Origin of the sequence: Marinobacter salinexigens (assembly GCF_008370345.1) — a bacterium.
GTDB lineage: Bacteria > Pseudomonadota > Gammaproteobacteria > Pseudomonadales > Oleiphilaceae > Marinobacter > Marinobacter salinexigens.
This window is the reverse complement of sequence record NZ_VTUU01000006.1, coordinates 115,344-222,828: the sequence shown is the minus strand read 5'-3', so window position 1 is coordinate 222,828 and position 107,485 is coordinate 115,344. Positions and strand designations below refer to the sequence as shown.

Below are 107,485 nucleotides of genomic sequence, written 5' to 3'. Positions count from 1 at the left end.
AATGCCTTCTCCTGTGCGGAATACCGGCGACGGCGCTGCACGCCAGTTATGACTTCGATTCTCTCCACCTTGGACACTCCTTTGCACTAGGTCTATGCCTAGGCCTTTGCTTCTACCAAGGTGTCCGGTTTAAATGGGGGCTACTACACTTTTGCATTCGGCAAGGCAAGCCGTACAAGCTTATTGATATTGAGCTGGTTGAATCATCGCGCGCAGCAGAACTTCTTAGCGAGTTTGTCCGAGAATTTAACGTAAGTGTATTGAATGTTGCAGGCCCTAGATCAAGCAGTTGCCCGGCAATATACCGCTATGTGAAGCAGGCGATCGGTCGTGTGATACTGCAATCAACATAACCAGGTCAAGCACGGTATAGATTTCCCGGCTTGGGTTGTCGAGTCGTTGGATCGTGAGGCGGAGCACATTAGCGATGAGTTATGCAATTGCGTTCGCCTTGACGTACGTACATAAAAGCGTACAATTGATCAAAATTTGAACATGCAAGGGGTGCGTCATGACCGGAATCACAGCAACTGAGGCGCGCAGCAACCTTTATCGGTTGATTGATGAGACCGCCGAGTCCCACCAGCCAATCGTCATCATGGGTAAGCGGAACAAAGCCGTTCTGGTATCCGAGGAGGACTGGTCGGCAATTCAGGAAACACTTTACCTGCTCTCCGTACCGGGTATGCGGGAGTCTGTTCGTGAGGGGATGGATACCCCGGTGGATGAATGCGATGAGGAGCTGGACTGGTGACATGGAAGTTGGTTTACACCAAACAAGCCCAGAAAGACGCAAAGAAGTTGGCCTCCAGCGGCCTCAAACCAAAAGCCCAGGAACTGTTAACGCTGCTAGCTGAGGATCCATACCGCAAGCCGCCTCCGTTTGAGATGCTCATTGGTGATCTTGCCGGGGCTTATTCACGTCGCATCAATATTCAGCATCGTCTGGTCTACCAAGTGCTCGAGAAAGAACGAGTGGTGAAAGTTCTCAGGCTCTGGAGTCATTACGAGTGATGCATAACCAGCCGCTGTTGCCGGACAATTTTTCCACCGTTGTGCGGCTTCAAAATTGCCGCAAAGCTCCGCGTTAAATACCAGTAATCAAAAAATCTATCGCGTTGATAATTTCATCGCGAAAAGTTTCTAGGTTTTCGACGGGGCGCTTCAAAATGGATGTCGGAGCACTGGTTAGTTGATGGGTAAGTAGCGCGTACTCATTACTATCAATTTGAAAAATTGGGCATAAACCTTCAGGTGCTTCTCGCTCAAGATTTTGGGCGGGAATTACCGGAATCACGATTCTGGAGTTCAATACAGAAATGAGGTCAGTTTGAACATCTAAAAAATATGGATAGGCCTTTCTGGTGGTTTTATCCGTGTTTTCGTAGAGGGTAAACTGGCTCACTAGAAATCCCTAAATGCGTCTGAGAAAAGGCCATTCTTTTCCACGAACTCATTGCATGCCTCAAGGCCTTTTTGATTAGCTTTTAGCCATTCTTCAGCCTGTCGCTTGCTGACTTCGGCAGCCAATGCCTTCTCAAGCGTCGCGGAAAGGTTAATGTTTAGCTGTTTTGCCTTGGTTAGTAAGTCTTTGTTTAAACTAAGGTTTGTGGGTTTCTTGGCCGCTGAATGGTCATAAATTGACTTCATGGTCACAGTCCTTGCATGGGCTATGTGCATATAGTATGCGCATGGATCTTGCGTGGCAAATGCATTTAACGCGGCGTTAAATCAGTAGTGATACCGGAGTTGGGCGATAAGTAAAGCGTCATCCGTGACTTTGTAAGCTATTCGGTGTTCTTCATTTATTCGGCGAGACCAGTACCCGGCGAGGCTGTGTTTGAGGGGCTCTGGTTTGCCAACACCTTCGAACGCTTCTCGCTTGGTCTCTTTGATCAGCTTGTTGATTCGGTTAAGGATTTTTTGTCGGTTTTCTGCCCGCACAGAAGGTACGCCGTTTCTTGCAGCGCCTCGTAGTCCTCCAGGGAGATCATGACCACTGACGGCGACTTGCTCCGGGTGATGATCACAGGGGAGTGGTCTTCACAGACCTGCTGCATGGTTTTTGCTAGATTGGTTCTAGCGGCTGTGTAACTAATGGCATCCATAAGGCTGCTCCTGTACAGGATGTTGAGCATGTTCAGGGTGCCGTACGCATTAAGATTTAACAATCGGCTGCACAGCGACCGATTTTCCGCCGCCTCGCGGCTCCTAACCGGTGGGTGAACCGGGCGTCAGGCGTTCGTAAAGATGAGATGGGTCGTCGTTCTGTTCCTGGCTATTCCTGCCATTGTATTGGCCGAGGCTGAGCCGGAATTCTATTTGTGCTCTCCCTACGTGGAGCAATCTGAAGTTGGCGAGAATACCGATCTGGGCTGGCCGGTATTCGTCAAGTTAACAGAGGTTGGCACCACAAACTTGAAGGCGTTCACGGAAGCAAACGCCGGCAAAATGATCCGAATAATGGTCGGTCGTCGCGAATTTTTGAGGGCGACAATATGGGTCCCAATTTCCAATGGAAATATACGGGCGGCATTCAGCACCCAGGAGGCCGCTACCGATTGGCAGCGAATTTTGGCAGGCAAACTCCCGGCCGCCCCATGCGGTGTACGGACCTGAGAAATACCTGACCAGTTGTTGCAGTTCGTTCCGGGCCTGCTGGCCCATCCACCGGATGCCCTTTGTGCTGACATTAGAGCTAAAAATCCCACCAGTTATTCTGGTGCTTGTTACGGCCCTCCTTATGTGGACATTGGCGGTCGCTGTCCCGGGGCTTGGTTTCACTTTGTCTTCTTCTCCGCTCATCGCACTGGTGCCGGCGGCCATCGGTGTTGCTTTTGCGTTACTTGGCGTTTTGGAGTTTCGGTCAGCGGGCACAACCGTCGACCCACGAGTGCCAAATCAATCCGTTAGCCTGGTCGTTCGTGGGGTCTATCGAATAAGTCGAAACCCAATGTACGTTGGTTTCTTGCTCGTCCTCATTGCTTGGGGAGTTTTTCTTGGCAATTTGGCAAGTATTGCGCTGCTTCCGGCATTCGTTGTTTACATGAACCGGTTTCAAATCGTTCCAGAGGAGCGGCACATGCGAGAGAAGTTTGGTGAGGCTTACCGTCAGTACGAAGCAGAGGTTCGCAGGTGGGTTTGATGCCCAACAAGTTATCAAAATTCGCTCTCATTACCACTGGGGCATCAGGGCTACATGTATATACAAACGTATTCCGCAGATAAGGCTGGTGAGGTTGCTGAATTGTTTTATCAATCTGTTCATGCAATCGACCCTTCATTGTATACCGCTGAGCAAAAGGAGGCTTGGGCTCCTACCCCTGTCGACTATGCGGCCTGGTCTGAGCGACTGAAGGTGAAACAACCGCTCTTGGCGTTCATTGAAAATCGTGTGGCTGGTTTTATCGAGTTGGATGACGATGGTCATATTGATTGCACTTATACCCATCCGGAGTTCCAGGTAAGAGGTGTCGCATCCGCCTTGTATGAGCGTTTGCTTGAGGACGCCAGAGCCAGAAATATCAAACGCCTGTACGTTGAGGCGTCACTCATTGCCAAGCCGTTCTTCGAGCACCGCGGTTTCTCTGTGATCACGAAAAATGAAGTGCAAAGAAACGGGGTTTTGCTGGTGAATTTCTCAATGGAACGGTATCTAAGCTCGAACAATCAAAATCAGCCGACGGTTAACATTTTTCTGGGTTGGTCCTGCCGATGAACCTGAACCTGTATAACCAGTTGCAGCAGTTCCGGGCCGCTGTCCGAGATTAACCGCCCGTCTTCGATACCATGATGCGCACAGGCTCTCCCGGTTCGCCGGCGAACGGGTCAACACGCTGTGTATTGATGAAGAGCAGTTTGCCGTCTTTGAGGATCTTGGCCCGTAGTGCATAGGTCATGCGTTCATCAATAGCTGATGGGCTGTAGACCAGCTTGAAGGGGTAAGGAGGGGCTTTGCCGTCCACCACATAGGTGTAGTCGGTGATCACGGTTGCCGGCGCGTCTGCCCGGGATACGTCTTCAAGAGTCACGACCACTTTCGCTCCGGGCACCAATGCAATGCGTTCCCGGTACCAGACCTCACCACTGATAACGCGCATGAGGGTGTTGTCAGCTGTCTGCCCGGAGTCTGTCATGGGTTGCTCCTGAGTGGCGCATGCGGCCAGTAGCAAGGTGCAGGCGCTGATTAACCATGCAGCTTTCAGTCTCATTGCGTTATCTCCGGTGGTGTCTGCTTATCTAAGAGTCATTATTAATACTGCTTATTGTAGCCTAGCCATTACTGCAGCGCTCAGGAAGCCAAGAACAGCACCGTACAGATGGGCTTCCACGAGAACCGGCGAACCGATGAACTGCACGAGGTCAGGGTTGGGCCCCAGAATCTGTTCAAAAGCCAGTTTGATCACAACAACCAACACCACCAGAGCTGAGAGCAAGGGGTTATGACGCCGGGATAGCAGAGCACCTGCGATTAATAAACCGTGCAGAACCCCCGAGAATCCCACGTACCATTCTACGTCCGAGTTCAGAAGTAACAGGGTGAGTGACAGCCCCATTGAGATGAATAGCGTCAGAATGTAGCCCGCCAGCCCGGCCAAAGCGTGTCCGAAAAACCACCAGGTGATCGCAAGTGTGGTCAGGTTCAGAGCCAGATGCTGAACGCTCAGATGAACCCAATGGGCCGTCAGCAAGCGCCAGATCTGCCCGGCTTCTATACCGGAGCGTCGATACATCATGACATCAGCGGCCACATCCCTGAACCACCACGCCAGAATAAGACTGGCCCCGAGCAGGAGCGGCAGCCCGAATTCACGAACATTAAATTTTCGGCACCCGTTAACTATGTGACATAAACTCATTGAAGCCCCTCATGGGAAAACCAAGCACCTGCGACAGCGGTCCCGGCGTGGTTGCTAATGCCGAATAACTGGATTCGATTATAAAAGGAATAAGTGAATGCGAACCCTATACGGACTGGCTTCTACCATCATTTTTTCACTCCCTGTTATTGCCTCGGCGGAGGTGATCCTGGACGACCTGATTGTTCAGGGTAGCGCCTGTGTGGGCGCTGATTGTGTTGAAAATATGACGTTTGAATTCGACACTCTGGTGCTCCGTTCGGCCACACCCCAGGTGGTGTTTCAGGACACCAGCAACGCCGGCACTTTTCCGTCTGACGACTGGGTAGTTGGGGCGACTGATGGTGGGTTGGCAACGCAAACCTCATTCTTTATCAAAAACCTGACCAATGCTCTCGACGCCCTGGTTATTTCTGCCGACGGTGATGTGGCATTGGGTGCAGGTGCAGCGGTAGTTGAAGATGCGGTATCGGTGGGTGATCTGGGCAGCGAACGGCGGGTGACACACGTTGCTGATGCTGTCGACGACACCGACGCGGTGACGCTGGCTCAATTCAATGTGTTCAAGGGCGAGGCGACGGCTTCCGTGGCAGCGGAAGTCGACGCTTTGGACACCCGCGTTTCAGAGCTGGAAGCCCGGCTATCAACCCTCGTTGACCGTCTTGAAGCCGTCGCGGCTCAAGTCGACTGATCCTGGCCGACCAGCGAGGAACCCTGCGAATGAAAATTCTACAGTGTGGTTTGTTTTTGCTGTGTGCTTCGATGACCTTGCCGTCATTAGCGGATGCGGTGAAGAGCGATGATGTAATCGTGACCGGCGGCTCCGGTGTGTGCGTGGGTTTAGACTGTGGTAACGGGGAAGACTTCGCCCTGGGCACGTTCAAACTCAAGGAGAACAATACACGCATCCGGCTGTATGACAGCACCGCAACGCCGGGAGAGACCGTCCGCCAGGTATTGCCGAATGCCTATGTGGAGGGTGTTGTTGGTGAGTCCTGGCGAATGGATGCCAACCAGACGGCGAGTGGCGGTAGCGATGCCTTTTACATCAACCAGCAGAGCTTGGACACCTATGTAGTGCTGAGTGATGGAACGGCCCCGGACTATTGCCCTGATCCACTCGCGGACCCTGAAGCGGTGATACCCGAGGGCGAGCCAGTGGAGAACGAATTTAATTGTGCCCAGGTCGAGCAGTTCTTGCAGCGGGATGGTCTGGTTCTCGGTAACTCGGCGAGCAGTGGTGCTGCAGTTGGCCTTGATGCAGAGCTGGCTGATGGTGAAGTCAGTTTGGGCAACACCAGTCTGAAGCGCCGGCTGGTGCATGTCGCGGAGGCCCTTGCAGAGTCTGACGTGCTCATCAAGTCTCAGCTGGATGCGGGGGTATTCATGGACGAGCAGGCACGCCTTGATGAGGTTGAAGCACTGATCAACACTGCGGAGCAGGAGATCGCTGCCCTGGAAGCGGCCGTGAATAAACCTTCGGGAGGCGGTGGCAGTGGCGCCATGGGCTGGTTGATTTTGCTGCTCCCTGCGCTAGGCCTGTTCGTGAGGCCGCGTCGGCGGATAGTGTAGACTGGGATGTTATCCAAAACAGCCTGAGTTCTATGCCCAAATCGTTCTACCGTCGGGGCCCGGACCACCGCGCCGGAGCCCCCGTCACCTTTCTGGATGTTCGCCGCCGTTTCCAGTTTCGTTCGGTCGAGATTGGCCGCTGGGTAACGGAGCCGGAGAAGCAGCGCAGTGCCGCCCTGTTTTATGACGCTCTGTGCGACCTGATGACGATCCTCGGTGGCACGGAATCGCTGATTTCCCTGCGTGGCAGTCTGGCTCTGCAATATGGCATCGGTGGCAGGCCGGGGGTGTCTGCCCATTACACGCCTGCTACCCGAAGCTTCGCGTTGGCGAAGAACGCGGGCCCCGGCAGCATTGCCCACGAATGGTTCCACGCCTTTGATCACTACATTGCCGACAAGCTTTTTCCCGATACCCGCAAGGGAGACTTTGGCTCCAGCCTCTGGCTTAAAAGGGAAAATGGGATTGTTCACCCGCTAAACGACAAGCTACAGGCCTGTTACCGCGCGATATTGCTGGATCAGAGTGGTTCCCGGCCCAGCGAGCTGTTTCGCTGCTCTGCGCAGGCGGACAAGGCCGCTGGTATTCATTATTTCAGCCGGCCAGAGGAGCTGTGTGCACGCGCTTTTGAAGCGTTTGTCCAGGATGCTGAGTGCAAGAACGGCTTTCTGGTAAAAGGCACAAAAGAATCTGAGGAGGCTCGACTGGGGCTATATCCGCAAGGTGAACAGCGGCGGAGTATTAATCAGGCTTTTCTCGACTACTACCATCACCTGGGGCGGGCTTTGCGCCGGGCTCTCTAGGACCTTCAGGCTTTCTACGCCATTCCCTTCACAAGTCACATTCTACCCGACCAATTGCAGTGCACCCATGTTCCAGGTTGGGGCATGGAAGGTCGGCTGCTTTGTTCTTTTTTGAATTTTTAGCTCTCTTTTTCTTTTGGTGATTTTCAGGTTATCCGTTTATTTTCAATTGATTATAGCTATCCATTTTGTTGTCAAAAAAAGGTGGTATACCACTTGCTTTGTCCGGGTAACAGTCAGAAAAACGGAAATCATATGAAAAATCTACTTCTGAAAGGGGGGCGGATAGTCGACCCGGCAAATCACAGGGATGAGATCGGCGATCTGCTTGTGGTTGACGGTCGAATCGATCAGGTCGGCGTTGTGGATACGTCTTCTATTGGTGGCGATTACGAGGAGATCGATTGTACGGGGCGTTTGGTTCTGCCTGGTCTTATTGATACTCACAGCCATGTCTACCAGTACGTATCAGGGCGCTTTGGCCTGAATGCGGATCTGTGCGGAGTGCGTTCTGGCGTTACCACCCTGGTTGATCAGGGTGGTGCGAGCTGTATGACCATTCCCGGATTCAGGAAGTTTATTGTCGAGTCCTCGGCAAGTCGCGTCATTCCCTTCATATCGGCCTATCTGGTCGGCGGTCTTGAAGGGCACTTTTACCCTGAGCTGTACCGGCCTGAGTGTTCCGATGTGGATGCCACCCTGATGGCGATCGAGGGTAACCGCGATATCGTTCGTGGCATAAAGGCCCATGCGGAGCTGGGTGGTTTCAACCGCTGGGGTGTGAGTGTGATGGAAAAGGCTGCCGAGATCGGCAGGCGCTCGGATTTACCGGTCTACATTCACTTTGGTCAGCTATGGCCACTGCCAGAGGAAGGGGGATCTGATGTAGACCCGGATACCATTCTCAGCGACGTGGTGAAGCTTCTTAAACCCGGCGACATCCTGGCTCATCCGTTCAGCCGCCATCCGGGTGGGTTTGTTACCACCACCGGCAAACTGCATCCCCTGGTTAAAGAAGCGGTAGCAAAGGGGCTGAAGGTTGATGTCGGCCACGGTTCCCATTTTAGTTATGAGACAGCGCGCATTGTGCTGGAAGAGGGTGTGTTGCCAGACACACTCGGTTCAGACATGCACGGCTACAACACCTCCGTACCCTGCCCGAGCGGCACGCCGGACGAACATCCTGATGAAGGGCATCTGTTCAAGGGCGCGGTGAAGTTCAGCCTCACTTCCGCAATGACCAGCATGCTTGCACTGGGGGTACCGTTTGACCACGTGGTCCGGATGGTGACCACCAATGCCGCCCGGATGTTGGGGATGGAAGGAGAGTTGGGGACACTGAGCCCGGGGGCTGAAGCCGATATTTCTGTGCTCGCTGATGAGCGGGGACAGTGGCAACTGCGAGACAACGAAGGAACCCGCGTTGTGGCAGATCGGTTGTTGGCTCCGTTGTTCTGCGTGAAAAGCGGTGTGCTGTACGAAGCTGACGCAGACATCCTGCCTGAGTTCATGGTGGCCTGAGCGATGAACAGAGACTCTGCCAGCAGCGTTGACCAGACCCGGGCTATGACGGCTAACGCCCTGGTCTGGGATGTCGTTGCTCCTGCCCGCGATGCTGTGGGGTTGGAGGAACGTATGCTGCTGCATGCGGGCCCGCCGTTCATTGATGCAACCGTGCCGAGTAATCCGGTGCTGTCTTCTGCTGTTATTTGCGCCCTCTATGAGGGGTGGGCTGAGGACGAAGTGGAAGCGGAGCGAATGATTCGTGCCGGTGAAATCCGGTTGGAGCCGTCGCTGGGTTACCGCGTATCTGTGCCACTGGCCGGCGTGGTTTCCCCTTCGACAGCGTTGGTCGGCGTGACGGACCCGGCAACGGGTAAGCGCTTCTGGTCGTTGCTGCACAGTGGGCCCGGCGCAGAGGTTCGCTTTGGCTCCCGAAACCCGGACCTGTTTGAACGTATGGAGTACCGCGACTGTCGGTTGGCCGCGGCATTCCAGGCGATATTGTCGGAACGACCCATATCCCTGTTGCCAATCGCAGCACAGGCCCTTGATGCGGGCGACGACCTGCACTGTGAAACCACAGTAGCTACCCGGCTACTCGCTACCCGGATTGCATCACCCGAGCAAGAGATTGCGTTGTATCTCGATGCCACCCCACTGTTTTTCCTGACCTTGTGGATGGCCTGTGCCCTCCACCTTGCTGATCGTTTGCGTTTCGTTGCGAGTGATCCGGATGTGGTGCTTGCGATCGCGGGAAATGGCGAACGGGTTGGTGTGCGCTGTGTTGCGGAACCCGATACCTGGGTGTGCGGTCCGGGGATGCCTCCGGCGGGAGAGCTGGCTGATCCTGAAGTGAATGTCGCGAAGGCGCTTGGTGACAGCGGCGTGATCGATGCTTTGGGTTTCGGTGGGCAAATCTGGCAACACAGCCACATAGGGCAGGTACTGCCCGGCTGGATCGCCGCGCGCCTGGCTCAGGTTGAGGAATACTCAACAGCATCATTTGGCCTGGGAAGGCGAATTCATACCGGGTTCAGGCTTCAACCCATGATGGCTGAAGCAGCGGTGATGAATGTTTCGCTGGCGATGGTGGATGGTCGCGGTGAAACCGGTCTGCTGGGAAGAGGGTTGCTCAGTCTTCAGATGGGGCAGTTGCAACGCCCCCTGTCGTGATCCGGGACTTTTGTTTCTGACGAAAGCCCGTTGTTAAAAAGAAGTGAGGAATTGATGAATAAGATCCCTGAAATCGAGAGAACCCTTGAGCCGGCACTCCTGAATGATTGGCATGTTGTTGCGGCCAGTGAGGAGATTGTAGAAGGCGAACTGACGCCCAGCACCCTGATGGAGAGGGATCTGGTTATCTGGCGTGACAGTTCTGGTGAGGTTCATGTCTGGGAAGACCTCTGTATTCACCGTGGGGCACGCCTTTCCAAGGGGTTTATTGCCAGCGACAAGGTGGTCTGCCCTTACCACGGCTGGAACTACGACGGCACCGGAAGATGCACATTGATACCGGCTTCGCCGAACGAAACACCCATGAAGAAAGCCAGGACCATCGTGCATCATTCCCAGGAAAAATACGGGCTGGTGTGGGCTTGCATCGGTACGCCCGAAAAAGACATTCCTGACTTTCCCGAGTGGAACGACGCTACCTACAAGACGGTTGTATGTGGCCCTTATCCCTTTAAGTCGGCATACCGTGCACTGGAAAACTTTATCGATCCCAGCCATTTCCCCTTCGTGCATGCCGGTGTCAATGGCCTGATGGATAGCCCTGATCCGATCCCGCCATACAAAGTGTGGGAAGAAGGCGGAGAGCTGTTCAGCAGTGAAGTTCAGGTGACTCAGCCATACGGCGATCCGCGTGAAGTACCTGTGATTTCCTATTACTCATACAGAGTCATGCGCCCCTGTGTTGCCTACTTCAAGAAACGGCTCGTGATTACGGATCCAGAGCGGGCTCACGAAGGTCGTGAATCTGATCGTTTCTGTACTTTTTTCACGGCTCAGCAGGTTGATCCGGAACACAGCATCATCCGCATTACCTGCGCCGCAAATTTTGATCCATTGCCCACCGATGAAGACGTGCGTCGGCGTCAGGATCTGGTCTACCAGCAGGATGCCGACATTGTTGATACCCAGCGTCCGGAGAGGATTCCGGTAGATCTGCGTGCAGAGCTGCATCACAGCACCGACCTGCTGGGTATGAAATACCGCGCCTGGATGCGTCAGATGGGGATTGAGTATGGCACCGTCTGAGCCCGTCAGAGAAACCTTTCAGGTGCGCGCGATGAGGGTGGGTGCCCGGAATATCCATCTCTTTGAGCTGTATCCCGAGAATGGCGCTGCGTTACCCGAGGTGGCTCCTGGCTCTCACATCGATCTGGTTCTGCCTGATGGACAGATTCGTCAGTACTCGTTGATTACGCCTCTGTGCTCCAGCAAACGCTATGTGATTGGCGTGAAGAAGGAAGCGGCAGGCAGGGGAGGGTCCCGGTGGTTGCACGACGACCTGAGGCTGGGACAAAGCCTGGCTGTTGGAGGGTGTCGCAACAGCTTCCCGCTGGATGAATTCGATGTTCCCTACACCCTGTTTGCCGGCGGTATCGGTATTACACCGATTTATTCCATGTACCGGGAGCTCAAACGGCTGGGCAAAAAAGTCCACCTCCATTATTGGGGTGAAAGTATCGACAGCATGTTGTTCCACGATGAGCTGGCAGCTGAACCCGGAGTGACGCTCTACCCAAAACAGGACAGTGCTGCCCGACCACGGCTGAAGGAGGTTGTTCAGTCACTTGAGACGGGCTCCTGCGTTTATTGCTGCGGCCCCGGTCAAATGATTGAGGAACTTGTTGAATCCACAGAGGCCTGTGGCCTGACTCGAGTGTATTACGAGTATTTCGGCAAGGCCCCGGTCGCAGATGGCGACGGTGAGGCTCTCCAGATTGTGCTGGCTAAAAGCGGGCAGGTGATCGAGGTGGCTGGGGATGAAAGTATCCTCGACGCCCTGATCCGAAACGATGTCGATGTCATGTATTCCTGCGAACAGGGAATATGCGGCGCCTGTGAAACAAGGGTTCTCGAAGGGAGCCCTGTTCACCTCGACAGTGTGAAAGACGTAGCTGAACACAATAGCGATAGAACGATGATGATCTGTTGCTCTCGGGCCGGTACAGAAAGGCTGGTTCTGGATTTATGACGGAGGATACGGGGAGACAGCAAAGCCTCTTTTCCTCAGTACCTGGGTATTCAATATTCAACGTGACCAAAGGTAAAAAAATGACTTCTTTATTGAACGTGCTCAAGAAAGCAACACCGGTCTTAATGCTCGCAACAGCGGTGAGCTATGGCAGCTTCGCCGCAGCGGCGACTGTGGAGGAAATCAAGGATAAGGGCTTCATTTCTGTGGCTACGGAAGATAATTATCGCCCGTTTGAGTTCATCGAGGACGGCAAATCCACCGGTTACGACAACGAGCTCAAAGCGCTGGTTGAGAAGGAAGCGGGGATCAGCCTCAAGCAAGAAATTATGCCTTGGGCGGGTATTTTGCCGGGTGTGCAGAGTGGCAAGTTCGACATGGCCCTTTCGGCCGTGATGGTTACCGATCAACGCCGAAAGGCGTTTGATTACACCACGCCAACCGCTGCCTCACAGACCTTCTACGCCACCAAAGCCGGTAGCGATATCGAAACCGGTAAAGACCTGATTGGAAAAGTCGTTGGTGCGGAAACCGGGAGCGCGTTCCTGCTGGAACTGAAAGCGTATGACAAAAAGCTCAAAGCCGAGTTTGGCGAGGGTGTAGCTGAAATCGTTGAATATCATGGCTACCCGGAGGCCTATCAGGACCTGGCGCTTGGACGTCTGGATGCGGTGGTTAACACCGACATTACTCTGCGTACGCTGATGGAAGAACGTCCGGGGGTATTCGAACTGGGCACAGCTATCGGTGCGCCGGGTTACAAGGCCTGGGCAGTGAAGAAAGGTAATGATGCCGTCCTGAAAGTCGTCAATGATGCCCTGCTCAAAGTGCGTGAATCAGGTGAGATGTATCGCCTCCAGGAAAAGTGGCTGGGTACGCGGTACGAAAATATGCCGGTTGACGTTAACTGAGAGTAGATAATGAATTTCTACGATTATCTGAGTTTTGTCTACGGCGCACTGTCTACTGTTGGTGTCTCGTTTGTCGCCATTATCGTAGGGATTCCTCTGGGACTTGGCCTGGCGCTATTGCGCTGGGCCAGGATCCCGGTATTCGGAAAGTGTGCTTATCTCTACGTCAGCATTGTGCGTTCCTGCCCTGCAGTTACTCTGATTATGCTGATCTACTTCGGGCTGCCGCAATTTGGTATCTCCCTTAATCCTTTTGTTGCAGCATTGATCTCCTTTTCGATCACGGCCACTGCGTTCAACTGCGAAATATGGCGGTCATCGCTGCTGGCTTTTGACCGTTCTCAGTACGAAGCCGCTCAGGCGTTTGGTATGACGCGCTGGGTTCGGTTTCGTCATGTTCTGTTGCCACAGATCTGGCGCTCCAGTATCCCCGGATTGATTAACGAAATGACGTTGCTGGTCAAGAACAGCCCTGCAATCTCCGTGATCGGTTTGCTGGATATTACCCGTGCTGCCCAGCGAATCGGTGCGCGGACCTACGAGCCGATACCGCCGCTGCTACTTGGGTTTGCCATCTACATCATCATTGTCATGTTGTTGATAGAACTGCAGAAAAGACTTGAAACCAGAATCAGATCTGCGGGGATTTGACTATGAACCTTACAGACTTCCAGATTATTTACGATGAGCGGGAAACCATATACCAAGGCATTGAAGCGACCTTGTCGCTGGTGTTCATTTCCGGGGTTGTCTCGGTGTTCGTTGGCCTTGTTCTGACCCCCCTGTTTTTCAGCAAGGTTTCCTGGCTGAGGAAGGCTGTCGAGTGGTTGTGCAGTGCCATGCGCTGTTCGCCATTCCTTCTCTTCGTCTACGTGATTTACTTTGGCCTTCCCAGCTACGGGATCAATTTTGATAAATACACGTCTGGCCTGGTTGCCTTGATTGTGTATCACTCGGCATACATGGCCATTATCCTCCGCAGTGCCTGGGTTGATATTCCTGCCGATATTCTCGAAGCCGGCACCGCCTATGGCTTTCGCGGTGCCGCCATGATCCGGCGGATTATTGGCCCATTGCTTCTGATGCGTTCAATTCCGATGGTGGGCAATCAGTGGATCCAGATCATCAAGGACAGTGCCTATCTGGGCATCATTTCGGTGGTTGATATCACGGCTGCGTTCAACTCGATTCAGTCGATTTACTTTAATCCGTTTGTCTGCTTCATCGTAGCGGGCTTGATGTACTGGCTGTTGTGCCTGCTCATCGAGTTCATCGTGAATGGTGTAGCCCACTACGCCCGGGAGAGAATTGCATGAATGCCATTGCCAATCCGAAACCCGCCACCACGGACACGGTTCTCCGGGTGCAGGGAATCAGTAAGAGTTTTGGGGACAACCATGTCCTGAAGGATATTTCATTCGACATGCAGAAGGGGGAAGTGGTGTCGCTGCTGGGCCCCTCCGGCTGTGGGAAATCCACTTTGCTCAGGTGTATCAACTGGCTTGAAGAACCTGATGCGGGTCACATCCGGCTGAATTCCGAGCGGATGGGGTATGCCGGATCAGGCGCGAAAATGAACGATACCCAGTTGTCCCAGATGCGCTCCAGAATCGGGATGGTGTTTCAGCATTTTGCGCTCTGGCCACACATGACGGTGCTGGAGAATGTGATGGCGAGCCCGGTTCATGTGCAAAAGCGCGATCGTAAAGAGGTCGAGAACGAAGCCCGAGCGGTACTCAAACGTGTCGGGCTTGAGGACAAAATGGACATGCTGCCTTCGCGCCTGTCGGGTGGTCAGAAACAGCGTGTTGGTATTGCCCGGGCACTGGCGATGAAACCGGAAATTCTGCTGTTTGACGAACCCACCAGCGCCTTGGACCCGATGTTGGTGGGTGAGGTGCTTGAGGTGATGCGCGACCTGGCCGCTGACGGTGCTACCATGGTCATCGTCACCCATGAGATGAAGTTTGCCCGACAGGTGTCGAGCCGGATCATTTTCATGGATAGTGGGCATATCATTGAGAACAGGTCTCCCGAGGACTTTTTCGACCATCCCCAGACCGATAAGGCGAAAACCTTTCTCCACAGTGTCCAGTACAAGTAACGGCCGCCACGCCGTGGAGCAGCGGGTATTCGCTGCTCCGTGTTCCCCTTAATCCGGCAGCTTGAACGGAGCGCTTCCCAGGTGGTTATTTGCCTCGACCAACTGGACCATCTGCAACAGGAATTGCGCGCGATCCTCTTCCGGTAATGCTTCGATGGTTCTGTCGTGCGCTTGTTGTACGCTGGTGGCCATTTTGCGAAGCAACGTTTTTCCCTTACGACTCAACTTGACCAGTTTGACCCTGCGGTCCTCGTTACTGCGCCGCCGTTCCAGAAGTTCTCTCGCTTCCAGGCGGGGAATAACTTCGGCAACACTGGTCCGTTCCAGCCCGATCTCCTGAGCCAGACTATTCTGGTCCATCTCACCTTTGTCTCTCAATGCACTCATGAGGCTGTACTGAACCGGAGTAATGTTGAATTCACTGGTTTCGCTGAGAAACAGGCTGGTGTGGATCTGGTGTAGTCGTCGAATCAGGAAGCCGGGACGAGCAAAAAGTGCCGATCGGTCAACAGCTTTCTGGAGTTCTGTACTGGTCTCTTCGGGTGTCAGAGTGGTCATGGCCAACAGGTCATTCAATGGTAGATCTAATGAACTCTAAACATACCATTCAATGATGCCCTTGGCAGCGTTTTAGGCCGTTAAATCCGGGGTCCTGAAAATATTAGTTGAGGTATATCAAATTGTTTCAGTGCCATTCCATGAAGGGCTCCGCTATCCTGCTAAAGCAGGATGTGTTGGTATTTCGATGTGTGATTAAGTATGGCTAGAGAACAAGCGATCAACGGACTGTTTGCCTGCCCGTGCTGTGGTTATGCCACTTTGAAGGAGCCGGGGCGCTATGGCATCTGTCGTATCTGTTTCTGGGAAGATGATGGCCAGGATGATCCGGAGCAGAACGAGTGCTGGTATGGTCCCAACTACGTGACGCTTGCCGAAGGCAGGCTAAACTTTCTCAAGATCGGGGCCAGCGATCCGAAAGATAAACCACACGTTCGTGAGCCACGGGTATCAGACATAAACATACGCAAGTACACAGTTGAGAACGGTGTGGCGGTCAGTACCACGATTACACACCTTTCCGGTGATGATAGTGGTCAGTGACATGGAGTGTGTCCTGAATTGAAAGACTTTGGAGGGAATAGATGCAGCCAAAAGACATCGTAGAACAGTTTATTGCGGATATTCAGGCCCAGCGCTTTGATGAGGCCAAGGCCTTGCTTGCCGCCGAGGATTTTGAATACGTGGGTCCGAACATGCGTTTCCTGACACGGGACGACATGCTGGCTTACCAGTTTGGTATGGCGGCGATCCAGAAAGACCTTATTGTTCGCCAGCTCAGTGCCGATGGTGAACATGTCTTCGCGATTCTGGACTACCAGACGCACTTTGAACCCATCGGCGATGTGCGCCTGGCGGTCTGGTTCCGGGTTCGTGGTGATAAGATCCACACGGTTGAAACCTTTTACAACGCCGCCGTAGTCGAAAATATGCTTGGGGGGATTCTCCCCTCGGCAGGTTAGAGACGACGAGTCTGCTCGTTATTTCCGTTCCCTGTTCCTCCTCCTTTAGGCGTCAGATGCATAATCACCACCTGTTGCAGAATTATTGATCTAATGCCGGGTTCTGGCTGTCTTATCCTTGAGTCAAGGGGCTGCGTTTCTGAGAGGAGAAACGAAGATGGACAGAGTCGATTGGAGAATAAAAGGCCAGGAGTTCGTTAACTGCAACTGTGACTTGGGCTGCCCGTGCCAGTTCATGGCAAGGCCGACCCATGGGGACTGCAAAGCCTTTGCAGCGGTGAAAATTGAAGACGGGTTCTTCGGAGATACTCGCCTTGATGGTCTGGCGTTCGCCATGACCCTGAAATGGCCGGGCGCGATCCATGAAGGCAACGGGAGCGCCCAGGCGTTCGTGGATGAGCGCGCAAGCCCGGAGCAACGCGATGCGCTGATGGCGATCCTGTCTGGAGAGACATCAGAGCCTGGGGCTACCTTCTTTAATGTGTTTGCCAGCACATTGACCGAGATGCATGATCCGGTGTTCTGCCCGATCGAGATTGACTGCGACGTTGACGGACGCAATGCAACGGTTCGCGTGGCGGATCTGGTTGAGGCCAGTGGATCACCCATCCGAAATCCGATAGACGGTTCCGAGCATCGGGCTCGCATTGATCTCCCCCACGGGTTCGAGTACGCCGTCGCCGAGGTGGCAACCGGAAAAACCAGTGCGCACGCTGACATTCCCCTGGAGCTAGATGCCAGCCATTGCCACATGGCGCGTCTGGACATTGGTCCCACGGGCGTTCATCACTGACCAGGGGTGTGAGCTATGGCCAGCAGTCGCATGGCATACCGTGGGTGGATGTCACCGGGCGCGGTAGCAACCTGGCTCGGGCTGCTGATGATTACCGTGCTGAGCTGGTGGTACCTGGTCGACATGGCCGCAGGCATGGCTGAGATGCCTGCGGGCAATATGATGTCGTTCAGGCATTGGACGCCGGGCTATTTCGTCATGATGTTGGTGATGTGGAGCATCATGATGGTGGCGATGATGACACCGAGCGCAGCACCGATGATCATGTTGTACCGGCAGGTAGCGCGTAAGAATCGTTTGGCTGGCGTTGGGATGGGTACCGCCTTATTCGTGGCTGGCTATGTGTTGACCTGGGTGGTCTTCAGTCTGGTTGCCACCACTCTGCAATGGTTGCTGGAAGAGTCGGCTTTACTCAGTGCCCGGATGGCCAGCCAGAACCAGGTGTTCAGTGGTGTGGTTCTGATCGCTGCAGGCATCTATCAGTTTTCTCCCCTCAAACAGGCCTGCCTTCGCCGCTGCCGGGGGCCGTTACTGTTCATTACCCGTTACTGGCAATCCGGGCTGAGCGGGGCGTTTGTCATGGGGCTACGCCACGGGGCCTACTGTGTCGGCTGTTGCGCAGCACTCATGGCGCTATTGTTTGTGGGCGGCGTTATGGATCTGGTGGTGATCGCGGGAATTGCGGTTCTGGTGTTACTTGAGAAGTTGCTGCCGCTTGGCGAAAGCATGTCGAAAGTCGTTGGCATTCTCGCCATTGCCTCGGGTGTGGTGATGATCGTTTAAGGCGCACTTTTCGACCGTTCTGATTATTGAGCACTGCTCTGGTGCGGGTGACGTTGATAAGTGCCGGTCATAGCGGGTAAATCCGGGTGGCACTGTTCTTGCCTTGAATCCTGTCCAATAAGTCAGATTTTATTCAAGGCTCGAGAATCATGCTGTTCTTGCTACGAAACCTGTCGATGCGCGGCAAGTTGTTGCTGCTCATCCTTCCTGCCCTGCTGGGTATTCTGTATTTCTCGGTTTCCACGATCACCGAGCGTTACGCCAACCTGCAAAGCACTCGCTCCCTGCAAACCTTGTTTAACCTGGTACTGGTAGCCGATCCCCTGGTGGAGGATCTCCAGCTAGAGAGGGGCCTTTCTGAGCTGTATCTGGCGACCGGCGGCAGTGATAGCCGGGTCGTCGAACGCTTGAATACCCAGCGGGAAGAAACCAGCCTCAGCCTCACAGACTTGCAAGCATTCATTGATGGCATGCCGGACAGCGATCGGCAGGTGGTCTCTGCCCAGTTGGCGGCAGTGGAAAAGCGGCTGCAGGCGCTGACGGGTCTTCGCTCGGCCATTGAAGACAATGACGGCGTCACTCTTGAGTCTGTGCGTCACGGCTTCACCGAGAGCATCACCGGGTTGAGCGATCTCATACCGGTGATTCTGCAGCGGGCAGATGAGCCACATCTGACCCGTCAGCTGACGGCGTTTCTGGCGATGAGCGATGCCACGGAGTGGGGTGGTCGGGAGCTGGCGGCAGGCGCTGAAATTCTGAAGGAAAGTGCCACCACTCTGGCCCTGGCATCACGGATCAGCCGCGCAGCGGGGCGTCAGGAGATGCTTCTCACGCTGGCGGGTAATGCGCTGGGCAACGGCTTTTCGGAACAACTTGAAGCAATGCGGGCCTCTGAACCGGTGACGGCGTTCCGGGCATTGCGGGACCGTTTGATCGGCAGTGAATACGGATTCCTCGGAATGGCCAATATCGACTGGTTTGACAGCGCGACTGATGCCATTGGGGCTGTCAGCGGACTGAAAGCTACAGTCAGCGAGAATATGGCGACACGGACGCAGGCGGTGCTTGCGGAAGCGAGGGCGGACCTGCGTGAAGCGGCGATTGTCGGTGTGGTGGTGATGCTGGTGGTCATCCTGCTGGCGGTGATGATCATCCGAGGCGTCAGTGGTCAGGTCAACCAGCTGCTTGGGGACTTCCGGCAGATCATGGATGAGAAAAATCTGGGTGTGAGGACGCAGGTCAGTTCGAAAGACGAGATGGGCTCAATCGGTACCGCACTGAACAGCCTGATGGAGAGCTTTGCCGGGGCGCTGAGCCAGATCGACCAGACCAGCGTGCAACTGGCATCCGCTTCGGAGCAGACCCGGGCAACGGCAGGCCAGAATGCCGATCAGGTGAACCGGCAACAGCAGCTGGTGGAGCAGGTGGCGACAGCGGCAGAGGAAATGACCAGCACTTCCGAGGATATTTCCCGAAACACCCAGCAAGTGGCGGATGCTGCAGCCAGTGCTTCGGGTAAAAATGAGGCCGGTCGCGAGGTAGTAAAGGCCAGTGTCGGTCATATCCAGACCCTTGCGGTCTCAATTGAGCAGGTCAGCGGTCAGATGGCCCGCTTGCAGGAGAGTAGCTCGTCGATTACCAGAGTCATTGATGTGATTCGCAGCGTTGCCGACCAGACCAACCTGCTGGCCCTCAACGCGGCCATAGAAGCCGCCAGAGCAGGTGAGCATGGCCGGGGATTTGCCGTGGTAGCCGAAGAAGTGCGTGCACTGGCACAGCAGACACACCAGTCCACCGTTGAGATTGAATCGATCATCGCCGGCCTGCAAACCATCACCGATGATGTGGGCAGTGCTGTCACAGAAAGCCATGGTCTCGCCAACCAAAGCGCGGACGAAGCGGCAACGCTGGAAGACACACTGGCCGACATCCTTCAGGACGTTGACCGCATTTCCGGCATGGCCACCCAGATCGCCGCGGCTGCTGAACAGCAGGTGACGGTGACCCGGGATATTTCACGCAACTTGTCCACGGTTCGGGATTCCTCCCTGCAGACACTGTCTGGTTCTCGGGAAATCTCAGAGGTAACGATCAGTCAGGCCCAGCTCGCCAGTGAACTGCAGACGTTGGCCCAGGGGTTCCGGGTGTAGGTGAAAATTGACCCATTATGCAAATAGCGAACTACGGGACGGCTAGGTGTTCCTTATTCTCTCCACCTACTGGTCCAATGCGTCTGGTGCTGAGCATTGGGCCGCTGCACTTTGCTCAAGCCGTTTCTGCTCGCGATCCAGAAGTTTTTTTACCTGCCGGAGCTCCCGTATTTTTCTGTCGACTGCGGCTTTCTTGTCAGCCATCAGGCGAGCACCTGCGGCACAGTCGATACTGTCGTTGCGCAAGGCATTCAGAAGGTCGCGGATTTCGCGGATAGAGAACCCCAGGTCCTTTAGCTGGCAGACCATGGACACGCGTTCAATGGCCTTTTCGGGATAGTCACGGTAGTTGTTCCCGCCCCGGTGTACCTCCAGAAGCAAACCTTCCTTTTCATAGTAGCGCAGGGTGTGGCGGCTCACCCCGGTGCGGTTTTCCAGTTCGGCAATACGCATAACCGTGTCCTCTGATGTGGGCCAGAAGGAGAGCTGAAGTCGATGGTTGACCTTAGAGTTTACTCTATACTTTACGCTCCTCAAAACAGCCTGATGATCTTGAGGAGAAGCGTTATGTCACTACTGATAACCGGAGCGACAGGGTTTATTGGCCGCCACCTCTGTGCGCAATTGACGCGAGAGGGTAGAACGGTAACAGCGATGCTGCGTCAGCCCGGGCGGCAGTTGCCGGAGCTGCGCCGGGTGGTCGACGAACTGGGCGGGGATGGATGCCGGATTGAAGCGATTTCCGGGGATCTGGATGCACCGGAGCTTGGCTTGTCCGCAGCACTTCCGGAGATGGATACCATTATTCACCTTGGGGCGCGGTTCGGCTGGCGTCTGGCACCGGAGGTAGCCCGACAGACCAATGTGGCGGGCAGTCTGGCGGTTGCACGCTTGGCGCAAAGTCTGGGTTGTCGTCTGGTTTTTATCAGCGGTTTCATGTTGGAAAACACGCAGCATCTTGAGCAGCTGGGCATCATGGGGGTAGATCCGGATGCGGTGAATTGGCAGCGTGTGTATCGCCGCGCGGGTGCCTATGAGGCCAGCAAGCTGGAAGCTGCGATTCGCACCAGAGCCTATGCCAAACGCGCAGGCCTTGAGTTTGTTGAGGTACAACCTGCCACGGTGGCGGGTTCCAGCAAGACCGGGGCGCTTGATAGGGCACAACCACTATATACCCTGCTGGATAATCTGGCCCGCGGGCGTATGGCCATGGTGCCCGGCACACCTGAGCATTGGTTACCGCTGGTAGCGGTAGATAGCCTGGCCAGGTTGATTGGGCTGGCGGCTACCGTCGAACGGGCGCCCGCTAAGCTGCTGGCGCTCGACCCCGAGACACCGAATCTCAAGAATCTGCTGGCTATTGCAGCCAGTGTTCTCGGAACGAAAGCGCCGAGGCATCACATCCCGATGTGGTGTCTGGCGGCTTTGCTGGTGATCCCCGGATTGTCCCGGCTGATGAACACTCCCCCGGAAACCCTGAGTTTTATTCAATCAACCCGTTTCAATACGGCGGATGTGGAGCGCTTTATGGTTGAGCAGGAGGTACCCCGAACCAATATAGCCGAGGTCGTTCGGAAAACTGCGGCGTTTTATTCTGGCCAACAGTCCGAAACATAGCGGACTACCCGGCCAGCGCTGTGCCGTCCCCACGAGGGTCGTGCATGGCCTCCAGGTTGCCACTGCTATCCACTGAGATGGCCCCGGCTAGGCCGCAAAACGGGCTGAGCTCGGGTATCCATTCGATGTCGTGCCCCCGGCGGACAAGCTCGTCTGCCACCGCCGGGGCAATGTTGCGTTCGAGTTTAAGCGCCTCGCTGCTGCCAAAGAAACTTCGTCCCTGTAGAAAGCGGGGAGCGGTCACAGCCTGTTGAACCGATTGGTGGAAATCAATCAATTGTGTGGCCAGAACCATCTGAGTTTGGGGCTGGCCGTCACCCCCCTGGGTACCGAAGTAGAATTGGCGACCGTCATCTGCCAGATAGGCAGAGGGGTTAAGAGTGAAGGCTGGGCGTTTACCGGGAGCCCAGGCATTGGGGTGCGTGGGATCAGGATTAAATCCGCCGGCCCGGTTAAGCCAGAGCACACCGGTATCGCCGATCATGCAGCCAGAGCCGAAATCATGGAACAGGCTCTGCATCAGGCAGGCGGTCCGTCCTTCGCCGTCCGTGGCTGCCAGCCACACGGTGTCGGCAGGTTGGCCGGCCTCGGTCCAGGGCACGGCAATGTCGGGATCAATGGAGGCAAAGTCGATAGCTGATCGCCCGTGACCAAGCAGGCGGGGTACATCAAGGGTCCCTTTGGCGGGGTCGCAGAGTTGATGGTTGCGCTGCACGAGCTGGGCTTTGATGGCTTCGATCAGGTAGTGGAAGTAATCGGAACCGTGATTTTGGAACGCCCTGAGGTCTACGTGATTGAGTGCATTCAGGGCGCTCAATGTATACAGGCCCTGTGACGGCGGTGGAAAGTTATAGAGGGTGCCTGAGCGGTAACGGACACTGATGGGTTTGCTGTGCCAGGCCTGGGTCCGGACCAGATCCTCCCGGGTCAGGCCGTTGCCGAACTTCCTGAAGCCTTCCGCCAGTGCCGTGGCCAGTTCTCCATCGTAGAAGTCATCGACACCATTGCGGGCAATGTGCGAGAGGGTGGCTGCTAACTGTGGCTGTCGTGTGCGGGCGCCTTTGGTCAGCCACTGGCCTTGATTGTCCTGACACAAAGTCTGCAGGCCTGGCAGGTCCCGGATCAGCCCCTTGCGCTGTTCTGTCCAGAATGCGAGGTTGTCTGAAACATCGTAACCGTCACGGGCCAGAGCGATGGCGGTTTCCAGAAGGTCGGGTAAGGTCATGGTGGAGCCCCAGCGCTGGCGGCTCCAGTCCTGGGCCAGAGACCATCCGCGCAGGGCGCCAGCGGTTGTGGCTGCCGATGCCGGGCCTCGCTCGGCAATGCGGCCGCCCTCGGGCAGGCGTTGACCGGCCTGGCCGAGCCCCATCAGGGTATCCACCTTATTGCCGTCACTCACTAGCCAGAGAGAATCGCCACCGATGCCACACATGTGGGGACATACAACCGATAGCACAGCCCCCGCTGCCAGCATGGCATCGATGGCCGTGCCTCCGGCCCTGAGAACAGCCTGACCGGCTTCTGTGGCCCTGCTGTCTGGCGTGCAGACGATGCCTTTTCCTTTCTGCGCCCTCATTTTGAAGAAGCTCCGTCCCTGGATTGGGAGGGATTGCGGAATTGATGTTCCGCCACGAACTCGGCCGACATGGCGCTGACGGTTTGAACATGGGTGCGCATCAGTCGGGCGACGCCCTCAGCGTCGCCTGTAAGGATGGCTTGAACAATACAGTCATGTTCTTCCCACGAGCGACTCATCCGGTTGTCCATCCTGAACTGGGCCCGACGAAACGGTGCCAGCCGATGCCGGGTGGCTTCCGCGAGCTTCAGCAACTGGCTGCTGCGGGCACCTTCAAAAATCATCTGGTGGAATCGTTGGTTATAGGCGGAATAGTCGTCTGAGCTTCCGTCCCGGACCAGATGAACTGACTGCTGATGAAGCTCCAGCAAGGCCTGGCGCTGCTGGCTGTCCATGCGCAATGCGGCGAGGCGGGCAAGAGCCGCTTCCAGCTCTGCCATGGCTTCGTACAGATCGTTAAGGGTTTCCGGTGACAGCGTTGCAACGATGACCCCCCGGTTTGGACGGTGCGTCACCAGCCCCATGGCAGCCAGGTGGCCGAAGGTTTCACGTATGGGGGTCCGGGAAACGCCGAAGCGTTCTGCCATGCTTTGGGCGTCGAGTTTGGTCCCGGGTGCCAGTTCGCCTCTGACAATGTCATCAGCCAGGGTCTGCACGATGCTGTCTACGACGGTGCCTTTGGCCGCCCGTTCGAGAGTGCTCATACTGACGCCCTCTCGGCAGATTTTCCGGTTTCCGGTGGGTGCGGAATGGCTGCCAGAAGGCTTCGGGTGTAGTCGGTTTTCGGGTTGTCCAGCAGTTCGCTGGCGTTATCTTCCTCAACCACCTCACCGTTCTGCATCACCATGATACGGTCACATAAGAGGCGAACCACATTCAGGTCGTGACTGATAAACAGGTAGCTCATGCCGAGCCGGTGTTTCAGGTCTTCCAGCAGATTGAGCACCACGGCCTGAACCGAGACATCCAGCGCCGCCGTGGGCTCATCAAGGATCAGCAGCTTGGGTTGAAGGGCTATGGCCCTGGCAATGCCAACACGGGCTTTCTGGCCCCCGGATAGCTGGTGTGGGAAACGATTGAGCAGGTTGATTGGCAGGCCTACCAGCCCCGCCAGTTCGACCACTCGTTGTTCCCGAGCTTTGCTATCCATATCCCTGGCCAGGCGGTTCAGCGGGTCGGCGATAGACTGTGCGGCTGTCCAGCGTGGATTCAGGCTGTCAGTCGGGTCCTGGAACACCATCTGTAACTTGCCACGAAGAGGATGGGCGGCAAATTTCGAGGCTTGCACCGGGGCAATATCTTCGCCGAGAAATTCGATCTCGCCCTCACTGGTATCCAGCAACCGCATGACCATGGCTGACGTTGTGGATTTACCGCAGCCACTCTCTCCCACAAGGCCCAGGCTTTCACCTTCCCTGATCTGGAACGAAAGATCCTTTACGGCAAGGTGAGAGCCTTCGGCGCCGGGCTTACCGAATTGTTTACGCAGATGACGAACACTGAGAATCGGGTTGCCGGGTGTGCGCTGCGCGGGAAGTGAAATGGCCTCTTTCCGAAGTTCGTCGGGCAACAGATCCCGAACGTTTGAGTCCCGGTGAGGCGTGGCCTGCAGCAGTTGGCGGGTGTAAGCCTCATGGGGTGCATGGAACAGTTCCGAGGCTCCGTTTGCCTCGATGACTTTCCCTTTTTCCATCACCACCAGACGGTCGCAATAGGCCGCTGCCAGGCCGAGGTCATGGGTGATGAGGATGGTGGACATGTTGAACTCACGGGTGAGCTCCATAATCAGGTCCATCACGGCCTTCTGTGTAGTCACATCAAGGCCGGTGGTCGGTTCGTCCGCAATCAGCAGTCGAGGCTTGCAGGCAAGGGCAATAGCAATGACTACCCGTTGGCACATGCCGCCGGATAGCTCGTAGGGGTAGGCTTCGTAGCGTTTTTCAGGATCCCGGATCTTGACGGCGCGAAGCATGTCGATAGCTTTCTCCCGGGCGTTGGCCCGGGTGGCCTGGCTGTGCTGTATCAGCACGTCAGCTACTTGCTGGCCAATGCGGCGAATCGGATTCAGGGCCGCTCTCGGGTTCTGGAATATCATGGAGATTTCCCGTCCCCGGATATCCCTGAGGTCCCGTTCTTTGGCCTTGTGCAGCGATACTCCACCATACTGGATGCTGCCCCCGGCAATACGGCCAGCCCGGTCGAGGATACGCATGACGGCATAAGAGGTGACGGATTTCCCCGAACCGGATTCGCCCACAATGCCGAGCGTCTCGCCTTTGCCGACGGCAAGGGAAATGTCATCGATGGCTCTGACCGTGCCGTTCCGGGTGACGAAGTCGATGCTCAGACGATTGATATCGAGCAGAGGTACGCTCATGTCAGTCTCCTCAGGTGCGGCGTTGCGGATCAACGAGGTCCCGCAGGCCATCGCCGATCAGATTAAAGGTAAACACGGCCAGCATCAGAGCCAGTCCCGGGAAGATCACCAGCCACCACTCACCGGAAATAATGAAGTTGGCGCCTTCTGCCACCATGATGCCCCACTCCGGAGCCGGGGGCTGGACCCCCAGACCGATGAACGACAGGCCGGCAGCGTTGAGAATGGCCCAGCCCATATTCAGGGAAATCTGCACCATCATCGGCGGCAGCGTGTTCGGGAAAATATGGCCAAACAACACGCGCAGTTCAGAGTTGCCTGCCAGGCGGGCTGCCTGCACATAGCCCGCGTTGCGGCGAATGCTCACTTCCGCCCGGGCCATACGGGCATAGAACGGAAGGTTGATGATGGCCGTGGCGTATACGATGTTTTCCACGGTGTTGCCGGCTGCGGCAACGATGCCCATAGCCAGTACGAACAACGGGAAGGCCATGATGGTATCCACCAGGCGTCCGGTGATGCGGTCGGTCCAGCCACCAAAGTAGCCGGCAAAGCAGCCCATCACGGAGCCAAGCACGAAGGAAATAGCCACCGCTGATACGGAAATCAGCAGATCAAGCCGGGTAGCAACCACGACCCGCGAGAAAACATCCCGACCGAGATGGTCCGTGCCGAACCAGTGCGCAGCGCTGGGTGATTGCAGTGCTGGGCCAGTGTCGGTTTGTAGCGGGTCAAAGGGAACCAGGTAGGGGCCGAATACAGCCAGAACCACGAACATGGCAAAGAGCAGGAAGGCCACGCCGGTTACCGGGTTTTCGGATACCACGTGGCGCAGATGTCGCCAAAGGCTGGAACGGGGCGCGATCTCGGTGTTGGAGACGGTGGTAGTCAGGCTGGTCATGTCAGGCCTCCTCGCCAACACGGGGGTCGATCAGTGTGTAGATAACATCTATCAGCAGGTTCAGTGCCACAAACAGCAACGCCATGGACAGCACAAATCCCTGCACGGCGGCGTAGTCCGAAACCACCAGCGCCTCCACCGCGAAGGAGCCGATACCGGGCCAGGCGAACACTTTCTCAACCAGAACGTTGGCGCCCAGGACGAATGAAAACACCATGCCCAGCGTGGTTACCACGGGCAACAGGGCATTCCTGAAAGCGTAAGTCACCAGTACCCGGCGCCCGCTAAGCCCCGCCGCTCGGGCGGTACGGACAAACTCACTGGCAATGGCCTGCAGCATGGCTGCACGGGTCATTCGGGCAATGGGGGCCAGGGTGAACAGTGCCAGGGTGATGGTTGGCAAAGCGAGTTGGGCGAGGGCAGCCCGAAGCACTTCCCAGTCACCGGCAATGATGGCGTCAATGGTCAGGAAGCCGGTGATCGGTTCCGGCGGCAAGAACATCAGGTCCAGCCGGCCCATGGGGGCTGGCGCCCAGTCCAGCAGGTAATAGAACACGTACATCAAAGCTAGGCCGGTGAAGAACGTAGGCAAGGATACCCCCGCCGTCACCAGGAAGCGGCACAGATGATCTATCCAGGTATTGGGCCGGGTGGCGGCCAATACTCCCAGAGGCACCGCAATCAGGAACGATAGCACCAGTGCCCCCAGAGTGAGCTCAAGAGAAGCAGGAAGGCGGTTTGCCAATTCGGCAGTCACGGGTTGTCCTGTTGAAATGGCCATGCCCAGATTGCCCTGGGCAAGATCCTTCAGGTAGCTGACGAACTGCATTGGCAGGGATTGATCCAGGCCCATGGTACGTCGCACTTCCTCAATGGATTCGGCATCCGCCATATCACCGGCGAAGTAGGCCGCCGGATCCCCGGGCAGAGCCCGGGTCAGCAGGAAGCACACCACCAGGATACCGAACACGGTTGGTACTGCCTGCAACAGACGCAGGGCTACCTTTCGCAGTTTCTCCAGAGCGGCAGTCACTCGATCCTCTCCTTAAACCGGCTTCAGGGCGCGAATATCCATCTGACGATGGAACCAGTATTCATAGCCTTCCACTTTGTCGTTGAACGCAACGTTCAGGGTGGGCTGCCACAGTGGTATGCGGGGGATCTCGTCAAACGCCAGCTCGATCATGCGGGTGACGTTAGGAGCGTAATCCGGATGGTCCACGGCCATATCCAGAGTGTCCTCAACGAGCTTGGCCATTTCCGGGTTGTCGTAGTTGTAGGAATTGAACAGGTTGCCTTTGATGTAGGCCCAGAAGAAGTAGTAATCCGGGGTGTTGAGCCAGCCACCGAAATTCTCCAGGTGCAGGGGCAGTTTCTTTTCCACCAGGGCGATCGTGCGCCAGTTAGCGCCGGGGATTTTCTCAATGGTGGTACGGATGCCGATCTCGGCCAGCCCTTGTTGGATCTGTAGAGCAGCAGGTTCTGCCCAGTCCGCATGGGACAGGTTGAATGACAGCGGAACCTCGAAACCGTCGGCATAGCCAGCTTCGGCCATCAGTGCCCGGGCCTTTTCGATGTTTTGGTTGTACGGTGATTTCTGCGGCCACTGGATGTTGTCTACCGTGCTGGTACCACCCCACATGGGAATGCCCTGTTCGTAGGCCGCCTGCTCGAAAATCTTCTGGTAAGGGATGGCCCACGCGATGGCCTGCCGCACGCGCTTATCTTTGAACGGTTCGAAATCCACATTGGTACACAGTGAGTAGATGCAGTTTTCGATAGGGGTGCTGACCACTTTCACGCCAGGCTTGCTGGCCAGTTCTTTTGCATCCTTGTTCGGGATGTTGACAGAAGCATGCACACTGCCGCGTTCGATCAGTGCCCGGCGGGTGGATTGGGCCGGCACTTCCCGAAGGATCACGCGCTGGAACCCGGGTACACGGCCGCCGCTCCAGTTGTCGTTGCGCTCATACACCAACTGCTGGCCGGCGTCCCAGCGGGCTACTTTGTATGCACCAGAACCGGCAGGGTTGCGGTGCAGGTATTCGGTTGCCCAGGGATCATCCGGTGTCGCGTGGGCCTTGGCGACTTCGGAGTTAATCACGATGGGAATTGGCGTTGCCAGGTCCGGCAACGCCAGCTTGGAGGCGAACGGCAGGGTAATGCGGAAGGTTCGGTCGTCGACAACCTGGAACTGATCGGGAGAGACCAGTCGACCCGCTTTCATCTGTACGGTCGGGAAGCCGCCGAGACTGACTGCACGGTCCAGTGACCACTTCACGTCGTGAGCGGTGACTGGTTTGCCATCCCAGAAGGTTGCGCCTTCTTTGATGGTGAACAGCATCTCGGTGCCGTCTTCACTGATTTCCCAGGATTCGGCCAGTTCCGGCTGAACGTTGTCGTAGTCGTAGCTGAGTGAGCCGTCGGGCATCTGTTTGGTGCCAAAGGACACCAACCGATCGTAGCAGTTAATCGCGACCTGGTAGCTGTCCCGGTTGGTGCCGCTGCGGTGGATGTCCAGGCTGTTGATGGTGCCACCGATAACCACGACAGCCGTTTCGTTATTGGCAGCCGCAGCAGGCAGCGACTTGAAAAGCGGCAGCAGGCTGGCACCTACCGTAAGTGATGTGGCTCCCTTGAGAAAATTCCGACGGTTCATTTTGCATACTCCCTGACGTGTTTGAATGTCAGAGTGAATGCAATCGCTAAGCCATAATTCTGGCTCAGCCGTCGGAATTTATATATTTACCTTTGGATACAGTAAGTTATGAATTTAATCTTGGGTGCGAACAGCCAGCCTCGATGGCAGCGCGGCCGCCTGAATTCATTTGCATGCACTTTGTGGGAGCGTGCTGCCCAATGTGGATGCAATCGGCAGCGCCGTGCCTGATTAGCGCACGGCGCTGTGGCGATCCGATGTTTTCTTGATATGGGCGGCTAACCATGTTTCCAGCTCCTCAAGGCTTTTGGGGCGGCATAGCCAGTAGCCCTGGATCATGTCTGCTCCCAGGTCACGTAGGAGGTTGGCGGATTGCTCACTTTCGATACCTTCTGCGACCACTTTATAGCCCAGGCCGTGCCCCATGTTGATGGCCGTTTCGACAATCACTCGTGACTGCTCATTGGTGTCTATGTCGTGGATGAGCGACCGATCGAGCTTGATCTCTGTGGCCGGTATCTGCTTGAGGTAGGAGAGTGAAGAGTAGCCGGCCCCGAAATCATCAATGGACACGCTAAGCCCCATGCTGGCCAGGGTTTCGAGCGCCTTTAGCCCGGTATTCGGATCGTCCATGGCGGCGGTTTCAGTGAGTTCCACAGTGATGTGTCTGGCGTCGATTTCATGCCGTTTGAGTTTGGTCTCAAACAGCCCTCTGAGTTCCACGGAGGTGAGGTCGCGGGCGGAGATGTTTACGGAAATGGTCAGATCCGGGTCCAGGAGCTGGAGTATGTTCAGGTCGCGCAGAGCCCTGTTGACCACCCAACGAGTCAGGTGCCTTATAACACCGGTTTTCTCGGCCAGCGGTATGAACTCCATGGGAGATACCCAGCCCCGCTCCGGGTGATGCCAGCGAATCAGCGCTTCCACGCCCACAACCCTGCCGGTGGTAAGGCAACACTTCGGTTGATAATACAGTTCCGTTTGATCGTGCTGCAGGGCATCCCTCAGGTCAGACATCAGGGTCAAGCGACTTTCGTTGTAGATGTCTTTCTTGCGGGAGTAAATACCGGTTTCGAACGGAGCATCGGGTGCCATTTCCATCCCGACATGGGCATTCCGGATAAGCATGGCAGCGGTCTGGCCATGTTCCGGATAGGACGCAGCACCAAATCTGGGGTTGGGTTCAATGCCGATATGGTCAAGCATCACCGGGTTGGCCAGAATTTTCAGTGCATTATTCAAAGACTGGAAGTTGTCTCTGGCCATGCCGACATCCACCAACACACCAAAGCTGTCTCCAGAGAGCTGATAGACGCGCTCGGTACGGCCCAGCTTGTCCTCCGTGGCATGGATCATCGGTAACTGTTTTGCCAACAGGGACATCTGGTCCGCAATGCGTTTCAGCAGCCGTTCGCTGCGCTCAAGGCCCAGGGTACGGTTGGTTTCCTTCAGTCGGGTAACCCTTGCTACGCCCACCATGTAGTGGCCTTCGGGATCAAGTTGCAGCTGCTGGTCGACCATCCACTCGAACCGGTTGCGGTTGGGCAGCCCGGTGACAGGGTCATGGGTCATCGCTTCGGCAAGCCGGTTGTGTGCTTCGTTTCGGGCTTTCTCTATGCGCAGGCTGTCGGCTTGCGCAGTAATTTTCTCTTCACGTTCCCGGTAAAGGCGGTCAGCGAGTGCCAGGGTGAGAATGAAGGCCTCAAGCCCAGACCCTATCTGCATGCCGTACTCGGTGAAAAAATTCTCCGGCAGAAGGCCGAGTGCCCGCCCGGCAGTGGCGACAACACCCAGGGTGAGTGGTGTCCATGCGAGCGTGAAGAAAGCGCCGGCCCGGACCCCGGATGCCCAGCTGACCGGGCCTGCAATCAACAGCAAGGTAAAAAAGACGAAGGCAGATAAAGAGGCTGTCTCGATGGCGGCGTTGTAGCTGATGAAGGGAAACAGGATGAATGCCAGAACCTCAAACGTCAGCATCGCGACGAGGGCTTTCCAGAGCCTGGGGCTGTGTGAGCGTACCTTGAGGAAATCCATGCAGAACAGGATGGAAAACATGGCCAGGAACGGCATGGATAACGCCAATACGTGTGCATGCAGGTAAGGTGCTGAAGGGTAGAGGTGTTGGAACGTAAAGCCGCGGATGGCTGCAAAAAAGACCAGATAGCCAAAGACAGCCAGAGCATAGTAGAGATAGAGTTTTTCCCGCAGGGTCAGGAATACGGCCAGGTTCATAAGCACAATTACCGTCAGGCTGCCGTAGAACAGAAAATGCAGTTTTTGTTCTGTTGCTATTGCTTCAAAGAACTGATGTTCGTGCCAGATGGTCAAAGGCAGCACCATGGTGCCTTCGGTGGAGACCCTGATAAACAGTGTTTTCTCCTCGCCGGGGGCAAGCTGGAAGCGCAGAAGCATATTCGGATGGTCGACGTCGCGGGGATAGAAAGGCCGTGTGTCTCCTGTTTTCAGTTCGCGCACCAGGGTGTTGTCGGAGAAAACATAAAATACGACGTCATCCAGCTGAGGGTAGCCAAGCTCTGCGACCAGGTTGGCAGAGTCACCGGAACGATTGAGCACGGGAATTTTGAGCCAGTAGGCGGAGTGAGTGATGCCGAAAGTGGCCTTGCCTGATGGCTGAACCTGCCATGCAGATTCAGGAAGCGCGAGGACCTCATCGATGCTGGCACTGGCCTGGGTGTCTTGCCAGTACCCGAAGTGATTGCTGACAGGAACATTCTGGCTGATGACAACCGGATCGCCCGCTGCGTGCGCGAACTGACCGACGCAAACACAGAGTATCAGGAAGAAGGCACGCAACGACACGTTCAGGATCAAGGACTGGAAACCCCGCTTGATAGCGTTCTAGCTTTTTTTATTAAGGACCAGTGCCAGAGTGTACCAAGCCCGGTGGGGCCTGGTAGAGACTTACCGCTATTTTCGGGACATAGCTTCTAGCATCCGGTTCACTGCATCCATGTGCTCTGGTTCATTATGGCTCATACCTTGGAAGCATGCGCACAAATCCAGAAAATCCTTCAGTTCCATACGCTGTGCCATCTTCATCAGGCGTTTGGTTAGCCGCGTAGCTTTCGGCGGCTGGTTGGCCATGCGCTCGGCCATAGTCATCGTGGTAGTCATCAGGTCATCGTTGGGTACCACATCCACCACGATACCGAGATCTTTTGCCTCCTCGGCGTCCACAATGCGGCCCGTGAGTGTCAGCTCAAATGCCCGTTGGTAACCAATCAACCGTTGCATGAACCAGGCACCGCCATCACCCGGAATGATGCCGAGGTTGAGGAAGGTCTCGCCGAATTTCGCGGATTCCGCTGCAATACGGACATCCGCCATGTTGGCCAGATCGAATCCCGCACCGATGGCCGGGCCGTTCACAGCTGCAATGACAGGCACCTCAATGGCCTGCATGGCCAGGGGAATGCGCTGAATGCCCCGGCGATAGCGTTCGGCGCATTCCGCTGGTGTACCGGCAAAGTCACCCCCGCGCTCGGCCATATCCCGGATATTACCTCCGGCGCTGAAAGCAGAACCCGCGCCGGTTATCACCAGCACGGATACGTCCTCGCAAGTGTTTACCCACTCGGCGGTGGACACAATGTCATCGATCAGGTTTGAGCCGGTCAGTGCATTACGCAGGTCGTGGCGGTTGAGGGTTAAAACTGCAATGCGGTTTTCCAGGGTGAGGGTGGCATCCGTTAATTGCGGGAGTGTGGCCATGGTGGCTTCCTTATTGTTCGGTGTTGAGTGAATAGAGTGTTACCAGCGGAGCGTTGCCGGGCTGTATGGAGCCTTTATCAGTCAAACCTGTCCCAGTAGGGTGGGTCCCCGAAATAGCCATCCATAAAGTCGACAAAGCTGCGCACCTTGCTTGCCAGCAGTTGCCGGTGAGCGTAGACCGCATAGAGTCCCATTGGCTCAGGCTCATACTTTGACAGGATGACCTGAAGCTGCCCATTCCGAATTGCTGAACCGGAGATGAAGGAAGGCTGAAGGGTAATACCGGCGCCTGCAATGGCGGCTTCCACGAGTACGTCGCCGTTATTGCTGACCATCCCGCTGCCACGGGAGGGGGTGGTCTGCTTTATCCATTGGAGTACTTCGGGAATGGCGGCAGGGTCCATGTAGCTGTATCGGAGGTAACGGTGGCCTGACAGGTCCTCCGGGTTTTCCGGGGTGCCATGCTCTGCGAGATAGGCAGGGGAGGCGCACATGACCAGTCGGATGGGCGCAATGCGTTTTGCGACAAGTGAGGAGCTTTTCAGTTGCCCGATTCTGAGGGCGATGTCGAAGCCCTCCTCAAGGATGTCTACTTTTCGGTCGTTCAGCTGCAGATCAATGCTCACCGCCGGATGGGCTTTCTGGAAATCGCTCAACAACGGGGCGAGGTGCCGTATGGCGAACGAGACAGGAGCACTGATGCGCAGCACACCTTTGGCCTCGGTGTGCATGTCGCCCATCTGATTTTCCATATCGTCGATGTCATTGAGCACTTGAACGGCGCGAAGATGATATCGGGTGCCGGCCTCGGTCAGATGGATCCGGCGGGTGGTCCGGTTGAGCAGGCGCGTTCCCAGATGCTGTTCCAGCTGAGACACATATTTACTCACCAGTTGAGGCGACAGGTCGAGACGGTCCGCTGCGCGGGTAAAGGAGCCTTCGTTAACAACGGCGATAAAAGCCCGCATGGCATCAATCCGGTCCACAGGCAGGAGTCTCCAGCTTTAATTAACAACATAGTGTTTATAATTATCCAACATCAGGAATATTACTGTTGGTTTGTGGAGATAGTAAAGTGGTTCCATCTTCTGAGGCAGTCTTCAGAAACAATCAACGGTTAATCATTCGGGGATACTTTTATGAACACTCAATTTATCAAGGCTCTTTTGGGTTCCAACGGTGGCTTTGCTGCGTTGGTCCTGCGGGTACCCGTTGGGCTTATTCTGGCAGCCCACGGAGCACAGAAGCTTTTCGCCTGGTTTGGCGGGTATGGTCTGGAAGGTACCGGACAATGGATGGCGAGCATTGGTCTTGAACCCGGCTACCTGATGGCCCTGATGGCAGGCAGTGCGGAGTTCTTTGGCGGCCTGGCGCTGGCATTGGGCCTTCTGACTCGCCCGGCGGCACTGGTCAGCGCTTTTGCCATGCTGGTTGCTATTTTCGCCGTGCACATTGGCAACGGTCTGTTCATGTCCAACAACGGTTATGAGTACGCACTCACCCTGTTCGTTGTGACTCTGTCCCTGGCCATTCAGGGTGGTGGACGCTTCGCGCTGGATAACGTTCTGTTGAACCGTCTTGGCGGCGGCACTGGTCGCTGAGTGCAATAAGACACGGCAACGATCAGGTACAGCGCTCCCCGGATGTCGGGGAGCGTGACTGAAACGGGGGAGAGCACATGCTGGTTAACGGAGTCTGGAAGGAAAATTGGCAGCCGGTACAGGCGCAGGACGATGAGGGGCGGTTTATCCGGCAGACATCGTCTTTCCGGAACTGGATAACGCCGGACGGCGAGCCTGGCCCCACCGGCCAGGGCGGATTCAAGGCAGAAGCGGACCGTTACCATCTTTATGTGGCTTATATCTGCCCGTGGGCCTCCCGTGCGCTGATGGTCCGTGAGCTGAAAGGGCTGCAGTCATTGATTGGAGTGACGATCGTGAACCCGAGGCTGACGGATCAGGGCTGGCAGTTTGGTGGTTTCTCCGGCGCAGAGGACGATGCGCTGAATGGTGCCCGTTATATGCATGAACTCTATACCAAGGCCGACGCCGGAATTTCAGGGCGGGCAACGGTACCGGTGCTCTGGGACAAGAAAACCGGAACCATCGTCAACAATGAATCGGCAGACATCCTGCGCATGTTGAACTCGGCATTCAACGATCTCGTGGATCAGGGGCCGGATCTTTACCCTTCGGATCTCGCAGACGATATTGATGCATTGAATGCCTACATCTACACAGACCTGAACAATGGTGTGTACCAGGCAGGCTTTGCGTCCACCCAGCAGGCCTATGATGAGGCTTATCTGAAGGTGTTCACAGCTTTGGATGAATTGGAGGCTCGCTTGTCAGATGGCCGGGCTTACCTGTTCGGTGACAGGCTGACGGAAACGGATGTGCGTCTGTTTGTCACGCTGATTCGTTTTGACGCGGCCTACCACGGTCTTTTCAAGTGTAACCGGAACACGCTGAAATCCATGGATGCACTTTACGCCTATATGAAGCGGATTCTGGCTCTGGATGGTATTGCCGAGACGGTGCATCTTGACCACATCAAAGCGGGTTACTACTCCATCAAGGCATTGAACCCGGGTGGCATTGTGCCTGCTGGACCTGAACCCATCTGATACTAGGGGGCGCGAGCCCGAACACACCGACATTCAGGGAGTACTGGTCATGAATCATCAAACGGACATTTTGTTTATTTCCCACGGCGGTGGACCGATGCCCCTGATGGGTGATCCGGGCCACAAGGAAATGGTCGACAGGCTCAGGGATATCGCGGCTGAGCTGCCCAGACCGAAAGCTATCCTCCTGATCAGTGCCCACTGGGAAGAATCGGTGCCCACGATTACGGCAGGCGCCAACCCATCGCTGATTTACGATTACTACGGTTTTCCGCCGGAGACCTACGAAATTCAGTACCCCTGCCCGGGTGAGCCTGAATTGGCCAGGAAGGTACACCAGGCGCTGGAGCAGGCAGGCATTCCTGCAAAGCTCGATGAGCAGAGGGGGTTTGATCACGGGTTGTTTGTGCCGCTGACACTGATGTACCCCGCAGCGGATATTCCCTGCATCCAACTGTCCCTGATGAACAATCTCGACGCCGCGGGCCACATTGCCATCGGCCGGGCACTGCAGGCCCTGGATTACGATGATCTGCTGGTGATTGGCTCCGGGTTCTCATTCCATAACATGCGCGCATTTTTTGCGCCCGATACGCCGGAACTTCGCGCCCGCAACGAAGGTTTTGAGCATTGGCTGGAACAGACCTGTATGGATGCAACGCTTGATGAAGCAGAGCGTTCCAGCAGGCTCGAACACTGGGAAGACGCGCCCCACGCCCGGTTCTGTCACCCCCGGGAGGAGCACCTCCTGCCACTGCATGTCTGCTACGGGTTGGCAGGCAAGCCAAGCGAAAGCCACATATCGGCTACGATTCTGGGCAAAAAATCGGGGATGTTTGGTTGGCGTAGAAGTTGAAGACAGATACCTGAAAGCCCACTCTCTGCTTGCACTACTTGTTATAGACCCTCGCAAATAGCCTGTTCTGTTCTGGACCCTCTTTTCGGCCCCCGCACCATGCGGGGGCATCTGTTTCTCGCCCGAAAATTCACTTTGCAAAGCTAATTAAATTTCAAAAACCCTTTTAAAACAAATGGGTATCTACTCGCTTTTTGTTCTTGGCACAGGAGGTGCAACACCTACTACGGGGGTCATGACCTGTTAGTACAAGCAAACTCAAACGGAAAGCAAAGACGATGAGAGACTCAAAAACGCTTGCAACACTCACGCTATGCGGATCGCTCACGCTGTTTTCAGGAGCCGGGGCAGCCGAAACCATCCGCGTAGGTATAGGCCACCAGAGCATGGTTACCAACACGGTTTCCGGCGGTATTGTGCTTGAAAAGCTGAACCTTCTGGATAAATACCTCCCCACGACCGGTAAGTACAAAGATGTCGATTACGACATCGTGTTCCGGGACTACGATTCAGGTCCCCCCATCACCAACCAGATGCTCGCTAACAAACTCGAATTCGGCGTTATGGGTGATTACCCGTTGATCGTTAACGGCGCTAAGTTCCAGGAAACCGGTAAACAGGAAACCCGCTTTATTGCCGTTACCGGGTACAACCTTCGGGGAACAGGCAATGGCATTGTTGTTCCCATCGATTCACCGGCACAAAGCCTCGCAGACCTGGAAGGCAAGACCTTGTCGGTGCCGGTAGGAAGTGCAGCCTGGGGGATGACCCTCAAAGCTCTCAGTGAAGCCGGATTAAGTGACAAGGTACGGATCGTTAACCAGAGCCCGGCGGTTGGTGCTGCCAACATCCAGGCTGGCCGAATTGATGCCCACGCGGATTTCTGCCCCTGGTCCGAAATCATGGAGTACCGCGCCACCGGCCGGAAAATCTATGACGGCAGCGAAGCCAAAGTCCCCACCTTTCACGGCATTGTGGTTCGCGAGAGCTATGCCGAGAAGTATCCCGAAGTCGTTGAAGGCGTCCTGAAAGCCACCCTGGCTGCCCAGAAGTGGATTCAGGAAAACCCGATGGAAGCTGCGGTCAAGGTGTCTGAATGGACCGGCGTGGAAAAGGAGGTTCTCTACCTCTACTTCAGTGAAGGCGGTATCACCACGGCAGAAGCCAGCATCAAGGATGAATGGGTGGATGCCATGAAATACGACCTTGATCTTCTGAAACGGGAAGTGGGCGTGCCCGATCTCGATTTCGACCGCTGGGTGGATGACAGCTATCTGCGCACGGCCTATGACGAGATGGATCTGGACTATGACGCCATGGTCGATTCTGTTGTGGCATCCGAAGCCGGCAACCCCGCGCTCAAGCCTGCCGAGATCTGGTTTGAGGATAAGGGCATCGTCAAATACGACAGCATCGCTGACATGCTGGAAGCCTCCAGCAGTGCAGACAGTCCCATCAATGCGACCTATGTGTACGACAACCTGACCGGACTGAAGCTCTTCGGCAAGGCTGCGTACCTGGTACGTGGTGATGACGGCGAGGTAGTTGCCTTCCTGAAGAAGACCGATTCCGAGAATTACGTAGCTCAACATGGTGGCTCCCCGGTAAAGCCGGGCACAACCCTTGCGATGGCGCAGTGAGTGGAACCGTGCGGGTGTCTGACCGGACACCTGCACGGTTCCCGGTCTGAGGAGCAGAATATGGACACGAAAAGTAACGTTGCATTCAAAACGCCGGAACCGCCGGTGCTGGAAGTGGATTCCAGCGACCAGGGGCCTGTCTCCGGCGAGCAGGAATCCCCTGGCGCGGTGGCCGCTGTGGATCGGATGCCTGAACGTGTGGCGCCAGCACCCGCCATGCTTTGGCTCAAAACCACGGGGGTTCGTTATGGCATAAGAACCCTGGCCCTCGTTGTGGCTGTAGTGCTCTGGCAAGCCGCCTCAACCAGCGGGCTCCACTTCTACATCAATTTCGAAAACATCCCGGCGCCCACCGTTGTGTGGTCTGCGCTGATCACTGAACTGACGGGTCAGGAGTTTTATCTCCATATCCTCCACAGTATGGAGCGGGTAGCCATCGCCTACGGTCTGGCGGTTGTACTGGGCGTATTGCTGGGTGTGGCCATGGGTCGCTCCCGTTGGGCGGAAGATATCATCCTGCCGTACATCGAACTGCTGCGGCCTATCCCCGCCGTTGCCTGGATTCCTCTGGCTATCCTGATGCTGCCCACCGAGCAGGCCAGCATTGTTTTCATCACCTTTCTCGGGGCTCTGTTCCCGGTCGTCCTGAACACGGTTCACGGTGTCGAGCAGACCAACAGCGTTCTGGTTCGCGCAGCGCGGAGTCTGGGCGCAAGCCGCACAGCCATTCTCTGGCACGTGATCCTGCCGGGGGCCATGCCATCCATTGTTGCGGGGCTTGCCATCGGAATGGGGGTTGCCTGGTTCTCCTTGCTGGCAGGGGAAATCATCAGCGGCCAGTACGGCATCGGCTACTACACCTGGAACTCCTACACGCTGATTCAGTACCCCCAGATCATCATCGGCATGCTTACCATCGGTGGCCTCGGCACCCTCTGTACGCTGCTGGTTCGCTTTGCCTGTAAGCCACTGCTGAAGTGGCAAGCCAAAGGAGGCCGGTCATGAGTGATGTTGCTGTTAACGACAATCGATTAGCGGTACTGGACCACAGCCGGCTGCGCGCGAAGGAAAGTAAGTCAGGCAGTGAGAGAGGACGGATCTCGGTGCGGGATGTCGACATTGTGTTTGATACCCAGAGTGGCCCGCACGTCGCAGTCAAAGACGCCAACCTGACCATTCAGCCCGGTGAGTTTGTCTGTCTGCTCGGGCCATCCGGTTGCGGTAAATCCACCCTGATGAACACCGTCGCGGGCTTCGTGTCGCCCAGCCAGGGAGAAGTTCTGGTGGACGGAAAGGCGGTAACAGAACCCGGACCGGATCGGGGCATGGTCTTTCAGCAGCACTCGCTGTTTCCATGGAAAACCGTGAAGGAAAACGTGGCCTTCGGCCCTTTGATGGCAGGTACCGGCCAGAACGAAGCCAACAGCATTGCCCGAACCTTTCTGTCACTGGTAGGGCTGGCAGCCTTCGAGAATGCCTATCCGAACACGTTGTCCGGAGGTATGCAGCAGCGTGTCGGAATTGCCCGGGCGCTCGCCAACTATCCCAGTGTTTTGTTGATGGACGAGCCATTTGGCGCTCTGGATGCTCAGACGCGGATCATGATGCAGGAGAACCTGCTGGAGATCTGGAGTGAGTTCCGCAACACCGTGGTTTTCGTAACACACGACATTGATGAAGCGGTGTTCCTCTCGGACCGGATCGTGGTCATGAGCGCGAGCCCGGGGCGCATCATTGCCGACATTGAAGTGACTCTGCCGAGACCGCGGGAGCAGTCCCTGTTGACCAGCCCGGACTTCATGAAGCTTAAACGCCAGTGCCTGGACCTGATTCGCCGGGAGACCCTGAATGCTTTCCAGCAACAGAACAAGGTGGGTTGAACCATGGCCATTCAGCAATCACTGACCGTCATGCTTGCCATGACCTGTCATAACAAGACGGAGGGTTGGACATGCAAGATGCAACTCAACTGATTCCGGGCGAATCGCCGCTGCCGCTGTATGTGCAGATCCGCGACAACCTTCGCCGCCAGATTCTCGATGGCAGTTATCAGGTACACGAACGGCTGCCCTCGGAGAATGAAATGATGAACGCCTTTGGTGTCAGCCGGATCACCATTCGCCAGGCCCTGCGGGATCTCCATAACGAGGGCCTTGTGTTCAGCGCTCAGGGCAAGGGCACGTTCGTCAGCAAGCCGAAAGCGGTACAGAACGTTCAGCGACTCGAAGGCTTCGGCGAGGCCATGGCAGCCCAGGGCTACGAAGCGTCTGCGAGGGTTCTGAGCATCCAGCAACTCAAGCCACCCAAAGCGGTTGCAGCCGCCCTGGATCTGGCTGCAGGTGACCAGGCGGTGGAAGTGAAGCGGGTGCGGTACCTGAACCGCTCGCCGGTCTGTGTGGAGAACAGCTACTTCCCGGTGGATATCGGCGGACAAATGTTCGGGCTGGACCTCTCCAACGACATTTTTCCGATGCTTGAGAACCGTTTCGGCATCCCGCTTGGCGGCGCGGATATCAGTCTTGACGCCATTCTCGCCGATGACGAAACACGCCAGTACCTGAACCTGAAAACCGGAGAAGCGATTCTCCGGGTCGAACGACTCACTCACGACCGGAACGGTCGTCCCATCGACTTTGAATACCTGTGCTATCGCGGTGACTCATTCAAATATCAGTTCCGGATTGACCGGAAATAGGAGAGACCAATGAATATCAACGACATCCCTGTGATCGATACTGACGTTCTGGTAATTGGCGGAGGCACTGCCGGGCCCATGGCGGCTGTCACGGTCAAGGAGCAGGACCCGAACCTGAAAGTCATGCTGTTGGAAAAGGCCAACGTGAAACGGTCCGGCGCCATTTCCATGGGTATGGATGGTCTCAACAACGCTGTCGTTCCGGGCCATGCAACACCGGAACAGTACGTCAAGGAAATCACCATCGCCAATGACGGGATCGTGCACCAGCCAGCGCTCATGGCTTATGCCACCCGCTCATTCCCGATGATCGAAAAGCTGGACTCCTGGGGCGTGCATTTCCAGAAAGATGAAACCGGCGACTACGACATGAAAAAGGTGCACCACCTGGGTACCTACGTGTTGCCGATGCCTGAAGGGCATAACGTCAAAAAGATCCTGTACCGGCGCCTTCGCCGCAACCGGGTTGATGTGGAGAACCGGTATACCGCGACACGTCTGCTCAAAGACAAAGACGGCAACATTGCGGGCATGATCGGGGTAAACACCCGGACTGCCGAACCCATCATCATCCGCGCAAAAGCGGTGATCATGGCCACCGGCGCTGCAGGGCGGATTGGTCTGCCTACATCCGGTTACCTCTTCGGTACCTATGAGAACCCGGCCAACTGCGGTGATGGCCACGCCATGGCTTATCACGTGGGGGCAGACCTCGCCAATCTGGAGTGCTTCCAGGTTAACCCGTTGCTGAAAGACTACAACGGCCCGGCCTGTGCCTACGTGACCGGCCCTTTGGGCGGCTTCACCGCCAACGCCTATGGCGAGCGCTTTATCGAGTGTGATTACTGGTCCGGTCAGATGATGCTGGAATTCTTCAAGGAACTGGATTCCGGCACCGGACCGGTATTCCTGAAACTGGACCACCTGGCCGAGGAAACCATTCAGGAAATCGAAACCGTTCTGCACACCAACGAACGCCCGACCCGGGGCCGCTTCCACGAAGGCCGTGAAGTGGATTACCGCAAGCGCATGGTCGAGATGCACATTTCTGAGATCGGCTTCTGTTCCGGACACTCAGCCTCCGGGGTCTGGACCGACGAAACCGGTGCGACCACGGTACCTGGCCTCTACGGCGCAGGGGATATGGCCAGTGTGCCCCACAACTACATGCTGGGGGCCTTCGTTTACGGCCAGATCTGTGGTGAGAGTGCGGCGGAATTTGCCAAGTCCCGCGGGGATGTTGAGCTGGATGAAGCCTTTATCTCCACCGAGCTTGAGCGTATCCAGGCCCCGATGAAAGTGAAAGACGGTATTCCTCCGGAGCAGATGGAATACAAGGTTCGCCGCCTGGTGAATGACTACCTGCAACCGCCCAAGGTCACCAAGAAAATGGAAATCGGCCTGGAGCGCATTCTCGCTGTCCGGGAAGACGTGTCCAAACTGTGTGCCCGTGATCCCCACGAACTGCTTCGCGCCATGGAAGTGCAGTCCATCATCGACTGTGCCGAGATGGCTGCCCGCGCCTCACTGTACCGCACAGAATCCCGCTGGGGACTCTACCACTACCGTGTTGATTGCCCTGATCAGAACGATGCCGACTGGTTCTGCCATACCCGCCTCTACAAGGATCAGAACGGCCAGATGGCCAGCGGCACGCGTCCCGTCGATGACTACATCGTGCCTCTGGGTGAGGAAAAGGATGCCTACAACAAATTGCGCGTCCAGAAAGCCGCCAACGAGTAATCAGCTACGAATTCGAGAGAGGAAGCGACTATGCCTATAGCCAATCACCACGCCGCCGTGCCCGTCATTGTTGACGAGGACAAATGCATCGCCGACAAGGGCTGCACCGTGTGCATCGACGTGTGCCCGCTGGATGTTCTCTGGATCAACGAGGAAACCGGCAAGGCCCACATGAAGTATGACGAGTGCTGGTACTGCATGCCGTGCGAGGCGGACTGTCCGACCGATGCGGTCACCGTCAACATTCCCTATCTGCTGCGCTGAGGTGAGCCATGAAAACGTATGACGACCCCGAACTGCAGGCCATCGCTGTAAAGCTGGCCTCTGACGATCCTGGCATTCGACGGGTAGGTGTTCTGGACCTGGTGGACTCGGGTGAGCCCGAAGCTGTGGAGCTGTTGCTGCTGGCACTGCGCGACAGTGACACATCCGTGCGCCAGGAAGCCGCCAAGGTGGTGGATGAATTTGAAGCCGAAGACATGGCCGATGCCCTGATTGCGGCCCTGGGTGACAGCGACGAAGTGGTCCGCAATGCAGCCGCTCACGCCCTTGCGGACCTCAAGGATCCGGCCGTCGCAGAGCCTTTGCTGCAGGCGCTTGAGGACAGTACGGACGGGTTTGTGGTAGCGGGCATTCTGCGGGCACTCAAGCCGCTTCGTCACCCGGGTTCCCAGCGGCCGGCGCTGGCGCGGCTTGGTGATGAGAGTGCCGTAGTGCGCCGGGAGGCCGTGGGTGTTATCGGTTGGCTGAAGCAGCCTGAGAACCTGCCTGCGCTGGTGGAAACGGCCCAGCATGATGCTGACCCGGAAGTGCGCCGTGCTGCGACGGGAGCCTTGGTGTACGCCACACCGAATCAGGTGGGTCAGGCACTGATCGGACTGCTGAAAGATGAACACTGGCAGGTTCGTTGCGAGGCGGCCAATAGCATCGGCAAGCTCGATTATCAGGATGCGGTGCCTGCCCTGATGGAATCCACACGCGATGAGCTATGGCAGGTCCGGGAAAAATCGGTCGATGCGCTTGGAAAGCTCGGTTCGGTTGATGCCATTCCGGTACTGGGTGAGTGCGCCAAAGATGCCATGAGCAACCTTCGCAAAGCCGCGATCGGTGCTTTGGGAACCATTGCCCACAGCGACGGACGCCCGTTTGTTGTGACTGCGCTGGATGACCCGGATCCGGATGTCCGGAAGCTGGCGCGCTGGGCGATGTCCAAGCTGGACGCCGCAGCCTGACTGATCGGCTGGCCGGCCCGAAGCCGGTCAGCCGGATTCCCGATTCCTGAAGAGGATTACGCCCATGACGTTTGTCGTGACTGAAAACTGCATTCGCTGCAAATACACGGACTGTGTGGATGTCTGCCCGGCGGACTGCTTTCACGAAGGCCCTAATTTCCTGGTGATCAACCCGAAGACCTGTATTGATTGCAGCCTGTGCGTGCAGGAATGCCCGGCAGATGCGATTTACGACGAAAAAGACTTACCGCCGGATCAGCATCATTTCCTTGAGCTCAATGCAGAACTGGCTGAGGTGTGGCCGGTAATTGGAGAAACCTCTGTGCCACTGGCGGAAGCAGAGGACTGGATAGACAAGCCCGAGAAGCTGCAGTACCTGGAGCGCTGATCAATGCCCCGACTTGTCATAACGAGTTCCGGCCGCTGGCTTCTGCTGGCGGTGGTCATTCTTTCCGCGGCTACCCTCGGCAGCGCCCGGCCCATGGAGCTTCCGGGGCGCCATGTGGTATTCCCGGAAGTACCGGAACTCGTCATCCCGCACTGGTATTCGGCCATGTACCGAAGCCCCTGTAGTCAAGGAGAGCACCATGTCTGAACTGCACGCAATTGAATCACCGGTGGTCGAACCACCAACAGAAGTCCGGGTCAAGCGCAGACAGAATGCGATAGAAATTACCTGGCCGGATGGTCTGCAAAGCCTGCTCAGTAGCCTGGCATTGAGGAAGTCCTGCGCCTGCTCCCATTGCACCCAGGCCCAGCGCAATGGTCGGGTCAGCCTGATCGACGCCGATGTACGGGTGGACCGGGTAGAGTTGTCCGGGGTGAGTGGCCTGCAGTTTTTCTTCACTGATGGGCATTACCGGGGCCTTTATCCCTGGGCCTACCTTCGGGAACTCAGTGAGCGGGTGTCATGAACATCACCCTGCGAGAGTTGGATGTTGTGTGCTGGTCGGCACTGCGTGTCCGATATGCGGGTACGGCTTTGTGCATTGTGCTGGCACTGGCGGGCAGCTTTCTGGCAAACCAGTACGATGCGCCCTCGCTGATCCTTGTGTTGTTGTTGGGGTTCGGCTTCGCCAACCTGGCGCGTGATACCCGGCTGCAGCCCGGCGTCGACTTCTGCAGCCGCCAGGTACTCCGCACCGGCATTGCCTTGTTAGGGGCGCGAATCGGGGTTGAGCAGTTGCTAACGGTTGGCAGCCTGCCATTGCTGGTGGTCTTGACCTGTGTGCCAATGACCATCGGTGCAGGCCTGTTGTTCGGGCGCTGGTTTGGGCTGCCGACACTGCAAAGCCTGGTGGCGGGCGTCGCCGTGGCCATTTGCGGTGTCTCTGCTGCTGTAGCCGTGGCAGCGGTGATTCCGGCCGGTCGGCTCGAGGACCGGCGCCTGCTGGGTGTTGTGGTCGGGGTAACCGCGCTGGGGACAATCAGCATGCTGTTGTTGCCCCCATTGTTTACCTCACTGGGTTACACCGAGCCCCAGGCTGGCCTGCTTCTGGGCGCGACCATCCACGACGTGGCCCAGGCGGCAGGGGCAGGGTATCTGGTATCGGATACCGCAGGAGACATCGCCACCCTGACCAAATTGCTGAGAGTCGCGTTGCTGGCGCCTTTGGTTCTGCTTTTAGGCTTCCTGCTGAACCGTGATGGATCGGGAAAGGCCGATTACCCCTGGTTTCTGCTGGGCTTCATTGCCCTGTTCAGCCTGAACAGTATGGGATGGCTGCACGAGGACGTTCGCCACTTTCTGACAACAACCTCCCAGGCCTGTCTGCTTGTCACGATGGCAGCCCTCGGTATGCGGACCAGCCTGCCTGCACTGATTGCTCAAGGCTGGAAACCCTTTGTCTTGCTGGCGTTGCTCAGCACCACGCTGCTTTCGATAGCCATGACGTCGATGGCGATTTTTTCACCCTGACCAAACCTGACGTTAACTGAGCCACTTTTGATGTTAATCGAGCCACTACGGAGGAATATCCCATGGCTGCACTAGGAACCGAGAATGTGATTAGTGTCCATCACTGGAATGACACTCTGTTCAGCTTCAAAACGACCCGGGATCAGAGTCTGCGCTTTGAGAACGGCCACTTTGTGATGATCGGATTGCCAGTGGAGGGGAAACCTTTACTTCGCGCCTATAGCATTGTCAGCGCGAACCACGAGGAGTACCTGGAGTTCCTGAGCATCAAGGTCCCGGATGGCCCGCTGACGTCGCGGTTGCAGCACCTGCAGGAAGGCGACTCGATCTTTGTCAGCCGCAAACCGGTAGGCACGCTCATCATGCACGACCTGAATCCCGGTAAGCACCTCTACCTGTTTGGCACCGGCACCGGCCTGGCTCCGTTCATGAGCATCATCCGTGATCCGGAAACCTACGATCGCTTCGAGAAAGTCATTCTGGTGCATTGTGTGCGTGAGGTCAGCGAACTGGCGTATCACGATTACCTTAATCATGAGCTGCCTGAACATGAGTTTCTTGGAGACATCATCGGCGACAAGCTTGTCTACTATCCCACCGTCACCCGGGAGCCCTTCCGTAATCAGGGTCGGATTACCACCCTGGTTGAAAACGGTAAGCTGGCTGAGGATCTGGGGCTGCCCCAGCTGAACGCGGACACTGACCGGGTAATGCTGTGCGGCAGCCCGGCCATGCTGGACGATCTCACCTCCATGCTGGATGACATGGGGTTCAAAGCTTCTCCCCAACAGGGCGAGCCCGGTGACTACGTGATCGAACGCGCCTTTGTGGAAAAATAACCCGGAGATTCTGCAATGACCGATACTGCCAGTTATGACGCAACCCGTTCCCGGCAAGCCCCGACACAGGAACATAAGCAGGTTCCCGGGGTCAAGCATCTGATTGCTGTTGCCTCGGGTAAAGGGGGGGTAGGAAAGTCCACTACGGCCACCAACCTGGCTCTGGCACTGACACAGCAGGGTGCCCGTGTGGGTATGCTGGATGCGGACCTTTATGGCCCCAGCCAGCCGCGGATGCTTGGTTTGGAGGGAACACCCGAAAGCCCGGATGGCAAAACTCTGGAGCCGATGGTTCGGCATGGCATCCAGACCATGTCTATCGGTTTTCTGGTGGATGAGGCTTCACCGGTGATATGGCGGGGGCCGATGATTACCCAGGCGCTGACCAAGCTTGTTTATGGCACCAACTGGGATGATCTTGATTACCTGATTGTGGATATGCCGCCCGGAACCGGGGATATCCACCTCACCATGGCCCAGAAGATCCCGGTTACCGGCGCTGTGATTGTCACTACGCCGCAGGATGTGGCACTGCTGGATGCCCGTAAGGGACTGAAGATGTTTGAGAAAGTGAATGTGCCGGTGCTTGGCATTATTGAAAACATGAGCACCCACATCTGCAGCCACTGTGGCCACGAAGAGCATATCTTCGGTGAGGGCGGAGCCAGGAAAATGGCTCGTGAGGCGAACTCGGAATTACTGGGGGAGTTACCACTGGATATCCGGATACGCCTGGGTGCGGATGCAGGTGTTCCTGTTTGCCTCAGTGATCCGGGAGGTGAGCTGGCCCGGGCCTACGGCCATATCGCGGCAGAGCTTATTAAGAAGGTCGAGGCGGCTTCCTCCGTTATGGCCCACAGTAATGCGGAACGGGCGATGCCGGAAATTGTTATGGAATGACGATTGGCACGGCTTGTGTTGAATGTATGGCGCAGGGTGTACACTGTACCCCTTCGCCCGTTCACTCAGACCTGACTCGTTATTGCCCTGTCCATGATTCAACAACTGACTGAAGCCCTGTTTCCGGTGCTGTCACTTATAGTGCTGGGTGCGGTTCTCGGCCGCAAAACGGACTTTTTCTCCGGCCCGTCCCTGTCCGGATTGGTCACCACCGTGGGCATTCCCGCGCTGTTACTGCATTCGGTTCTGACCATGGATATGAACATCTGGGGTATGGGTGAGGTTATTGTCCTCACCCTTGTGTGGCTCGGGATCATGTCCCTGGTGACGGCTGGACTGTTGGCGGTAGCCGGGCTTCCGGTGCGCTCCTATTTGCCCGCACTGGTACATCCCAACACCGGCAACATGGGCATACCCGTGTGCTATGCCTTGTTCGGGCCTCAGTCGCTGGGCCTGGCAATGGTGATTTCATCGGTGATCCAGGTCAGCCATTTTACACTGGGGATAGGCTGTCTTTCTGGTAAGTTCTCCTTTCGGGCGCTGATCAAGAACGGGCCGGTTCTGGCTCTGATCGCTGGTGCGATTCTGCTGGCGGCGGAAATCCGGCTGCCGAGTCCTGTCATGACCACTCTGGATATGTTGGGCTCTATCACGGTGCCGGTGATGTTGATGCAGTTAGGGGCTTCGATTGCGAACCTGAACCTGTCCCGTGTCCGGGATATGGTGCGCCCGTTGGCTTTCAGTTTCTATCGCCCGCTGGGCGGCCTGTTGATCGCCTGGCTGCTTTTGCTGGTGTGGCCGTTGGAGGGAATGCAGGCGCAGGTCTTCATGATTCAGTGTGCCATGCCCGTGGCGGTGATGAGTTATGTGCTGGCGGTAAAGTATCGTGGCCCTGCGGAAGATGTGGCAGTGACCATTCCTCTGTCGTTGGTGGTTTCAATCGGGATTGTCGTTGGGTTCAGTCTTGTAAACTGACCCCTGGCTAGTGCTCTTTCTTCTCTTCCGCTTCCAGCTCAGCCTGGCGCTTTTTAATCTTTGCCATTTTCTCGTCCGAGATATTCATGGTGTTGGCGGAATCCCGGAGCAACATCAGGCTGCCTATGATCATGGCCGCTGCAAGAATAATAAAAATCCACCCGATAATAGGCATGTTCCTGATCCCCTTATGACCGGTCACCCGCCGGTAACGTATCGGTCCGTATATTCTGATACCAACTCGTCTACTCTGCCACTGTTCACCAGTTGATAAAGGCGGTCGGCCACTTTTTCGCGAAACTCAAAAGTGTTGCACGGGGATTTTTTGGAAAAGGTAAAAAACAGGCCTTCCTGACTGATGGGCGTATCGAGGGCTGTGAACTCATCGGCTTTGCGGTCTCGTGCCAGCGCGACCTGGCCCTGAAGTTTTTCATACAGCACGTAATCGATCCGGCGTGCACTGGCCATGGCGAAGGACTGATCAATGGACCGGACATATTCAAGGTGCAGGTTTTCCTGGGCGTACTGATCAAACCGTTGTCCAAAACTGTTTCCGATCACCGTACTTCCCACTTTTCCGCGCAGGTCCGGCCAATGGCGATACAGGAATTCCTTGCCTTTGGGCACCCAGACGGCCGTTGGTAGCTGGACGATAGGAGGGAGCATGTAGTCCATGAACTGAAACCGCTCCCGCGTCATGAAGGCTCCCGCCACCATATCGAGCCGACCGGTTTCTGCATGCCGGAGCACTCTTGCCCAGGAACCAATGTGGCGTATGTCTGCGGTGACCCCCAGGGGTTGGAGTATTTCCTTCAGCAGGGCCGGGACCGCACCGACCAATTCATCGGGGTTGCCAGGGGATTGCCAGAGTAACGGCGGGTACTCGGCGTTGCCGCTGACCAACAGATGCTTGCACGCCGTTTCATTGGCTGAGGCATCGGTGTCCATTAAAGACAGCATGAAAACAAAAAGAACGCCGGTAAAAAGACGGGTAAGGGGAGCGGCGCGATAAACGGGAAACGTTAGATGCAACGGACTCTGGGTTCCTGGCGGAATGATTATGACATTGATGTTAAATGTAGCACCGTTCACGTCATATTGATAACGGGATAGCTTGATAATCAGGCCGTTAGTGACTTGGCCCCCGGAACCTGGAAGGGGATACGCCAAAACGTTTTCGGAAGGCTCGGGAAAACTGGCTATGGTCGCCGAAGCCGCATTCCAGGGCCACGGCGGTAATTTTGGCCGCGGGATGCTGAAGCAACCTTCTGGCCCGGAGCAATCGCTGCTCCTGCACGTACTGATAAGGCGCCATTCCAAAACTGGCCCGGAACAGGCGGGCAAAATGGTAGGGGCTGAGATTTACCCAGCCAGCCATGGTGGCTAAATCCAGGGGCTGCGTGAGTGCCTCGTCAATCTGCCTCACCAGGGCACTTTGCCGGGTCCGGGAAAAGGTGCCTGAGACGTCAGGTTCCGACAGTGACGCCGCACCGTAGCGGCTGGCCACCTGAAGAATCAGCCAGTGAGCCAGGTGATCCATGGCCTGGGGCTGGTGGGGACTGTCCCAGTCGCTCATGGTGAGCAGTTGCCCGGCCTGAGCAAGGATGCCATCTTCAACCTGATATTGCTCTTCCAGCCGCAGGGTGGCCGGATCGCGGTCCCAGGTTGCCTCAATACAGTGGTGCAGGTCCTGATCCGTAAAATAGAAATGAAGGAATTCGAACGGGCCTCCGATGCTCCACTGAGATTGGCTCCCCGCCGGGAACAGGCAAACTGCACCGGGAAAGCCATGGCTGACAGCCTGGCCGTTCACCTGCCGGGAGGTCTGTTCGCCTGCCTGGGTATAAATGCTCAGTGAATGATGCCGAGGGCGTTCATAGCGGGTTTGCCCATGGTCGTTGTGCCAGTAGGCAAGAGCCCGGCCGTCCGTGAGCTCGACAACACGGCGAGGTGCCGCCCCGGCGCTGGTAAGCGCGGTAACAATATCCCGGGGTTGTTGTGGAGCGGTGGCCATAAGTCTGCATTCCTGAGCGGTATCGCAAGAATCTTCCAGCCTTGAGCAAGATCTGACAAGTCCCGTTGACGCAGGAGAGGTAGGCTGGTCGGTCTGTTACCTCTATTTGCTCTGGAGTATCCGCAATGCCTGTCAGCGTTCACTATGTACTTACGGTTCTGATCTGGGGCCTGACCTGGACCGCGATTCGCATGCAGATCGAATCTGTTGCTGTGGATATCTCCGTGTTCTACCGGTTCGTGATGGCTGCCGCGGTAGCCCTGGGGGGGCTGGCTGTATTGCGTCGCCTACCCCGTTTCTCGGCTAAACAGCACGGCTGGCTGCTCTTGCAGGGAGTGACCCTGTACAGCGTTAATTTCCTGCTTATCTACCGGGCTGCGGAGAATATGACCAGTGGCCTGCTGGCGGTCGTGTTCTCCCTGGCAGCATTGTTCAATGCCTTCAACGGGCGGGTGTTTATGGGCATCCGGCCCAGCTCCCGGGTCTACCCGGCGGTGGCTCTCGGGGTAACGGGTGTGGCGTTGCTGTTCTGGCACGACCTTCAGGTGGGCAATGCCACGACTGGCGCTTTGCTGTTCGCGGCGGCTGGAACGTTCTGGTTTTCCCTCGGCAATATGGTCAGTCTCAAAGTTCGTGCAGCAGAGATCCCGTTGTTTGCCGGCAACGCCTGGGCGATGTTTTACGGTGCGCTGGTGTTGGGTGTCTGGTGCCTGCTGAATGGCGCCACCTGGGTGCTACCCACAGGCGCGGAATTCTGGGGAGCAACCGTTTTCCTGGCTATTCCGGGTTCGATCATTGCTTTTTTCAGCTACATCACGGTTATTCGTGAGCTGGGTGCCGACAAGGCGGGCTATGCCACGGTACTTTTCCCGGTGGTTGCACTGAGCGTTTCGACCTGGCTGGAAGGCTTTGTCTGGAGCGGGACCGCCCTGACAGGGGCCGCTCTGGCCATTCTCGGGAACTGGGTGCTGTTCGGGCGCAGAACCAGACACGATACCGGCAGGCAAACATCGCAGACCTCTGTTAGGTTTAAAGGGTCGGCCTGAAACTAGGGAGAGGTCATCATGTTTGTAGCAGAGAAGACCACCGGACACCTGATCGAGGTTCTGGATACCAAAGCACTGTTTGATCCCCACGATAGCCGGGTAAAAGGCAGCCTCCATTATGGCGAGGAAGCACAGGATCCCGAGTTCTACGACAAAACGGAGCTCTGTTTCCCGTCCGGAGAAGGTTTGCCAAGGTGCTGGACCGACGCGAACTACCGCCGGAGTGAGTGATGAATGGTGAGGTTAGGTGAACTAACTGTAATTTATTGTTAATTCTTCGAAATACCCCCCGTTTGGGGGGGTGTGTTGTAAAAAATCGCTGCTAACTTCTTCTGTACTTGTGTAGTCGAGAGATCCATCAATAAGGAGAAGTTATGGGTAATTTCAAGAAGCTGGCGCTGGCTGTCGCCATTGCGTCGCCGTTGGTTCTTGCGGGTTGTGTTAACAGCGATGACAACAGCTCGTCCAGTTCAGATGGCACGACGGTCAATCAGACCGTTGTTTCTGGTACCGCTACAGCGCCCGGTGGTTTGGTTGCTCAGTTTGAGCAAAAGAACGTGTTTGAAGTTGCTTTGAACTTTGTGGTTCCACCGGTTGCGGCTGCGATCACCGGGCTGGAGCCCGTGCAGGGCGCCTTGGTTGAGCTGATCCGGGTGGATAACGAAGGCAACCAGATTGGTGATGTACTTGCCACATCACAGACATCCATTACCGGTGATTACGAGTTAACCCTTCCCCAGGGTGTGAACCTCGCGGGTGACCTGATCGTCCGTATTACCGGCCAGAACGGCAATGAACTTCGGGCTCAGGTGGTAGAGCAGGCGGTGAATATCTCACCGGCCTCTGAATTTGTCCTGCGCAAGTTCATTGAGCAGGGTGCGGACCTTGGGGAACTGGTCGTCACCGATATTGTCGAGCTCAGCGGCAAGGTTGAGGAATTTGATCTCACGGCCGGTGCGAACCTTGATGAGATGTTTGAGACCCTTGAGCGGGAAGTTGGCGCCTTCGTTGAAAATGAAGTAGCGGCTGTGTCCGCGCCCGAAGGTGATGGCGCATCCATCGCGGGTAACTATTTCAGCGCTGCGCTCGCAATCGAGTTAGGCGACGAAGATGGCAATGGCTACGGTGAAGTCGCACACGATATGTGGTTTGGCGAGTTCAGCGTCACCGACCAGGGCAGTGGCACGGTAAACCTCGACTTTACTCAGGAAGATTCTGCCTACGGAGACATGTATGGCACTGACCTGCAGACTCCCTATATTTACTACTCGGTGGATTCAGAGGTCCTTGAAGATGAGAGCTTCGCTGTCAGCTTCAACGCCGATGGCATCCTGACGGCAGAGGGCGAGTTTGAGGAAGAAGTGGATGATGATGGCTGGGAGGCACGACGCATGCCTGCGGTCACTTACACCTTCCAACAGGTCAAGAACACGGGCCTTCTGTTCGCGTTGTCTCACGAAGCCGCAGTGTCATACGAAACCATCTATAACGAGTCTAACGACACCTATTCACTGGATCCGGATGCCAAGAAAGGTGACGACGTCATGCGCTCCCTTGAGGTGTTCTCGCGCAAGCCGTCCAACCTGACCGCTGCTGACCTGTCCGGCAATTATGGTCGCGTGTGGTTTGAAGGCTCGTTGTTCGGTGGTGGTATTGAGATGATCACTGAAATCAATACCGTTACTTTCGACGGCTTTACGGTTGATGTGGGTGAGGCTGAAGCCCATAGTCTGTTCGTATCTGCGTCGGGTGTTGAGTACGCACCCTGGACCGAGCCAGCGGAGAGCGGTGTGGCTCTGGATATCCAGTCTGACGGTACCATCCTCGGAGAAGAGGGTGGCCGGGTTGGTTTCGTCAATGATTCCACCGACTACATTGACTTCACTGAATCCTCAGGAGCGAACGAGCAGGAAGCGATCTTCGGCAAGACCATGCTGGTCAAACTGCCTGAATCCCAGCTGACGCTGACCGGCAAAACCTATCGTTTGATGTATCTGGCCATGCACTACGATGACCAGGTGAACGGTGATATCGCGATGACTGCCAGCCAGTTCAACACGCTGATGACCATGGATTCCGCCGCTGATGGCACCCTGAACGGGCGTTTCTCTGAAGCAGTCAAGAACGGCCTTGGTGGAGACATCGCTGTTGGTGTTGATCAGGTGAGTGACTTTGGTTTCGATTACACCATTGCTGCAAATGGTGCTACCGAAATCACCATTGCCGATGGCGATTCCGGCACCACTGTGCTGGACGGCTTCTTCAATGAAGATGCCAGCCTGGGTGTGTTCACTACCCGGTATATGGAAAGTGATACCGGAAATGCGGACGAGCTTGGTATGGCGGTATTGATTGATGTGACTGAGTAAACGCCATCAATCTCTGGAAAAGCCCGCTGTTGCGGGCTTTTTCGTTTCATTAAAACGTCACTGAAAATCCCTATTCTTAGTGTCCAGACAATTGAACTTGCCAGCGGTGTCCCCATAAAGGGAAAACAGTAGCCGTTTCATGGAGTTGAGAGCGGCTATTGTGTCGCTTGGTGCGGCAGATGATTTCCCGGGATATCCAGTATAGGCAGTGCCTATCTTACGGTTGGGAATTATCAATTTTAACCAGGCGCAGAAACTCAGTATCTTGGGCGTCGTTAATTCATCAGATTCCTACACTCACGAAATTAAGGAGTTATCCACAATGGGTATCGTAAACAGCGAGATCAAGCCGTTTAACGCAACCGCTTTCAAACAGGGCGAGTTCGTTGAAATTTCTGAAGCCAATGTTAAAGGCAAGTGGGCGGTATTCTTCTTCTACCCGGCCGACTTCACCTTCGTATGCCCGACCGAGCTGGGCGACGTTGCAGACAAGTACGAAGAGCTGCAGAAGCTGGGCGTTGAAGTGTTCTCCGTGTCCACCGACACTCACTTCACCCACAAAGCATGGCACGACGCTTCCGACACCATCGCCAAGATCAACTACTACATGGTAGGCGACCAGACTGGCACCATCACCAACAACTTCGGTGTTATGCGTGAAGGCCAGGGCCTGGCAGATCGCGCTACCTTCCTGATCGATCCGGATGGTGTTATCCAGGCTGTTGAAATCACTGCTGAAGGCATCGGCCGTGACGCAGACGACCTGCTGCGCAAGGTTAAAGCTGCTCAGTACGTTCGCAACAATCCTGGCGAAGTTTGCCCGGCCAAGTGGAAAGAAGGTGAAGCTACTCTGGCTCCGTCTCTGGACCTGGTTGGCAAGATCTAAGTTTTTCCTACGGGAAAAAACGATCAGAGCGAGGTCTGCGGTGCAGGCTTCTCTCACAACAAAAACCCCGGCATTACGCCGGGGTTTTTGTGTTTTGGGCTGCGGGACATCAGCAGCTATCAGAGAGCTGCAAGAAGGGTCTCGGCGCTGGTGGTGTCCAGTCCTTTGCTGTCGATATTCAGAAGCTCCACGGTGCCATCGTTGATGATCATGGCGTAGCGCTGGCTGCGAATGCCCATCTTGTTGGCGGTCCGGTCCTGGGTCAGCCCCAGAGCACTGGCAAAGTCACCAAGGCCATCGGCCAGCATGATGATTTCGTCCGCATTCTGGGATTTTCCCCAGGCATCCATGACGAAGGCATCGTTGACCGATGTGCAGATGATGCTGTCCACGCCTTTGTCACGAATTTTATCAACGTGCACCACAAAGCCCGGAAGGTGGGCGGCGGAGCAGGTAGGCGTGAAGGCGCCGGGCACGGCGAACAGGACCACTTTTTTACCCCCGAACAGATCGGCAGTGCGTACGAGTTCCGGGCCTTTTTCTCCCATGATCTGCAGTTCAACATCAGGCAAGTGATCGCCTACTTGAATGGTCATTCGTCTGTGCTCCATTGTTTGTGTGCGGGTTTCAGGGATATTTATACGCTTCCGGGGCCGGTTGTGGCCAGTTGGCGGTGCTTCCATCGAACGATGAAGCGGACCAGCTCGCTGAGCCAAAGAACCGAGCTGGCGACGAGAGTGCAGCGTATCCAGTCCCCCGGTTCCAGGCTGACCGTTGAAAAGGCCTTCTGAAGAAACGGTACATAAACCACGGCTACCTGTAACAGCAGGGACAGCAGGACGGAGCCCCAGAGCCAGCGGTTGGTGAACAACCCGCGGAATGCAGTCTGATCATCAGAGCGGGAGACAAAGACCGCAAACAGGGAAAACAGTACCAGTGTCGTAAAGGCCATCGTCTGTCCATACGCGAGGCTCCCGTGACCTTCAATGATCCCGCCGGGCATTGAGGCATCCAGTATCAGCAGCGTGCCAGCGGCGACAATCACTCCGATAAATACAATATTTACCCACATCCGGTGGGTAATAACGCCTTCCACCCTGGGTCTCGGCGCATCCCGCATGGTGTCGTTGATGCTCGGGTCCAGTCCCAGAGCAAGTGCAGGGGCGCCATCACTGACCATGTTTATCCACAGAATGTGCGTTGCCAGCAGGGGCAGGGCAAGGCTTCCGCTGCCAGCCGACAAGCCGATAACATCCGCCAGTAGCACACCAAAGAACATGGTCAGAACTTCGCCCATGTTGGTGGAAAGCAGGTAGCGCAGGAATTTCCGGATATTGGCAAAAATGGTGCGCCCTTCCTCAACGGCGGCGACGATAGAGGCGAAATTGTCATCGGCCAGCACAATGTCGGCCGCCTTTCGGGATACATCGGTGCCGGTGATACCCATGGCAACCCCGATATCGGCGTTGCGAAGGGCGGGGGCGTCATTGACCCCATCACCAGTCATCGCAACGATGGCCTGATTCTGTTGCAGTGCCCGCACAATCCGCAGCTTGTGTTCCGGGTTAACGCGGGCATAAACCGAGATCTGCCGGACTATCTCGCGTAAACGCTCATCTGGCATTTTGTCGAGTTCGGCACCGGTGATTGCCCGATCATCCCGACAGATACCCAGCTCTCTGCCAATCACCGCAGCCGTAACCGGGTGATCACCGGTAATCATGACTGGACGGATGCCGGCCGCAAGGGCCTCGGAGACAGCGGCTTTTGCCTCGTCCCGGGGTGGGTCGATCATGCCAATCAACCCGATGAATATAAGGTCGGTTTCAAGATGCTCACCCACGGCGTCGGGTTCGAAGCTCTCTGCGGGCACCTGCTTTGCGGCCACGCCGAGGGTGCGTAGCGCCTCCCCGGCGAGTTCTTCGTTGGCTCTGAGGATGTCAGCTCTGCGTTCCGGTGTCAGCTCGCGGGTTTCCTGGCCTATGCGCTCTCGATTACAACGGCTGAGAAGGACATCGGGTGCCCCTTTGGTGAACACCTGGATGTGGGCTCGTTGCTCGCTGTCGGTATGCAGGGTGGACATGAGTTTGCGTTCAGACGAGAAAGGGACCTCGCCAACTCTCTCATAGCGGGCGTCCAGCGTGGCATCCGCGAGGCCGATTTTGCGGGCCGCGACAATCAGTGCTCCTTCCGTTGGGTCGCCCTGGATACGCCACTGGCCGTCCTCTTCCTGGAGGATGGCATTGGTGGCCCGGTCCCCGACTGTCAGGGCCCTTTCCAGTTCGTGGCGCAGGGGGGCGGTGATTGTCTCTGTGCCGCCGTCGGCTTTGATCTCTCCAATGGGGTTGTAGCCGGTGCCGCTGAGGGTAACGCGACCGCTTGCGGTAACGACGGCGCGCACCGTCATTTCATTTCGGGTGAGTGTGCCGGTTTTGTCCGATGCGATCACATTGGCAGAACCCAGCGTTTCCACCGCCGCCAGGTGGCGGACAATCGCATTTCGCTTTGCCATTCTCTGAACGCCTAACGCCAGGACGGCGGTAACGATGGCAGGCAACCCTTCCGGAACGGCCGCCACAGCAAGTGCGACCCCGAGGATCAGCACATCAAACAGCCCGGCCAGCCCGGAAACGTGTTCGACCGCAATGATGGTTGCGATAATGATGACGGCAATGGCAATGACGACCAGCCCGAGCAGGCGACCAACACGGGCAAGTTCCTGCTGCAGTGGCGTGGTTTCTGGCGGCGCCTCCTCGAGCATGCCAGCAATCTGTCCCATCTGGGTTTGCATGCCGGTTGCAGTCACTACCGCCTTACCACGCCCGTAGGTAACGGTGGTACCACTGAATACCATGTTCTGTCGGTCCCCGAGTGGGGCCTCTCCGATTATGGTCTCGGGTTCCTTGGCCTCAGGCAGGCTTTCTCCGGTCAGGGCGGCTTCGGCGGTCTGCAGGGCGATGGACTGAAGCAGCCGGCCATCGGCTGGCACGGTGTCGCCTTCCTCCAGAAGAATGATATCGCCAGCCACGATGTCATTTGCCGCGATGCGGATCTGCTCGCCACCCCGAATGACGGTGGCCTGGCTTGCGGACATTCGCTGAAGTTCATTCACCGACTGTTCGGCCCGGGCCTGTTGGACGAAACCCATTGCAGCGTTCAGAAGGACAATGGCGAGGATGGCGATGGCTTCGTAGGGGAGGTCGGAGTCCTGCTCCAGCAGCCAAAGGGAAAAGGAGATGACGGCTGCGACCAGCAGCAGCGCAACCAAAGGTTCGCGGAACTGAGCGAACAACTTGCGCCAGGGGGAAATGGGTCTGGCTGCCGTTAGTGCATTCGGCCCATCCCGCTCAAGGCGGGCGCGGGCCTCATTTTCGCTCAACCCAGAAGATGCGTTGCTTCCCAGAGCTTCAATAACAGCAGCGGGCGATAGCCGGTATGCGGACATCGGTTCGCCCTTCAAACGGTTTCCTGCCATGCGCTGCTGTCCTTAAGGTGGAATTCACAGAGGACAGTTTAGACCGAATAAACAACCGGCCGGATGATCCTGATCAGGAGTTGGCTGCTTCGCTGCCGTAGTCAACGCCCCGGGCCTTCAGGCGGTAGAACTCTTCCAGAACGCTATCCATTGCTTCCTGGCTATAGGGACGGAGCCCGCCGAGCACCAGGCTTTTGGTAACTTCGCCGCAACTGGCGTCTCCGGATGTGAGGTGATAATCCAGGGTGACATTACCCCGCTTGCCAGCGGCTTCCAGTTCGGCGTTATCCAGTTCCAGTTCCGGTGAGGGGATCTCCAGGCTGTTCAGGGCCAGACTCATGCTCTCATACATCACCATGGGCCTGTCCGGATTGAACATCACATCCCGGGATTCCATCAGCGGTTGCAGGGTGTGCGGGAAATTTTTGCCCGAGGCTGCAACGTAACAGCGGATAAAGTCTTCAATGATTTTATCGTCCCGGGTGGAGGTGCCTTCGCGGGAGACTTCGAGGTAGATCTTGCCCGCGTCGTCGCAGACGTCAATGTTGCCCGCGTCGTTCTCACGGAATTGCAGGGATACACCATTACCCACCAGGTTTTTGAACCGGAATGTCATTTTCTCCGATAGCCCGAAGTGGGACAGAACCAGGGCAAACAGCAAGTCTCCGGGTACACAGAAGCGCCGGGCGTCGGGATCGTGTATCGGGTTGAAATCACCGGCGATTTCCTTGGCGAATCGGCTGGCCTGAGCAGCCGTGATCTGGATGTGGTCATTCTCGACGGCGTGAAAACGTTCTAGAAACATGGTTTGCCTTTCCGGTTGTCCGGAGTCAATGCAACATTTGCGACAGGGTTCTTACTGTCATCATAGTTAAGCCTGATCGACTCCAAAATACGCTATTTGTCCTAGTTTGAGCCTTATTAGGGCTATTAGCGCCCCATTCGATGGGTTAGCTCACGAGGATGAACGGGGAATCTCAGACGATTATATAGCAATGGCCTATCAAACGTTTTAGGTCAATTAATTTGAGAGCAGGCTAGCCGACCCGTATCTTACTCCCATCAACAGTTAATCACGTTCTGAACTCAGAACTTCAGAGATTCCAAGAGGAAACGCCGATGCTGGACGCAAACATCAAGCAACAACTGACTGCCTACATGGACAAGCTGCAGCAGCCGATTGAACTGGTTGCCGCTTATGACGACAGCCCGAAGTCTCAGGAACTGAAGGAACTTCTGGAAGAACTGGAGCCGATGTCTGAGAAGATCAGTCTTCGCACCGAAGAATCGGCTGACGTTCGTCGTCCTTCTTTTGCCATCAACCGCGTGGGTACTGACATCGGTGTCCGTTTCGCCGGTATCCCCATGGGCCACGAGTTCACCTCGCTGGTACTGGCCCTGCTGCAGGTGGGTGGTCATCCGTCCAAGGAGTCCCAGGATCTGATCGAACAGATCAAGGATCTGGACGGTGAATATGAGTTCGAGACGTATTTCTCCCTGTCCTGTCAGAACTGCCCGGATGTGGTTCAGGCTTTGAACCTGATGAGCGTGCTTAACCCGAAGATCAAGAACACCTCCATCGACGGTGCCCTGTTCCAGGACGAAGTCGAGAAGCGTGAAGTCATGGCGGTACCGAGTGTTTACCTGAATGGTGAGTCCTGGGGCCAGGGCCGTATGACGCTTGAAGAGATTGTGGCCAAGCTGGACAGCAAGTCTGATGAGAAAGAGGCCGAGAAGATCAACCAGAAGGACGCTTTCGAGGTATTGGTCATCGGTGGTGGCCCGGCTGGTTCTGCGGCGTCCATCTATGCGGCCCGGAAGGGGATTGCAACCGGCATCGCGGCTGAGCGCTTTGGTGGCCAGGTCAGCGACACCATGGGCATCGAGAACCTGATTTCCGTGCCTTACACAGAAGGCCCGAAGCTGGTCGCGGCTATGGAACAACACGTCAATGAGTACGACGTGGATATCATGAACATGCAGCGTGCCGAGAAGCTGATCCCGGCAGCCCAGCCCGGCGGTTTGCACGAAGTGCGCCTTGCCAATGGTGCTTCACTGAAGTCCCGTACCGTGATTCTGTCCACCGGTGCCCGCTGGCGTCAGTTGGGAGTTCCGGGTGAGGATGAATACCGCAACAAGGGCGTGGCGTATTGCCCGCACTGCGATGGCCCGCTGTTCAAAGGTAAGCGCGTAGCGGTGATCGGTGGTGGTAACTCCGGTGTGGAAGCAGCGATTGATCTGGCCGGTATTGTCGGCCACGTAACTCTGGTCGAATTTGGTGCCGAGATGCGTGCGGATGAAGTGCTGCAGAAGAAACTGCGCAGTCTGCCGAATGTGGACATTATCACTTCCGGCCAGACCACCGAAATTACCGGTGAGAACGGCAAGGTGAATGGTCTGTCCTACACCGATCGCAATAGTGGAGAAGCACATCACGTTGAGCTGGAAGGCGTGTTTGTCCAGATCGGACTGGTGCCGAACACGGAATGGCTGAAAGGCGATATTGAACTGAGCCAGCACGGTGAAATCATTGTTAACGACCGCAACGAAACGTCCATACCGGGTGTGTTCGCGGCGGGTGATGCGACCACCGTACCTTACAAGCAGATTGTGATTTCCATGGGTGAAGGCTCCAAAGCAGCGTTGAGTGCTTTTGACTTCCTGATCCGTAACTCTGCGGAGTAAGCGCATACAGCCAGGATAGCCAGGCTGATCCCCAAACCGGTGCCCGCAGGATGCGGGTCACCGGTTTTTTTTGTATTTAACGCGTTAGTGGCGGCCCATGTCCTGTTCGAGGCTTCCGTGATGCTCGTCGACCACTTCAAGGTCGTTGAATAAATGGCTGTACGCGGAACGCACCCCTTCCACGATAAAGTCGTGCGGCACGTCATCAAACACACCGTGGTCGTTGATGTATTCCATGTGGGCTTTGCCGTCTTCGGTGAATTCCTGGAAAACAGAGTCATTCACGCCATCGAACGCCAGGGGCTCCACGTTCATCATTTCACAGAGCTGGCGATTGAACGCTGGCGTAGCCTTGACCCATTGCCCGTTCAGATACAGTTCGATAAATCCGTGCATGCGGAAGATGTCCGACTGCAGCCATTCAATCAGCTTCGGGCTTGAAAGGTGGTTACGCACATCTGCAAGCCCCAGACGGCTGGGAATGCCCAGGTAACGCGCGGCTGCGCCCAGCAATACGGCTTTGGGAATGCAGTAGGTTTCACCGCATTCCAGAGCAAAACTCGCAGAGAGTGTGCGGGGGTCGGTCTGGAACACATAGGGGTTGTACGTGATGCTGTCACGCACTGCGAGATAGAGCGCCTGGATCTGCGCCATCGGGTCTTCGTTCACGCCTGTCAGTTGCTGGTCGATCCAGGCGGTGACGGCCGGATTGTCGTAGTCGAAAAAAGCCGTGGGTCGCAGGTAGTGTTCCATGTCTCGTATCCGGTTTTGACATTGTTGAATCGATAGTCGCCAATTAGCAACCTACTAGCAATGGCCGGACAGTTCACCGCGATTGTCCGAATCGCTCAGGCTTTGCCCTCAAATCCCTGCATCACATTCACTGCATTGACGCCAATCGCGTCCACGTCGTAGCCGCCTTCCATGGTGAACACGGTGGGCAGTCCAAGTTGTTCCAGGCGTTTGCCTAGCGACAGATAGTCCTCGGACTTGAGTTTGAAGAAGGAAATCGGGTCGTCTTCGAAAGTGTCGACCCCGAGGGCAACGACGAGAGCATCGGGTTTGAACTCTGCAATGCGCTGGCAAGCCCGTTCCAGACCTTCACTCCAGACGCTGTAGGGGGTTTTCGGCGGGTACACGATATTGAGGTTGAAGCCCTCTCCTTGACCTTCGCCGGTTTCATCCTCGAATCCCAGGAAGTGGGGGAATACCAGATCCGGGTCGCCGTGGAGGCTGATGGTCAGAACATCGCTGCGGTCATAGAAAATGGCCTGGGTGCCATTGCCGTGATGGAAATCCACGTCGAGGACGGCGACTTTCTCGCAGCCCTGGTCACGGAACGCCTGGGCTGTGATGGCGGCGTTGTTGAAGAAACAGTAGCCTCCGAAGAGGTCAGCATGGGCATGATGCCCGGGAGGCCGGCACAGGGCGAATGCAGCCCGCTCACCACTGGTGACAAGCTTTTGCGCGGTCAGGGCGACATTGGCTGATGCCCGTGCTGCTTCCCAGGTTCCGTCTGAAATCGACGTTTCTGCAGCAAAGCTGTAGTAGCCAAGACGACCATCAATATCTTTTGGAATCCGGTGGCGCATACCCCGGCCTGCCCACACGGCGGGAATCGCTTCGCCGGGTTTGCCTTCGGCGACCCAGTCTTGCCAGCAGGTTTCCAGGAAGCTCACGTAGTCATCGGTGTGGACACGCTTAACTGGCTCCAGCCCGAATTCCTCCGGCTCCACAATGTCCCCGAGTGCCTGGTCTTTCACCCGGGCCAGGATCGTTTCCGCCCGGGACGGTTTCTCATGGGGTTCGATCAGCAGGCCGCCATCCAGCTCGGTTTTAACCTGACGACGACTATGGAGGGGAGAGAACACGGTTTTCATGGCCAGGATGCTCCTTACTGGTAGATTCCGGTCACTGTCGCACACGCCGGAGCGTGGCTCAATCGAACCAACTGACCGACAGAACGGAGAATCCCCGGGTATCAGGCCAATTCCCCGTCTCTGGCAAATAGCTAACGTTGGTCTATCCATAACAATACACGTGGGACCAATGCCATGAACCAACAACATTTCGATGTACTGATTATCGGTGCCGGGGTTTCCGGAATCGGTGTGGGTTGCCACCTGACCCGAGAATGCCCGGGTAAGAGCTTTGCGATTCTGGAGCGCCGACAGTCTCTCGGCGGTACCTGGGACCTGTTCCGCTATCCGGGCATACGCTCCGATTCGGATATGTTTACCTTTGGCTATAACTTCCGTCCCTGGACCGGGGGTAAAGTGCTGGCGGATGGCGCCTCGATCAAGGAATACGTGGCAAACACGGCCCGGGAATACGGTGTAGACAAACAAATCCGCTACGGTCTGGCGGTGCAGAGCGCGGACTGGTCCAGTGTCGACAGGTGCTGGAAAGTGACGGCTCAAAATGAAGCCACCGGTGAGGCCGAACACTACACTGCTAATTTCATGATTGGCTGCACCGGTTACTACAACTATGACCAGGGCTACAAACCGGACTTCCCGGGGGAAAGTGAGTTTCAGGGCCAGGTTGTGCATCCTCAGCACTGGCCGGAGGATCTGGACTACAGTGGCAAGAAAGTGGTGGTTATCGGCAGTGGAGCAACGGCCGTAACGCTGGTACCGACCATGGCTGAGAAGGCAGGGCATGTGACGATGCTTCAGCGTTCACCTACCTACCTGATGCCCCTGCCATCGGTCGACAAGGTAACGCTGGCTCTGCAGAAGGTACTACCGGAGAAACTGGCCTACAAACTTACCCGTGCCCGCAACATTTCCATCTCACGGTTGCTGTACGAGCGTTCGCGCCGGAGCCCGAAGGCCATGCGCCGCCTGTTGTTGAGAGTGATCAAGCACCAGTTGGACGGCAAAGTGGATATGCGCCACTTCAGCCCGGACTACAATCCCTGGGATCAACGCCTGTGTGTGGTGAAGGACGGTGATCTGTTCAAGGCTCTGAAGTCGGGCAAGGCCTCCATTGCCACCGACCATATCGACAGATTTACCAAAACCGGGATCAGGTTGAAGTCCGGTGAAGAGCTGGATGCCGATATCATCATTCCGGCTACTGGCCTGAACGTGCAGATGCTGGGTGGTATCAAGCCGAGTGTCGATGGCCGGGAAGTGGTGATGAAGGACAAGATCATCTACAAAAATGTGATGGTGGAAGGTGTGCCCAATGCCGGGATGATCTTTGGCTATACCAACATTTCCTGGACCCTGAAGGTGGATATTGCCGCTGAATACCTCTGTCGTGTGATCAATCTGATGGACAAGCGCGGTTATCGAACGGTGGTGGCAAACGATACCGGCAATAGCCGTGGAGAGGACACCATTCTTGGCTCGCTCGATGCGGGATACATCAAGCGTGCAGCAGATCGGCTGCCTCGTCAGGGCACCCACGGCCCCTGGAAGTCGTCCCAGAACTATCTGGAGGACGTGAAAATTCTGCGCTTCGAGCCCATCGAGGATGGCGTTCTGATCTTTGACAACAGGCGCACCCATGCCGGTCGCCCAAGCGCTCGCGGTCTCCTCAAGCCGCTGCGGTCGGCCTTGTTCGGCTAATCGGTGCCCCGGGCTGCCCGGCGAGTTAATGCCGGGTAGCCTTGTTAGTGGAATGCTGTCCGAATGACATCCCGATAGTTACGGATTCTTTGCACGTAGTGCACGGGTTCGTAGCCCCGGGCGTAACCGTAGCGGGTGCTGGGGTAGTAGCGTTTGTCCGCCTTGAGTGGCAGTACCTCTGCCATGTCTTCCCAGGAATCCGGGTTCTTACCGAGATCCCGGGCCAGCTGGCGGGCATCCAGAAGATGGCCTCTGCCGATGTTGTAGCTGGCGAGAGCGAGAAAGGTACGGTCTGGCTCGGGGATAGTGTCGGGCAACCGGCGGTGCCGGTCCGCCAGGTACCGGGCGCCGCCATCAATCGCGGAGGTCGCATCCAGGCGGTTGGTTACCCCAAGGGATTCAGCCGTGCTGCGGGTCAGCATCATAATGCCACGAACCCCGGTGGGGGAGACCGCGGCCGGGTCCCAGTGGGATTCCTGATAAGACAGCGCTGCAAGCAGATCCGCAGGAATGCCGGTCTTTGCCTCGGCTTCCCTGAATTCATCAATGAAGTTGGGTAAGCGCTCGTCAATTCGGCGATTCAGAGCCCTGAGATCAACGAAATCAAAGTCCCCGATGTAGGCGTAGTAGCGATTTTCCATCCGGGCTATCGCTTCGTCGCCTTCACCACTGTTCATCCATTCATGGGCATCCGAGGCCAGGGTTTCTGAACCGGCGGGCAGATACCAGCCAATGTTCCGGCCATCGGTCAGTGACATGGCGACTTCCAGATGGGGGAAGTGGCGGCGCATCACCTGAACAATGTTGGAATCGGCGACGGTACAGCCGATGTTCTTTTCGGCAACCTCCGAGAGGATAATCTCTGTCGTTCGGTTGCTGTCTTCAGTAAACGTTATCCCGGGGAATTGCTCAGCCATCTTGCCCAGCGTCTCTGCGTAACTGGACCCGGCGGTAATGACGATGTCAGTGCCGGCAATGTCTTCCGGTGTTCGTGGCAGTGGCCGTGCATCACGATGGCAGACCAGCTGTTCGGTGATTTCGGTATGCGCCGGCCCGCGGGTGTATTGATTGTCTCGTGAGGCAAGGTGGGTCAGGCCGGCTGCCGCCAGATGTGTTGTACCCTCGGCAAGGCTGTTCAGGACAGCTTTTGTGGAATCAAGCATGGTCCATTCAACCTGCCAGCCCCGGGCGTTGGCGTAATCCCGGATGAGGGAATGCTCGGGGCCTATGGGGTTTTCGTGGCGATCCAGATAGTAGGTGGTTGAGCCGTTTCGGGTGGCAACCGTAAGGATGCCGGTTTCAGAAGGCGGCTTCAGTGACATCGTGGCCGGCTCTTCATTGGACTCACCGCAGCCGACCAGTAACAACGGAAGGGCCAGACAACCTGCTTTGAACATACGCGCGAATCGCATTTTGACTCCATGCTTTGATCGTGTGTAAGTACGAGTACCTACAGGAATACTCGCAGACTTCGGTGTTGGATGCATGTAGGAATTGAATACAGGGCCTATCCAGATAAGTGCTGATACACATAGCTAAGTAGCTTCCTTAATATTATGCGACTGATTTTTTTCTGGAGTTCAGAGTGCAGCCATTCCGTTCCTTTCTCGCTTATCTGGCCCTGTTTGCCTCGATATTCTCTTTGTTGCCCGGGATGGCGTGGGTTGGTGCTATTGCCGTCAGCCTGGCGGTGATCCTTGGCTGGAGAGATATGAGATGGGTGCCACGGATGGTGTTTGCGGTTGCCGTTCTGGGGTTGCTTTATGCCCTCGTACAGGACCCCTCGTTGATTACCGGTGCAGTCGCTAATATGAGCCGGCTGGCCGGTCTGGTGCTGTCCGTTATGCTGTTGTCGTCTGTACTGGGACGATCTGGCGATCTGCAACGCATATCAGCGAGTCTGTTTGGGGGAAAGCCGGTAACCCGATACCTCAGTCTGGCTTTCGGCACCTCCCTGGTGTCCATTCCCCTGAATTTCGGCTCGGTGGCTGTGGTTGGACGACTGGTCAGCGAGCGAATCCGGCAAGATGGCGACTCTGTATCCACCCGGAATGCGACCCGGGCGGTATTGCGGGGATTTGGCGTTTCTCCCACGTTTTCACCGCTTTCAATTTCGGTGGTACTGACTCTCACTTTGTTACCAGGGCTGAGTAGTTTTCAGTTGCTGGCACTCGCAATTCCGTTTTCTATTGCAATGATCATGGCAGGGCTTGCTTTCCGGGAACATGAACCCGAGGCATTGCCTTCCGCACCCACAGACCAGGCTGGAGGGGCAACATGGGCCAGGTTTGCGGGCCTGATTCTGGCGATCTGTATCGGCGTGTTCATTCTGAGCCACCGCTTTGAGCTTAGCTACGCGCTATCAGTCACTCTGAGCTGCATGGCCGCCGTTATCGGTGGTCGGTTACTGGCCTGGAGCCGCAGGACCAATCCGCCACTGGTCAACATGGCAAATGTCAGTAACGAGCTCGCGATTGTTGGTGGCTCGGCGTTTATCGGGGCCATTATCAGTGGCGTGGTGTTGGGTCATATTCCCGAGTCTCTGGTTTTTCCTGATTGGACCTGGCCGATTCTCGCTGCCTGTGTGCCGTGGATCTATTTTCTGGCAGGGCTGCTCGGGGTTAACCCGATTGTGATTGGCACACTGGCAGGTGGAATCCTGGGCTCTATCTGGCCACAGGCTGCCCTGATCGGACTGGGCATCGCGATGGTCACCGGTTGGGGGATTACCGCATTCGGCACTCCGTTTTCCGCCAATGCCCTGATCATGGAGCGGCTCACCGGCTATCGGGCCGCAGATGCCTCCCTGCGCTGGAGCCTTCGGCTATCGCTGTCGGGCCTCGCCGTAGCCAGTTGCCTGGGCGCTGGACTTACTGTGGCGCTGACCTGATTTTGTATGGCCACAAGATAAACACCTATAGCTATAGGCGGTGAGCTCTGTTACTGTGCCCGCATCCTGCCTCTAGGGATTCCGCAAATTCGGCAATTTACGCCCTTGCGAACCATCCATACGACCTGTCAGAGGACGTCACCCCGTTAACGGCGTGTGACCGTAGTCGTCTTTTTAGTCCATGAATTGCCATGGCATCTGCCCGCATTCGCCCGACGAGGTGTTCGTGGAGGCAGAACAATCAAGAGTTGATCCTATATGAGTTTTTCTTCCCTCGGTTTGTCCGAGCAGTTGGTGCGTGCAACCAGCGATCAGGGTTATGAAACCCCATCTCCTATTCAGCAACAGGCGATTCCCGCTGTACTGTCCGGTAAGGACGTGATGGCGGCCGCTCAAACCGGCACCGGCAAGACCGCGGGCTTCACCCTGCCATTGTTGCAGCGACTGGCTGACAACCCCCGCCAGGGCAAGGGCCCAAGAGCTCTGATTCTGGCGCCGACCCGTGAGTTGGCTGCCCAGGTTCACGACAGTGTGAACCTATACAGCCGGTACATCCCGACCAAATCCGCGGTGGTCTTCGGCGGTGTAAAAATCAATCCGCAGATGATGAAGCTGCGCAAGGGTCTGGACGTGCTGGTGGCTACACCGGGACGCCTGCTTGACCTGTATCAGCAGAACGCTGTTCGCTTCAATGAAGTCGAGATTCTGGTGCTGGATGAAGCTGACCGTATGCTTGATATGGGCTTTATCCGCGATATCCGCAAGGTGCTCGACCTGCTGCCTGCGCAGCGTCAGAACCTGCTGTTCTCCGCGACCTTCTCCAGCGACATCCGCAGGCTGGCACAGGGCTTGTTGAACAACCCGGTGCAGGTGGAAGTTGCAGCTCGCAATACCACGGCAGAAACCGTGAAACAGTCGGTGTATCCCGTCGATCAGAGCCAGAAGAGTGCGCTGCTCAGCAAGCTTGTACGGGATAACAGTTGGGAACAGGTTCTGGTGTTTACCCGCACCAAGCATGGTGCCAACCGCCTGACCCAGAAACTGGAAAAGGATGGTATTTCCGCAGCAGCCATTCACGGCAACAAATCCCAGGGTGCCCGCACTCGGGCGCTGGCCAACTTCAAGGCTGGCGAAGTCCGGGTTCTGGTAGCGACGGATATCGCTGCCCGTGGTCTGGACATCAAACAATTGCCGCAAGTCGTTAACTTCGAGTTGCCGAATGTGCCGGAAGACTATGTGCATCGTATCGGTCGTACCGGTCGTGCCGGTGAGCGCGGTCATGCCCTGTCCCTGGTCTCTGCGGATGAAGGCAAATTGCTGGCCGGCATCGAGAAGCTGATCAAAAAGCAGCTTCCGCGCAAGGAAATCGAAGGTTTCGAGCCGAAGAACAACCTGCCGCTGAAACCGAAGGCCAAGGCCGACCCGAGCAAGGCAAGAAACCGTAATGGCGGGCGTGGCAGTAACGGTGGGAAGCCGGGGCAAGGTCGCAGTGGCAACGGCAAGCCAGGTAACGCTGCCCAGCCGGGTGGTCGCAGCAATAGCAGCGGTCGCGGCCGTGCCGGTGGCCAGCAGCGGAGTGGGGCACGTCGCCAGAGCGCGTGACTTCTGGCTGTCAGTTCCCATAGTATTCCGGGAATGGATCACACCCGGGATACTGACCCTGAATGGATGACAGCGGATCTCTGAGAGCCCAACTGGGGCTGGTCGCTCCCCGGCGACTGCTCCGGGATTACGTATTCCTGGCTGCTCTGGTGGTCGGTTGCGGAATCAGTGTGGCTCTCGGGGCGATGACTGCTGAACAGGTTGGAGGAAGCATCAGCCTGCTGGCGTTTGTTTCCCTGGTGATCTGGTATCCGTTGATCGAAGAACTCGCTTTTCGTGGTGTGCTGCAAGGCTACTTGCGAGGTTTCCGTTTCGCGCGCAGACAGTTGGCGGGCGTATCCTACGCTAATCTCCTGGCGGCCATCGCCTTCCTGGCCTGGCATCTGATTTACCGGAACGATCTGATGGCCTGGTTTGTCCTCATTCCCGGCCTTGTCTTCGGTTACTTTCGGGACCGCCATGGGTCCCTTGTCCCCAGTCTTATCCTGCACTGTACCTACAACGCCAGCCTGATTCCTGGCTGGCTTCTGTTTGCCTGAACGGCGCCGTTAACCTTAGCTGGCCGGAACGAACGCCTTACTTCCCACCACCTGGCCTTTGATGAGCAGTTCACATCGGATACCTGCCTTCTCTGTTCCGTAACCGGGAAAAGCAAAACGGGGCCTTGGGCCCCGTTTCAGAGTGGCATCAGAAATCCAGTGCGTAACCCACCGTCATGGTGCGTCCGCGGCCCTTGAAGTAACGGGTGTCGTTTACCTGAGCGCTCTGGGAGTAGTAGGTAAAGTAGTCCTCGTTGAACAGGTTGGCGACAGCCAGGCTTAGCTCTCCCACGGATAGTCTGTACCCGATTGATGCATCAACCAGGGTGTAACCGTGGAATTCCTTCTGGGGGTCATCAAAGGTCCGGTCGAAGGCGTGGCTCGCCTGAACCAGGGATGTAAGCCGCTCGTTCCAACGGGCCTGCCAATTCGCGGTCAGCCTGTTGGGGGGGATGTTGAGACCATCGAGTTTACTGTCGACGCGGCCATCTTCGTCACTGTCATACTTTCCATTTTTACGTGAGTAAGCCAGTTCACCACGGTGCTGGTCGTTAAAGTCTGCACCCAGGGTGGCTTCAAAACCGTCGATTTCCGTTTTCTGTCTTTGTACGAAGTAGGTGCCGTCAATCATGGTGAGTCGGGAACCCAGGTCCGAGTCAGACTGGTAGTAGCTGAACTCAAAATCCACTGGCGCGTAGTTGATCCGGAAACCGATTTCCCGGTTTTCTGTTACGACCGGTTGCAGGTCCAGAAAATCATCTACGTCCTGATCCGGCTGATTGATTCCCCTCAGCACCCGGCCCACATCTGCCATTCCAAACCCTTCTGAGTAGTTGGCAAACAGGCTGAGCCAGTTCAGGGGCTTGTAGACAAGGCCAGCGTTAAACAGGGTTTCGTCGAAGTCCGGACTACCTCCATCAACAGTTACGCCATTTGCGGATGCGACGGTCTGGAAAGTGTCTACGTCCAGCTTCGCCACTTCATGACGAACACCGGCATTCAGGATCAGATTATCCAGGGCTTTAACTTCCGCCTGCAGGAAAGGCGCATAGTTAATGAAATCCGTTTCCGGCACCCAGTAGCGGTTGGTCAGTACCAGAGTTTGTGCTGTGGTGTCCTTGAGCAGATCCAGGCCACCGGTCAGCTTCAGGTGATCGTCCAGAAGCCCCGCCTTGGTGAGGGTAAACTTGGCCCCGGTCTTGTCAGACTCGGCTTGGGACTGGTCGTAGAGGGTACCGTCCGGAGCAATGGCCGGATCCTGGAACGTTGAGGTCAGCACCGCTCCAAAACGACCTTCAAACTGCTGGTTGTAGGCCTGGGCGTTAAAGACCATGCCGTAGAGATCGTCATGCTGATATTTGAGGCTGGTGGTGAGCACCTGATTGCGAGGAGCTTTACCGGCTGGCTCGCCCTTGGCCGATGTGGTGGGTACCCCGTTTTCTCTGTCACCATCCACGCTGACATAGTCCTGTTTCCCGCGGACCTCGAAGCGATTAATCTCGAATTCCACATTCTGGTCGTTATCAATCCAGTAGCCCAGCTTGGCGAACACGTCGTAGCCACGGGAGTTCATCAGGTCACCCTGAGTGTTATCCACACCCACCAGGTCGCCGTTGGCGTCTGTGTACACGCCTTGTTCTTCCCATGTGGCCCCCACAAGGTACTCAAAGTCGTTCTGTGTGCCTTCCACCCGGTAATTGAGTTTGTAGCCCAGAGTATCGGAATCTGCATCGTCGGTCGGCGCTGTTGCCTGGATGCTGGCATGTTGGCTGACGCGGTCACTGTCTGGCCGGCGAGTAATGAAATTGATGATGCCGCCTGTTGCGCCGAGACCGTGAATGGCATTGGCACCGTGGATGACTTCGATGCGCTCTACCATGGCGAGGTCAATCGTGTGGGCAGCCCTGCCGGTGCTTCGGAGCGGGTTGGACTGAGGTACGCCATCAATGAGAAACAACGCCTTACGACCGCGGAAGGTCTCTCCTGACCCCGTCATCTTCTCCCGGTTGGGTGTGTAAGCTGGCAGCAGGTTGGCCAGTGCTCTGGATGAGTCTGACGCCAGCTTCAGCTGCTGTTCGATCTGTTCACGGGTGATCACCGTGACCACTTGGGGAGAATCCGAAAGTTGGGTGCCGGAGCGGCTGGAAGTGACCACCAGTTCGTCAAGTGAAGTGGGGGTATTGGCCTGGGTTGAAGCCGCGGCGACGGACAGAGAAAGCCATGCGACGCCACGCTGGACTGGACTCAATGCCATGGTTACATCCTGTTGGTTATGTTGTTGGGGTCAGAAATCGCCGCAAGTTTAATGCAAATAACACTCATTTACAAAAGGTAATGTTTGTCATTTTTGGTTTGTAGGGCGGTAGGGGAATTACCTGGATTGAATGGCCCTGGGGAGTGGGCAGGTGCTGCAGAATTCGACAGGATCGCTGGCGCGGTAGTAATAACAACAGGTTTTTCGGATGCGGGGGGAATCAGAGCAGCAGGTCTGCCGGGTCAGGAAGTAGCGTTGTAGCGGGTTGTCTCTGGTTCCGAACAGGCGGGCGGGGGCGTCGTTAACCAGGTAATGAAAATCATCGGTGATCTGTGTGCGATGGCTCAAGTGTCGTTCCGTGGCCAGGCGTTTTTCATAGAGTGAATACGCCCTGACAGCCACATTTTCCCACAGCACGCTGACCGGAGTTCGGGCAACTGAATTCAGGCTGTTGATGATTGGAGCAAGGCCATTTGCAAACAGATTGCGGATGACCTCGTCCCGCCATTCCTGACGGGCTCCATCTCGGGGACAGGTGGCTGTGGTTGTAACCAGGGGCATCCTTGAGCGCCACAGGGCATTTTCGTGGCGGAATTCCACGAAGACGTTATCGACCGACAGATCCAGGCCCCGATCCATGGCCGACATCGCGTAAAGCGCCGATCCTGTTGTCAGGAAGGCGAGCCGTTTGGCGAGAAGGGAAGCCGTGATGTGCCTGCTGGAAGAGCCCAGCACCGGACCCAGTCGGTCCAGTAGTTCGAGGCAGCTGTCCGGAGCCAGCAACGCCTTCGCGGGCATTGAAAAGGCTTTGTCCCGATGCCTGGCTTCGATGAGCAGGCAGTTTTCCTCCAGCTCTTCTCTCTGATGGCGATCAAGCGCAATCCGCACTGCTGCCTCCAGAACGGGCTAATTTGCTGTCTTTTCCATACGGTATACAGAGTGGGGTATCAAACAGAGGGTCGCGGATAATTCGGCAGCCGAGGTCGAACACTTCCTGCACCAGCTGCTCAGTGACGACCGTTTCCGGATCGCCTTCGGCGTGCACGCGGCCTTGCCGTACCGCGACGATATGGTGAGCATAGCGGCAGGCAAGATTGAGATCGTGCAAGACCATGACGATGGTTTTGCGTCTTCTCTGATTGAGATTGGCCAGCAGGTCGAGCACATCGATCTGGTGAGTAAGGTCGAGATAGGTCGTAGGTTCGTCCAGCAGCAACACGTCGGTGTCCTGGGCCAGGGTCATGGCAATCCAGGCGCGCTGTCGTTGCCCGCCAGAGAGGGAATCCACCGGTGCATGGGCCAGCGCATGCAGATCGGTGTCCTGAAGTGCCTGATTGACCTGTTCTTCATCGTCCTGCGTCCAGGACTGAAGCCAGCGTTGGTGAGGATAACGGCCCTGGCGAACCAGTTGGTGCACGGTAAGCCCTTCAGGCGCGACAGGCCCCTGTGGCAGGATCGCCAGCCGTTGGGCGACATCTTTGGTTGGCCGTTGCTGGATGTCTCGTCCATCCAGTAATACGGAGCCGCTCTGGGGTTTTAGGAGGCGGGCAAAGGATTTCAGTAGTGTGGATTTTCCGCAGCCATTACCTCCGACGAGCACGGTAACCAGCCCTGGTGGAATACGGAGGTCCAGATTCTCGATAACCAGACGTTCATCATATCCGAGGCAGAGTGATCGGCTTTCAAGTGGTGGTGTCTCGGTTAACATGAGGACTCCTGATCAGTAACGCTGGCGGAACAGCAGATAGATAAAGAACGGTGCGCCAACAGCAGAAACGAATACGCCCGCTGGCAGATCGAGTGGGTCGAACAAGGTGCGGCCAATCAGATCCGCAGCGACGACCAGAGCGCCACCGATCATGGCCGCAACGGGAGCGAGAGCAGTGAAATGCCGGGTCACCAGTTTACGGGCAATATGCGGTGCAATAAGCCCAACAAAGCCAATGGCTCCGGCATAGGCCACTGCTGACCCGGCCAGTGCAACGCTCAGGAACAGCAACAGCAGGCGATTTCTCTGTACTGCGAGACCAAGGCCGGTTGCCAGGGTGTCGCCAAACTCCTGGAGATCGATGGTGCGGCCGCTGGCCAGTGCGAGCGGCAGGAGAGCCGCCATCCAGGGCAGGAAGGCGCTCACGTCGTCCCAATCGCTGCCGTAAATGCTGCCCGTCAGCCAGATGTAGGCGGTCATCGTGGTGGTGATCGGGCTGAGTGTAATCATCAGAGTGGTTGCGGCACCCATGGCCGCAGACAGGCCGATGCCGATCAGCACCAGACGGGCAGGTGTGACACCTTGTTGCCAGGCAAGCAGATAGATGATTGCTGCTGCGATCATGGCACCGGCAATTGCCATCACCGGCAGCCAGTGGCTGCCAACGCTGGGTGCAAGGAACGAAAGGAAAGCCACGGCCGCGACTGACGCACCACCGCTGATACCAATAATGTCCGGTGAGGCCAGTGGGTTTCGTACCACTGACTGCAGGATCAGACCTGAAACGCCCAGAGCAGCGCCCACCAGAAATCCCATGACAATGCGGGGTAGGCGGAGCACCTCGATCACAAAGGCTTCCGGACCATTTTCGGTGCCGAGTAATGACCGGATCACGGTGGCAGGTGGGATGTCCACGGAGCCGATACTCAGCGCGAGCAGGACCAGGGCTGAGCAGGCTATAAATATCAGCCCGGTAACCATCAGGGACTGGGGGGATATCGCCACAGATACAGGGCCGACGCTTAATCTGGAACGTTTATCCACGGCTCAGCCCCCGTCGGCACAGGACGATAAAAAAGGGTGTGCCAATCAGGGCTGTCATGACGCCAACAGGAATCTCCTGGGGCATGATGATGAACCGGGCCAGGGTATCGGCGGCCAATAGCAGGATTGCACCCACGAGTGCCGAGCCCGGGATGACCCAGCGGTGATCGCGGCCGAACCAGCCCCGAACCATATGCGGCACGATCAGGCCGACAAAGCCGACGCTCCCGGCAAGGGCCACCGCGCTGCCAGCCAGGCACACGACCAGCAGACCAAGCAAAGCTTTCAGGCGTACCACATTCTGGCCGAGGCCTTTTGCGATGTCGTCACCGGACATAAGGAGGTTGATCTGGCGTCCGAGCAATACGCTGATCATGAGAGCCGGCAGTATCAGGGGAAGCGTAGGTAACACCATGTCGAGGGGGCGCCCGGAAACTGATCCGGCGAGCCAGAACAGAACACTATCCAAACCTTCCTGATTGGTAACGAGCAGTGCCTGGGTGAACGATACAAATAGCGCGGTAATAGCAGCTCCTGCCAATACCAGCCTGACCGGTGTCGGACCTCCTCCTCCGGCGGATCCAAGGCTGTAGACGAGAACGGCTGCCGCCGCGGCGCCTGCCAGGCCAACCCACAGTAACAGGGTCATGGATGAGGTCACCAACAGCGTGCTGACGCACACAATAGCGAACACGGCCCCGGCATTCACGCCGAGAATGGCGGGTGAGGCCAGGGGATTACGGGTCAACGCTTGCATCAGAGCGCCGGCAACGGCCAGTGCGGCGCCCACCAGCGTTGCGGTGATGGCCCGGGGGAATCGTGAGCCGGTAACGATCAGGTGCTGGGTGTTGGTTGCGTCGAAGTGGAAAAGTGCTGCAAATAAGGTGTCGCCAGGAACGGATGTCTGGCCAAAAGCCAGGCTGGCGCAAAAGGTCATTGCCAGCAGAACGAGCCCGAGGATGAGCTTTCTGATCGGGTTCTGATATCCCGTCGGGTTGGATATGGCGCCGGAGAACGCTGCTGATGTTGTCACGGAAGCTCGTCCATCGCGAAATGATCGAACAGTTGATCCAGCATCCGGTTTGCGCTGAGAATCCCGCCGGCGAGGCTCCAGTCGACACGGTCCACAGGGTAAACCTGGCCATTCCTGACGGCATCAAGACGGTGCCAGAGAGGATGGCCGGTCCATGCCCGGACGTTGTCCATCACGGCCGGACTGTCCTTCATGAAGTAGAAGATGATGTCGGCATCCATGATTGGGATGCTTTCCCGTGTGGTGAGTTTCAGTACCCACTGATCCTCTGGCAGGGCAGGTGGACGACTGAACCCCAGACTGTGCAGTACTGCTCCGGCGTAGCTTTCGTTCAGGTAAAGGCGGGTGTGGTCTGCGCGGAAATTAAGGATCGTTGCTGACACTGGCCATGGCTGCCCCGTTTTTCTGGTGGCCTTCTCCCTGAAGGTCTCCAGGCGTTCTTCCCAATGGTTCCAGAGCTCAACAGCCTGTGTTTCCCGGTTAAGAGCCTGTCCCATCAGGGCCAGTGTCTCGTGAACGTCAAACACGGTGCTCAGAGATACCGTGGGGGCAATACTTGATAGTTGTTTGTAGATGCGTTCGTGGCGACGCTTTGACGAGATGATCAGATCCGGTTGCAGCAGTGCAATGGCTTCCAGATTGGGCTGTGTTTCAAGGCCCACATGAGGGACGCCAGCCAGGGCATTGTCCAGATAGTCATAGTTGGCACCTTGCGCCCAGGCATCCACGACTCCGACCGGCGTTACGCCCAGAGCTATGGCCGTATCATTGGCGCCCTGAAACAGAGTTACCACCCGCTGTGGTGTGCCGTAAATCCGGGTCTGGCCCTGAGCGTGGTGGACAACTCTGTAGCTGTCCGGATTGGCTTGAGCAGGCATAGCAAGCAGGCCGGGGACCAGGCTTAGCAGGAAAAGAACAGCGGGGTGACAGATGCCGGAACGGAAGCCCCGATCATGGTTGGGATGCATAAGATGGTAATTTAGTGCCGTAGTAAATGAGTTATATTATCATTTGTGACGGGCAATCGGAACAGTGGGGGAGTGTTAAACGCGGGATCGATGGAGGCGGATTGCCGTTACTCAGGCACAAAAAAAGCGAGGCCGAAGCCCCGCACAGGAGAACGCACCTCCGGTAGCCCACAGACCATAGGCTACCGAAAGCACGGGGATCAGAACTTGTAGGTGAAACCGACCATGTAGACCATCGGGTCGAGTTCGACTTCAAACTCGTCGGTTTCGGCCACGAAATTGCCTGCACCGTCATAGACTTTAACGCTGGCGTCGGTATTGATGTCAGCCCACCAGATTGCAGCGTTCAGGCCGAAATTATCGTTCAGCATGTAGTCAAAACCCGCCTCCAGAGCCAGGCCAACACTGTCATCCAGTTCCAGCTCGCTTGAGCCTACGCCGAGGGCGCCGTCCAGTGTGCTGGTGGTTTTCTCTTCAAAGAAGATGGTGTAGTTCACGCCCACGCCTGCAAATGGCTGGAAGGCCGAATTGCTGTTCAGCGGGTAGTACTGCAACGTCAGTGTCGGAGGCAGGTGCTTGGTTTCAGCCAGCTTCAGGTTGCTGGGGATGTCTCCGCCACCGTTAATGTCGTGCTTGAATGGGGTTGCGCCCAGTACGCCGATACCGAAGTGATCGGTCAGCATATAGGTGGCACGAAGGCCCAACTGGTTGTCGTCATCAACAGTTACCTGGGCATTGGTCCCTGCGCCCAGCAGAGGTGCGCCGCCAACAGTAATGGAATCGCTGGAATCGTCAGGTGTTACGTTAACCACGCCTGCGCGCAGAATGAAATCGCCACCTTCAAAAGCCTGGGCAAGTGGGGCAGCTGCAAGCAGGCCAGCAGCCAGGGCACAAAGTTTGAATTTACGGGACATGGTCATCTCCTTCACCAGAATCGTTGATGGCTAAAGGTTAATGACTCTGGGATTCGGAAACTTGACTTGGCGCAAGAATCCCTAGCCGGCAGTATTGGCTGAAAGCAACTCTTGATGCAGCTCAAGAAAAGCAGCGGGAATGGGACAGTACGGATTGTCAGGCAAGGCTTTTCTTGCTGTCTGGGGTGGACTCTTCAGGAACAAAGACATCCCGGATCGACAGCGGGTTGCCATCGGCGTCCTGTACACCAACCGGTTGGATAGATCGGCCACTGGCCCGATCCCGAAGATCAAGCGGTGTTCCTTCAGGTGCGGGATTCCATTTGTCGCCCCACTGGCGTAGCGCAATCACCACAGGGAAAAGATCCCTTCCTTTCTCGGTGAGGCGGTATTCAAAACGGGAGCCGTGTTCGCCGACGTCGACCTTGCGCAACACATCGTTGTCCACAAGGCGGGTCAGCCGATCACCAAGAATGTTCTTGGCGATGCCGAGCTGCTGCTGAAAATCCACAAATCGCCGCGTGCCGTACATAGCATGGAGCACGATCAGCAGGGACCACCAGTCGCCAACCTCATTCAAGGCGCGGGCGACAGAGCAATTGGAATCATCAAAACGTTTTCTGGCCATGTAGGTAAGTGTACCGAAGAGGGTTGCATCTTAAAACCAGATTTAATAGGGTTGCTTTACGAAACCAAATTAATGAGGTTGCACACTACCATGAGCATGAATCTCGGTCCTATGTTTGAGCCATTTGAAATCCACAACCTCAAGCTGCGCAATCGCGTAGCGATGGCCCCGATGACCCGAAACTTCTCGCCTAAAGGCGTACCGGGGGAAAACGTTGTGGCTTACTACCGTCGCCGCGCCGAAGCCGGAGTAGGGCTGATCATCACGGAAGGCACCGTCGTGAATCATCCTGCCGCCAACGGTTACCCCAACGTGCCGGCCTTTTATGGTAACGAGGCACTCGAAGGCTGGAAGAAGGTGGTCGACGCAGTTCATGAAGCTGGTGGCAAAATCTTCCCTCAGCTATGGCATGTGGGGTCTGTTCGCAAGGAAGGTGTTGAACCGGATCCGTCTGTACCTGGATACAGCCCGTCTGGCCTGTTTGCACCCGGCAAGCCCAATGGCAAGGCCATGACCAAAGACGATATCCAGGATGTGATTAAAGCCTTTGGCGATGCCGCTCAGGATGCCAAGGCCATTGGTTTTGACGGTGTTGAAATCCATGGTGCCCATGGTTACTTACTGGATCAGTTCCTGTGGGAAGGCACCAACCAGCGCGATGATGAATACGGCGGCAGCCTGGAGAATCGTCTGCGCTTTGTGGTGGAGATCGTTGAGGAAGTCCGTCACCGGGTTGGCCCGGACTACCCGATCATGCTGCGTTTCTCCCAATGGAAGCAGCAGGACTACGAAGCAAAACTGGTTAACAGCCCGGAAGAGCTTGAGCGTTTCCTGAAGCCTCTGGTCGACGCCGGTGTGGATATCTTCCATGCCTCTACCCGTCGGTTCTGGGAGCCCGAATTCGAAGGTTCTGACTTGAACCTGGCCGGCTGGACCCAGAAGCTGACCGGTGTTCCCACCATGTCCGTTGGTAGCGTTGGCCTGACGGAAGATTTCATCAGCGGCACTTTTGCCAGCAAGAAGGAAGCGGTTGAAAAGGCAGGTATCGACGAACTGGTTGAGCGCATGAACAACCACGAGTTTGAACTGATTGCCGTTGGCCGGGCTCTTCTGCAGGACCCGGAATGGCTGGTCAAGGTGAAGGAAGGCCGGCTGGACGAGGTGGAACCTTTTGCGAAGAAGTCCCTGACCGAACTCTTCTGATCGTTTTGTAAAGCCCCACTGGCCGCAGAGCTGAAAAGCCTGCGGCTTTTTTATGCTTCAGCCTTTGTGTTGCGTAAAAAATTGCGGAGAACGGACTCATTCATGTGCTCCACCATGGCGCCCCGAAACTGCCGATTGATGAATCGCTCGGTCTCGCGTTGAATCTGCTCCCGTTGATCCGGCTTTTCGATGTAGTCCATGGCCCGGAACAGTATGTAGCGGATGGTCATGTGGGAGATTTCGTGAATCAGTTCGGCCGCCACGCCAACCACCAGTTCCCGTTCCAGTATATCCTCGGCCATTTCCCGGGCGCTGGCGTTCAGTTGCCCTTCCAGCGCACTCCGAAGAACCGGTGACGGCCCATGAAGCTCCCGAACCGCCACCGTGGTTGCTGCCGGGTTGGCCAGAAAATAGCTGTAGACGAAGGCAACTGTATCGCGGGATGCCTGCTCTGACGAATCTGCCATCTGCCGAAGCTGGCGGACGCCGGATTTCATGTCCTCGGCAATGTAACCCAACACTTGCAGACCGAACTCATCCAGATTGCTGAAGTGCCGGTAGAAGGTGTTCGGATTGAGGCCAGCTTCACGGGCCAACTCCCTCAATCCCAGAGACGTCAGGCTTCGGGTACTGGTAATCAGCCTTAGGGCTGCCTCAACCAGTTTCAGTTTTCCGCCACTTAGTACGTTCATCAAAATCTCTACTTTGGAGGTTGGCCGTTCTGGTCGAGCATCCGAAAACCGCTGCGAGTACATCCATGTACGCTTGCTTTTCGCCATCCATGGCTACAAGCATTTTCGGATGCTCGACCAGAACGGCCTCTCAACTGTGGAGTACGCTTTCTGTCGGTGACTGACAGGGCAATTGGGAGAGGAGTGTCCAAAACTGTGCGGAGCCATGGATGGCGGAGCCCAAGCGACACATGGATGTGCTTGAGCGGGTTTTGGACACTCCTCTCCCAATTGACCAAACTCCAATTCCCATAGGCAGGGAAGGACAACCCCCTGTCTCTCAGGGCCATTCCAGTCAAATTCAGATTGCGTGAGTATACAAGTGTCTACTTTTCTATGTATACATGTGTCTACCGGTCATCGTGACCGCAAAGACAATAACAGGCAAGGCCCGAATGGCCTCTGAAGGAGAACAGCAATGACACACAGCGCGCAGATCGCCATCATCGGTACCGGGTTTTCCGGCCTGGGCATGGCCATCAAGCTCAAAGAGGCCGGTTTCCATGACTTCGTGATCCTCGAGCAAAGTGATGACGTTGGCGGTACCTGGCATGAAAACCATTATCCGGGTTGCGCCTGCGACGTTCAGTCCGCCCTGTATTCGTTCTCCTTCGAGCAAAACCCCAACTGGAGCCGAATGTTTGCTACCCAGCCGGAAATTCAGGCTTACCTCCGCCACTGCGCCGAGAAGTATGGCCTGATGAAGCACGTTCGCCTTAACACCAACGTGACCGGTGCTCGCTGGGATGATAAGACTTCCGGCTGGACCATCGAGACCTGCGATAGCCCGACACTCTGGGCCTACATGGAAAAGAAAGGCCTGAAGCCGGGCGATGAGCTGGATCGCAAGGATAAATCCCTGCCAAAGTTCAACGAACTGAAGGCCGATATCGTCATTTCCGGCATGGGGGGGCTCAGCACCCCGGCCTATCCTCATATTAAAGGTATCGAGACCTTCACAGGCACCAGCTTCCACTCTCAGGATTGGGATCACGACTATGATTTCCGTGGCAAGCGTGTTGCGGTGATTGGTACCGGAGCCTCTGCCATTCAGTTTGTGCCCGAGATAGCAAAAGACGCAGGCCAGCTCGACCTGTATCAACGAACACCTCCGTGGATCATGCCGAAGCCGGACCGCGAGATTCGTCCCCTTGAGAAGGCCATGTTCCGAAAATTCCCGCAGACCCTGAATGCTTTCCGTCAGAGTATTTACTGGATGCTCGAAGCCCGGGTGTTGGGCTTTGTCGGCAATCCGCGAATCCTGAAGGTCGGTGAGCTCCAGGCCCGTCGCCACATCCGCAGCCAGATCAAGGACAAAGAGCTTCGCAAGAAGGTCACTCCGGATTTCCATTTTGGCTGTAAGCGGGTTCTGATCTCCAACAACTACTACCCGGCGCTGGATCAGGACAATGTTGATGTACTGACCGATGGTATCCGCGAAGTAAAAGGCAATGTGATTGTGGATAACCTGGGCAATGAGCGGGAAGTGGACTGCATTGTCTACGGCACTGGTTTTAAAGCGCAGGATCCGATTCCCCGGGGAATGGTTTTCGGCCGCGGTGGGCAGGATCTGCTTGATGCCTGGAAAGAGGGCGCCGAAGCCTACAAAGGCACCACTGTGGCAGGCTTCCCCAACTTCTTCATGCTGATGGGGCCGAATACCGGTCTCGGCCACAGCTCCATGGTGTACATGATTGAATCTCAGGTGCAGTACGCCCTCGACGCCATCAAGAAAATGCTGCATCGCCAGTGGAAGAGTGTTGAAGTAAAAGAGGGCGCGATCAGCAAGTACAACGCCTCCATTCACGCCAAACTGGGTGACTCCGTCTGGCAGACCGGATGTAAGAGCTGGTACGTGAACGAAAATGGCAAAAACACCACCCTCTGGCCAGGCTTCACCTGGCAGTTCCGGCAGCAGACCAAGCGCTTTGATGCCGAGCAGTATATTTGTGAGCCTGCTACGGCACAGGTAGACAACGCCGAAGCGGTATTGGCGGGATAACCACTTGAATATGAACCTCAGGTGACATAACGTTCTTCGCTCGACACGCCACGGATCCGGTGTGTCGAGCGATAGCGACCCAGGATGGGGCGCTTCCAGTAAACAGGGAACGTTATGTTTATCAAACACTTCTTTGATCTCCGGCCTGAGGAGTTGCCTCTGGTCGAAAGCCCGCGAGTTGCGGCTGAAACGGTTCGTAAAGAGCTGTCTGCGCCCTACACCTCCCGAGCATCACTGTTTTTCTATCCCTTACCGGGGCTCAGTCCTGAGCAGGCCAAGCGGCACCCCCAGCAGTTGATCGACAAACTCTCCACGGGACACTTCTGCCTGGTGTATTCCGGAATTGGTAGCGATACCCCAAGATGCCCGGCCGTATGCTGGCAGACCTCAACAGCAGGTTCCGACGGTGGCCGTTGGCAGAGTGGCTTGTTCGGTGATTCCATTCCTGGACTCGAAAATACTATCGAAACGTTGAACCGGAAGGCGCTCACGCCTGCGGATCTGGAGCAAATCCGTAGCCCGGGGCGGTGTGATGGGCCGAACCCAGGCAGCACCGTTCAGAAAGTCGGCGACCATTCAGGGCCTTCCGATCATAAACAGCTTCTACCTCTGGGAGCTGCTGCAAGCGTATTGCCAGTCGCTGCAGCTGCCATGGACGAGTCCAAGCCGGATGAACGTGAGGGTGTACATATTGTTCTCGGCCTGTTTACCGATGGCACCCTGAATAATGTGGACAATATTGAAGCCTTTCGAAGAAAACTCATGGCTGAATGCGTGGAACCCGCGAAGGACGATCCGTCCCGTCTGGAGGAATGCCGTGACCGTCTGGCGATGCGGATGGGCGAGAGTTATGCCAATGCACCGACAAATGTCGTGAAGCTGTTTGATTTATACAAAGAAGGAGAAGCGACAACAGAGGCGAAAAAGACTCTTGTTGTGAAAGCCTATCAGCCGGGTGCCGGGACCAAATCGGGAGATAATGATTCGATCATTGGAATGGCCACCGGATTGGGACAGACGGGGGTGCCTGCGCAGGTAGCGGGGCTGTTCTCGGAGGCAGCGATCAGAATATCGGATATCGCAGGAAGGTCGCGGATCGAAAGCCTGACGGTCGATCTTTTTGGCTTTAGCAGAGGGGCGGCTGCGGCACGCCATGCAGTTAATGAGATTCTCAGAGGAAGGGGCGGTGGCCTGGCCGACGCCCTGTCACGGTCAGGACTGGCCTGGCCGGCAGAGGTAAAGATTCGTTTTGTTGGGCTGTTCGATACTGTCGCAGGAATCGTAAATCCTCAGAATCTGGATTTATCTCCCGGCAATGACCGTAACTCCCCGGTGGAGCTTTTCTTGAACCCGGAAAAGGTTGAGCAGGCGGTTCACCTGGTTGCATCAGACGAAAAGAGGGCCAACTTTTCGCTGAACAGCATCAAATCCTCTGAAGACAGCATTGCAGATAATTTTCGGGAAATTTCTTTGCCTGGAGCACATTCAGACATAGGCGGCGGATACCAGGATCTCATGACGGAAGATCTGCTGCTGTATCCCATGCTAAGCATCAGAGGCACAGATGTCCGTTGGCCTGAGCAAACAGTTGAATGGGATAACCTCGAAGCTTTGCGGGCCAGAGTGGAGTCGGAAGGGTGGATTGGCGCCCACAGCATGAATCTGCCGAACGGAAACAAGCCGTCTCTGGGGATTGAGCGAGAGCGTGACGAACACCCTTTGCCGGACGGGCGGGTAGATTTGCGGCTGCGGATGCAGCGTATGGTCCGGGGAGAGTATTCGCGTCTATCACTCCGCTTGATGTATCACTTGGCGGCGGAAGCAAATGCCCCTTTTTATGATATTGATGAAACGGACGAATCATTGGTTATTCCGGAAGATCTGATTCCATTTTTCGGTTGGCTGATGCAAAAAAATGCTTCGGGCGAGCTAGAGCTATATGAGGACTACCCTGACGCCGCAATGTTGAGGCAGCGATATATGCACCATTCGGATCATTTCAACCTAACTGAGTTCTTGATTGGTGACATGGCGGCTGCCGTTGAGTTTCCTGTTCAACAGCTACATCCATTTCGGCCCGCCCTATCTCGTGAGAGAGCGGTCTATTTCAATAACGGTGTTAATTGAGAGATGTTGATCATGAAAGGGATGATTACGGCTTTATGTTTGTTGATGACGGCCTGTAGTTCATATCAGACATCGGAGGAGGAAATAATCTGGAGATTTCAGGTTGCAACACCGAAACATTACGATGTTTGGGTAGAGCATCTGGAGTTTGAGCGTTCCGGTGTTCGTCACTGGTGGCATCCGGTAGGAGGCATGAGTTGTTGTTGGAAAGGCCCGGACGGGCCTACTGGTGTTTTAGGACGCATGGAGCCTTTTCCCAATTTTGTGGCCATCCAGTGGTTTTCGTTCGCGGAGCAGGTGTTTTACCAGCGGTTGATAGAGATCCCTTCTGAATGGAAAGAGCAAATGCGTGCGCTTGCGCCCATGGTCACACACGTTGACGTTCGCATGAGACCGCGGTACATCCTGGCGTTTGGTTTGGCTCCGGGGGGAGAGATTGTAGTTTGGATGAAGAATCAGATTGGCAATGAAGTCGAGTTGGCTCGCTTTCAAGCCAATGAAATTGCAGGCGATAAATCCGCGTACCAAGCCAGAACAGAGAGCTATCTTCAGGAACACGGCGGCTACCTGAAGCAGCACGGGATTCCAACGACTGGCTGGTAGATCCCGAACCAAAATACCCAATTTGGGCAAAAGAATACCCAAATTGGGTAGAAGGAAATGCTGGCCTCTAGACCTCTCACTGGAAGTCTCCCCCTGATTACGTTAAAACTGGCTGGGACTCCCAAAATTCAATAGGTTGGCATGGCATCCAGTAATGATCCCGGAGATTCGACAGACTGGTCTTCTGTGATTTTCGATCCCGCTTTTATGGCGGGGCTGGAGCGCATGGCAGCAAAGCGTTTTGTGCAGCCCGGGCTGAAGGATGAAGCCGTTACAGCCATGATCGAAGCGCTCAGTGAGGATGATTGGCAGTGCTTTCAGAGCTTCACGGGTAAAAGTCAGCCGTCCACGTTTGCCTATTCCATTGCCAGCCGCGCCATGGAAGACTTCGCCCGCCGTCGTTTTGGTCGCCCGCGCCCGCCCGCCTGGTTGCAGGAGTTGGGGCATGCGTGGGTAAAGCTGTGGCACATGCTGTGTCTGGAACGCCAGTGGCCGGAAACGATCAAAACCCGTCTCGCCAAAGATTTTCAGGAAGGCCTGATCGAGCAGGTCATCCGCACCATCAAACAAAAGATCCCCCGCTGTGGCGAACCCGGTTTCGCCGAGTGCTGCACCACCGAACTGGGTCTGGAGCAGTTGCCCGACGATCAGGGTGCTTCCCTCAACGCCAGCCTTCGCCATGCACAGAGGGCGAGAGCAATGGCTCTATTGAGCCAGTTGCTGGGTCAGTCTGAAACATCAGAACAGATGTGTCCGTCTAATACCGAAGAGGCACTGGATGATATTGATACCCTGCTATCCCTCAGTGCAGATGACCGCTTGTTGCTGTCACTGAGTTACGAAGATGGGTTGTCCAGCCGCAAGATAGCCGAACTCCTCGATATCAGCGCGGCCACGGTACAGCGTCGCTTGCAGGGCATCCGCGCCGAGCTTCAGGATTGTTTGCAGCAACTGGGAATCGACGGCGTTACCGATCTGGAGAGTGAGTTTGGCCAATAGCACCGAAAAAACAGTCATTCAGGCGTTGCTAAAGAAGCAGCCGCCGGAGTTATGTGGCCAGCCTTTGTTTTCCGGGTTCGAAAGTGAGGATGCCATCCTGGCGGCCTTTGTGGAACGGGGGCTTAACCCGGAACAGGAGCAGGCTGTTAAAGAAGCCCTGTCCACCAATCCACTGTTGCGCCAGCAGTGGCAGTCCGTTCGTGAAGCCCGGGCAAGACAGCCTGCCGTTGGCCGCACATGGCTGAAACCGGGCTTGGCCCTTGGCGGAGTGGGCATGGTGGCCAGTCTGGCCTTGGTAGTTGTGATGGTCTGGACAGGCAAAGAGCCAGAGCCGCAGTTGGCAGCGAAGCGGGAAGTTCGCGCCCTGGCGAATGTGGCGTCGGCACCTGACTATGCGGCCCAGCCAGTGCCACTATCCACCTGGACGGCCTTTTTGAGGGTGTATGCCGGGGAGCAAAGCCCCGCGACACCGATGGACAAAAGCGCGCAGCTGTTTGCGGAACTGGCTGAGCACTTGCGCACCCTGGAATCAGGCGTTTGCCGGGATGGAAGCAAACCGGATGCCGAAGACATGATGCCTGCACAGTCCCCGTGGGCTCTGTTAGCGAAACGCTTCAATTCGGAGCTGGGGCCGCTCACTCCGAAAAACGATGCCGATTGGTGCCAGCTTGGCTCGGTGCTGAAGCAAAAGGCACAGCAGGCCCTCATAGAAAATGACAACCAATCCCCAGTGCCCAGGGACTGATTTGCGCTTTGATTGGATGCATTTTCGTCTCGTGTCCGTCAAAGAAGGAAACACTGTCGAAAAGGAGATTCCCTTGAAAAAATTACGGTATGTTGGATTGGGCCTGATTGCAGGCAGCCTGTTGTTGGCCTGCTCAAGCGAGCCTGTTGATAGGTCGCCGATCGCGAAGAAGGAAGCGTTAGCGTCTTTTGGATCTCAGGCCAAGATGGTCGAGTCCCGCATGTCGGTTGATATGGCCATGGCGGCTCGACTGCGGCAGGGCGCCGGGCAGATCGCAGAGTCCCGGGATCGCTTTGAGACCGTCGAGGAAAACCGGGTTTATCGAGTGGCTGAAGAGCCTGTTTCCACGTTTTCTTCTGATGTGGACACGGCTTCCTACAGCTTTTCCCGCCGCCGGTTATCGTCAGGGCGTTTGCCTGAGCCGAATGCCATTCGTCTTGAAGAATGGCTGAACTACTTTGACTACGATTACCCCGTTCCCACTGATCCGACCACGCCCTTCAGGCCCCAGGTCACCGTCACAGATTCACCCTGGAAGGAAGGCAATAAGCTGGTGCATATCGGCATTCAGGGTTATGAACTGCCGGAAACAACCCGGCCGCGGGCCAATCTGGTCTTCCTGCTCGATGTGTCCGGAAGCATGAGCGCAGACGATAAACTGCCCCTGCTCAAACAATCCCTGACCATGATGCTCGATGACATGCCAGAAGACGATACCGTGGCTATCGTGGTTTACGCAGGCGCGTCGGGTGTCGTGCTGCCGCCGACGTCGGTGAAGGAAAAAACCAAAATCCTGATGGCGTTAAATCAGCTCCAGGCCGGAGGCTCCACCGCCGGAGGCGAGGGTATCAAGGTGGCGTATCAGCTGGCGGAAGCGAACTTCGATGAAGACGCCGTTAACCGGGTGTTGCTGGCCACCGATGGCGATTTCAATGTCGGCGTCACTGACAGGAAAACCCTGGAAGGCCTGGTTGCCCGCAAGCGGGAAAAAGGTATCTACCTGTCAGTATTGGGCTTTGGGGAAGGCAACTACAACGATCACCTGATGCAGACGCTGGCCCAGAATGGCAACGGTGTAGCGGCCTACATCGACAACCTGAATGAAGCCCGTAAGGTGTTGGTCACGGAAGCCACGTCATCCCTGTTTCCCATCGCTGAGGACTTGAAGATCCAGGTGGAATTTAACCCCGCCACCGTTCTGGAATACCGGCTGCTGGGCTATGAGACTCGCGCGCTGGAGCGGGAAGACTTCAATAACGACGCGGTTGATGCCGGTGATATCGGTGCGGGGCACAGCGTCACGGCCATTTATGAGATTACACCGGTCGGTGGTACGCCGTTGATCACGCCTTCACGATATGAAACCAGGCCGACGCAAGAACAGGGCAAGGGAAAGTCCGGTGAATATGCCTTCCTGATCCTCCGTTACAAGCTCCCGGGGGAGAACGTCTCCAAACACATGGAAAAGCCGATTCCGGCCCACAATACGCCTGTTGACGAAACATTACGCACTCAGGAAACCGCCTTTGCCACCGCCGTAGCGGGCGCGGCCCAATTATTGCAGGGTGGCAAATACACCGGTGACTGGTCGCTGGACGATGCGATTGATCTGGCCCAGGCTAATCGGGGTGACGATCTTTATGGCTACCGGGCCGAGTTTGTTCAATTACTGCGTCTTGCCGGAGCAAGTGATTAATCGGTTCTTATTCTCGGAGAGTATGCTCTTCAATATCATCTGGCGTATGGAGTTTATGGAATGGGGCGCGTAATACTGCTGTTGGTTTGTATTCTGGGGCAGCCTGCTTGGGCTGCCAGTACCGCAACGACTAATGTGTTTCACCACGTACAAGCAGGTGACAGTTTTGAGGTAGAACGCTGGATCAGAAAGGGAGGAGATCCTTCGTATATTTACCACCAGAAAGGGGAGGGTATGAGGCATGACAAGACCTTCACCCCGATGCATGCAGCTTTGGCGTGGGCCGATTATAAGGATGACCCTGTCGATGTGGTGCGAGTGCTCCTGAAATACAACGCTGACATAGACTACTTTGCCGACCTGAATCTGAAATACGCGACAAAGGATTCGTTCAGCATCCCCCCGTTATATCGGGCTGTGAGCAAGGATCAGGTGGAGTCTGCCAGGGCCTTGATAAAGGCGGGAGCCAAAACCCAATACGATTATCGGAAGTTTGATGAGCCAGAGCTGGACAAGAGTGATCCGGCGTGGGTTTTTGGTAATGAAAAAGCCTGGAAAAAGCGCGCGGCATTGGTGAGCTATGTGGATTCTGTTGCCATGACTCGAATGCTGCTCCAGGAAAAGGTCTTATCGCTGGCAGACGTTGCCGCGACGTTGGATCAGAGGAAGGATTTCGTCCCGCAACCGGGATACTCGCAACTGGTCGAAGAGTATTTTCAAACATTGGGTGGGTTCACCAAAAAACTGAATTCCCTTCCTGAAAGTGATCAAACGTTACTGAACACAATGAACAAAGCGAAGTTCAAGCTGGTCGGTGCTTTGATGTATGTCGAGGATGAGAAAGGGTGCGAAATGGCTGAAGCCCTCTTGGACGAAGCCGGCAGGAGTGTGGATCTCGGGGAAGTCGTTGCCGCTAAGGCAAGTCCCGTTTGTTACCAGTATTTCAAGCGGCAGGGAGCTCCGTGGCCGGAATCGGCAAAGCAGCTCGGAGTGGGCCCTTTGCACGTGGCGGTGAAATTCAACAATCACAGGCTGGCAGCCTGGCTGATCGAGCAAGACCCGGATCTGTTGAACAGCCAGGACAATGAAGGCCGGCGTCCTCTGCTCTATTCCCAGAATGATGCCATGGTGAAGTTTTTGCTGGACCATGGGGCGACACCGCCAGAAGCGTGGACGAAGTAACATTCCGGCCTGGGCCGATTGAAGTGATGGTTTGCAATGAGCGATGAGAAGCGAAAGGTTATGACGATATCCGCCGCGACTATGGCCCACCTGGAGCTGCAACCGGGCGATCGATTTGCGCTGCGCTATGACATCAAGGAGCGGTTGCATGCTGATCGCTCGGGCGTCTTGTACCTTGCTGTCGAGAGAGCGACCGGTGAGGAAGTGGAGATCCATGTTTTACATCCGGGCAGGTAAGCGGATTATGCAGAGGAAATTGTGCAGCGTGCTTTTCCTGATGGTGGCTGTTAGCGCCCCTTGGGCAGATGCGGGTTCGTTGGAGAAGAAAGAAATGACCGTGCCAGAGGTGGCGGATTTCTCCGATTATCCGGTGGAAGTCTCCACCCAGCGGTTGCAGCGAGTGGATTTCGACAGCCATCCGGACGCCGCCAGCTTCAAAACCCGTTTCCGGACGCTGGAAGGGCGCTCAGCCAATTTTGCTGGCCATTACCTGTTGCTCTACTGGGGCTGTGGCACCAGTTGCCAGCAGTTTTCCATCGTGGATGTCGAGACAGGGCAGGTCTTCATGGATGAGAACTGGTCAACGTCCATGGGCGTCTGTTTTCGGGAAGACAGTGCATTGCTGATTACCAATCCGGGCGCCGGTGAGTCTGCGCGGGTGGATAGCGGGTATTACCTGTGGGATGGCGGCGAACTGAAGCCTCTCGGGCGCGGTGCGGTGAAGGGACCGGGTGACTGTGATAGCGCCTATGAATAAAAGGATACACGCTGTCTGCGCCATCAGTGCCGCGTCCTATTAGAATTTAATTCGGGTCATGTAATCCACCTTTGTCGCGTCCGCTCTCTCGAGCGGCCCTTTTGTGCCTGCTGCAGTGGTGTTCCTTCCTTGGCGGGCCGCCGCGTCACTGGTCGGGCATTGCATATCAAGCCCGCACGAGTCGTTTTCGTTCAAATAGATGGCTGCCTCGTAAAAGCTGTATTTTTTGCCCTTATAGATAATCCTGAGATCTTCCAGCGCACCGCTACTGTTAGGAAGAATTACAAACCGGCCTTTCTCTAGAATATCGAAAAAGAATTCCTTGAGGGCTTCTGTTTTGGCAGTCAATTTGAAAAGGGTGTCGTTGTAGTCTTTGCCGAATTTATCTTTTGAAAAAGCCGACACCGTATCGCCATAAACCCGGATCGAGATGATTGGTTGATCGCCATAGTAAGTTGACCGGATTTTCAGCCCCTCCGATACCTTGAAGATCTGATCGTAGGCATAGGTGTTCGTCGAAAAAATCAGCAATATAACCATTGCTGCTGTGATGAAGGTTTTCATGTTTTACTTCTCCACGATTCACAGAGATAGTCGGTGGATGCCTCTGGCGCTGCGTGTTCAGGGCTGTTGAGGGGGATCAATATCGGGATCGTTGTCCAGATTGTACCAGTCGGAGTCTGGCGAGAAGCCATCTGTGGTTATGCTGGAAGCATCATCTGATACGGGTGCCGCGATGGTCTTGCATGAAACAACGCGCCCTTTTTCAAAGGCCAGCTCCAGGTAGTTCTGTCCGTTTGCGCCAGAGTTTGGGCTGAGGGTCAGTGTACCTGTGTAATCCAGCGCCAGGTTGATGTCCTGGTAGTGCCAGTAGCCCATTCCGGCGTCGGTGGCCTCGACGCCATTGAGTGGCGGCAAGGTGTAATCACCAAGGGCCTCGTCCATCAGAGCGTCTGATTCGCTCCTTTCTTGATGCCAGGTTCGGTGTATGCGTTTTCGCGCAGGAGGAGTATGGCCGACGGTCAGGTAGTCCAGATACAACCGTTCGTCATTGATATCAAAATGCGCGACAAAACCCGCCCAGTTGGAAGAGTCTGTATCTTCGGGGTGAATGTCGTGGTCCCAGAGTGAGAAAAGTGCCTTGTCTGCGGAGAGCAGGACGTAGCTTTCGCCCCTGAAGCGTACGTATTCCGTTGGTACTTGATCTGTCATGTCGTCAGACGATTACCCCGAAGGGCCCTTGTTACCTTGGTTGGGTAACTGTAGGCCCTAAATGGACAAAAGTGAACGCCAGCGCCTCGCCGGATCACATCTGCCCGGTTTCCTCAAAACGCTGATGCCAGCTCAGGGCTTCACCCAGCAGGTGGGGGGTATGCATGCCCCGGCCGCTGGCACAGGCTCGCTCGAAATAATCTCGCAGTTTCGGGCGGAAGTCCGGGTGGGCGCAGTTTTCGATAATGTTCAGTGCGCGCTGGCGTGGGGGCAGTCCCCGAAGGTCGGCAAGTCCCTGTTCGGTAACCACAATCTGCACATCGTGTTCGGTGTGGTCCACATGAGAAACCATGGGCACAATCGCGGAAATGGCTCCGTCTTTAGCGGTTGAGGGCGTCATGAACACGGAGAGGTAGCCGTTGCGGGCAAAGTCACCGGAGCCGCCGATACCGTTCATGATTCGGGTGCCCATGACGTGTGTGGAGTTCACGTTGCCGTAGATGTCAGCTTCGATCATGCCGTTCATGGCAATGATGCCCAGTCGCCGGATGATTTCCGGATGGTTGCTGATTTCCTGGGTGCGCAGAACGATGCGATCACGGTAGAAATCGATGTTATCGGCCAGTTCCTGGTTGGCTTCCGGACTCAGTGAAAAAGCCGTTGCTGATGCTTTTGCCAGTTTGCCGGATTTCAGCATGTCCAGCATGCCGTCCTGAAGCACCTCGGTGTAGGCTGTGAGGTTGTTGAAGGGGCCTTCATTCAGACCCGCCAGTACCGCATTGGCAATATTGCCCACGCCGGATTGCAAGGGTAGCAGGTTGGCGGGCAAACGCTTTTTCTCCACTTCACTGGCGAAGAAATTGAGTAGGTGTTCTGCGATTTTGCGGGATTTTTCGTCCGGCTCACTGAAGCGTGAATTTCGGTCCGGCGCGTTGGTCTCTACTACCGCGATCACTTTTTCCGGCGGACACATCAGGTACTTTTCGCCAATGCGTTCATCCGGTTGCGTCATCTGGATTGGTTTGCGGCGAGGAGGCAGGGCGGTGCCATAGTAGACATCGTGCATGCCCTCGAGGCCCGCGCTCTGCCCGTGGTTCACTTCCAGGATGACCTTGTCGGCCTGGTCGATCCAGGTTTTGTTATTACCGATGGAAGACGACGGGATCAGCCGGCCGTCTTCGGTAATGCCCACAATTTCGATGACGGCGATATCCAGCTTGCCAAAGAAGCCGGACCAGGCGTGCTGGGCAACATGAGAGAGGTGGATGTCGATGTATTCCATCTTGCCATCGTTGATTTTCTGACGGCAGATGGGGTCGCTCTGGTACGGGAGGCGCAGTTCAATACCGTCCACCTCAGCGAGGGCGCCATCGAGTTCCGGAGCGGTTGAGGCCCCTGTCCAGACACTGATACGGTAGTTTTCACCCTGTGCCCGGTGAGCGCGGATGTGTTCTGCCAACGCTTGTGGAACGGCTTTGGGGTATCCGGCGCCAGTGAAACCACTCATACCAACATTGACACCTGAAGGAATCAGGGCAGCCGCTTCCGTGGCGCTCATTACACGTTTGCTCAGTGTGGGACAGAGAATTCGGGAAGCCGTTGTTGCCATGGTTGCTCCAGATTGTGGTTATGATTTTGAGTCAAAAAAAGGATGGAGATTTTACCATATCGATAGGTATCTATGATTAATACTTATGGTGGTATGACCAGATAAGTTTTCTTGCGTACGGCGTGCCAGCGATTCTCAGGCTATGCTACTCATCTGTATTCACCTTCTTTTTGACTGGATCTGTCCCGGATGTTTGAAGCCTTTTTCAGCACCTATCTCAGCAGTGCTGTTCGTTTTCTGTTTCTCCTTGCTCCGTTCTTCGTGGTAACCATGTTTTTGGCTTTGACCCGGGGCCTTTCCGCCGCGGAAAAAGCCTCGATTATTCGCCGTGCCTGTGTGTCGGCGTTCATCCTCGGGGTGATTCTGTTTTTTGCAGGGCCCCTGTTGTTCAATGCCATTGGAATCACCCTGAACTCGTTCCGTATTGGGGCTGGTTGTTTGCTGTTCCTGACGGCGATCAGCCTGGTCACCAGCGGTACCCGAAATCATGCGACGGGGCTGCCGGAGGAGGATCGCGATGATGTGGCGGTGGTTCCCCTGGCTATTCCAGTCATCATCGGACCGGCGACGATCGGTGCCATCATGGTCTACGGTGCTGAGTTGAAAACAGCCCCGGAGGTTGTGGGGGGACTGTTCGGTCTTACCACCGGTTTGTTGATTCTGGCGGTGTTGTTGCGCCTGTCCGGTTATCTGGAGCGGGCTGTGGGCAAAACCGGTTTGAACATCATGTCGAAGATCAGCGGCCTGATCCTGTCGGCCATGGCAGCGGAAATTGTGCTGACAGGTATTGCCGGTTTTATCACTAGCACTCAGGCCGTAGGTGCCTAGCCGGGGAGGGAGTGGTCACCGTGTCTGCCAACACCATTGAGCACAACCGCAACAGGTTCAGTTTTGAGGGTATCGATGCGATCTGGCTGTTTGGTTACGGTTCTCTGATCTACAAGGTGGACTTTCCATTCCTGGAAAAACGCCCGGCATCGATCACCGGATGGGCACGCCGTTTCTGGCAGGGCTCTCACGACCACCGGGGCACACCTGAGGCGCCCGGACGTGTGGTGACGCTGGTTGAACAGCCGGATTCTGTCTGCAAGGGTATGGCGTACCGGGTCTCGCCGAGTGTCTTCGAGTATCTGGATGTGCGCGAGAAGAACGGTTACCTGCGGTTTGCGACCCGGATGACGTTTGATGATGGCAGCCATGCGGAAGGCCTGGTTTACATCGCCACGGAGGATAACGAGGCGTTCCTGGGTGAAATGCCGGAGCAGGATATTGCCCGCCAGATTGCCTCGGCCTCTGGTCCCAGCGGTCCAAACTCGGAATACCTCCTCAGATTGGCTGAATCCCTGCGAATATTGGGGGACGAATGCCCGCATACGTTCCTGATCGAAGAGCACCTGACAGCTAGTGACAAGTGAACGTCAACCTGTGTAAAGCTTGTGCAAATACCCTTCGCAAGGGCTGACAGCGTCCTTCCAATTGGTAATCTGGCGGTAAGGCTATCGGGGCAGGTTTCCCGGTACCATCATTCTTGTCGGTCAACGAACAGGAGAGCCGTCATGAAAAAACTACTGATCACCAGTATTGCGGCTATCGCTCTGGGCTTTGCCGGAGTCGCCAGCGCGGACAGCTATCGGGGCGAGCATTATCCTCCGGGCATTCAGAAGCGCCTGGATCAGGGCAAAGGGCTACCGCCGGGGCATCAGAAAAAATATCTGCGGGCAGAGTATCGTCGGGATGATCATCGCCGGCATCGGGATTACGATGACCGCCACCGGTATGATCGCGACCACCGGGATTACAGGGACGGATATCGGGGTGGATACCGGGATCGCTACCGGAGCAAATACGATGATCGCCGTTACCGCTACCGGGATGGTTACCGGACGTCCCTGGGGATAAATGATCATTTACCCCCTGAACTGAGGGTCGTCAGGATCATTAATGACGCTCATTCACTTATTGAGCAGTCCCGCCGCTGATGCGGAGCTTCAGGCCTCTGCGACCGGTTTGCGGTCCAGCCGGACTATAGCCACGGGCGGAGTTCTGCCGCCTGTGGCTGAGGCCAATCAGTACCAATGGGACGACGATCATCAGTGAACCCGCCAGGAACCACAGATCCGGTACTTCTCCGAACCATATCCAGCCAATGCCGACGGCCCAGATCAGCCCGGTGTATTCAGCACTGGTGACCTGGTTTGCGTCTACTTGCCGGTAGGCCAGCAATACGGTCACGTTGTAGCCAAGTATGAGCAATGAGGATCCGATGGCACTGACCAGTATGCCCCGGCCAGATTTAGAGATCTTTGAAATCAATTACTTGAGATGCAGTTGCCAAAATTTGGATTTGAGGTGGCCATGATGAGGCGAGATTCCTTATGACTTTCCATGGATAACATGAGATTTTCGAAAAAGGGTAGTAAAAGCAAAGGGTATCGATATAGGCCAACAGATCTAGCCTCAAAATGCAGGCAGGCAAAGCGTTAATAATGTTACCTCAAAGGTCAGAGCTTTAAGGAACGTAGGGATCTGAATTACTCAAATTAGCAGCAGTCTGATGATCGATTTGGCCGAGACTATCATTTGACCTTCCCCCCATTTATGGTGAAATCTAATTAGTACCTGAGTTCAGGCAATTTTAAACGAAATCGAAAACTCGAGGGAGACTCAGAAAAAGCCCACCCCCTCAGCTGTTAATAAAGTCGGTTTCAGAACTGTTCTTGGAAACGGAGCAGAGTCCCAAGCTCCGATGCTGAAGCTGGAAGAGGCGCCGGATTATCGCTTAAATTGGTTTTGGGGTGATCCACGGTTTAAGCTTTGCTCGGCTTGTCCGGCAGGGGCTTTCATTTCTTGAACGTACGATTATGACTGGCATTCAGCACTCCATATAACTGACCGTTGAACCGTTGGGTATGCGATATGGATATAAACCATCTCCTTGCGTTCGTCCGGCAAGAATTGAATGAGGTCTTAAAGATCTCATCGCTTGAGGATCTTGATCTATCATCCCTGGAAGAAGGTCAGGCTGAACTCATTAAAGGAAAGCTTTTGCGTATTGACCACGCCGCGATAAAGGTGCGCGAGTACCTACAGGGTGAGGTAGCAAATTCAGAGGTGCCGTTGTTTAGCGGCTCAAAATCACTGTTAACCTATTTCGAGCATGAATATCAGCCCCGTGCGGATGTCATTCGCAACATTGCGATCTTCGGAGATGCGCAAGGAGTAACACTTGAGGACTTGTTGGCTGGGAGCGGTTTAAGCCTCGGAAATCCGACCAAGTCCTCTCAGAAATCGACCCCAATTCTCGATGCATTTGATCTCGCAACTGAGCAATTGGAGAATCTTCTGGATTATGACCCGCCGGAACATTTGGAGTATATGGCGGATGAGGAATTGGTCGCTCTTAAGGAGCTTGTTTCGGCCAAATTCTTCGAGCCGGACGAGTGGCACGCGAATATGAAGGAATTGAAGCCTATAGTCTCAAGTCGACGGTCGGAGATGCTTCCAGGCCACGTCCGGGAGAGAATCAAGGAGATATACCGGTCGTTCATCTTCGGAAACTTTCAAAGCGTTGCGGCCATGTCACGTGGAGTCATGGAATATGCTCTGATAGATCGCGCTGGCAGTCTTGGGTACGAGGCCTACGAGAATGATAAGTCTGGGAAGGGGCGCCCGAAATCACTAAGATACTTGATAGATCACGCTGGCGAAATGCGTCCACATATAGCCAGTGACATGGATGCAATTCGGGAGTACGGGAACGACGTAATGCATCCCGAGAAAACCAAGAAGATCCGTTCGTTTCTCCTTTCACGACAGCGGGCGATTGATTGTATAGACCGGGTAAAGCGAGTTTTGGAGGCTGTGTACTCCTAGTTAAAAAGTTGAGCGATCTCGAGTTCCTCCTGTAGAGGTAAACAGCAATTTCAGATGGAGTTCATTTCAAGGGCTTCTGAATGACACTGTATCCATTCCTATCCCGTATTTGGCATCCCGCAACGCCAATCAACGTGCATTGATAACTCCGCACTAGTGGAAGACTGTCCGCTACATTTTGGCTCCGCTGCTATCCGGTATCTGCACATGCTGGCGGCGCCATGCATACAAAGATCCATCCATAGACTCAAAAAATCGTTGCTATAAAAACTATAAATACTACTATTAAAGCTTATTTTGCTGAGTTAAGGGTCGAGTCATGGCAACTATCGAAGTTGATTTTGAAGTTTTCAAAGAGCTAACCGTTCGCCGAGAGTCTGAATTGATGACAGAAAATGACGTGATTCGGTTGCTCCTCGGGCTTGACGATCCAGCATCAAAACCCACGGCAGGTAACGAGACTACAGGCGGAAACCCATGGGTATGTAAGGGTGTTGCCTTCCCCCATGGGACCGAATTTCGCGCAACTTATAAGGGCCAGATGTATACCGGGGTTGTAGCCGAGGGTGCTCTTGTGGTTCAGGGCAAGCGGTTTGCGTCACCCTCGTCTGCTGCCGTTTCAATAACCGGCAACCCTGTTAATGGCTGGAGGTTTTGGGAGTGTTTGCTTCCAGGGGAGAAGCACTGGAAAGTTATTGCAGAGCTGCGGAACTAAACATGCCTAGCCAAGCGCGTGCGTGACCAGGATGGAGCAAAGGGCCATCCATTTACTCAGCGTGTTACGGTGCGAAAGATTGGAGCAAGTCATGAAATCTGATGGTGTATCGGCTGCGTTCTCTTTAATACTAGAGGAAATTCAAGCTGTTGAATCCCAATTAAATCAGGAGGGTTCCGCTGCTTTTAGCAAAAGCCAATATGACGACGCTGAGGCTATTAGTAGTGCGGGAAAAAAACTTAAGGAGTTTCGGTCTAAACTCGTAAAGTTACAGAGTGCATGGAGTTCTGGAATCGATGTAAAAACCCGTGAAAGAGTAAAAATCGAGCCCGGATATTCGATAAGGCCGCACTCTAAATCTGCTCGGACAGGTATCAAAGTCACGCTGGCCAATGGGGCCGTAATTCAGAGAGAAACTGCCGCTCAGACGATGGCTGAAACTATCGAGTATTTTGGACTAGAAAACGTTCGTGCCCTTAGGCTTACTGTGAACGGAGTCGACTTGGTCTCGACGTTGAAACATCCAAAATACGGGCAAGTTCAAGTTGGTAAATTTTTTGTCTGTACCCACAGCAATACCAAAAGCAAAAAGAAATTGCTGGAAGATCTGTCAATAAAGCTCAATCGACCACTAAAAATTGAGATTATTGGGTAATAACCCATTGTAAAAAACCTCTTTTAGTTGCACTGTTGATTAGAGTTGTCTGCCCGTTGGGCCAGATTCCAGCCATTCTTGTGGTTGGAATCTGGCCCAAATAAGCAACATCGAAATCACCCTACGTCCAACAATGTCTGAAGTCGCTCAATCTCCGCTTTTATAGCTTCTGGATCTTTTTCCTCAGGAATCTCAGCACAGCTATTTAGGTCAAACCAGTTATCTTGCGCAATCAACACTTGCTCTATTTTTCGATCCCCGAAACGATTTTCGGTAGCACGATCCAGAATGGCTTGTTTTAGGGCTTTCTTGGCCTCTGGCTCGCCGTGATTTATGAAAATGGTCGCCTTCTTCGATTCAGATGCGTATCCAGCTAGCTCGAATACGTTATCCAGCAGTTGAAGTTGATCGCCATGCCCTGAATAGTATGAGGACATATCGACAACTTCGGCGCCGGAATCTGAGTCCTCCAATAACTCTTTGCCAGCAGAACCACTGGCTTGAAAGCCTGAGATTATGATCGTGTTTTTCGGGCTGTCTCGTAGTAGGCTCAGGTACTCTTTGGATGGACCACTGTCACACATACCAGAACTTGCGAGCACGACGTCAGCATCATTGAGCAAATTTTCGCACGAGTTGCCAGCCGACGATTTACTGCGAGTGCTCGACATTCTAAATGTCACCGTTCCATTGCTGACTTCCCGCCCTTCATGTAAATCACGGAAAAGTTCCCCTATTTTGGTGGGACAGCAGGAGGCTCTGAGGGGGAGCTCATCGCTTAAATACTGAAACTTTCCATTTTTCAATCGCTTCCCAAGCTGGTCCGAATACACCCGATTTATGCGATTACTTAAAGGGCTGTGACAAGCTACCTTCAGTCGCCGCTTTTCTGGCAAGCCTTCTTGGGGAATGGCTCCCTGTTTGGAGGCAATGGTCCAAAGGTCTGCAATAAGCTCCTGCATCCGATGAAAAGCAAAGCTGGGAATTAACACCTTTCCACCCTTCAGGAAGACAGTGCGAGCAATTGTAGTTGCCAACAAGGATGTTCGTGTTTGCCAGCATTTCGAATCCCGGCGCCGATTGCCATAGGTCGACTCTGTAACAATGTAATCGGCTTTTGGATACGGCCTATGATCAGCTTTCAGTAATGGTAGATAAGGGTTGTCATCAGTTTGGCAGCCAAGGTCCCCACTAAAGTGAATGGACGCAAAGTCTTTCAATTCCGCACCCGTATTTTTTGCCCAAGACACCGAAATCGAGCAGCCCCCGAGGACGTGGGATCCTCGGTTATACGTGGCGATTAAATCGTCAGCGAGTGTCAGAATCCGCCCCCAGCTGAACTCTCCGCCATCGATGGCGTGCCAGTTGATTCCCTCAACATCGTTCTGAGAATACAGCTGTGAAATTTTGGCAGCATCCGCGAGCAATTCCTTTGCAACTTCCTTGGTTGCCTGAGTACAGTAAACCCAGCCACGAAACCCCTCAGATACGAGTTTCGGTATCAGCCCGCAATGGTCGAGATGTGCATGTGTCAGAAGCACGTACTGAATCTCGGAAGCTTTGAATGGAAAAGCTTTACGGTTGAGCCACTCAATATGGTGGGGGCCCTGATGGATACCACAGTCTATTAAGAGCTGTGTGTCCGATTCTGTGTGCCACAGCCAGCTACAAGAACCTGTTACTCCATGTATCGCGCCTACAAACTTTACTTTAAGCATGGTTTAACCTCAGAGGACTCGGGCACCGGGAACATAACCGCCGGCCTGGGCAATCTGTTCTTTGATGGCTTGTTCTGGTAGACCTTCCAATCCCAGCCACTCTCTGAGTTCGTTCAAATGGTCGAGCACATGTCTGCCCGAAATCTTAGGAACCACGATTTCGCGTAATGGGTAATGATGGCCGCGGGATGACGTTGGAAGCTGATCGTTTCCGAGTTCTATCGCCAAGCTATAGTTACAATCCCGATTTAGAAAAAGCCTAACTCGATAAGTGCTCCAGAAATCTATGCCCCAATTTGCCCGCGTATTCCTTAAAGGGACCTCTAATCGGTCGGGACCTTCAAACGTAGGAGAGATCGCACGTTGAATTTGATCTCCTGGGTATCTAAAGATGATATCTTCCGAGAATGGAAGGCCTATCTTATTGATATTAAATCTTTTTTCCTCTTCCCATATCAGGTCGCCGGTAAGCACAAACTCAACCCTATCGACGAGATCCCGTTTTTTGGGAGGAGTTGACAGAGAAAAGGGCTTATCAAGACCGGCGTTCTGATAGTGTTTTGGTTCTTGCAACGTTAAGAAAGCTGCACAGATTGCTACTAAGTCGAGAGCATTCAGCTGGACGGAGCCAATTCGTATCCCATACTCGACAGCCTTTTTTTCTAACCCTTTGTTCGAGAGCAACCCTGGACTTCCTACAGGAATGGGAATTTCATCGAGAACATCGATATCATAGAAGGTCGAGGCCCAAAAAAAGCTCTCTATGTCCCCCGGTCTAAACGCCTTGAGGTCGAGTTCCTTGTATCTCCTTTGTACAACCGAAAACCATTGCGCGACTTCTGGGCTCAATAAAAACTTCTCAAACTGAGATATTTTTTTTCTGGCATCGCTAGGTGTCAGTTCGGGTGCCGAATATGTTTCCCGGCATATTGGAGTCAATGCTTTAGCAAGGCTTTCAAGAAAGTGCTGATCACATAGCGTGTTCAGAATGTTGCTAATATGACGCTTGCGAGATAACGCGGGCTCGTCATCCAAGAAATCGGAAATTGAGTTTGCGACCTCGGCATAAATATATTGACCAGGAACACCTCGTGGTTGTCCGAACTCTTCAATCAGCTTATCCCTGTGATCTGGCTTTAGGTGCCACTTGCCTTTCAATCCTTCTGATATACGAGGAGCGGGTACGCCTAACGTGAGCGCCAACCCTTGGTTGTTCAGCCGTGTTGACGATGCGAGCGCATGCCTGAGTAACTGCTCCGTTTCTGTGGCAGGAAAACTAAAATTCTCATTCATTATTTCTCTCCTGTTGAATGCTTTCTTGCAGGAACGACCATAACAGTAGCTAATTACGGTTTTATCGTATTTTAAGCGTAATATATTACGTTAACGTTTTATGGTTGAGCTATGTCCTACGGGAGCGCTCAGTATCTGGGAGAGTTTTTTCTGTTTGTCAGGCAGTTGGGCGTTGTTCGTTGGACTTTCTGATGACATGCCCTCAGGTTTAAGTGGGCTATATCGTGAGGTAGGGGCATTCAGCGACTTAAATGGGGCGATTCACTATAAAGCGTGCAAAACAGTTATTAGTCAGAGTGGGGCATTACTAGGCTGAAAGAGCGTGAGGCTGAGGGCGGTATGTCCGATTGCTCAAGCTCTTGAATCGACTGATTCAATTGCGAGGCGGCAAAACAGTGATGAGGTCGAGAGGGGCGTCATTATTCGCACCACTTTTTTTAGCCAACACAAACCTGAGCCCCGCATAAGGCACTATCACTTGGGCCTCGCCCGAGGTTTTTCGGAACAAAAGCTCGCCTTCCAGCCACACTTCGTAGAGGCATGTTAACAACCGCTCGTAACTGACTTCCCCATCGTCGGACAGGCCATAGCCCCGTTGGAGCAGACGCTGAAGTGAATGAAAGGTTATCTTCATGAAAATAATCGTCGAATCTTGTATCGACTGCTCTGATTGGGAACGCTCTGGGTGCAAAATAGCCGAGCGCTCGAGTACGGTGCTGCCCAAGTACAGGCCTTGACCTTCATTGTATTCCTGGCCAAAAGCCGTTTTCCTGATAAGCTCATCAGCGTATAGCTTCACGAGCAAAACAGTATTGGTTCTTTTGGGATCGGGGCGTTCCATTTTTTGCTTTTTTCGGTCAAACCAAAAACCGATCAGATCTTTTCGTGCGATCGGAAGACGCAAGATAGCTCTCCATCTTTTCGTATACGACGCATGCTCATGAAAGCCGAGAAAACTAACCCCTTTGAGCCAATTCTCCGCGTCGTTGTATTGCATCAGCTCATTCATCAGGCGACTGGCCTTCAGCTTGGCGGTCTCGTCTGAAATCCCGCATTTAACAGGCAGCACTCTCATCGAATCTGGTGTGAGATGTCGCTTATTCATGGTTTCTGGCTCTCTCATCTGAGGTGTTCTTTCCGGACGGCTGGTTGCGATGACCAACTTTCTTACTGTCGCTTGCTCAGCTCAGCGCATCTTTAACCGCTGCCCTTGCCATTAGTCCAAACTTCGAGCGGTCGTGTGTATTTTTGCCGAGCCAATTCGGAATGAGCGCTCCTTGGGCGGCGAAGTGCTCCACATGAACGACTGTGATCGTCGAATCGCTGTAGGCAATCTCGTTGATCCAATGCCACGAGCCGGGTCGCACACGTTGGAACAGCTTGAACGCTTCCCTCACATAGTTTTGCCTGCTACCCATACCAAACATCACAACGAGCTTGGTGCTGTCAGGTAAGCGAGCCAAGAATTCAGTTGAGCAGTTCTCCGCAATCTGCTGGCCGAAGTTTGTCGCTACGAATTTATCCAGCATTCCCCCGCCGCTGCCTTTCCAGACTTGGGCTTTATGGTCAAATCGCTCAACTGTGCAGCGGATCAGAGATCCAAAATGGAATCGCCCGTTACGTTCCGCAATCATTCGGTCCACTTGTTCCTCGAGCTGCTTATCGCCTGCCTCCGGTATCAACCCAACATGAGCGAGGATTTTGCCGACGTTCAATCGGTTGCCTTTGTATGCAATCTCGTCGTGCTGCGTATTTGCAAGCGCTCCTGCCTGTGTTGGCCCTTTGGAAAACCCGAGAACGACAACCTCGGGCTCTGAACTACCCCAAGACAAGGGATTTGAAGTAATTCGCCAGTCTTCGCTTTGCTCCGTTGTAACGTCAAACTGAGTCTCACATCCTGAGAAACACCTGTGGCAATCGACCCTTCCATGCTTTGGTAAACAGTTCATCTCGATCTCCTTGATTGTGTCCAACATCCATCGCGGTCATTGTTTAACCGTCTACTGAGCTGTGCGTGCCTTAAGGAGTGCTTCAACCACTTCATTCAGCACTTCGGGGGTTCTTACATGCACCTTCTTAACTTTTGTACGCGCCAACTCCGGGAACTTGGATAGGCCGCTATGCCTGGCCATCGGCTCTGAGCTTCCGACAGCAGGATAGTGCTTGCGCACAGCGTCTTCAGACACTGGCAGTGACTCCGGTACCCAAAAGAACTGACTCTTACCATTGTGTTCGTGAGCGAAAGCTTGACCCCCTGAAACCATGTACCCGTCCAGTTTTACATTCGGCTTTTTCTGAGTTGGATGCCTCTGGATCTCATCGTGACTCCTAAGGACTCGACGGATTAAGTCAGGAGTCACCACGGTTTCATTCGGTGCTTTGTGCAGAGGATCATCAGACTGGGAGTTCTCCATCTCTGCGAGCAACCGCTCCCGACAGGCTTGTGAGGCAAGTCGGTGGAGGTTTTCAAACAGCCATTTCGCGTCGATCATCAGATGTTTACCGAGCAATGTAGCGTTAGTGGTTGTTACCCAATCGAGCCTCTCTGGATCAAATTGCTTGTTCTTAAAGAACGCTTCAAAGTCACCTCGATCCGACGCACTTGGCAGGAGGTCGAAGACTTCAGCAGTTTTTACCAAGTGGCGATAAGTCTGCCGTCGAATCTCGCCGGCAAGCTCTCTTTCGTCTTGGGCGGGCTCCGTCGGTTTAAGAATTTGTGGCGGCACTCGCTTAAATCCTTGATAGCGACCTTTATGCTTTAACCACCGCTTCACATCGGCAGTTTTTGCAATCCCTGGGCGTTGCTGAGGGAGGTAATCATCGCCCTCAGCGAATCCCGCGAGTCTAATCGTTTCGACAGCCAAGCCGCTCAGCAAAGAAATCTGCTCACGAGTAAGCTGATCGTCTTCGGAGATAGGGAACTCAAGTGTCATTCTGGCGTGGTGTGCTTCAAGCAGCGTTCCGATTATTGCCATTGAATCGGTATTGGATGGCGTTACCGCTACATCTCTCAAGTTAATGTGATAAAACGCCTCCAGCGCCTCTTGGTCTGCCTTATCATCGCTGCCCTGGATGGCGTTAAACGCAAAGTCGTGACACCGCTCCAACAGCTTTTCGAGTTCGAACTGTGTCCTTACGCAGCCGTCGAAATCCATGGATTCGACGTCTATCAAGTCCAGAGCCAATCTGCTGCGATCATCGCCCAGCACGACATTGAGCAAATCCTTTACTTCGCTTTGGATGAAGTTAGTGGCAAAGCTTGCTAGGTCTTCGAGATTGTTCGCGTTCATGTCTTTATCCTCAAAAAGTGTGTTAGGCAACCAGGAACACTTTTAAACTAATTCATTCGATGCGAATTGGCAAGAAATAAGTGTAAAAATTTACCAGAAACACATTTTGGTCGTAGGTGGGGGTTGGAGATTGATGTACGGAGGCTGTTAATAGGAGTACTTAGGGCGTGTTTTCCTGGCAGTGTGATCCCAGCAACTAGCCGTTATTCAATTCAAGGGCAGGAATTATTGCGGTTCTATTGGGGCTTGATAGGCTTCAAGGTACGAACCATGAACTCATATGTGGCTATGACCTGCCCCGGCATTCAATCCAACCGGTGCCTGGTAATGTCCGTTATGAAATGCGGCGAAGGCACTCAAAGGATTGAGTTCGTAACGTAAGGTGCGATTTCGTGCCGACGCCAGTCATATTTTCCGGATTCATGCGAAAAATCAGCCAGGACCTTCTCAGGTCTTTTGAGGTCGACCTTTCGATGCTGAAGAACGGGGGTGGGTAAGCCAGAGGGGAGCAGGTCAGGACCTCCTAGCACACAATGGAAAGCTCTTATTCTGGAGCAATGTAACACTAATAGCCTGTTAGGGTCGCCGTGCAGAAATCCGATGATTCTCTTGATGATCTAATCACCTTCAAAGAGCGCGTTTCGCTCAGTGCCCATAGATTCAATTTTGAGATCGCTTTTTCGATAAAGCTGCTTCAGGACTTTCTTCATTTCCTAAGATAGAAATCCTTAGGCACAGCGACGCCTTTGTCGTTGCAGCATAGCCCCCACGAAAGAGCCGCGTATGCTCGCGGCGTTGACCGTCCCTTCCGAATGTCCGCTTTGCGACCAGATTGACCATTTTCAAAGTTCAACCGCTTTCGTTCCATCCCGGTTGCCAGTGAATCTGTTAATCATGGAGCGGGAGCATCACACCCAGCAAATGAATAGGCCCTGAGAGTTTTGGGTTGTCGCTGACGCGCACGAAATCCCACCATAATAAGCGGCACCACAATCATGGCACTGCCCATCGCGAACCAGAGATCTGGCGTTTCGTTAAATCCTACCCAGCCAATTAGTACTGCCCAAATAAGGCCAGTATATTCAGCGCTGGTTACCTGGCTGGCGTCGACCTGCTGGTATGCCAGCAGCACGGTAATGTTGTAGCCAAGGATAAACAGGGCGGAGCCGGCGGCACTGATCAACATGGATCCGTCCCAGGCTGCGCCCTCCCATATCGCCAGGGCACCCGCCGCTGGCACAATAAGCAGATAGTTCAGGAATAATTTATGAACCGTGGACTGCTGCTTGGGTAGCTGGCGGACCATGACCGCGTTGATGGCGAGGGCAAATGCGGCACCCAGCGCAGCGATGGCCGCCCAGTCGAACGCCACCGGGCGGAGAATCATGACAATGCCCAGAAAACCACTGAACACGGCGGTCACGCTCAGTGGTGTTAGGCGCTCACTAAAAAACACGGCGGCTAAAACCATCACCAGTATCGGAGCCGCATAGAACACGGCGTTGGCCGTGGCCAAGGGCAGGTTGCCGAGCGCGACGACCATGCACAGGATTCCGACGAGATGAATATGTGCGCGTAAGGCGTGAACTTTGAGGCCGGAAAACAGGTGTTGCCGGTTTAGATGGCCTGCCAGTGGTAGCAGCATGAACAGCGTCAGGACACACCGCAAAAAGGCAAACTGGAACACCGGGGCGCCCGGTTCCAAGAGTTTGATGAATACGTCTGAGCCAAGGGCCAGCGCATTGCCAATGACCAGCAATAGTATGGCGCTGTTGACGGTTTTGCCGGACATAGTCGTTCCTCCCTCCGATGCTCTCTGATATTGGTGCCAGCGCCGTTTGGGAAACTGCTTCTGAAAACCGCTGCGAGTACATCCATGTACGCTTGCTCTGCGCCATCCTTGGCTCCGAGCATTTTCAGAAGCAGTTTCCCAAACGACTCCTAAGCAATTGAGTGGGAGTCTAGATGTGCTTTAATATCCGATAAAATGATGAATATTGAATATCTATTAGAAAATTAGATATGAAGCTTCCTCCCCTGAAAGCACTCCCGGTTTTCGAAGCCGTGGCCCGGTTGAATAGTTTTTCCCTGGCTTCGGAGGAACTTGCGATTACCCAGAGTGCCGTTAGCCATCAGATCAAACAGTTGGAAACCTACCTCGGGGAGCGTCTGTTCTGGCGCTCGGGTCGTCGGGTGACGTTAACGGATGAAGGGCGTCAGTATTTCGATGCCATTGGCTCGGCGCTGCTGCAGATTGAGCGCGCCAGTGAGCAACTGTTGGGGCATGAGGAGTCTCGCATTCGGCTGTCGGTGTTCAGTTCATTCGCGGTGCGCTGGCTGGTGCCCAGGTTGCCGGAGTTGCAGCGGTTGCACCCGCAGATTGATCTGTCACTGGAGATGACGAGCGAGAATCCGGTGTTGTCGGACCGGGTTGCCGACTGTTTTATCACCATTCATAAGCAATCCACCGCTTACAGTTACGAACCGCTCTATGTGGAACGCCTGTTTCCGGTGTGCAGTCAGGATTATTGGCAAAAGATCTGTCGTGAGTTGGGGCGAGAAGATGCGGATGCTGAACGCCAGGAGATGTCGCCGGAGGAGGTGGCGTTGTTTCCGCTGCTTTCCACCCACAGTATTTTTGACCGGCCGGCAGGGGACTGGGAAGTCTGGTACCGGTCGGTGGAGCGCTCGATTCCTGCCACTGCGCGGGTTCAGCATTTCAGTCATATGCTGCTCGCCCTTGAAGCGGCTCGGTTTCATCAGGGGATCGCTCTCACCAACGATTACATGCTGAGTACTCGCAAAGACTCGGAGGATTTTGTGCGTTTGCCCTGCCCGGCAGTGATGACGGGGGATGAATTCTATTTTGCCTGGAAGACCAGTCGCCGCCAGGAGCGTGGTATTCAGCTGATACGTCGCTGGTTGGTGGATGAGGCCATTCTAGGGGGGCTCAGAG

The 107,485-nt window shown here is 55.3% G+C and carries 110 protein-coding genes and 1 pseudogene (1 of these 111 running past the window's edge); 66 read left to right on the top strand and 45 right to left on the bottom strand.

The annotated features are described in order from the left end of the window. The first annotated feature begins 35 nt into the window (after positions 1 to 35). From FWJ25_RS20040 to FWJ25_RS13865, 3 genes are all read left to right on the top strand, one after another. Positions 36 to 353 (top strand): YpsA SLOG family protein, encoded by a 318-nt coding sequence (locus FWJ25_RS20040; protein ID WP_306462858.1) that lies wholly within the window; start codon positions 36 to 38, stop codon positions 351 to 353. A gap of 158 nt (positions 354 to 511) precedes the next feature. Further along, entirely contained in the window at positions 512 to 754 is a 243-nt protein-coding gene (locus tag FWJ25_RS13870) for a type II toxin-antitoxin system Phd/YefM family antitoxin (RefSeq protein WP_149600852.1), read from the top strand. Beyond that, the gene (locus FWJ25_RS13865; protein ID WP_149600851.1) at positions 751 to 1,014 is read left to right on the top strand and encodes a Txe/YoeB family addiction module toxin; all 264 of its coding nucleotides are present in this window, start codon (positions 751 to 753) and stop codon (positions 1,012 to 1,014) included. The genes FWJ25_RS13870 and FWJ25_RS13865 overlap by 4 nt, the downstream gene beginning before the upstream one ends. 73 nt (positions 1,015 to 1,087) lie before the next feature. On the opposite strand, the gene FWJ25_RS13860 is transcribed toward FWJ25_RS13865, so the two are convergent. From FWJ25_RS13860 to FWJ25_RS13845, 4 genes are all read right to left on the bottom strand, one after another. Then, positions 1,088 to 1,405 carry a CcdB family protein gene (locus tag FWJ25_RS13860; RefSeq protein WP_149600850.1) on the bottom strand — a complete coding sequence of 106 codons (318 nt, stop codon included), beginning with the start codon at positions 1,403 to 1,405 and terminating at the stop codon, positions 1,088 to 1,090. Continuing rightward, a complete protein-coding gene (locus FWJ25_RS13855) occupies positions 1,405 to 1,650 on the bottom strand; it encodes a type II toxin-antitoxin system CcdA family antitoxin (RefSeq protein ID WP_043320922.1) in 246 nt (81 codons plus the stop codon). Before FWJ25_RS13855 ends, FWJ25_RS13860 begins: the two co-directional genes overlap by 1 nt. A gap of 81 nt (positions 1,651 to 1,731) precedes the next feature. After that, positions 1,732 to 1,944, bottom strand: a complete 213-nt coding sequence (locus FWJ25_RS13850) for a Txe/YoeB family addiction module toxin (RefSeq protein WP_149600849.1) — start codon at positions 1,942 to 1,944, stop codon at positions 1,732 to 1,734. Continuing rightward, positions 1,896 to 2,108 (bottom strand): type II toxin-antitoxin system Phd/YefM family antitoxin, encoded by a 213-nt coding sequence (locus tag FWJ25_RS13845; protein WP_149600848.1) that lies wholly within the window; start codon positions 2,106 to 2,108, stop codon positions 1,896 to 1,898. The genes FWJ25_RS13850 and FWJ25_RS13845 overlap by 49 nt, the downstream gene beginning before the upstream one ends. Positions 2,109 to 2,250: 142 nt before the next feature. Here FWJ25_RS13845 and FWJ25_RS13840 point away from each other — a divergent pair, with 142 nt between their 5' ends. The 3 genes from FWJ25_RS13840 (at position 2,251) to FWJ25_RS13830 (ending at position 3,718) form a co-directional block, all read left to right on the top strand. Continuing rightward, on the top strand, positions 2,251 to 2,619 hold the full coding sequence (locus FWJ25_RS13840) for a hypothetical protein (protein WP_149600847.1): 369 nt from the start codon (positions 2,251 to 2,253) through the stop codon (positions 2,617 to 2,619). A gap of 64 nt (positions 2,620 to 2,683) precedes the next feature. After that, a complete protein-coding gene (locus FWJ25_RS13835) occupies positions 2,684 to 3,145 on the top strand; it encodes a methyltransferase family protein (RefSeq protein WP_149600846.1) in 462 nt (153 codons plus the stop codon). A gap of 54 nt (positions 3,146 to 3,199) precedes the next feature. Further along, the gene (locus FWJ25_RS13830; protein WP_149600845.1) at positions 3,200 to 3,718 is read left to right on the top strand and encodes a GNAT family N-acetyltransferase; all 519 of its coding nucleotides are present in this window, start codon (positions 3,200 to 3,202) and stop codon (positions 3,716 to 3,718) included. A gap of 49 nt (positions 3,719 to 3,767) precedes the next feature. Here the strand turns inward: FWJ25_RS13830 and FWJ25_RS13825 are convergent, their stop codons facing one another. Together FWJ25_RS13825 and rrtA are read right to left on the bottom strand one after the other, a co-directional pair. Further along, positions 3,768 to 4,211: a YbaY family lipoprotein gene (locus FWJ25_RS13825; protein WP_149600844.1), complete on the bottom strand. Its 444-nt coding sequence runs from the start codon at positions 4,209 to 4,211 to the stop codon at positions 3,768 to 3,770. Between the two features lie 51 nt (positions 4,212 to 4,262). After that, entirely contained in the window at positions 4,263 to 4,859 is a 597-nt protein-coding gene (rrtA, locus tag FWJ25_RS13820) for a rhombosortase (RefSeq protein ID WP_149600843.1), read from the bottom strand. Between the two features lie 97 nt (positions 4,860 to 4,956). Between rrtA and FWJ25_RS13815 the strand changes: the two genes are divergently transcribed. The 11 genes from FWJ25_RS13815 (at position 4,957) to FWJ25_RS13765 (ending at position 14,954) form a co-directional block, all read left to right on the top strand. Beyond that, positions 4,957 to 5,550 carry a hypothetical protein gene (locus FWJ25_RS13815; RefSeq protein WP_149600842.1) on the top strand — a complete coding sequence of 198 codons (594 nt, stop codon included), beginning with the start codon at positions 4,957 to 4,959 and terminating at the stop codon, positions 5,548 to 5,550. Positions 5,551 to 5,579: 29 nt separating this feature from the next. Continuing rightward, positions 5,580 to 6,431 (top strand): ABC transporter C-terminal domain-containing protein, encoded by an 852-nt coding sequence (locus FWJ25_RS13810; RefSeq protein WP_149600841.1) that lies wholly within the window; start codon positions 5,580 to 5,582, stop codon positions 6,429 to 6,431. A gap of 32 nt (positions 6,432 to 6,463) precedes the next feature. Beyond that, entirely contained in the window at positions 6,464 to 7,234 is a 771-nt protein-coding gene (locus tag FWJ25_RS13805) for a CLCA_X family protein (protein WP_149600840.1), read from the top strand. A gap of 255 nt (positions 7,235 to 7,489) precedes the next feature. Continuing rightward, positions 7,490 to 8,755, top strand: a complete 1,266-nt coding sequence (locus FWJ25_RS13800) for an amidohydrolase/deacetylase family metallohydrolase (RefSeq protein WP_149600839.1) — start codon at positions 7,490 to 7,492, stop codon at positions 8,753 to 8,755. A 3-nt stretch (positions 8,756 to 8,758) separates the two neighbouring features. Further along, a complete protein-coding gene (locus FWJ25_RS13795; protein WP_149600838.1) occupies positions 8,759 to 9,910 on the top strand; it encodes an oxamate carbamoyltransferase subunit AllG family protein in 1,152 nt (383 codons plus the stop codon). A 54-nt stretch (positions 9,911 to 9,964) separates the two neighbouring features. Then, entirely contained in the window at positions 9,965 to 10,996 is a 1,032-nt protein-coding gene (locus tag FWJ25_RS13790; RefSeq protein ID WP_149600837.1) for a Rieske 2Fe-2S domain-containing protein, read from the top strand. After that, positions 10,983 to 11,939 (top strand): PDR/VanB family oxidoreductase, encoded by a 957-nt coding sequence (locus FWJ25_RS13785; protein WP_149600836.1) that lies wholly within the window; start codon positions 10,983 to 10,985, stop codon positions 11,937 to 11,939. Before FWJ25_RS13790 ends, FWJ25_RS13785 begins: the two co-directional genes overlap by 14 nt. A gap of 80 nt (positions 11,940 to 12,019) precedes the next feature. Further along, a complete protein-coding gene (locus FWJ25_RS13780) occupies positions 12,020 to 12,850 on the top strand; it encodes a transporter substrate-binding domain-containing protein (RefSeq protein ID WP_149600835.1) in 831 nt (276 codons plus the stop codon). Between the two features lie 9 nt (positions 12,851 to 12,859). Next, on the top strand, positions 12,860 to 13,501 hold the full coding sequence (locus tag FWJ25_RS13775) for an amino acid ABC transporter permease (RefSeq protein WP_149600834.1): 642 nt from the start codon (positions 12,860 to 12,862) through the stop codon (positions 13,499 to 13,501). Positions 13,502 to 13,503: 2 nt separating this feature from the next. Next, entirely contained in the window at positions 13,504 to 14,166 is a 663-nt protein-coding gene (locus tag FWJ25_RS13770) for an amino acid ABC transporter permease (protein ID WP_149600833.1), read from the top strand. Beyond that, positions 14,163 to 14,954: an amino acid ABC transporter ATP-binding protein gene (locus tag FWJ25_RS13765; RefSeq protein WP_149600832.1), complete on the top strand. Its 792-nt coding sequence runs from the start codon at positions 14,163 to 14,165 to the stop codon at positions 14,952 to 14,954. Before FWJ25_RS13770 ends, FWJ25_RS13765 begins: the two co-directional genes overlap by 4 nt. Before the next feature lie 48 nt (positions 14,955 to 15,002). On the opposite strand, the gene FWJ25_RS13760 is transcribed toward FWJ25_RS13765, so the two are convergent. After that, positions 15,003 to 15,512 carry a MarR family winged helix-turn-helix transcriptional regulator gene (locus tag FWJ25_RS13760; RefSeq protein ID WP_149600831.1) on the bottom strand — a complete coding sequence of 170 codons (510 nt, stop codon included), beginning with the start codon at positions 15,510 to 15,512 and terminating at the stop codon, positions 15,003 to 15,005. A gap of 201 nt (positions 15,513 to 15,713) precedes the next feature. Here FWJ25_RS13760 and FWJ25_RS13755 point away from each other — a divergent pair, with 201 nt between their 5' ends. The 5 genes from FWJ25_RS13755 (at position 15,714) to FWJ25_RS19890 (ending at position 20,200) form a co-directional block, all read left to right on the top strand. Further along, positions 15,714 to 16,055, top strand: a complete 342-nt coding sequence (locus FWJ25_RS13755; protein WP_149600830.1) for a CPCC family cysteine-rich protein — start codon at positions 15,714 to 15,716, stop codon at positions 16,053 to 16,055. Between the two features lie 41 nt (positions 16,056 to 16,096). Beyond that, on the top strand, positions 16,097 to 16,474 hold the full coding sequence (locus tag FWJ25_RS13750; protein ID WP_149600829.1) for a nuclear transport factor 2 family protein: 378 nt from the start codon (positions 16,097 to 16,099) through the stop codon (positions 16,472 to 16,474). A gap of 157 nt (positions 16,475 to 16,631) precedes the next feature. Then, a complete protein-coding gene (locus FWJ25_RS13745; protein WP_149600828.1) occupies positions 16,632 to 17,267 on the top strand; it encodes a DUF1326 domain-containing protein in 636 nt (211 codons plus the stop codon). Between the two features lie 15 nt (positions 17,268 to 17,282). Beyond that, the gene (locus tag FWJ25_RS13740) at positions 17,283 to 18,050 is read left to right on the top strand and encodes a DUF2182 domain-containing protein (RefSeq protein WP_223163251.1); all 768 of its coding nucleotides are present in this window, start codon (positions 17,283 to 17,285) and stop codon (positions 18,048 to 18,050) included. 149 nt (positions 18,051 to 18,199) lie between these two features. Beyond that, the gene (locus tag FWJ25_RS19890) at positions 18,200 to 20,200 is read left to right on the top strand and encodes a methyl-accepting chemotaxis protein (RefSeq protein WP_149600827.1); all 2,001 of its coding nucleotides are present in this window, start codon (positions 18,200 to 18,202) and stop codon (positions 20,198 to 20,200) included. Between the two features lie 66 nt (positions 20,201 to 20,266). Here the strand turns inward: FWJ25_RS19890 and FWJ25_RS13730 are convergent, their stop codons facing one another. Then, positions 20,267 to 20,653, bottom strand: coding sequence for a MerR family transcriptional regulator (locus tag FWJ25_RS13730; protein WP_149600826.1), 387 nt, complete (start codon positions 20,651 to 20,653; stop codon positions 20,267 to 20,269). Between the two features lie 114 nt (positions 20,654 to 20,767). Between FWJ25_RS13730 and FWJ25_RS13725 the strand changes: the two genes are divergently transcribed. After that, on the top strand, positions 20,768 to 21,817 hold the full coding sequence (locus FWJ25_RS13725) for an SDR family oxidoreductase (protein ID WP_149600825.1): 1,050 nt from the start codon (positions 20,768 to 20,770) through the stop codon (positions 21,815 to 21,817). 4 nt (positions 21,818 to 21,821) lie between these two features. Here FWJ25_RS13725 and FWJ25_RS13720 read toward each other — a convergent pair whose 3' ends face one another. The 9 genes from FWJ25_RS13720 to FWJ25_RS13680 form a co-directional block, all read right to left on the bottom strand. Beyond that, positions 21,822 to 23,393: a gamma-glutamyltransferase family protein gene (locus FWJ25_RS13720; protein ID WP_149600824.1), complete on the bottom strand. Its 1,572-nt coding sequence runs from the start codon at positions 23,391 to 23,393 to the stop codon at positions 21,822 to 21,824. Then, positions 23,390 to 24,097: a GntR family transcriptional regulator gene (locus FWJ25_RS13715; RefSeq protein ID WP_149600823.1), complete on the bottom strand. Its 708-nt coding sequence runs from the start codon at positions 24,095 to 24,097 to the stop codon at positions 23,390 to 23,392. The genes FWJ25_RS13720 and FWJ25_RS13715 overlap by 4 nt, the downstream gene beginning before the upstream one ends. Next, entirely contained in the window at positions 24,094 to 25,770 is a 1,677-nt protein-coding gene (locus FWJ25_RS13710; protein WP_149600822.1) for a dipeptide ABC transporter ATP-binding protein, read from the bottom strand. The genes FWJ25_RS13715 and FWJ25_RS13710 overlap by 4 nt, the downstream gene beginning before the upstream one ends. A gap of 10 nt (positions 25,771 to 25,780) precedes the next feature. Continuing rightward, entirely contained in the window at positions 25,781 to 26,671 is an 891-nt protein-coding gene (locus FWJ25_RS13705; protein WP_149600821.1) for an ABC transporter permease, read from the bottom strand. Position 26,672: 1 nt separating this feature from the next. Beyond that, positions 26,673 to 27,704, bottom strand: coding sequence for an ABC transporter permease (locus FWJ25_RS13700; protein WP_149600820.1), 1,032 nt, complete (start codon positions 27,702 to 27,704; stop codon positions 26,673 to 26,675). Between the two features lie 12 nt (positions 27,705 to 27,716). Continuing rightward, on the bottom strand, positions 27,717 to 29,330 hold the full coding sequence (locus tag FWJ25_RS13695; RefSeq protein ID WP_149600819.1) for an ABC transporter substrate-binding protein: 1,614 nt from the start codon (positions 29,328 to 29,330) through the stop codon (positions 27,717 to 27,719). A 231-nt stretch (positions 29,331 to 29,561) separates the two neighbouring features. Continuing rightward, the gene (locus FWJ25_RS13690) at positions 29,562 to 32,162 is read right to left on the bottom strand and encodes an EAL domain-containing protein (protein WP_149600818.1); all 2,601 of its coding nucleotides are present in this window, start codon (positions 32,160 to 32,162) and stop codon (positions 29,562 to 29,564) included. A gap of 96 nt (positions 32,163 to 32,258) precedes the next feature. Then, on the bottom strand, positions 32,259 to 33,062 hold the full coding sequence (locus tag FWJ25_RS13685) for an enoyl-CoA hydratase-related protein (protein ID WP_149600817.1): 804 nt from the start codon (positions 33,060 to 33,062) through the stop codon (positions 32,259 to 32,261). A 77-nt stretch (positions 33,063 to 33,139) separates the two neighbouring features. Next, positions 33,140 to 34,048, bottom strand: coding sequence for a LysR family transcriptional regulator (locus FWJ25_RS13680; RefSeq protein ID WP_149600816.1), 909 nt, complete (start codon positions 34,046 to 34,048; stop codon positions 33,140 to 33,142). 153 nt (positions 34,049 to 34,201) lie between these two features. Here FWJ25_RS13680 and FWJ25_RS13675 point away from each other — a divergent pair, with 153 nt between their 5' ends. The 17 genes from FWJ25_RS13675 (at position 34,202) to FWJ25_RS13595 (ending at position 48,486) form a co-directional block, all read left to right on the top strand. Further along, complete coding sequence (locus FWJ25_RS13675; protein ID WP_149600815.1) at positions 34,202 to 34,663, top strand: DoxX family protein; 462 nt, start codon at positions 34,202 to 34,204, stop codon at positions 34,661 to 34,663. Between the two features lie 77 nt (positions 34,664 to 34,740). Then, complete coding sequence (locus tag FWJ25_RS13670; RefSeq protein WP_149600814.1) at positions 34,741 to 35,688, top strand: glutathione S-transferase family protein; 948 nt, start codon at positions 34,741 to 34,743, stop codon at positions 35,686 to 35,688. 49 nt (positions 35,689 to 35,737) lie between these two features. After that, positions 35,738 to 36,544: a DODA-type extradiol aromatic ring-opening family dioxygenase gene (locus tag FWJ25_RS13665; protein ID WP_149600813.1), complete on the top strand. Its 807-nt coding sequence runs from the start codon at positions 35,738 to 35,740 to the stop codon at positions 36,542 to 36,544. A 278-nt stretch (positions 36,545 to 36,822) separates the two neighbouring features. Beyond that, a complete protein-coding gene (locus FWJ25_RS13660; protein ID WP_149600812.1) occupies positions 36,823 to 38,184 on the top strand; it encodes an ABC transporter substrate-binding protein in 1,362 nt (453 codons plus the stop codon). Positions 38,185 to 38,400: 216 nt separating this feature from the next. Next, positions 38,401 to 39,189: an ABC transporter permease gene (locus tag FWJ25_RS13655; RefSeq protein ID WP_438616570.1), complete on the top strand. Its 789-nt coding sequence runs from the start codon at positions 38,401 to 38,403 to the stop codon at positions 39,187 to 39,189. After that, positions 39,186 to 40,064, top strand: a complete 879-nt coding sequence (locus FWJ25_RS13650; protein ID WP_149600810.1) for an ABC transporter ATP-binding protein — start codon at positions 39,186 to 39,188, stop codon at positions 40,062 to 40,064. Before FWJ25_RS13655 ends, FWJ25_RS13650 begins: the two co-directional genes overlap by 4 nt. Before the next feature lie 71 nt (positions 40,065 to 40,135). Further along, positions 40,136 to 40,879, top strand: a complete 744-nt coding sequence (locus FWJ25_RS13645; RefSeq protein ID WP_149600809.1) for a GntR family transcriptional regulator — start codon at positions 40,136 to 40,138, stop codon at positions 40,877 to 40,879. Between the two features lie 9 nt (positions 40,880 to 40,888). Further along, entirely contained in the window at positions 40,889 to 42,622 is a 1,734-nt protein-coding gene (locus tag FWJ25_RS13640; protein WP_149600808.1) for a fumarate reductase/succinate dehydrogenase flavoprotein subunit, read from the top strand. Positions 42,623 to 42,652: 30 nt separating this feature from the next. Beyond that, on the top strand, positions 42,653 to 42,886 hold the full coding sequence (locus tag FWJ25_RS13635) for a 4Fe-4S dicluster domain-containing protein (protein ID WP_149600807.1): 234 nt from the start codon (positions 42,653 to 42,655) through the stop codon (positions 42,884 to 42,886). An 8-nt stretch (positions 42,887 to 42,894) separates the two neighbouring features. After that, complete coding sequence (locus FWJ25_RS13630) at positions 42,895 to 43,854, top strand: HEAT repeat domain-containing protein (RefSeq protein ID WP_149600806.1); 960 nt, start codon at positions 42,895 to 42,897, stop codon at positions 43,852 to 43,854. Positions 43,855 to 43,918: 64 nt separating this feature from the next. After that, positions 43,919 to 44,242 carry a ferredoxin FdxA gene (gene fdxA / locus FWJ25_RS13625; protein WP_149600805.1) on the top strand — a complete coding sequence of 108 codons (324 nt, stop codon included), beginning with the start codon at positions 43,919 to 43,921 and terminating at the stop codon, positions 44,240 to 44,242. Positions 44,243 to 44,245: 3 nt separating this feature from the next. Further along, positions 44,246 to 44,449: a hypothetical protein gene (locus FWJ25_RS13620; protein ID WP_149600804.1), complete on the top strand. Its 204-nt coding sequence runs from the start codon at positions 44,246 to 44,248 to the stop codon at positions 44,447 to 44,449. Continuing rightward, positions 44,442 to 44,768 carry a DUF971 domain-containing protein gene (locus tag FWJ25_RS13615; RefSeq protein ID WP_149600803.1) on the top strand — a complete coding sequence of 109 codons (327 nt, stop codon included), beginning with the start codon at positions 44,442 to 44,444 and terminating at the stop codon, positions 44,766 to 44,768. Before FWJ25_RS13620 ends, FWJ25_RS13615 begins: the two co-directional genes overlap by 8 nt. After that, a complete protein-coding gene (locus tag FWJ25_RS13610; protein WP_149600802.1) occupies positions 44,765 to 45,772 on the top strand; it encodes a YeiH family protein in 1,008 nt (335 codons plus the stop codon). The genes FWJ25_RS13615 and FWJ25_RS13610 overlap by 4 nt, the downstream gene beginning before the upstream one ends. Before the next feature lie 62 nt (positions 45,773 to 45,834). Further along, a complete protein-coding gene (locus tag FWJ25_RS13605; protein ID WP_149600801.1) occupies positions 45,835 to 46,611 on the top strand; it encodes a ferredoxin--NADP reductase in 777 nt (258 codons plus the stop codon). 15 nt (positions 46,612 to 46,626) lie between these two features. Next, positions 46,627 to 47,511 carry an iron-sulfur cluster carrier protein ApbC gene (gene apbC, locus FWJ25_RS13600; RefSeq protein WP_149600800.1) on the top strand — a complete coding sequence of 295 codons (885 nt, stop codon included), beginning with the start codon at positions 46,627 to 46,629 and terminating at the stop codon, positions 47,509 to 47,511. A 93-nt stretch (positions 47,512 to 47,604) separates the two neighbouring features. Next, a complete protein-coding gene (locus FWJ25_RS13595) occupies positions 47,605 to 48,486 on the top strand; it encodes an AEC family transporter (protein ID WP_149600799.1) in 882 nt (293 codons plus the stop codon). A 7-nt stretch (positions 48,487 to 48,493) separates the two neighbouring features. Here the strand turns inward: FWJ25_RS13595 and FWJ25_RS13590 are convergent, their stop codons facing one another. From FWJ25_RS13590 to FWJ25_RS13580, 3 genes are all read right to left on the bottom strand, one after another. Beyond that, positions 48,494 to 48,661: a DUF2897 family protein gene (locus FWJ25_RS13590; RefSeq protein ID WP_149600798.1), complete on the bottom strand. Its 168-nt coding sequence runs from the start codon at positions 48,659 to 48,661 to the stop codon at positions 48,494 to 48,496. Between the two features lie 23 nt (positions 48,662 to 48,684). After that, positions 48,685 to 49,446: a substrate-binding periplasmic protein gene (locus FWJ25_RS13585; protein ID WP_246166831.1), complete on the bottom strand. Its 762-nt coding sequence runs from the start codon at positions 49,444 to 49,446 to the stop codon at positions 48,685 to 48,687. A gap of 169 nt (positions 49,447 to 49,615) precedes the next feature. Beyond that, positions 49,616 to 50,500 (bottom strand): helix-turn-helix transcriptional regulator, encoded by an 885-nt coding sequence (locus tag FWJ25_RS13580; protein ID WP_149600797.1) that lies wholly within the window; start codon positions 50,498 to 50,500, stop codon positions 49,616 to 49,618. Positions 50,501 to 50,625: 125 nt separating this feature from the next. On the opposite strand from FWJ25_RS13580, the gene FWJ25_RS13575 reads away from it, so the two are divergent. From FWJ25_RS13575 to ahpC, 4 genes are all read left to right on the top strand, one after another. Beyond that, positions 50,626 to 51,546 carry a DMT family transporter gene (locus tag FWJ25_RS13575; RefSeq protein WP_149600796.1) on the top strand — a complete coding sequence of 307 codons (921 nt, stop codon included), beginning with the start codon at positions 50,626 to 50,628 and terminating at the stop codon, positions 51,544 to 51,546. 18 nt (positions 51,547 to 51,564) lie between these two features. Beyond that, complete coding sequence (locus FWJ25_RS13570; protein ID WP_149600795.1) at positions 51,565 to 51,777, top strand: acetyltransferase; 213 nt, start codon at positions 51,565 to 51,567, stop codon at positions 51,775 to 51,777. A gap of 143 nt (positions 51,778 to 51,920) precedes the next feature. Next, positions 51,921 to 53,915: a hypothetical protein gene (locus tag FWJ25_RS13565; protein WP_149600794.1), complete on the top strand. Its 1,995-nt coding sequence runs from the start codon at positions 51,921 to 51,923 to the stop codon at positions 53,913 to 53,915. A 322-nt stretch (positions 53,916 to 54,237) separates the two neighbouring features. Next, positions 54,238 to 54,801: an alkyl hydroperoxide reductase subunit C gene (gene ahpC / locus FWJ25_RS13560; protein WP_149600793.1), complete on the top strand. Its 564-nt coding sequence runs from the start codon at positions 54,238 to 54,240 to the stop codon at positions 54,799 to 54,801. 119 nt (positions 54,802 to 54,920) lie between these two features. On the opposite strand, the gene FWJ25_RS13555 is transcribed toward ahpC, so the two are convergent. The 3 genes from FWJ25_RS13555 to FWJ25_RS13545 form a co-directional block, all read right to left on the bottom strand. Beyond that, positions 54,921 to 55,397: a peroxiredoxin gene (locus tag FWJ25_RS13555; RefSeq protein WP_149600792.1), complete on the bottom strand. Its 477-nt coding sequence runs from the start codon at positions 55,395 to 55,397 to the stop codon at positions 54,921 to 54,923. A gap of 41 nt (positions 55,398 to 55,438) precedes the next feature. Continuing rightward, the gene (locus FWJ25_RS13550) at positions 55,439 to 58,276 is read right to left on the bottom strand and encodes a cation-translocating P-type ATPase (RefSeq protein ID WP_149600791.1); all 2,838 of its coding nucleotides are present in this window, start codon (positions 58,274 to 58,276) and stop codon (positions 55,439 to 55,441) included. A 73-nt stretch (positions 58,277 to 58,349) separates the two neighbouring features. Next, a complete protein-coding gene (locus tag FWJ25_RS13545; RefSeq protein ID WP_149600790.1) occupies positions 58,350 to 59,081 on the bottom strand; it encodes a DUF3581 family protein in 732 nt (243 codons plus the stop codon). 314 nt (positions 59,082 to 59,395) lie between these two features. Between FWJ25_RS13545 and ahpF the strand changes: the two genes are divergently transcribed. Beyond that, positions 59,396 to 60,961: an alkyl hydroperoxide reductase subunit F gene (gene ahpF / locus FWJ25_RS13540; protein ID WP_149600789.1), complete on the top strand. Its 1,566-nt coding sequence runs from the start codon at positions 59,396 to 59,398 to the stop codon at positions 60,959 to 60,961. An 84-nt stretch (positions 60,962 to 61,045) separates the two neighbouring features. Here ahpF and FWJ25_RS13535 read toward each other — a convergent pair whose 3' ends face one another. After that, positions 61,046 to 61,714 (bottom strand): transglutaminase-like domain-containing protein, encoded by a 669-nt coding sequence (locus FWJ25_RS13535; RefSeq protein WP_149600788.1) that lies wholly within the window; start codon positions 61,712 to 61,714, stop codon positions 61,046 to 61,048. Between the two features lie 95 nt (positions 61,715 to 61,809). Further along, positions 61,810 to 62,841, bottom strand: coding sequence for a histone deacetylase family protein (locus FWJ25_RS13530; protein WP_149600787.1), 1,032 nt, complete (start codon positions 62,839 to 62,841; stop codon positions 61,810 to 61,812). Positions 62,842 to 63,015: 174 nt separating this feature from the next. Between FWJ25_RS13530 and FWJ25_RS13525 the strand changes: the two genes are divergently transcribed. Beyond that, on the top strand, positions 63,016 to 64,539 hold the full coding sequence (locus tag FWJ25_RS13525) for a flavin-containing monooxygenase (RefSeq protein WP_149600786.1): 1,524 nt from the start codon (positions 63,016 to 63,018) through the stop codon (positions 64,537 to 64,539). A gap of 44 nt (positions 64,540 to 64,583) precedes the next feature. Here FWJ25_RS13525 and mltF read toward each other — a convergent pair whose 3' ends face one another. Continuing rightward, positions 64,584 to 65,951 carry a membrane-bound lytic murein transglycosylase MltF gene (mltF, locus tag FWJ25_RS13520; protein ID WP_246166830.1) on the bottom strand — a complete coding sequence of 456 codons (1,368 nt, stop codon included), beginning with the start codon at positions 65,949 to 65,951 and terminating at the stop codon, positions 64,584 to 64,586. A 173-nt stretch (positions 65,952 to 66,124) separates the two neighbouring features. Here mltF and FWJ25_RS13515 point away from each other — a divergent pair, with 173 nt between their 5' ends. The 3 genes from FWJ25_RS13515 (at position 66,125) to mrtJ (ending at position 69,570) form a co-directional block, all read left to right on the top strand. After that, entirely contained in the window at positions 66,125 to 67,429 is a 1,305-nt protein-coding gene (locus tag FWJ25_RS13515) for a hypothetical protein (protein WP_149600785.1), read from the top strand. Positions 67,430 to 67,687: 258 nt separating this feature from the next. Further along, on the top strand, positions 67,688 to 69,031 hold the full coding sequence (locus tag FWJ25_RS13510) for a DEAD/DEAH box helicase (protein WP_149600784.1): 1,344 nt from the start codon (positions 67,688 to 67,690) through the stop codon (positions 69,029 to 69,031). Positions 69,032 to 69,093: 62 nt separating this feature from the next. Continuing rightward, positions 69,094 to 69,570, top strand: a complete 477-nt coding sequence (gene mrtJ / locus FWJ25_RS13505; protein ID WP_149600783.1) for a JDVT-CTERM system glutamic-type intramembrane protease MrtJ — start codon at positions 69,094 to 69,096, stop codon at positions 69,568 to 69,570. A gap of 148 nt (positions 69,571 to 69,718) precedes the next feature. On the opposite strand, the gene FWJ25_RS13500 is transcribed toward mrtJ, so the two are convergent. The 8 genes from FWJ25_RS13500 to FWJ25_RS13465 all read right to left on the bottom strand — a co-directional run bounded on the left by FWJ25_RS13500 (position 69,719) and on the right by FWJ25_RS13465 (position 78,119). Then, positions 69,719 to 71,824 carry a TonB-dependent receptor gene (locus tag FWJ25_RS13500; protein ID WP_149600782.1) on the bottom strand — a complete coding sequence of 702 codons (2,106 nt, stop codon included), beginning with the start codon at positions 71,822 to 71,824 and terminating at the stop codon, positions 69,719 to 69,721. Between the two features lie 117 nt (positions 71,825 to 71,941). Further along, positions 71,942 to 72,712 (bottom strand): IucA/IucC family C-terminal-domain containing protein, encoded by a 771-nt coding sequence (locus FWJ25_RS13495; protein ID WP_149600781.1) that lies wholly within the window; start codon positions 72,710 to 72,712, stop codon positions 71,942 to 71,944. Continuing rightward, the gene (locus FWJ25_RS13490) at positions 72,696 to 73,532 is read right to left on the bottom strand and encodes an ABC transporter ATP-binding protein (RefSeq protein ID WP_149600780.1); all 837 of its coding nucleotides are present in this window, start codon (positions 73,530 to 73,532) and stop codon (positions 72,696 to 72,698) included. The genes FWJ25_RS13495 and FWJ25_RS13490 overlap by 17 nt, the downstream gene beginning before the upstream one ends. A 12-nt stretch (positions 73,533 to 73,544) precedes the next feature. Beyond that, the gene (locus tag FWJ25_RS13485; RefSeq protein ID WP_246166828.1) at positions 73,545 to 74,576 is read right to left on the bottom strand and encodes a FecCD family ABC transporter permease; all 1,032 of its coding nucleotides are present in this window, start codon (positions 74,574 to 74,576) and stop codon (positions 73,545 to 73,547) included. Next, positions 74,569 to 75,513, bottom strand: coding sequence for a FecCD family ABC transporter permease (locus FWJ25_RS13480; RefSeq protein ID WP_149600861.1), 945 nt, complete (start codon positions 75,511 to 75,513; stop codon positions 74,569 to 74,571). Before FWJ25_RS13480 ends, FWJ25_RS13485 begins: the two co-directional genes overlap by 8 nt. A 92-nt stretch (positions 75,514 to 75,605) precedes the next feature. Then, positions 75,606 to 76,487 (bottom strand): ABC transporter substrate-binding protein, encoded by an 882-nt coding sequence (locus tag FWJ25_RS13475; protein ID WP_149600779.1) that lies wholly within the window; start codon positions 76,485 to 76,487, stop codon positions 75,606 to 75,608. 290 nt (positions 76,488 to 76,777) lie between these two features. Then, positions 76,778 to 77,491 carry an OmpW/AlkL family protein gene (locus FWJ25_RS13470; RefSeq protein ID WP_149600778.1) on the bottom strand — a complete coding sequence of 238 codons (714 nt, stop codon included), beginning with the start codon at positions 77,489 to 77,491 and terminating at the stop codon, positions 76,778 to 76,780. Between the two features lie 157 nt (positions 77,492 to 77,648). Beyond that, on the bottom strand, positions 77,649 to 78,119 hold the full coding sequence (locus tag FWJ25_RS13465) for a winged helix-turn-helix transcriptional regulator (RefSeq protein ID WP_149600777.1): 471 nt from the start codon (positions 78,117 to 78,119) through the stop codon (positions 77,649 to 77,651). 90 nt (positions 78,120 to 78,209) lie between these two features. Here FWJ25_RS13465 and FWJ25_RS13460 point away from each other — a divergent pair, with 90 nt between their 5' ends. Then, positions 78,210 to 79,322, top strand: a complete 1,113-nt coding sequence (locus tag FWJ25_RS13460) for an NADH:flavin oxidoreductase (RefSeq protein ID WP_149600776.1) — start codon at positions 78,210 to 78,212, stop codon at positions 79,320 to 79,322. 50 nt (positions 79,323 to 79,372) lie between these two features. Here FWJ25_RS13460 and FWJ25_RS13455 read toward each other — a convergent pair whose 3' ends face one another. Further along, complete coding sequence (locus FWJ25_RS13455; RefSeq protein WP_149600775.1) at positions 79,373 to 80,014, bottom strand: TetR family transcriptional regulator; 642 nt, start codon at positions 80,012 to 80,014, stop codon at positions 79,373 to 79,375. Between the two features lie 457 nt (positions 80,015 to 80,471). On the opposite strand from FWJ25_RS13455, the gene FWJ25_RS13450 reads away from it, so the two are divergent. The 9 genes from FWJ25_RS13450 to FWJ25_RS13410 all read left to right on the top strand — a co-directional run bounded on the left by FWJ25_RS13450 (position 80,472) and on the right by FWJ25_RS13410 (position 90,164). After that, positions 80,472 to 82,055, top strand: coding sequence for a flavin-containing monooxygenase (locus FWJ25_RS13450; protein ID WP_149600774.1), 1,584 nt, complete (start codon positions 80,472 to 80,474; stop codon positions 82,053 to 82,055). Positions 82,056 to 82,349: 294 nt separating this feature from the next. Beyond that, positions 82,350 to 84,182, top strand: a complete 1,833-nt coding sequence (locus FWJ25_RS13445) for a phospholipase effector Tle1 domain-containing protein (protein ID WP_188093631.1) — start codon at positions 82,350 to 82,352, stop codon at positions 84,180 to 84,182. A 12-nt stretch (positions 84,183 to 84,194) separates the two neighbouring features. Beyond that, positions 84,195 to 84,785, top strand: coding sequence for a DUF2931 family protein (locus FWJ25_RS13440; RefSeq protein WP_246166824.1), 591 nt, complete (start codon positions 84,195 to 84,197; stop codon positions 84,783 to 84,785). A gap of 141 nt (positions 84,786 to 84,926) precedes the next feature. Continuing rightward, entirely contained in the window at positions 84,927 to 85,784 is an 858-nt protein-coding gene (locus FWJ25_RS13435) for an RNA polymerase sigma factor (RefSeq protein WP_149600771.1), read from the top strand. Beyond that, positions 85,774 to 86,529 (top strand): hypothetical protein, encoded by a 756-nt coding sequence (locus tag FWJ25_RS13430; protein WP_149600770.1) that lies wholly within the window; start codon positions 85,774 to 85,776, stop codon positions 86,527 to 86,529. Before FWJ25_RS13435 ends, FWJ25_RS13430 begins: the two co-directional genes overlap by 11 nt. Positions 86,530 to 86,602: 73 nt before the next feature. Continuing rightward, the gene (locus FWJ25_RS13425) at positions 86,603 to 88,225 is read left to right on the top strand and encodes a vWA domain-containing protein (RefSeq protein ID WP_223163250.1); all 1,623 of its coding nucleotides are present in this window, start codon (positions 86,603 to 86,605) and stop codon (positions 88,223 to 88,225) included. A gap of 234 nt (positions 88,226 to 88,459) precedes the next feature. Then, the gene (locus FWJ25_RS13420) at positions 88,460 to 89,407 is read left to right on the top strand and encodes an ankyrin repeat domain-containing protein (RefSeq protein ID WP_188093630.1); all 948 of its coding nucleotides are present in this window, start codon (positions 88,460 to 88,462) and stop codon (positions 89,405 to 89,407) included. 36 nt (positions 89,408 to 89,443) lie between these two features. Next, positions 89,444 to 89,644: a hypothetical protein gene (locus tag FWJ25_RS13415; protein WP_149600767.1), complete on the top strand. Its 201-nt coding sequence runs from the start codon at positions 89,444 to 89,446 to the stop codon at positions 89,642 to 89,644. A 7-nt stretch (positions 89,645 to 89,651) separates the two neighbouring features. Further along, entirely contained in the window at positions 89,652 to 90,164 is a 513-nt protein-coding gene (locus tag FWJ25_RS13410) for a hypothetical protein (protein WP_149600766.1), read from the top strand. Between the two features lie 39 nt (positions 90,165 to 90,203). Here FWJ25_RS13410 and FWJ25_RS13405 read toward each other — a convergent pair whose 3' ends face one another. From FWJ25_RS13405 to scpC, 3 genes are all read right to left on the bottom strand, one after another. Continuing rightward, positions 90,204 to 90,728 (bottom strand): hypothetical protein, encoded by a 525-nt coding sequence (locus FWJ25_RS13405; protein ID WP_149600765.1) that lies wholly within the window; start codon positions 90,726 to 90,728, stop codon positions 90,204 to 90,206. Between the two features lie 57 nt (positions 90,729 to 90,785). Continuing rightward, positions 90,786 to 91,376, bottom strand: coding sequence for a hypothetical protein (locus FWJ25_RS13400; protein WP_149600764.1), 591 nt, complete (start codon positions 91,374 to 91,376; stop codon positions 90,786 to 90,788). 94 nt (positions 91,377 to 91,470) lie between these two features. Then, positions 91,471 to 92,985 carry a succinyl-CoA:acetate CoA-transferase ScpC gene (scpC, locus tag FWJ25_RS13395; protein WP_149600763.1) on the bottom strand — a complete coding sequence of 505 codons (1,515 nt, stop codon included), beginning with the start codon at positions 92,983 to 92,985 and terminating at the stop codon, positions 91,471 to 91,473. Positions 92,986 to 93,174: 189 nt separating this feature from the next. On the opposite strand from scpC, the gene FWJ25_RS13390 reads away from it, so the two are divergent. The 3 genes from FWJ25_RS13390 to FWJ25_RS13380 all read left to right on the top strand — a co-directional run bounded on the left by FWJ25_RS13390 (position 93,175) and on the right by FWJ25_RS13380 (position 94,964). Continuing rightward, entirely contained in the window at positions 93,175 to 93,813 is a 639-nt protein-coding gene (locus FWJ25_RS13390; protein WP_149600762.1) for a MarC family protein, read from the top strand. 20 nt (positions 93,814 to 93,833) lie between these two features. Further along, positions 93,834 to 94,400 carry a gamma-glutamylcyclotransferase gene (locus FWJ25_RS13385; RefSeq protein WP_149600761.1) on the top strand — a complete coding sequence of 189 codons (567 nt, stop codon included), beginning with the start codon at positions 93,834 to 93,836 and terminating at the stop codon, positions 94,398 to 94,400. Between the two features lie 141 nt (positions 94,401 to 94,541). Continuing rightward, the gene (locus FWJ25_RS13380; protein WP_149600760.1) at positions 94,542 to 94,964 is read left to right on the top strand and encodes a hypothetical protein; all 423 of its coding nucleotides are present in this window, start codon (positions 94,542 to 94,544) and stop codon (positions 94,962 to 94,964) included. On the opposite strand, the pseudogene FWJ25_RS13375 reads toward FWJ25_RS13380, so the two are convergent. Further along, positions 94,942 to 95,265 (bottom strand): annotated as a pseudogene (locus tag FWJ25_RS13375) (DMT family transporter); the annotation flags it as partial. The gene FWJ25_RS13380 and the pseudogene FWJ25_RS13375 sit on opposite strands and share 23 nt — an antisense overlap. A gap of 636 nt (positions 95,266 to 95,901) precedes the next feature. On the opposite strand from FWJ25_RS13375, the gene FWJ25_RS13370 reads away from it, so the two are divergent. From FWJ25_RS13370 to FWJ25_RS13360, 3 genes are all read left to right on the top strand, one after another. Beyond that, positions 95,902 to 96,858 carry a DUF4145 domain-containing protein gene (locus FWJ25_RS13370; RefSeq protein ID WP_149600759.1) on the top strand — a complete coding sequence of 319 codons (957 nt, stop codon included), beginning with the start codon at positions 95,902 to 95,904 and terminating at the stop codon, positions 96,856 to 96,858. A gap of 319 nt (positions 96,859 to 97,177) precedes the next feature. Beyond that, a complete protein-coding gene (locus tag FWJ25_RS13365; RefSeq protein ID WP_149600758.1) occupies positions 97,178 to 97,573 on the top strand; it encodes a DUF2924 domain-containing protein in 396 nt (131 codons plus the stop codon). Positions 97,574 to 97,664: 91 nt separating this feature from the next. Next, positions 97,665 to 98,228: a hypothetical protein gene (locus FWJ25_RS13360; protein ID WP_149600757.1), complete on the top strand. Its 564-nt coding sequence runs from the start codon at positions 97,665 to 97,667 to the stop codon at positions 98,226 to 98,228. A gap of 116 nt (positions 98,229 to 98,344) precedes the next feature. Here FWJ25_RS13360 and FWJ25_RS13355 read toward each other — a convergent pair whose 3' ends face one another. From FWJ25_RS13355 to FWJ25_RS13330, 6 genes are all read right to left on the bottom strand, one after another. Then, positions 98,345 to 99,946, bottom strand: coding sequence for an MBL fold metallo-hydrolase (locus FWJ25_RS13355; protein ID WP_149600756.1), 1,602 nt, complete (start codon positions 99,944 to 99,946; stop codon positions 98,345 to 98,347). Positions 99,947 to 99,955: 9 nt separating this feature from the next. Continuing rightward, positions 99,956 to 101,239, bottom strand: coding sequence for a hypothetical protein (locus FWJ25_RS13350; protein WP_149600755.1), 1,284 nt, complete (start codon positions 101,237 to 101,239; stop codon positions 99,956 to 99,958). Between the two features lie 373 nt (positions 101,240 to 101,612). Beyond that, complete coding sequence (locus FWJ25_RS13345; RefSeq protein ID WP_149600754.1) at positions 101,613 to 102,344, bottom strand: hypothetical protein; 732 nt, start codon at positions 102,342 to 102,344, stop codon at positions 101,613 to 101,615. Between the two features lie 76 nt (positions 102,345 to 102,420). Next, on the bottom strand, positions 102,421 to 103,188 hold the full coding sequence (locus FWJ25_RS13340; protein ID WP_223163249.1) for a hypothetical protein: 768 nt from the start codon (positions 103,186 to 103,188) through the stop codon (positions 102,421 to 102,423). A 51-nt stretch (positions 103,189 to 103,239) separates the two neighbouring features. Then, positions 103,240 to 104,529 carry a hypothetical protein gene (locus FWJ25_RS13335; protein ID WP_149600753.1) on the bottom strand — a complete coding sequence of 430 codons (1,290 nt, stop codon included), beginning with the start codon at positions 104,527 to 104,529 and terminating at the stop codon, positions 103,240 to 103,242. An 892-nt stretch (positions 104,530 to 105,421) separates the two neighbouring features. Next, a complete protein-coding gene (locus FWJ25_RS13330; RefSeq protein ID WP_149600752.1) occupies positions 105,422 to 106,321 on the bottom strand; it encodes a DMT family transporter in 900 nt (299 codons plus the stop codon). 230 nt (positions 106,322 to 106,551) lie between these two features. On the opposite strand from FWJ25_RS13330, the gene FWJ25_RS13325 reads away from it, so the two are divergent. Continuing rightward, positions 106,552 to 107,485, top strand: partial view of a LysR family transcriptional regulator gene (locus FWJ25_RS13325; protein WP_149600751.1) — the 5' portion only. It continues 32 nt past the right edge of the window; the window shows 934 of its 966 coding nt (coding positions 1–934); it begins with the start codon at positions 106,552 to 106,554; the stop codon falls past the right edge of the window.

What these genes read in the sequence shown, in the direction of transcription:
- FWJ25_RS13550 (WP_149600791.1), bottom strand. Translation starts at nt 58,276, where the DNA reads ATGGCAGGAAACCGTTTGAAGGGCGAACCGATGTCCGCATACCGGCTA.
- FWJ25_RS13795 (WP_149600838.1), top strand. Translation starts at nt 8,759, where the DNA reads ATGAACAGAGACTCTGCCAGCAGCGTTGACCAGACCCGGGCTATGACG.
- FWJ25_RS13845 (WP_149600848.1), bottom strand. Translation starts at nt 2,108, where the DNA reads ATGGATGCCATTAGTTACACAGCCGCTAGAACCAATCTAGCAAAAACC.
- FWJ25_RS13595 (WP_149600799.1), top strand. Translation starts at nt 47,605, where the DNA reads ATGATTCAACAACTGACTGAAGCCCTGTTTCCGGTGCTGTCACTTATA.
- FWJ25_RS13855 (WP_043320922.1), bottom strand. Translation starts at nt 1,650, where the DNA reads ATGAAGTCAATTTATGACCATTCAGCGGCCAAGAAACCCACAAACCTT.
- FWJ25_RS13810 (WP_149600841.1), top strand. Translation starts at nt 5,580, where the DNA reads ATGAAAATTCTACAGTGTGGTTTGTTTTTGCTGTGTGCTTCGATGACC.
- FWJ25_RS13450 (WP_149600774.1), top strand. Translation starts at nt 80,472, where the DNA reads ATGACACACAGCGCGCAGATCGCCATCATCGGTACCGGGTTTTCCGGC.
- FWJ25_RS13400 (WP_149600764.1), bottom strand. Translation starts at nt 91,376, where the DNA reads ATGACAGATCAAGTACCAACGGAATACGTACGCTTCAGGGGCGAAAGC.
- FWJ25_RS13345 (WP_149600754.1), bottom strand. Translation starts at nt 102,344, where the DNA reads ATGAATAAGCGACATCTCACACCAGATTCGATGAGAGTGCTGCCTGTT.
- FWJ25_RS13570 (WP_149600795.1), top strand. Translation starts at nt 51,565, where the DNA reads ATGTTTGTAGCAGAGAAGACCACCGGACACCTGATCGAGGTTCTGGAT.
- FWJ25_RS13420 (WP_188093630.1), top strand. Translation starts at nt 88,460, where the DNA reads ATGAGGCATGACAAGACCTTCACCCCGATGCATGCAGCTTTGGCGTGG.
- scpC (WP_149600763.1), bottom strand. Translation starts at nt 92,985, where the DNA reads ATGGCAACAACGGCTTCCCGAATTCTCTGTCCCACACTGAGCAAACGT.
- FWJ25_RS13685 (WP_149600817.1), bottom strand. Translation starts at nt 33,062, where the DNA reads ATGGCCACACTCCCGCAATTAACGGATGCCACCCTCACCCTGGAAAAC.
- apbC (WP_149600800.1), top strand. Translation starts at nt 46,627, where the DNA reads ATGACCGATACTGCCAGTTATGACGCAACCCGTTCCCGGCAAGCCCCG.
- FWJ25_RS13715 (WP_149600823.1), bottom strand. Translation starts at nt 24,097, where the DNA reads ATGAGCACTCTCGAACGGGCGGCCAAAGGCACCGTCGTAGACAGCATC.
- FWJ25_RS13525 (WP_149600786.1), top strand. Translation starts at nt 63,016, where the DNA reads ATGAACCAACAACATTTCGATGTACTGATTATCGGTGCCGGGGTTTCC.
- FWJ25_RS13620 (WP_149600804.1), top strand. Translation starts at nt 44,246, where the DNA reads ATGCCCCGACTTGTCATAACGAGTTCCGGCCGCTGGCTTCTGCTGGCG.
- FWJ25_RS13480 (WP_149600861.1), bottom strand. Translation starts at nt 75,513, where the DNA reads ATGACCTTTTGCGCCAGCCTGGCTTTTGGCCAGACATCCGTTCCTGGC.
- ahpF (WP_149600789.1), top strand. Translation starts at nt 59,396, where the DNA reads ATGCTGGACGCAAACATCAAGCAACAACTGACTGCCTACATGGACAAG.
- FWJ25_RS13800 (WP_149600839.1), top strand. Translation starts at nt 7,490, where the DNA reads ATGAAAAATCTACTTCTGAAAGGGGGGCGGATAGTCGACCCGGCAAAT.
- FWJ25_RS13490 (WP_149600780.1), bottom strand. Translation starts at nt 73,532, where the DNA reads ATGTTAACCGAGACACCACCACTTGAAAGCCGATCACTCTGCCTCGGA.
- FWJ25_RS13335 (WP_149600753.1), bottom strand. Translation starts at nt 104,529, where the DNA reads ATGAACGCGAACAATCTCGAAGACCTAGCAAGCTTTGCCACTAACTTC.
- FWJ25_RS13355 (WP_149600756.1), bottom strand. Translation starts at nt 99,946, where the DNA reads ATGCTTAAAGTAAAGTTTGTAGGCGCGATACATGGAGTAACAGGTTCT.
- mltF (WP_246166830.1), bottom strand. Translation starts at nt 65,951, where the DNA reads ATGCGATTCGCGCGTATGTTCAAAGCAGGTTGTCTGGCCCTTCCGTTG.
- FWJ25_RS13660 (WP_149600812.1), top strand. Translation starts at nt 36,823, where the DNA reads ATGAGAGACTCAAAAACGCTTGCAACACTCACGCTATGCGGATCGCTC.
- FWJ25_RS13655 (WP_438616570.1), top strand. Translation starts at nt 38,401, where the DNA reads ATGCTTTGGCTCAAAACCACGGGGGTTCGTTATGGCATAAGAACCCTG.
- FWJ25_RS13615 (WP_149600803.1), top strand. Translation starts at nt 44,442, where the DNA reads ATGTCTGAACTGCACGCAATTGAATCACCGGTGGTCGAACCACCAACA.
- FWJ25_RS13790 (WP_149600837.1), top strand. Translation starts at nt 9,965, where the DNA reads ATGAATAAGATCCCTGAAATCGAGAGAACCCTTGAGCCGGCACTCCTG.
- rrtA (WP_149600843.1), bottom strand. Translation starts at nt 4,859, where the DNA reads ATGAGTTTATGTCACATAGTTAACGGGTGCCGAAAATTTAATGTTCGT.
- FWJ25_RS13720 (WP_149600824.1), bottom strand. Translation starts at nt 23,393, where the DNA reads ATGAGGGCGCAGAAAGGAAAAGGCATCGTCTGCACGCCAGACAGCAGG.
- FWJ25_RS13455 (WP_149600775.1), bottom strand. Translation starts at nt 80,014, where the DNA reads ATGAACGTACTAAGTGGCGGAAAACTGAAACTGGTTGAGGCAGCCCTA.
- FWJ25_RS13730 (WP_149600826.1), bottom strand. Translation starts at nt 20,653, where the DNA reads ATGCGTATTGCCGAACTGGAAAACCGCACCGGGGTGAGCCGCCACACC.
- FWJ25_RS13695 (WP_149600819.1), bottom strand. Translation starts at nt 29,330, where the DNA reads ATGAACCGTCGGAATTTTCTCAAGGGAGCCACATCACTTACGGTAGGT.
- FWJ25_RS13805 (WP_149600840.1), top strand. Translation starts at nt 6,464, where the DNA reads ATGCCCAAATCGTTCTACCGTCGGGGCCCGGACCACCGCGCCGGAGCC.
- FWJ25_RS13630 (WP_149600806.1), top strand. Translation starts at nt 42,895, where the DNA reads ATGAAAACGTATGACGACCCCGAACTGCAGGCCATCGCTGTAAAGCTG.
- FWJ25_RS13775 (WP_149600834.1), top strand. Translation starts at nt 12,860, where the DNA reads ATGAATTTCTACGATTATCTGAGTTTTGTCTACGGCGCACTGTCTACT.
- FWJ25_RS13535 (WP_149600788.1), bottom strand. Translation starts at nt 61,714, where the DNA reads ATGGAACACTACCTGCGACCCACGGCTTTTTTCGACTACGACAATCCG.
- FWJ25_RS13585 (WP_246166831.1), bottom strand. Translation starts at nt 49,446, where the DNA reads ATGCTGTCTTTAATGGACACCGATGCCTCAGCCAATGAAACGGCGTGC.
- FWJ25_RS13815 (WP_149600842.1), top strand. Translation starts at nt 4,957, where the DNA reads ATGCGAACCCTATACGGACTGGCTTCTACCATCATTTTTTCACTCCCT.
- FWJ25_RS13555 (WP_149600792.1), bottom strand. Translation starts at nt 55,397, where the DNA reads ATGACCATTCAAGTAGGCGATCACTTGCCTGATGTTGAACTGCAGATC.
- FWJ25_RS13760 (WP_149600831.1), bottom strand. Translation starts at nt 15,512, where the DNA reads ATGACCACTCTGACACCCGAAGAGACCAGTACAGAACTCCAGAAAGCT.
- FWJ25_RS13635 (WP_149600807.1), top strand. Translation starts at nt 42,653, where the DNA reads ATGCCTATAGCCAATCACCACGCCGCCGTGCCCGTCATTGTTGACGAG.
- FWJ25_RS13645 (WP_149600809.1), top strand. Translation starts at nt 40,136, where the DNA reads ATGCAAGATGCAACTCAACTGATTCCGGGCGAATCGCCGCTGCCGCTG.
- FWJ25_RS19890 (WP_149600827.1), top strand. Translation starts at nt 18,200, where the DNA reads ATGCTGTTCTTGCTACGAAACCTGTCGATGCGCGGCAAGTTGTTGCTG.
- FWJ25_RS13675 (WP_149600815.1), top strand. Translation starts at nt 34,202, where the DNA reads ATGAACACTCAATTTATCAAGGCTCTTTTGGGTTCCAACGGTGGCTTT.
- FWJ25_RS13565 (WP_149600794.1), top strand. Translation starts at nt 51,921, where the DNA reads ATGGGTAATTTCAAGAAGCTGGCGCTGGCTGTCGCCATTGCGTCGCCG.
- FWJ25_RS13770 (WP_149600833.1), top strand. Translation starts at nt 13,504, where the DNA reads ATGAACCTTACAGACTTCCAGATTATTTACGATGAGCGGGAAACCATA.
- FWJ25_RS13710 (WP_149600822.1), bottom strand. Translation starts at nt 25,770, where the DNA reads ATGAGCGTACCTCTGCTCGATATCAATCGTCTGAGCATCGACTTCGTC.
- FWJ25_RS13415 (WP_149600767.1), top strand. Translation starts at nt 89,444, where the DNA reads ATGAGCGATGAGAAGCGAAAGGTTATGACGATATCCGCCGCGACTATG.
- FWJ25_RS13750 (WP_149600829.1), top strand. Translation starts at nt 16,097, where the DNA reads ATGCAGCCAAAAGACATCGTAGAACAGTTTATTGCGGATATTCAGGCC.
- FWJ25_RS13640 (WP_149600808.1), top strand. Translation starts at nt 40,889, where the DNA reads ATGAATATCAACGACATCCCTGTGATCGATACTGACGTTCTGGTAATT.
- FWJ25_RS13780 (WP_149600835.1), top strand. Translation starts at nt 12,020, where the DNA reads ATGACTTCTTTATTGAACGTGCTCAAGAAAGCAACACCGGTCTTAATG.
- FWJ25_RS13785 (WP_149600836.1), top strand. Translation starts at nt 10,983, where the DNA reads ATGGCACCGTCTGAGCCCGTCAGAGAAACCTTTCAGGTGCGCGCGATG.
- FWJ25_RS13365 (WP_149600758.1), top strand. Translation starts at nt 97,178, where the DNA reads ATGGCAACTATCGAAGTTGATTTTGAAGTTTTCAAAGAGCTAACCGTT.
- fdxA (WP_149600805.1), top strand. Translation starts at nt 43,919, where the DNA reads ATGACGTTTGTCGTGACTGAAAACTGCATTCGCTGCAAATACACGGAC.
- FWJ25_RS13605 (WP_149600801.1), top strand. Translation starts at nt 45,835, where the DNA reads ATGGCTGCACTAGGAACCGAGAATGTGATTAGTGTCCATCACTGGAAT.
- FWJ25_RS13765 (WP_149600832.1), top strand. Translation starts at nt 14,163, where the DNA reads ATGAATGCCATTGCCAATCCGAAACCCGCCACCACGGACACGGTTCTC.
- FWJ25_RS13390 (WP_149600762.1), top strand. Translation starts at nt 93,175, where the DNA reads ATGTTTGAAGCCTTTTTCAGCACCTATCTCAGCAGTGCTGTTCGTTTT.
- FWJ25_RS13405 (WP_149600765.1), bottom strand. Translation starts at nt 90,728, where the DNA reads ATGAAAACCTTCATCACAGCAGCAATGGTTATATTGCTGATTTTTTCG.
- ahpC (WP_149600793.1), top strand. Translation starts at nt 54,238, where the DNA reads ATGGGTATCGTAAACAGCGAGATCAAGCCGTTTAACGCAACCGCTTTC.
- FWJ25_RS13435 (WP_149600771.1), top strand. Translation starts at nt 84,927, where the DNA reads ATGGCATCCAGTAATGATCCCGGAGATTCGACAGACTGGTCTTCTGTG.
- FWJ25_RS13360 (WP_149600757.1), top strand. Translation starts at nt 97,665, where the DNA reads ATGAAATCTGATGGTGTATCGGCTGCGTTCTCTTTAATACTAGAGGAA.
- FWJ25_RS13745 (WP_149600828.1), top strand. Translation starts at nt 16,632, where the DNA reads ATGGACAGAGTCGATTGGAGAATAAAAGGCCAGGAGTTCGTTAACTGC.
- FWJ25_RS13725 (WP_149600825.1), top strand. Translation starts at nt 20,768, where the DNA reads ATGTCACTACTGATAACCGGAGCGACAGGGTTTATTGGCCGCCACCTC.
- FWJ25_RS13475 (WP_149600779.1), bottom strand. Translation starts at nt 76,487, where the DNA reads ATGCCTGCTCAAGCCAATCCGGACAGCTACAGAGTTGTCCACCACGCT.
- FWJ25_RS13840 (WP_149600847.1), top strand. Translation starts at nt 2,251, where the DNA reads ATGAGATGGGTCGTCGTTCTGTTCCTGGCTATTCCTGCCATTGTATTG.
- FWJ25_RS13510 (WP_149600784.1), top strand. Translation starts at nt 67,688, where the DNA reads ATGAGTTTTTCTTCCCTCGGTTTGTCCGAGCAGTTGGTGCGTGCAACC.
- FWJ25_RS13575 (WP_149600796.1), top strand. Translation starts at nt 50,626, where the DNA reads ATGCCTGTCAGCGTTCACTATGTACTTACGGTTCTGATCTGGGGCCTG.
- FWJ25_RS13500 (WP_149600782.1), bottom strand. Translation starts at nt 71,824, where the DNA reads ATGGCATTGAGTCCAGTCCAGCGTGGCGTCGCATGGCTTTCTCTGTCC.
- FWJ25_RS13580 (WP_149600797.1), bottom strand. Translation starts at nt 50,500, where the DNA reads ATGGCCACCGCTCCACAACAACCCCGGGATATTGTTACCGCGCTTACC.
- FWJ25_RS13755 (WP_149600830.1), top strand. Translation starts at nt 15,714, where the DNA reads ATGGCTAGAGAACAAGCGATCAACGGACTGTTTGCCTGCCCGTGCTGT.
- FWJ25_RS13370 (WP_149600759.1), top strand. Translation starts at nt 95,902, where the DNA reads ATGGATATAAACCATCTCCTTGCGTTCGTCCGGCAAGAATTGAATGAG.
- FWJ25_RS13705 (WP_149600821.1), bottom strand. Translation starts at nt 26,671, where the DNA reads ATGACCAGCCTGACTACCACCGTCTCCAACACCGAGATCGCGCCCCGT.
- FWJ25_RS13410 (WP_149600766.1), top strand. Translation starts at nt 89,652, where the DNA reads ATGCAGAGGAAATTGTGCAGCGTGCTTTTCCTGATGGTGGCTGTTAGC.
- FWJ25_RS13830 (WP_149600845.1), top strand. Translation starts at nt 3,200, where the DNA reads ATGTATATACAAACGTATTCCGCAGATAAGGCTGGTGAGGTTGCTGAA.
- FWJ25_RS13545 (WP_149600790.1), bottom strand. Translation starts at nt 59,081, where the DNA reads ATGTTTCTAGAACGTTTTCACGCCGTCGAGAATGACCACATCCAGATC.
- FWJ25_RS13870 (WP_149600852.1), top strand. Translation starts at nt 512, where the DNA reads ATGACCGGAATCACAGCAACTGAGGCGCGCAGCAACCTTTATCGGTTG.
- FWJ25_RS13340 (WP_223163249.1), bottom strand. Translation starts at nt 103,188, where the DNA reads ATGAACTGTTTACCAAAGCATGGAAGGGTCGATTGCCACAGGTGTTTC.
- FWJ25_RS13825 (WP_149600844.1), bottom strand. Translation starts at nt 4,211, where the DNA reads ATGAGACTGAAAGCTGCATGGTTAATCAGCGCCTGCACCTTGCTACTG.
- FWJ25_RS13350 (WP_149600755.1), bottom strand. Translation starts at nt 101,239, where the DNA reads ATGAATGAGAATTTTAGTTTTCCTGCCACAGAAACGGAGCAGTTACTC.
- FWJ25_RS13330 (WP_149600752.1), bottom strand. Translation starts at nt 106,321, where the DNA reads ATGTCCGGCAAAACCGTCAACAGCGCCATACTATTGCTGGTCATTGGC.
- FWJ25_RS13440 (WP_246166824.1), top strand. Translation starts at nt 84,195, where the DNA reads ATGAAAGGGATGATTACGGCTTTATGTTTGTTGATGACGGCCTGTAGT.
- FWJ25_RS13610 (WP_149600802.1), top strand. Translation starts at nt 44,765, where the DNA reads ATGAACATCACCCTGCGAGAGTTGGATGTTGTGTGCTGGTCGGCACTG.
- FWJ25_RS13460 (WP_149600776.1), top strand. Translation starts at nt 78,210, where the DNA reads ATGAGCATGAATCTCGGTCCTATGTTTGAGCCATTTGAAATCCACAAC.
- FWJ25_RS13380 (WP_149600760.1), top strand. Translation starts at nt 94,542, where the DNA reads ATGAAAAAACTACTGATCACCAGTATTGCGGCTATCGCTCTGGGCTTT.
- FWJ25_RS13470 (WP_149600778.1), bottom strand. Translation starts at nt 77,491, where the DNA reads ATGTCCCGTAAATTCAAACTTTGTGCCCTGGCTGCTGGCCTGCTTGCA.
- FWJ25_RS13670 (WP_149600814.1), top strand. Translation starts at nt 34,741, where the DNA reads ATGCTGGTTAACGGAGTCTGGAAGGAAAATTGGCAGCCGGTACAGGCG.
- FWJ25_RS13650 (WP_149600810.1), top strand. Translation starts at nt 39,186, where the DNA reads ATGAGTGATGTTGCTGTTAACGACAATCGATTAGCGGTACTGGACCAC.
- FWJ25_RS13665 (WP_149600813.1), top strand. Translation starts at nt 35,738, where the DNA reads ATGAATCATCAAACGGACATTTTGTTTATTTCCCACGGCGGTGGACCG.
- FWJ25_RS13530 (WP_149600787.1), bottom strand. Translation starts at nt 62,841, where the DNA reads ATGAAAACCGTGTTCTCTCCCCTCCATAGTCGTCGTCAGGTTAAAACC.
- FWJ25_RS13590 (WP_149600798.1), bottom strand. Translation starts at nt 48,661, where the DNA reads ATGCCTATTATCGGGTGGATTTTTATTATTCTTGCAGCGGCCATGATC.
- FWJ25_RS13740 (WP_223163251.1), top strand. Translation starts at nt 17,283, where the DNA reads ATGGCCAGCAGTCGCATGGCATACCGTGGGTGGATGTCACCGGGCGCG.
- FWJ25_RS13465 (WP_149600777.1), bottom strand. Translation starts at nt 78,119, where the DNA reads ATGGCCAGAAAACGTTTTGATGATTCCAATTGCTCTGTCGCCCGCGCC.
- mrtJ (WP_149600783.1), top strand. Translation starts at nt 69,094, where the DNA reads ATGGATGACAGCGGATCTCTGAGAGCCCAACTGGGGCTGGTCGCTCCC.